This is a genomic window from Stenotrophomonas sp. YJH_SMC_32, from assembly GCF_059369975.1.
In genome coordinates this window covers 333,248-415,655 of sequence record NZ_JCAFTE010000002.1, presented here as the reverse complement: position 1 = coordinate 415,655, position 82,408 = coordinate 333,248, and the positions used below count along the sequence as shown (strand labels likewise).

Here is an 82,408-nt window from a genome sequence, read left to right as displayed (position 1 = left end):
CGCTGCTTACATCCACGGCTTCTACAATCCAGCCCGGCTACACTCGGCGCTGGGCTACCACTCGCCTAACAACTACGCCCGGCAGCTCCGGGCTGCCGCCTGAAACGGCTTCATGGCGTCCGTTTTCAGGGGGCCAGATCACACACCCCCGCAGCCCCACCCCGTCCGACCTCCGACGGCCTGGCGCGAGTGCCAGCCACGGAAAAACAGAAAAGATCAAAAGCAGAGCGGGCGCTTCCGGCATCTAGGCCAAACGAAAACGCCGGGCAGAGCCCGGCGCTTCGCACCCCGTCTGGTGGAGAGCCCCCCTTTGTTAAGGGGGGCGCGCCCCTGGGAATCGCAGGAGCGATTCCCAACGTTGCTATGCAACGGCCCGAAGGGCGCATGCCATGGATGGCATGCGTAGCGGCGCGGGGGATAGGTGGAATGCGGGGGCAGTTCTGGCGAACCGCCTCGCGGTTCGTCAGAACTGCCCACCGAACGTGAATTGCAGGCGTTCGATCTTGTCATCGTCTTCCTTCTTCAGCGGGAAGGCGTAGCTGATCGAGATCGGGCCGACCGGGGCGCGCCACAGCAGGGCCACACCGGTGGATACGCGCAGCTCGTTGGCCTTGAAGTTGTCCACGCCGGTATACACGTTGCCGAAGTCGACGAAGGCCGACACGCGCGCCGACGGGCTGTCGAACAGGCGCGGGAAGTAGGCTTCCACCGAACCGACGGTCTTCAGCGAGCCACCCAGCGGCTGGCCTTCCGGATAACCAGTAGTGACTTCGCGCGGGCCGAGGGTGTTGTCCTCGAAGCCGCGTACCGAGTTGGTACCACCGGCGTAGAAGTTCTCGAAGAACGGCAGGCCGCTTGCGGTGACGGTGCGGGTGGTGCCATCCGGATTGGTCAGCGTACGGGTGTAGTCCTTGCCGTAGGCATCGCCGTAGCCGATTTCGGCGCGGGTGTTGATCACCAGCGACGGCATGATCGGCCAGTACTTGCTGATCTGGTAGTTCAGCTTGTAGTACTCGATGGTCGAACCCGGCAGCGTGGTTTCCAGGCCCACGCGCTGGTAGGTGCCGCGGGTCGGCATGAAGTAGTCGTTGCGCGAGTCGCGCGCCCAGCCCAGCTCGGTGCGCCAGGCATGGAAGGTGCGCTTACCGACGGCGTTGATGTAGTCGATGATCGACTGCGGGGTGGAGCCCTGGTAGGTGGTGATCTGGTTGCTGTCGATGCCGAACATCAGCGAGACGGTGTCGGTCTCGGTCAGCGGCACGCCGAACACCACCTGCGCGGCACCGTTGGTGCTGTTGTACTGCGCGGTGTTGAAGTCCGAGTAATCCAGTTCGCGCCAGGACAGGTTGTAGCCCAGCGACACGCCGTCATCGGTGAAGTACGGGTTGGTGTAGCTGAAACCGTAGCGCTGCAGGTAGCTGCTGCGCGAGGCTTCGACCGACACGCGGTTGCCGCCACCGAGGAAGTTGTTCTGCGACAGCTGCACCGAGGTGGTCATGCCGTAGGACTGCGAGTAACCCAGGCCGAACACGAAGCTGCCCGAGGTGGTTTCCTTGACGTTGTAGACGACGTCGACCTGGTCGTTGCTGCCGCTGACGGCCGGGGTCTCCACTTCCACCGATTCGAAGTAGCCCAGGCGCTGCAGGCGGATCTTGGAGCGGTCGATCGCGGCCTGCGAGTACCAGCTGTTCTCGAACTGGCGCATTTCGCGACGCATCACTTCATCGGACGTGCGGGTGTTGCCGCGGAACAGGATGCGGCGCACCGACACGCGCGGGCCGGGCACGACCTGCATGTTGATGGCCACGGTCTGCTCGGCGCGGTTGGTGGTCGGGATCGGATTCACCTTGGCGAACGCGTAGCCGATGTTGGACAGCGAATTGGTGATGGTGTCCGAGCTGAATTCCAGCAGGGCACGCGAGAACGTGTCGCCGGACTTCTGGATCACCATGCGCTCGACGTCCTCCTGCGGGAGGATGGTGTCGCCGCTGACCTTGATCTCGGAGATCTTGTACTGCGCGCCCTCGGTCACGCCCGCGGTCAGGAACATGTCGCGCTTGTCGGGGCTGATCGAGACCTGGGTGGAATCGATGCTGAAATCGACGTAGCCGCGATCCAGGTACCAGGAGTTGAGCTTTTCCAGGTCGCCGGACAGCTTTTCCTTGGAGTACTGGTCGTCACGGCGGTACCACGACGCCCAGTTGTGCTCCTTGGACTCCCAGGTCTCCAGGATGTCCTTGCTCTCGAACTTTTCGGTGCCCACCAGGTTGACGTGGCGGATCTTGGCGGCCTTGCCTTCCTTGATGGCGATGGCGATGTCCACGCGGTTGCGGTCCAGCGGGCTCACCGTCGGGGTGATGTCGACGTTGTACTTGCCACGGTCGTTGTACTGGCGACGCAGTTCCTGGGTCACGCGGTCCAGGCTCAGGCGATCGAAGGTGCCGCCCTCGGTCAGGCCGATGTCGGACAGGCCCTTGAGCAGCTGGTCGGACTTGATGTCCTTGTTGCCGGTCACGGTCAGTTTGTTGATCGCCGGGCGTTCCTTGACGGTCACCACCAGGATCGTGCCCTGGCGGTCCAGCTGCACGTCTTCGAAGAAGCCGGTCTTGTACAGGGCGCGGATCGTCTCGCCGACCTTGTTGTCGGTGATCGTCTCGCCGCGTTCCACCGGCAGGTAGGTGAACACCGTGCCCGAGCTGATGCGCTGCAGGCCATCGACGCGGATGTCGCTGACAGTGAAGGGCTCGGCTGCCTGGGCCAGGGCGGGAGCGCCGGTGACGGCGGCGAGGGCGAGGGCCAGCAGGCGGCGATTGGGGAGTCGCGTCATGTCACGTCCGGTAGGAAGGTCGATTTCATTGGTGCGGGATGCCGACGCTGTAGACGGCAACAACGTGGAAAAGTTCATCGCGGGACCAAGCCGAGGATGTCGTTGTAGAACGCCAACCCCATCAGCCCGGCCAGCAACGCCAGGCCGATGTATTGGCCGGCGGCGATGGCACGCTCGCTCAGCGGGCTGCCCTTGACCAACTCGATAAGGTAATACAGCAGGTGGCCGCCGTCCAAGATCGGGATCGGCAGCAGGTTGATGATGCACAGGCTGAGCGACAGCAGGGCAAGGAACTGCAGGAACCAGTCGAGGCCGCGCTTGGCCGAGACATTGGCCACGCGGGCGATGGTGACCGGCCCGGAAACGTTCTGCAGCGAGGCCTTGCCGGTCACGATGCGGCCCATCATGCCCAGCGAGTCGGCGGCCAGGCGTCCGGTCTCGCGCACCGCCACGGTCACCGCATCCAGCGGGCCATAGCGCAGCAGGGTGTCATAGGCGGGGCTGTAGCTGGTGGGGAAGCCGACGCCGATCTGCCAGACCGGATTGCCCTTGCCGTCCTTGCCCTGGCGCGGGGTGACTTCCAGCGCCAGGCGCTCGCCGCCACGCAGGACCTCGATCATTCCGGGCCCGCCGGCACGGCCCAGGGCCTGGATCTCGCCGATCACCTGGTCGACGCTGTCGATGCGCTGGCCATCGATGGCCACGATCAGGTCGCCTGGCTGCAGTTGCCCTGCCACCACGGAGTCCGCAGTCAGCGACTCCACTTGCGCCGGCTGCAGCCACGACTGCCAGTGCAGGCCAGCCAGGATCGGCACCCGCCGCTCATCGAAACCCGCCGGCAGCTGCGACAGCGGCAGGGTGCGCGTGCGTACCTGGTCGGCCGTATCCAGCACTTCCAGCTTCACGTCGCGGCGGTCCATCGCGGCTGCGGTCAGCGCCATGCTGGCCTCGCCGAGGGTGACCACCTGGCGGTCGTCCACGCGCAGCACGCGGTCGCCGCTGGCCAGGCCGGCACTGGCGGCGATGCCGCTGACACGGCCGATGGTGGGCGAGTAATCCTGCTTGCCAATCACGAACATCGCCCACAGCAGCAGGATGCACAGCAGCAGATTGGCGATCGGGCCGGCGGCAACGATCGCGATGCGCTGCCAGACGGTCTTGTGGTTGAAGGCCTGGCCGCGCTCGTGCGGGTGGACTTCGACCTCGCGTTCGTCGAGGAACTTCACGTAACCGCCCAGCGGGATGGCGGCGATGGCGAACTCGGTGCCGTGCCTGTCGCGGCGCGACCACAGCGGCCGGCCGAAGCCGACCGAGAAACGCAGGATCTTGACCCCGCACAGGCGCCCGACCCAGTAATGCCCGAACTCGTGGAAGGTGACCAGCAGCCCGAGGCTGACGATCATCCACCAGACCGATCCGATGAAGTCAGTCATGCAGGCTCACAGTGGTGGGCAGGGGCGGCGGCGTCATGCTGGGCGAGGCGGTCGTTCAGGCGGCGTCGATGGCGTTCAGGGTGAGCTGGCGTGCCCGCTGGTCGGCGGACAACAGGATCTCCAGTGTATCGGCTGGCTGGGTCGGCAGTGTTGAAAGAGCGTTAGCAACCAGCTCCGGGATCGTCAGGAAACCGATCCGGCCCTGAAGAAACGCTGAAACCGCCTCTTCATTGGCGGCGTTCAGCACCGCCGGTGCGGTGCCGCCGGCCTGCATCGCCTGCCAGGCCAGCGCCAGGCAGGGGAAGGCGTCAGTATCCGGGGCCTCGAAATCCAGGCGGCCCTGGGCCAGCAGGTCCAGCCCGGCCACGCCCGATTCGATGCGCTGCGGCCAGCCCAGGCCGACGGCGAGAGTGGTGCGCATGTCCGGCAGGCCCATCTGGGCCAGGGTCGAGCCATCGACGAACTCGACCAGCGAATGGACCAGGCTCTGCGGGTGCACCAGCACCTCGATGCGCTCGCCGGGCACGCCGAACAGGTGGTGGGCCTCGATGACTTCCAGGCCCTTGTTCATCAATGTCGCCGAATCGACCGAGATCTTCGGCCCCATCGACCACTTGGGGTGGGCAACGGCCTGGGCCGGGGTGACCTGGGCCAGTTCGGCGCGGCTGCGGCCACGGAACGGGCCGCCGGAGGCGGTCAGCAGGATCCGGCGCACGCCGGCGCCGTCGACACTGGCATCGCGCGAGCGCAGGCACTGGAAGATCGCGCTGTGCTCGCTGTCGATCGGGATGATTTCGGCACCGGCACGTTCGGCCGTCCGGGTCAGCAGTTCGCCGGCCAGCACCAGCGATTCCTTGTTGGCCAGCAGGATGCGCTTGCCGGCGGCCGCGGCAGCCAGGGTCGAGGACAGGCCGGCCGCGCCGACGATGGCCGCGACCACGGTATCGCAGGCATCGCTGGCGGCCAGCTGGTCCAGCGCGGCCTGGCCGGCATGGGCCTCGGTGGCAAGGCCGGCCTCGCGCAGGCCGTCACGCAGTTCGGCGAACAGCGATGCGTCGGCGATCACCGCGTGCGCGGGTCTGTGCTGGCGGCACAGCGCCAGCAGCGCCTGCACCTGGCGGCCGGCAGCGAGCACCGTGGCCTGGTAGCGGTGCGGGTGGCGGGCGATCACGTCCAGCGTGGAGGCGCCGATCGAGCCGGTAGCGCCGAAGACGGCGACCCGGCGCAGGTCTGCAACAGCATTCATGGTCAGAACCCGAAGATTTCCTTGCCCAGCGCGAACACCGGCACGGCGGCGAGGACGCCGTCGACCCGGTCGAGCACGCCACCGTGGCCCGGGATCAGGTGGCCCGAGTCCTTGGCGCCGGCATGGCGCTTGATCAGGCTCTCGAACAGGTCGCCCAGGACCGAGGCGAACACCGCCACCACCGCGGTGATCAACAGGCCGGGCAGGTGTGCGGCATCGATGCCAGCCAGCCAGCCCAGGCCGAGGGCCACGGCGACACCGGCCAGCAGGCCGCCGAACAGGCCTTCCCAGGTCTTGTTGGGGCTGATCCGCGGCGCCAGCTTGTGCTTGCCGAAATGGCGGCCAGCGAAATAGGCGCCCGAGTCGGCCGCCCACACCAGCGCCAGCGCAGCCAGCAGCCACAGGTGGCCCTGCTGGCCCGGCGGATCGCCGCCGGCATGGATCAGCACCAGCGCGGCCCACGCCGGCACGATGGCCAGGGTACCGGCCAGCATCTTCAGGATCCGCGAGGGTGCCGACGGCTGCGCACCGAAGTTGAAGAAGCGCAACCAGACCAGCGCGGCCAGCCACCAGGCAACGCCGGCCAGCGTGGTTATCTGGAACAGGACCAGGGTGCTGCCATCGGCCCAGACCAGCAGCACCATCAGCAGCAGGTTCAGCACCAGCAGCACGGTGCGCGCCAGGGTGTCTTCGATACCGGCCAGCTTCAGCCATTCCCACAGGCCGATCAGCAGCACGGCGGCGGCGGCGGCGGCCAGCCATTGCGTGGGCAGCAGCAGGATCGCCGCAATGGCTAACGGCGCCATGATCAGCGCGGCAAGGACTCGGGTCTTGGTCATGGGCTGGAAGTCTCGGTGGCCAGTGCGGCAATCTGGGCGCTGGTCAGGCCGAAACGACGCTCGCGACCGGCATAGGCGTCGAGCGCCTGCTGCAGCTGCCCGGCGTCGAAGTCCGGCCACAGGGCCTCGGTGAACCACAGTTCGGTATAGGCGAGCTGCCACAGCAGGAAGTTGCTGATGCGGGTGTCGCCGCCGGTGCGGATGAACAGGTCCGGCGGCGGCAGGTCGGCCAGGGCCACCTGGCTGCCCAGCAGCGCTTCGTCGATCTGCTCGGGCAGCAGGCGACCGGCCGCCACTTCGACGGCCAGGGCGCGCGCGGCGCGGGCGATGTCCTGGCGGCCACCGTAGCTGGCAGCGATCGACAGGGTCAGGGTGGTGTTGTCGGCGGTGCGCTGCTCGGCCAGCTGCATGCGGCTGACCAGCCCGGCGCCGAAGCGCTCGCGTTCGCCGATGAAGCGCACGCGCACGCCACGCCGGTGCAGCTCGTCCACTTCGCGGTCGAGTGCACCGAGGAACAGCTTCATCAGCGCGTCCACTTCCTCCTGCGGCCGGCCCCAGTTCTCGCTGGAGAAGGCGAACAGGGTCAGCGCCGGAATGCCCAGTTCAAGGCAGCGCTCGATGGTGCGGTTGACCGCGCGCGCGCCGGCACGGTGGCCGATCACGCGGGGGCGACGGCGCTGCTGTGCCCAACGCCCGTTGCCATCCATGATGATGGCAATGTGGCGGGGCAGGGAGGCAGGCAACGGAGGCGGGACTGAAGGCATCGACTTCAGACCGACAGCAGTTCTTTTTCCTTGTCGGCAACGACCTTGTCGACGTCCTTGATGTTGGCGTCGGTCAGCTTCTGGATGTCGTCTTCGCCGCGCTTCTTCTCGTCTTCGCTGATTGCCTTGTCCTTGACCAGCTTGGCGATTTCCTTGTTCGCGTCCTGACGGATGTTGCGGATCGCGATCTTGGCGCCTTCCCCTTCCTTCTGCACCTGCTTGACCAGCTCCTTGCGGCGCTCTTCGGTCGGCGGCGGCATGTTGATGCGGATCGCGGTGCCCAGCGTGTTCGGAGTGAACTCGGCGTTGTAGAGACCCTTTTCGATCTCCTTGATCATGCCTTTGTCGAACGGGGTGACCAGCAGCGAGTGGGCGTCGGCGTTGGAGATCGACGCGACCTGGTTCAGCGGGGTGCTGGCGTTGCCATAGGCGCTGACCGTCACGCGGTCCAGCAGGGCCGGGGTGGCACGGCCGGTCCGGATGGAGGTGAGGGTGTGCTTCAGAGCGTCAATGCTCTTGGCCATGCGCGTCTGCGCGTTGTTCTTGATGTCGTTGAGCATCGCCCGGTCCTGGATGTATCTGGAATCGGGCGATTATAGGCGAATACGGGACGCTGCCGGGCCTGAATCGGCCCGGTCGTCGCTTTGCGCTCAGGCTCAGGCCGGGTCGCGGCCCTGGACCAGGGTGCCGATGTTCGCGCCGTTGAGGATCTTCAGCAGTTCGCCCGGCTGGCCCATGTCGAACACGCGCATCGGCAGGTCGCTGTCGCGGGCCAGAGCGAAGGCCGCCGTGTCCATCACTTCCAGGCCGCGGCGGATCACTTCGTCGTAGCTCAGGCTGTCGAAGCGGACCGCATCGCTGTGCTTGTTCGGGTCCTTGTCGTACACGCCATCGACCTTGGTGGCCTTCAGCAGCAGGTCGGCGCCGATCTCGATCGCGCGCAGTGCGGCGCCGGAGTCGGTGGTGAAGAACGGGCTGCCGACGCCGGCAGCGAAGATCACCAGGCGGCCCTTTTCCAGGTGGCGGATGGCGCGGCGGCGGATGTAGTCCTCGCACACGTCGTTGATCTTGATCGCGCTCATCACCCGGGCCTTGGCACCCAGCTTCTCGAGGGCGTCCTGCATGGCCAGGGCGTTGATGACGGTGGCCAGCATGCCCATCTGGTCGCCGGTTACGCGGTCCATGCCGCCGGCGGCCAGACCGGCGCCGCGGAAGATGTTGCCACCTCCGATCACCAGCGCGACCTCGGCACCGGCCTGCTGGGCTTCGATGACCTCACGGGCGAGGCGATTGATGATCTTCGGGTCGATGCCGTAGTCCTCGTCTCCCATCAGCGCCTCCCCGGACAGTTTCAGAAGGATGCGGCGATAGGCGAGCTTGGACATGGGGACCTCGGGTGCGTGGAAATCGCGGGCGATTCTACGCGCATGCGGCGTTGTGCCAAAGTGTTTTGTGCACTGCGGCGCAGAATCCGGTTCGCCCGGTCAGCCGGGGCGTCCCGTTCAGCCCAGTTCGGCGCTGGCCGTGGCCGACAGCTCGTCATGGCCCAGCGCCCCCGGCGAGCGGGCGATCACCCGGTTGCGGCCCAGGTTCTTGGAGCGGTACAGCACGTCGTCGGCCGCGCGCAGCAGGTCCTGGACGTCGGCGAAGCGCTCGTAGCCGCCCTGGGTGGCCACGCCGGCGGAGAAGGTGACGAACAGCGGCCCGCCCTCCAGCTCGGCCATCGGCGTGGCGACGATGTTGGCCAGCACCCGGCGGATCACGTCCAGGGCCACGCTTTCGCTGGTGTTGGGCAGCAGCGCGACGAACTCCTCGCCGCCGAAGCGGGCCACGGTGTCGCTGTTGCGCAGCTGGCCCTGCAGCTTGCCGGCGAACGCGCGCAGCACCTCGTCACCGGTCAGGTGGCCGTGGGCGTCGTTGATCTTCTTGAAGTCGTCCAGGTCGATGAAGGCCACCGACAGTGGCCAGCCCTGGCGGCCGGCACGCAGGAATTCCTGCTCCAGCACCGCTTCCAGCTGGCGGCGGTTGAGCACGCCGGTCAACGCATCACGATGGGCCTGGTCGGCCAGGCGCTTGGCGCGCGCCTCGAATTCGTCGGCACGGCGGCGTGCCTGGTCGGCATCCTGCAGTTCGCGCAGGTTGCGCAGCGTGGCCAGTTCCTGCGCATGATCGATCAGCTCGCGCACCCGCGCCGGAGAATTGAGGCCGGCATCGAACAGGCTGGCGATGTCGGGCAGGGCCTCGCTGATGCGGGCCAGCACCTGGTCGAAGCGCGCGCTATCCAGCTCCAGGCGGTCGTGCACCTGCTGCAGGGCGCGCTCGCGCGCGGCATCTGCGTCGCTATCCAGCCAGATGTCGGCCACTGCGCCGGACAGTTGCACGCAGGCCTGGAATGGCGATTCGGCGGCGTCCTCGTCCTCGCTGTGGCTGATGCTCTCCACCAGGTAGCGTGGCAGGCCCCATTGCTCGGCCACCCAGGCGCCGACGTCGGCGTGGCTGCAGCCCAGCGCCTCGCGCTCGCGGGAAACCAGGTCGATGTTGTCGCGTGCCTCGCGCAGCAGTGGCAGGTAGCGCTCCGACTCGGCCTGGGCCAGGCACAGCACGCCCAGGTCCTGCAGCAGTCCGGCCAGCATCAGCTCCTCCAGCCGGCGCAGGCCGCGCGCCTGGCCCAGCTGGCTGGCGGCCAGGGCACTGAGGATGCTGCGCTTCCACGCGCGCTGGCGCAGGTCATGATCGGCGCCACCGCCGGTCAGGCCCTGGGTGACGGTGAAGCCGAGGGCGAGGCTGATCGTGGCGTTCAGGCCCAGCATGGTCAGCGCCTGGCCGAGGTTCTCGATGCGGCGGCGGCTGGCATACAGCGGCGAATTGGCGATGCGCAGCATGCGAGCGCTCAGCGCCATGTCGATGGCGATGATGTCGGCGGCGGTGGCGATGTCCGCTTCCGGGTCCTGAGCCAGTTCGATGATGCGCAGGGCAATACCGGGTGGCGAAGGCAGGTTGCGGCAGAGCGCCAGGGCAGCTGTCAGCTCGGGAGGCATGTCGGGTCGTTCAATTCCATTGGGGCAAGAATACCTAGGAATGCATCACAGTCCGCGATTTTCGTTCCTGCTAAGTGACTGAGGATTCCCTGCGACTGAGTATCGGCTTGATTCGAGCGCAACGCAAAGGTGCCGGTTGTGCGCACCAACGGTGCGCACCCACCGGTGGGCCATGGGTTAATCCCTAGGTCCATGCATAAAAAAAGAGCCGCGGTTTCCCGCGGCTCCTTCTGGTCGTTTCACAGCCGAAGGGCTGGAATCAGACCTGCATCGCCTTGGCAACTTCGGCGGCGTAGTCTTCCACCACCTTTTCGATGCCTTCACCGACGATCAGCAGCTTGAAGCCTGCCACGTCCGCGCCAGCGGCCTTGACCACCTGCTCGACGGTGGTGTCGCCCAGCACGTAGGTCTGGCCGTACAGGGTCACGTCGCTGACGATCTTGTTGATCTTGCCGCTGATGATCTTTTCCAGGATGTCGGCCGGCTTGGCCTTGTCCTTCTCGGTCATCTTGGCCAGCTCGATTTCCTTTTCCTTTTCGACGAACTCGGCCGGAACGTCCGCAGCCTTGTTGTGCGGCGGCTTCAGCGCGGCCACGTGCATCGCCAGGCCACGGGCCAGCTCGACGTCGCCGCCGATCAGGTCGACCAGCACGCCAACCTTGCCGTTGGTGTGGACGTAGGCACCGATGTTGCCGGTGGTGTCGACCTTGACCATGCGGCGGATCTGGATGTTCTCACCCAGGGTCTGCACGGCGGTGGCGCGGGCTTCTTCAACGGTGCGGCCGTCGGCCAGCGTGGCGGCCTTCACGGCTTCGACGTCGGTGGCGCCCGATGCCAGGGCAGCGGCAGCGACGGCGTTGACGAAGGACTTGAAGTTGTCATCGTTGGCGACGAAGTCGGTTTCCGAGTTGACTTCGACCAGCACGGCCTTGCCGCCGTCCTGGGCCAGGCCCAGACGGCCTTCGGCGGCCACGCGGTCAGCCTTCTTGTCGGCCTTGGCAGCGCCGGACTTGCGCATGGCTTCAGCAGCGGCGTTGATGTCGCCGTTGGCTTCGGTAAGCGCCTTCTTGCATTCCATCATGCCGGCGCCGGTGCGCTCGCGCAGTTCCTTGACCAGGGAAGCAGTGATTTCCACGGGATTACCTCACGAAAGAAAGGGGTTGGGCCGGCATGGTGGCCGGCCCGTGTGACACGGTCCTGTCACGCGCCAGGGGCTGCGTGCAGGGAGGGTGGACGCCGGGCGTCCACCCGGGGCCTGGATCAGGCCTGGGCGTCGTCGCCCTTCTTGGCAGCCTTCTTGGCCGGAGCGCGGCGGGCCGGCTTCTCTTCGCCTTCAGCAGCGGCTTCAGCGAACTCTTCCTCGCGCACCGAAGCGGCGTGCGGGGCAGCGGCCTTGCCTTCCAGCACGGCGTCGGCAGCGGCGCGGGCGTACAGCTGCACAGCGCGGATGGCGTCGTCGTTGCCCGGGATGGCGTAGTCCACCAGTTCCGGGTTGTAGTTGGTGTCGACCACGGCGATGACCGGAATGCCCAGCTTCTTGGCTTCCTTGATCGCGATGTCTTCGTGGCCGATGTCGATCACGAAGATGGCGTCCGGCAGACGGTTCATGTCCTTGATGCCGCCCAGCGAGGCTTCCAGCTTGTCGCGCTCGCGACGCAGGCCCAGCACTTCGTGCTTGACCAGCTTCTCGAAGGTGCCGTCGGTTTCACCGGCTTCCAGTTCCTTCAGGCGGGCAACCGACTGCTTGACGGTACGGAAGTTGGTCAGGGTGCCGCCCAGCCAACGCTGGTTCATGAACGGCATGCCGCAACGCTCGGCTTCTTCCTTGATGGTTTCGCGGGCGCTGCGCTTGGTGCCCAGGAACAGGACGGTGCCGCGCTTCTGGGCAACCGACGAGATGAAGTTCATCGCATCGTTGAACAGCGGGACGGTCTTTTCCAGGTTGATGATGTGGATCTTGCCGCGGGCGCCGAAGATGTACGGAGCCATCTTCGGGTTCCAGTAGCGGGTCTGGTGGCCGAAGTGGACGCCGGCTTCCAGCATCTGACGCATGGTGACCTGGGGCATTGCAATACTCCTGATATGGAACCAGCGATTCCGCCCGCGGGATAGGTATGCGGGACGCGTGGAAGCGCGATCGGTTCCGGGGTTGGGCTTCCCTGTTGCCTCCGTGGCCGAACTCCTTGCGGAGCACCCCGGCACGGATGGGGGCAGCAGGTGTGGATTCACCGGTGACGTCCGGTGTGGACGGGCTCCCGCGCACGCAGGCGGCAGGAATCCGGTCGATTATAGCCCGCTGGGGGCGTCCGCTGCAATTGCAGGGTCAGATGCGGCCAGATCGACCTCGCGGCCGTCCTGCAGACGGGCCCGGAAGTGGCCGCCCACATAGCCATCGGGGCGGGCAGGCAGGGGCCAGCGGCGTTCATGGCCTGCGAGGATATAGCCGGCCAGCCCGGCCACCAGCAGCGACGATTGGCCGTCGGCCGCTATGAATCGCAGATCGTGCAGGCGGCCATGCAGCGTACTGGAATTGCTGAGTCGCAGCATGGTCTGAGGCCCAAGTGCCTCGATGCGGGCCTGCAGCCGGGCATGCAGCGCTGGCGCCGCTGGGCCGCGGAACAACGGCAGCGAGTAGCGAGGCAATCCCGGTAAGGCCGGCGCCAGTACGATCCGATAGGCCTGTTCACCCACCGATGCTGGCGGACTGCCTGGCAGCAGCCAGACGCGCTGGGTGCTGCCAGGGGCCAGGTCCAGCCGCGCAGGGCTGACCCGGATCCGGTCGCTGGGCTGCAGTCGTTCGGCGTCCAGTTGCTGCTCCCAGGCCAGCACCTGCACCTGCCCCTGCCAGCGGCCGGGCCCCGGATTGCGCAGCCACAGTTCCGCGCGGCCGCCTTCGGCGGGTAGCTGCAGGGTGGTCGGCAACAGCTCCAGCGCCGCCGAGGGCTGCGCCAGCAGCAGTCCAAGCAGGATCAGCAGCGCGCGCATCAGTAGATGAGGGTCACGGAAGGCATTGCGCTGTCGTCTGTCGCCGGTGGTGCGAGGTCGTGGACCTGGGGCGGCACCTTGGGGGCGTCACTGCGCTGGTGTGGCGCCGCGCAACGGGGAGCGCCGGCATCGTCGCTGCAGGATTCGACCACGGTCAGCCGGATCTGCAGCGTGCTGCTGCGCGGTTCGGCGCGGGCCGGCGTGCTGGCGACCAGCATCGCCCCGATCAGAAATGCGCGAACCACCTGCCACCCACCGTGCTGAAAGACTCGCTGCGCGGTATCGGCCGGATGCGCCGCAACTGTAGCGCCGAGCCCGCGCTCGGCACGGCCTTCGTCCGGTGGGTGCCGACCGTTGGTCGGCACGCAGGTCAGTAGGTGATTGTCACCGTCACCAGGTCGTTGTAGGTGCCGGCCGGGGGCTGGCCGGTGACCGGCGGTACCCGGCCGTAGATGGTCAGCTGCTGTGCGCTTCCGGTGCCGGTGCTGCTGGCCGTGTCGACCGTCAGGGTGTTGCCCCAGCGCTGGCTTCGTGCCGGATCCCGGTACAGCTCGTAGGGCAGGTAGTAGGTGCTGTTGCCGATGGTGGTGGCCATGCGCCGGGTGGTGGTGGCGGCGGGATTGTTCCGGCCGTTGTTCAGGCCGACCTGGAAGGCGGTGTTCTTCAGGCAGGTCAGGGTGAGGGTGGCGGTCTGGTCGATGTTGGCCGGGATGCCGCCGGTGACGTTGCCGAAATTCATGTTGGTGGTGACGTAGCTGCCGCATTGCGGCAGCACGTTGGCGGTAGCGGTGAAACTGAAGGCCGCGCTCGCGCTGTTGGTACCGGTGGCGCCGCCGTTGCATGTGGCGGGGACGGTGGCGCTACCGGCCAGCACCTCGTTCCAGGCCCAGGTCAGCACCACGCTGGCACCGCTGAAAGTGCTGCTGTACGCGCCGGAGGCCAGGACCTGGTTGGCCGGAATCTGACCGAACAGCTGCACAGTCTGCGCACCACTACCGCCGGTCAGCAGCGGTACGTTGTAGCTCATGGTCAGCTCCTGCGCTGGCGGCGTGCCGCGCGGGACCAGGCCAGTGACCTGGCCGAAGCTGGCGTTGTTGTACAGCTGGAAATTCATCGTGTCGCTGGTAGAGGTGGCCATCGTGCGGAACGTGGAACTGCTGCCGCCGCCACTGCCTGCGCCGATGCCCACGCAGACGCGCACGCCGGTGGTGGCCAGCAGGCTCAGCGCGGCGGTGGTGCAGGTCACCGTGATGTTGAGGTTGGCCGTGCTCGGGCCGGGTGCATTGCTGTTGATGTTGCCGAACGGCAGGGTCGGATCGGCGACCGCCGTGCAGACCGCGGTGGCGCCGGCCGGCGCCGCTGCCAGCAGGCCGGCCCACAGCAGCAGGAAGAGCAGCAGCACCCTCATGGCGCCACCTCCGGAATGCACTGCTGCGGTGCCGGCTTCGGGCGGGCACCGGACGCCACCACCTTGGGCAGGTCCGGTACCTTCACCCGGCACGGGCCATGGCTGGTGGTGACGTACAGCACGCTGCCGGCGGCGACATCTTCCAGGTAGAGCAGGCCGTCGTAGCCGACCGTGGCCTGGCGACCGTCAGGCAGCTGCACCTCGCTGCCCACCTCCAGAGGCTGGCCGTCCATCGCCAGCAGGGTCAGGCTCAGTGACGACCGCGAACGCAGCTGGAAGGTCACGCGGGTGCCGGCGCGCTGGCGCGGCGTGACCCAGTCCTCGATGCGGTCGGCACGCATGTCTTCGGGCAGATCCAGCGTGTCGATCGAGACCCGGTTGCGCTGCCAGGACAGCAACGGACTGACCAGCAGCAGGCCGCGATCGTCGGTGACACCGATCAGGCGGTTCTCCAGCCGCACCGGGACGCCGCCGACGCCATTGGTGCTGATCACCGCGAACGCATCGGATACCTCGCGCGTGGCGAAGGCGTGCCCGCCCATCCATACCAGGCTGCCGCTGGCACTGGCGTAGGCATAGTTGAGCCCGCCCTGGCGCGAGGCGCCGAATGAATAGCGGCCGACATCGTTGAGGATGCCAACTTCGGCCAGGCCGCCGTTACCGTCCTCGCCGTGGCGCAGCTGTGCGCGCCAGCCGACGCCGCCGGCACTGCCATCGCCGGGCACCGGCTGGGTCACGTCCGCCACCCAGCTCCGGCTGTCGCCGTTGCGCTGGCTGGAGAGGCTGGCCTGGCGATTGTTGCCCAGGCTGGCAGTCATCGACAGGTAGATGCTGCGGTCATCGCTGCGGTCCAGGTTCTGGTTCACCGACAGGTAGGCCGACCAGCGTTGGCTCCAGGTGCGCGACCAGAACAGGCTGGCATAGCGGTTGTCGTCGCCGTCGGGGTAGCGCAGGCGCAGATAGCTGGCGCTGAGCGTGCCCAGCCGCAGCAGGTCCAGGCCGACCGTGGCCTGCTCGCTGATGCTTGGTGGCAGGTTGCCCTGCAGCGCGCCCAGGTCGCGGTAGTCGCCGTGGCTGCGCACGCTGCGCAGATTGACGTTGAAGCGACGGTTGTTCCAGCTGTAGCCCAGCGCCCATTGCCCACCCTGCAGGCCGTGGTAGTCACTGTGCGCATAGGCGGCATTGAACACGCCGGCGGCGCCGAGCAGCCACCAGCCGCCAATGCCGCCCTGGGCCAGGCCGCCGCCGCCTTCGGCATGCGCCTCGCCGGTGAACGCGTCGGTGACACCGCCGCGCCAGCTGGCGCTGGCCACCGTGCGATCGTCATAGGCGAAGGAGCGCTCGCCGAAATCCCGGCGCAAGTGGCCGACGCCGACCGACCAGTCCGACAGGCCCTTGGCCAGCAGCTGCTGGGTGCCGTAGAAGCTGAAGTCCAGCGTCTGCATGCGTCCGAATGCGTCGGTCACCACCACCTGCGCGTTGCCGGTGCCGCTGATGCCGGGCTGTGCTGCGAGCTGGAAGGGACCGACCGGCACCTGCCCGCTGTACTGGCGCAGGCCATCGACATACAGCTCGACCGTGGAGGGCACCACGGCCTGGCCGAGGAAGCTCGGCGTGGGCGTTAGCACGCGGTAGGGCTGCAGGCCATAGTTGCGGCCGATCTGCAGGCCACCCAGGCGCACGGGGCGGGTCCAGTCGACGAACCCACTGTAGAAATCGCCGACCTCCAGGGTCGTTGCGCTATCGGGGAAATCCAGGCTCCAGCGTGTGTCCAGGCGCACGCTGGAGCCGCGCCAATGGCGATCGCCGGGTTGCTGGTAGCGGCGGCTGATGGCGGTGTTCTCGAAAGTGCCATTGCCGATACCGAACACGCGCAGCTCCGAGCTCAGGCTGAGGGTGCCGAGCGTGTCCACCCGGCTGCCGTAGACGTCGTAGTTGAGCAGCACGCCGGGCGAGGCGCTGCCGGTGGGGGCGCGCGTCTGCGGGCGGCTGAGCACGGTGGTGGGCAGTGTCAGCTGGTCCAGTGGCACGTCCAGCGCCAAGGTCTGCATGTGGGCGTCGTAGCGCACCACCGCACCGCTGATCTGGTCCAGGTAGACCGGTGCATCGCCGCTGGCGTTGAAGCCGAGCTGGCGCAGCACTTCGGGGCTGGCCTGCAGCCGGCCACGGTTCTCGATGAACGGCAGCAGGCCGCGCGGCGTGCTGTTGAGCGACACATCCAGGTACAGCGTCTGGCTGGCGGTCAGCGGGGTGGGGGGTGGCAGGATCGCATCGGCCGACACGCCGGATACATCAGCCGCCGTGGCCACGCCGGACACATCGGCGGCCTCGGTCGCCGCGGGAACCAGGGCAGCCAGCAACGCGCCCATCATGGCCTCAGCGAGCCGGTGGGGGCGACAGTGGCGTCTGTTCCGACTCGCCATTGAGCTTGGCCGTGATCTGGTCGTTGTCGCGGTCGATCGCCGTGCGTTCGATCGGCCAGCGCATCACCTGGCCGGGCAGTACGTAGCCCAGCAGCCCGGGATGGACGATGCGTGGGCGCGTGGCGCCGCCCAGCGCGAGATCGGCGATCTGAGCGTAACTGTTGCCCGAATTGGCTACTTCGACGCCGTTGCGGCCGTCCGCCAGCTTTACCAGCCGGGCCTGCAGCTGCGGCGCCAGCGTGCCGGCCGAGGGCTGCACGAACACCGGGATCGAATAGCGCAGGACGAACTGCATGCCACCCGCGCGGATGGCCAGGTCGGGCACCTCGTCAACGATCAGGCGGTAATGTTGCTGTGCCGCTGGCGGTTCCTTGTCCGCACGCATGACCCGCACCAGCTGCTGCTGTCCGGCGGCCAGTTCCTGCATCGGCGGGGTGGCCATCAACGCATCGGTGGGCAGCAGCTGTTCCTGGCCGTCCTGCTGCACCCAGCGGAACACGCGTACCTGCAGCTTCACCGGCGAGGTGCCGCTGTTGGTCAGCCACAATTCGCCGGCACGCTGGCGGGCTTCCAGCTGCAGGCTGGTCGGGGCCACCTGCAGGCTGGTGGCGCCGGCGGCCGCGATGGCAAGCAGGTACAGGGCGAGCAGCGCCACGCCGGTGGCGCGCCACGGGCGGGATCCGGCCATGCGGGCGTGCTCCATCAATAGGTGATCGTGGCGGTAACCGTATCCAGGTAGCTACCGGCGGCCGGGTTGTTGGTGCTCAGGTTCAGGATCTGGCCGTAGACGATGTAAGGCACGGCCAGGCCGGTGCCGATGCCGGCCTGGGTGTTGGTGCCGGTTGTGGCGCCCCATACCAGGGTATGTGCGGCATCCTGGTAGAGCTGGTAGCCGACGTAGTTGTTGGCAGTCACCGCCGCATTGGTGTTCTTCATCCGCCGGGTGGTGACGTCATTGGCGGTGCTGGCATTGGCGCCCGCATTCAGCGAGATCGTGTACGGGGTCAGTGCCGAGCACTGGGCGGTCACCGTGCCCTGGCCCAGGGTGGGCGTGGTGGTGGTTGATGCCGCGGTGCCGAAGTCCACGTTGGTCGCGGCCGCCGCCGTGATGGTGCAGGCCTTGGTGACCACCAGGGTGACATTGAAGGTGGTGGTGTCGGCGGCCATTGCCGGGCTGGACAGCAGGAACCCGGCCACGGCCCATGCCAGCGGGGATCGAACTGGGGATCGCATGAACAACCTCCCTGACCCGAAGGTCCGTTGAACAAGGCGAAGACGGCACGTTCGGTGCCGCTTGGACGACGGTGGGTCCAGCTTAGGAGGCGTAAGTGTCTGTAATCCGTGATAATTAGGCAGACGAAAGAGCGGAGGCCATCACGCTTTCACTTTCCTTGCCGGAACCGTGCATGACCCGGATCGGCAGTTGGGTGGCGTTCGTTCAGATTGCGGCCGGATCGGCGATAATGGGTGCCATGAGCGTGAATCTGAAAACCCCGCAGGAAATCGAGATGATGCGCATCGCCGGCCGCCTGGCCAGCGAAGTGCTCGACATCGTCACCCCCCACGTCAAGCCCGGTGTCACCACCGAGGAACTGGACCGCATCTGCCACGACCACATCGTGAACGTGCAGGGCGCGATTCCGGCCAACGTCGGCTACCGCGGCTTCCCGAAGACCGTGTGCACCTCGGTCAACAATGTCATCTGCCACGGCATTCCCAGCGAAGGGAAGGTGCTCAAGGATGGCGACATCATCAATATCGACGTCACCGTCATCAAGGACGGCTGGCACGGCGACACCAGCCGCATGTACTTCGTCGGCACCCCGTCGGTGATGGCCCGCCGCCTGGTGGAAACCACGTACGAAGCCATGTGGCGCGGCATCCGCGCGGTGCGCCCGGGGGCCACCCTGGGCGACATCGGCCATGCCATCCAGAGCTATGCCGAAGGCGAGCGTTTCAGCGTGGTGCGCGAGTACTGCGGCCACGGCATCGGCAAGGTCTACCACGACGAGCCGCAGGTGGTGCATTACGGCCGCCCGGGCCAGGGCCTGGTGCTGCAGCCGGGCATGACCTTCACCATCGAACCGATGATCAACGAGGGCACCCGCTACAACAAGGTGCTGCCGGATGGCTGGACCGTGGTGACCAAGGACCGCAAGCTGTCGGCGCAGTGGGAGCACATGGTCGCGGTCACTGAGACCGGCGTCGACGTGCTGACGCTGTCGCCGGGCGAGTCGCAGGTCTCCTGACGATGCTGCCGGCGAGTTCGCTGCTGGACACGCCGGCCGCGTCGCTCAACGACCCGGACTGGGCTGCTGCCGCGCGCCAGGCGCTGCAGCAGGCCGACGCGCGCCTGTATCGCCGCTTCGACCAGGGCGACAACATCGAGCGCCTGCTGGCGCTGCGGGCGCGCGCGGCCGACCATCTGATCCGCCTGGCCTGGCAGCGTTGCCTGCCGGCCGACAGCGGCCTGTCGCTGTTCGCGGTCGGTGGCTATGGCCGGGGGGAACTGTTTCCGCGTTCGGACATCGACCTGCTGGTGTTCGGCGACCCGCCCGCACAACGGGCGCATGAAGCGGCATTGGCACGCCTGTTCGCGCTGCTGTGGGACTGCGGATTGGCGGTCAGCCATGCGGTGCGTTCTGCATTGCAGTGCCGCGAGGCGGCGGCTGACCAGACCGTGCTGACCGCGCTGATCGAGGCGCGTCCGATCCTGGCTGATGATGCAGCGCGCCGTGCGCTGCGCGAGGCCATCGACGACCGCGAGCTGTGGCCGGCGCGTGCCTTCTTCCTGGCCAAGCTGGAAGAGCTGCGCAACCGCCACCAGCGCTTCGGCGACACTGCCGACAACCTGGAGCCGGATCTCAAGGATGGTCCCGGCGGCCTGCGCGATCTCAACACGCTGGGCTGGATGGCGCTGCGCGCCTTCGGTGTACGCGACCTGGAAGCGCTGGTCGGCCTGGGCCACCTGGGTGCCGACGAAGCGGCTGCGCTGAAGCGCGAGCGTGCGGTGCTGGCGCGGCTGCGCTTCGGCCTGCACCTGGTCGCGCGCCGCCCGGAAGAGCGTCTGCGTTTCGATTACCAGAAGACCCTGGCCGCGCGCCTGGGCTTCGAAGACGATGCCGAGAATCTCGGTGTCGAGAAAATGATGCAGGGCTTCTACCGCGCCGCGCTGGTGGTGCGCCGGATCAGCGACCGCCTGCTGCAGCGCTTCGAGGAACAGTTCGATGGCGAGGCCCAGCCGGAACCGCTGACCGTGGGCTTCTCCCTGCGCCGCGGCTACCTGGCCGCCAACGAGGCCGACTGGCCGCGCGGTGACATCGGCCAGGTGTTCGCCCTGTTTTCCAGCTGGGCCAACAATCCACAGGTGCGAGGCCTGCATTCGCTGACCGCGCGCGCGCTGGCCGAAGCGCTGCCGTTGTTGCCGGCCTACGACCAGGCCGATGCCGATGCACGCGAGCAGTTCCTGTCCCTGCTGCGCGGCCAGCGCCCGGTCGACACGCTTTCGCGCATGGCGCGGCTGGGCGTGCTTGGCCAGTGGATCCCCGCGTTTGCTCAGGTCAGCGGGCGCATGCAGTTCGACCTGTTCCATGTCTATACGGTCGACCAGCACACGCTGATGGTCCTGCGCAACATCGGCCAGTTCGCCAGCAGCCGTGCCGACGAGCGCTTCTCGATCGCGCACGAAGTGTGGCCACGCCTGCGCAAGCCGGAACTGCTGCTGCTGGCTGGCCTGTTCCATGACATCGCCAAGGGCCGCGGCGGCGACCACTCGGAACTGGGTGCGGTGGACGCGCGTGCGTTCTGCCAGGCGCATGCGCTCAGTGGCACCGATACCGAGCTGGTGGCATGGCTGGTCGAACAGCATCTGCGCATGTCGGTGACCGCGCAGAAGCAGGACATCGCCGATCCGGTGGTGATCCATCGCTTCGCCACTCTGGTCGGCAGCCGCGACCGCCTAGACTACCTGTACCTGCTGACCTGTGCCGACATCGCCGGCACCAGCCCGAAGCTGTGGAATGCCTGGAAGGACCGCCTGCTGGCCGACCTGTACTTCGCCACCCGGCGCGCGCTGCGCGAGGGGCTGGAGCATCCGGTACCGGCCGCCGAACGCGTGGCCGAGGCACGTGACAGCGTGCGCGCACTGGTGCGCGAGCAGGGTTACGACGATGCCACCATTGATCGCCAGTTCGCGGTGATGCCGGATGAGGGCTTCATTCGTCTGCGCCCCGAGCAGCTGGCCTGGCAAGCAGCTGCGCTGGTACCGGTGAAGCAGGGCCAGGCGCTGGTGAAGGTGCGCCGGATCAGTGTGGATGACCCGGCGCTGGAAGTATTCGTGCACTCGCCCGACCGCGACGGCCTGTTCGCCGCGATCGTGATGACCCTGGACCGCAAGGGCTATGGCATTCACCGCGCACGCGTGCTGGACGGTCCGGCCGATACCATCTTCGATACCTTCGAAGTGAACCCGGCCGACACGTTTGCCGATGGCAGCAGTGCCAACCTGGAGGCGGCGCTGCGCGAGGCACTCAGTGGTGACCTGGCGCGCCTGCGGCCGTCGCGCCGTGTGGTACCGCGGCAACTGCGGCACTTCCGCTTCGCTCCGCGCATCGAGTTCCGCGATGAACCGGGCGCAACCCGTTTTGCCCTGGTCGCTCCCGACCGTCCCGGCCTGCTGGCCGATGTGGCGTTCGTGCTGCGCAACCAGGGCCTGCGCGTGCATGATGCGCGCATTGCCACGTTCGGCGAGCGCGCCGAAGACACCTTCGTGATCAGTGACGAACACGACCTCCCCCTGACTGAACCTGCCCGGCAGCAGCTGCATGACGCAATGCTGGCCTGCCTGGACCCTGATCGAAACGCCGGAGACCCCGCCTGATGGCCACCAAGCCCGCCAAGAAGACCGCCGCGACCCCCAAGAGCGCAGCGGCCCGGAAACCTGCTGCAGCCGCACCGGCCGCAAAGAAGGCCACTGCGCCGAAGAAGGCCGCTGCGGTGAAGGCCCCGGCGAAGAAAATGGCTGCGGTCAAGCGTGCTGTGAAGAAGCCGGCCCCGGCCAAGAGCGCCGAAGCCGTCCGCGCCGAAACCATCGCCCGCAAGTCGCTGCGCAAGCCGTCGGCACCCGGCGTGGAAGAACTCAAGTTCGGCATCGAAAGCGCCTTCGAGCGCCGCGCCACGTTGACCCTGCATGAGCTGGAAGGCTCGACCAGGCCGCTGGTCAACCGCGTGATCGACGGTCTCGAGAGCGGTGAATTCCGCGTCGCCGAGCCGGACGGCCAGGGCGGCTGGAAGGTCAACGAGTGGCTGAAGAAGGCCGTGCTGCTGTATTTCCGCGTCAACGACATGGCGGTGGTCGATGCACGACCGGCACCGTTCTGGGACAAGGTCGAGTCGCGCTTCGCCGGCTATGACGAAGCGAAGTTCCGCCGTGGCGGCGTGCGCGTTGTGCCCGGTGCGATCGCCCGCCGCGGCACGTACTTCGGCAAGGACGTAGTGCTGATGCCGAGCTTCACCAACATCGGCGCCTACGTCGGCGAAGGCACCATGGTCGATACCTGGGCCACCGTCGGTTCCTGCGCGCAGATCGGCCAGCACTGCCACCTGTCCGGCGGCGCCGGCATCGGCGGCGTGCTGGAGCCGCTGCAGGCCAGCCCGACCATCATCGAGGACCACTGCTTCATCGGTGCGCGTTCGGAAGTGGTGGAGGGCGTGGTGGTGGGCCACCACAGTGTGATCGGCATGGGCGTGTTCCTCAGCCAGAGCACCCGCATCTACAACCGCGCCACCGGCGAGATCAGCTACGGCTACATCCCGCCGTACAGCGTGGTGGTGTCCGGCTCGCTGCCGAGCAAGGACGGCACCCACTCGCTGTACTGCGCGGTGATCGTCAAGCAGGTTGATGCCAAGACCCGCAGCAAGACCAGCGTCAACGACCTGCTGCGCGGCCTGGCCGACTGAAGGTGAGTGCGCCGGAGGACCTGGCGCAGTCCGCGATCTACCGGCATCCGTCCGACAACGCGTTCGGACGGATGCTGCCGCGCCTGCTGCACGCTCCGCGCTGGACCCGGTTGCGCCGGGCACTGTCGCGGCGCTGGCCGATGCCGGTGCTGGTCAGCGACGTGCGCGACGTGGTCTACGCGAGCTGGTGGGTCGATGTGCGCCATGCCCCGCCAGCGCCACCAGGCCATCACTACGTGGTCCATGCCGGACGCACGCCTTACACCGTTCTCAGCTATCGCCATGGCCACTTCGGGCCGGCGCTGGCGGGACCGCTGCGCTGCCTGATGCCGTCGCCAGGGCAGAGCAACTGGCGCTGGTACCTGCGCCGTGACGATGATCCGGGCGGGACCCCGGTCGTGCTGTTCGATCGCAACGTGATGGACCAGCTGGCCTTCGTCGCCGGCGCGCGCGCTTTCAGCGATGCCATGCAGCCACACCTGTCCACGCGCTTCGAGCATGTGGTGCGCGTCGATGGCGATGGGCACACCCTGATCGAAGGCGGGCAGGGCAGTGCGCCTGCGCTGCACCTGCAGTGGCGGGCCGCTGCGGGCTGGGAGGACGGGGCGTGGCGGGGGGCCTTCGGGGGCCATGAGGCCCTGCTGCGCTTCCTGACCTGCCAGGATGAGGCCATTGCGCGCACCTGCGACCGGCGCTGGGCCAGCACCCGCATCGCACTGCAGGTGGATGTCGACAGCCTGCAGCCGCTGCAGCTGGAAGGCGAACTGCAGTGCCCGCGCCTGCAGGCGATGGACGTGGCGCTGCACGAGGGGCTGGCCTTCCGGCTGCCAAGGGTACCGTTCCGGGTCGTGTCCGAGCGCCTGTTGTGAGATTCTGGGCCTCTGTTTTCCAGCATCACAGATGGCCATGAGTACCACTGTCTACGGTTTGAAGAACTGCGATACCTGCAAGAAGGCGAGCAAGTGGCTGGACCGCTTCGGCGTGCCGTACACCTTCGTCGACTACCGCGACAACAAGCCGAGCCCGGAAACACTGCTGGCGTGGGCTGAGCAGCTGGGTGGCCTGGCCGCGATGGTCAACAGGTCCTCAACCACCTGGCGGCAGCTGCCGGACAACCGCAAGGCCGCAGATTCCGAGGCGGAATGGAAGCTGCTGCTGCGCGAGTACCCGCAGCTGATCAAGCGCCCGCTGGTGGTCACCGCCGACGGCACGGTCAGCCAGGGTTTCAGTGACAATGGCTTCAAGGCCCGCTTCGGCGTGGGTGACGCATGAGCGCGGTCCTCGACCTGACCTGCGAACTGATCGCACGGCCCTCGGTGACGCCGGACGATGCCGGCTGCCAGGCACTGCTGGCGGCACGCCTGAAGCAGGCCGGGTTCCAGTGCGATCACCTGCGGCTGGGCGAGGTCGACAACCTGTGGGCGACCCACGGCCAGGGCGCGCCGGTGCTGGTGCTGCTGGGCCACACCGACGTGGTGCCGGCGGGGCCGCGCGAGGCCTGGGCCAGCGACCCGTTCACGCCGCAGATCCGTGACGGCGTGCTGTACGGCCGTGGCACCGCCGACATGAAGGGCAGCGTGGCGGCGTTCGTGGTGGCGGCCGAGCAGTTCGTGGCCGCGCATCCCGATCATCCCGGCACGCTGGCGGTGCTGCTGACCAGCGACGAGGAGGGCGATGCCATCGATGGCGTGCGACACGTCGCACGGCTGTTCGCCGAGCGCGGCCAACGCATCGACTGGTGCATCACCGGCGAGCCGTCGTCGACCGCGACGCTCGGTGACCTGCTGCGCGTGGGCCGTCGTGGCAGCCTGTCGGCCAAGCTGCGGGTGCAGGGCGTACAGGGCCATGTGGCGTACCCGGAGAAGGCACGCAACCCGATCCACCAGGCGGCGCCCGCCCTGGCCGAGCTGAGCGCACGGCGCTGGGATGACGGCTACGAGAGTTTCCCGCCGACCAGCCTGCAGGTCTCCAACATCCATGCCGGTACGGGCGCCAACAATGTGATTCCCGGCGAGCTCGAGGTGGATTTCAACATCCGCTACAACCCGCACTGGGATGCGCCGAAACTGGAAGCGGAGATCACCGCGCTGCTGGATCGGCATGCCCTGCAGTACACGCTGAAGTGGCATCGCAGCGGCGAACCGTTCTACACCCCGGAAGGCACGCTGCGCGCCACTGCGCGTGCGGTGCTGGCCGAGCACATCGGCCGTGCACCGGAGGAAAGCACCGGCGGCGGCACCTCCGATGCCCGCTTCATCGCGCCATTGGGCGCGCAGTGCATCGAAGTGGGGCCGGTCAACGCCAGCATCCACCAGGTTGACGAGAACGTGCGCGTGGACGAACTGGAAGCACTGCCCGGGCTGTACCAGCGGCTGGTGGAGCGGCTGCTGGTGTGAGGCATGGCACCGGGCACGGCCCGGCGCTACCCCTGTGGGTGCCGACTGCTGGGTGCCGACCGTTGGTCGGCACACCTTCACCTGGTTGCCAACGCAACGGTTGCGCCGTGCCGGAAACCGGGGTAGGGTCGATGCCATGTCGATCCGCCTGGCCACCGCCGTCAATAACAACAACCGCAATAATCTGCGCGCGAATAATCGTGCGCGGCCGATGCGGGACTGCGCCCTGGGTAGATAGACAGCAACACACGCCCGGACACCAGAAAACCCGCATCGGTCGATGCGGGTTTTTTTTGTGCCCGGGCGCAGCCCCACCCGGGCCTGGATGGCCGGTCGAACACCCTCCCACCCGTGAAATTCCCCCAACAGGAGCTCCCCCATGTGTTCGATCTTCGGAATCTTCGGCCTGCAGGCCGGTGACGATCTTCCGGCCCTGCGCCGCCATGCGCTGGAACTGTCGCAGCGCCAGCGCCACCGCGGCCCGGACTGGAGCGGCGTGTATCTTGACGAAGGTGCGCTGCTGGTCCACGAGCGGTTGGCCATCGTCGACCCGGCGGGCGGCTCGCAACCACTGCTGTCGGCCGACGGCCAGCTGGCGCTGGCGGTCAACGGCGAGATCTACAACCACCAGCAACTGAAGGCCGCACTGACCACCGCCTATGACTTCCAGACCGGTTCGGACTGTGAAGTGATCAATGCGCTGTACCGCCAGGGCGCTTCGCCGGCGCAGTGGCTGGAGCAGCTCAATGGCATCTTCGCATTCGCGCTGTGGGACCGTGGTGCCGGTCGTGTGCTGGTGGTGCGCGACCCGGTCGGCGTGGTGCCGCTGTACTGGGGCCACGATGCCCAGGGACGTCTGCGAGTGGCCTCGGAAATGAAGGCACTGGTCGATACCTGTGCCGACGTCGCTCAGTTCCCGCCGGGTCACTATTTCGACAGTGCCAGCGGTGAGCTGGTGCGCTACTACCAGCAGCCGTGGCGCGACTACGCTGACGTGCAGGGTCGCCAGGCCGATCTGGCCGAGCTGCGCCAGGCCTTCGAGCATGCGGTGGAACGCCAGCTGATGAGCGATGTGCCGTACGGCGTGCTGCTGTCTGGTGGCCTGGACTCGTCGCTGGTGGCGGCGGTGGCCGCGCGCTATGCACGTCGTCGCATCGAGGATGGGGGGCAGACCGAAGCCTGGTGGCCGCGCCTGCACTCATTCGCGATCGGCTTGAAGGGCTCTCCCGATCTGGCCGCTGCCGCCATCGCCGCCGAGGCGCTGGGCACCGTGCATCACGGCTTCGAGTACACCTTCGAGGAGGGCCTTGATGCACTGCCGGAAGTGATCCGCCATATCGAAACCTACGACGTCACCACCATCCGCGCATCGACGCCGATGTTCCTGCTGGCACGGCGGATCAAGGCCATGGGGGTGAAGATGGTGCTTTCCGGCGAGGGCAGCGACGAGATCTTCGGTGGTTACCTGTACTTCCACAAGGCGCCGGATGCGCGTGAGTTCCACGACGAGCTGGTGCGCAAGCTCGACGCGCTGCACAACTACGACTGCCTGCGCGCCAACAAGTCGATGATGGCCTGGGGTGTGGAGCCGCGGGTGCCGTTCCTGGATCGCGAATTCCTCGATGTGGCGATGCGCTTCGACGCCGCGCACAAGATGGTCGGTGCAGGCTTTGGTAGCCGCCGCATCGAGAAGGCGGTGCTGCGCGAGGCGTTCGAAGGCTACCTGCCGGACAGCATCCTGTGGCGGCAGAAGGAGCAGTTCAGCGATGGCGTTGGCTATGGCTGGATCGACGGGCTGAAGGCGCATGCCGAAGCTCAGGTGAGCGACCGTGTGCTGGCAGCGGCCGACAAGCGCTTCCCGCACAACCCGCCGCAGACCAAGGAGGCCTACTACTACCGTCATCTGTTCGAGCAGTTCTTCCCGAGCCGGGCGGCCGCCGAGACCGTGCCGGGTGGCAAGTCCATCGCCTGCTCGTCGCCGGCGGCGATCGCGTGGGATGCCAGCTTCGCCGCTGCTGCAGATCCGTCGGGGCGTGCGATCGCTGGCGTGCACGAGCAGGCACTGGCGTAAGCCCCGAGAAGGGGCCGGAGGGGGGCCGGGGCGCTTGTGCCACCAACGACTTAATCCCCTCCGTCCCCTTTTTGTATGATCGCCCCCCTGCACATTGGGGAATGTTCATGGACGTACACAGCGGGGGCCAGGTGCCACCGACGAAGTGGGGATGGCGCTACCTGGCCTGGGCCGGGGTCCCGCTGCTGGTCGGCGTGCTGCTGGCCCGTTATGCCGGGCCGGCGGCGCCCGAAGCTGTTGCCCGTGCCACGGCCACGGCTGAAGCCACCTGGGTGCAGCATCTGGCGTCGCCGCTGGGCCTGTTCCTGCTGCAGCTGCTGGTGCTGCTGCTGGTGGCCAAGGGCGCAGGCGCGCTGCTCAAGCACTTTGGACAACCGGCGGTGATCGGCGAGATGGCCGCCGGCCTGATGATGGGCCCATTGATGCTCGGCAGCCTGTTGCCGCCGCTGCATGGAGCCTTGTTCCCGCCCAGCTCGCTGGGCCCGCTGGGCATGCTCAGCCAGTTGGGTGTGCTGATGTTCCTGCTGGTGGCCGGTGCCGAGCTGGACCTGGCGGCGCTGCGTGGACGCCGGCGTTTCGCCTTTACGGTCAGCCATGCCGGCATCGCGGTGCCGTTCGTGCTTGGCGTCGCCCTGGCGATCTGGCTGTACCCGCAGCACGGCCCACAGGGGGTGGGCTTCACGGCATTCGCACTGTTCGTCGGCATTTCGATGAGCATCACCGCCTTCCCCGTGTTGCTGCGCATCCTTGCCGATCGCGGCATCACGCAGACCCCGCTGGGTCAGACCGCCATCGCCTGCGCTGCATTGGGTGATGCCACCGCGTGGTGCCTGCTGGCGCTGATCGTGGCCGCCGCCCAGGCCAGCGGATGGCTGCCGGCCAGCCTCAACCTGCTGTGCGTGGTCGCGTTCGTGGCGCTGATGCTGGGGCTGGTGAGGCCGTGGTTCGCCCGCCAGCAGATCGCGCCGGGCCGTGAGGGGCGGTGTCTGTTGGGCATCCTGCTGCTGTCGCTGGCCAGTGCCCTGGTCACCGAGATGCTCGGCATCCATGCGCTGTTCGGTGCGTTCGCAGCGGGCGTGGCGGTGTCGTCCAATGTGCAGTTGCGCGAGCTGCTGATGGCGCGCGTCGAACCGTTCGCGGTGACGCTGCTGCTGCCGCTGTTCTTCGCCATGACCGGCCTGCGCATGCGCGCCGATACACTGCAGGCCAGCGATGGCCTGTTGTGCGTGGTGGTGATCGCGGTAGCCACGACGGGCAAGCTGCTGGGCACCTTCAGTGCCGCACGCAGTGCCGGCATGCCCGCCCGTGAGGCGTGGCGGCTGGGTGCACTGATGAACACCCGTGGCCTGATGGAGCTGATCGTGCTCAACCTGGGCTACGAACTTGGCCTGCTCGGTGACCGGCTGTTCGCGGTGCTGGTGATCATGGCGCTGGTGACAACGGCGATGACTGGGCCACTGTTGAACCTGATCGAGCGGCGTAGGGGCTGAGCGTTGAACGGTAGTGCCGGCCGCTGGCCGGCAACCTCATGATGCTGGATGCACCTGCATGGATGCCGGCCAGCGGCCGGCACTACCGCGCTGGCACCAGCGTCATGGTGTGCTGCGCCTTGCCGGGCAGGAACGGCGTCGGCCGGCCATGCACCCAGTCTTCGTGGCCGGCACCCCAGTAGGGCGACAGTGGATGCCCACTCTGGCCGCCGGGCATATGCACGATGCCGTCGGCCTCGTGGCCCGGTGAAACCACCATGCGCTCGGAAGCGCCGAAGTTCGGCGTCTGCACGCGCGGCATGTCGCGGTCGCCGGGCAGGCGGTCGGCCGGCATGCACAGCCAGCGTTTGGCGATGTCCGGCAGCGCCCGTGCGATGGGATGGCAGATCGCCGCGGTGTTGCGTTCGCCCCAGCTGCGTTTGGCCAGCGGTCCCTGCTTGGTCAGCTCACTTTCGGTACGGCGTGCGGCGTCGATCAGCAGTGCATCCCAGCTGTCGAAGGCCGGTGGCAGCAGATTGGCCGGCCGCTGCTGCAGCATCGGCCAGGCCACGCCTTCCAGCTGCGCCAGGCGCGGCTCCAGATAGTCATCGCCCAGCTGCGCATTGGCCGGTGCCAGCAGTGCATCGGACAGTGTGTTCATCACCTGCGTACGGAACTCACGCACCACCCGGTAGCTGACCGAGCTGGCCGAGGCACGGCCGCCCCATTGATGGCTGGCCTCCTTCAAGCGCTTCAGTGCAGGGTCGTCACTGCGTTCGATGACGTCGTGCAGCAGCGCCCACCAGCGCTGCAGGAACACCGCGCGATCGTCGAGCTGGATCGCCAGCAGGTCGTGTTCATCGAAGCGCTCCTGGATCGCCAGCAGGTCGCGGATCTGCCGCGCACGGGCACCCAGGTCATAACCGCCATTGCCGACGGTAGCCAGCGCCTCGCCGTCGAGGACGCGGCCGTTGGCGGTCCACAGGCGATGGTTGGGGGGATCGATCAATGCCGGCGAGGCATCGCTGCGGATCGGCCAGGGGGCGCAGTCCTGGTTGTGGGCGGCGTTGAAGCCGGCCGGCGCGCAGCCCGGACCGCGATCCGGGCGGGCGCCGATCAGGCGCCAGGCGATGCGTCCGGTGCGGTCGCCGATCACCAGGTTCTGTGCGGGAATGCCGGCGTGGTCGGCGAACTGCAGGGCTGCGTCCAGATCACCGGCGCGGGCCAGGTCACCGAAGTCCAGGCGCACCGCACCGGGCAGCTGGGCGACCCAGCGCAGCGCGTCGCCGCTGCCATCGGCATGCGTGTGCAGGATCGGTCCCCAGGCGGTTTCGCGTACCGGGAACCGCACATCGGCCTGGCCGGCCACCGCAATCCGTTCTTCATGCACCGTCACTGCGGCATTGGCCGGTTCGGTGCGGTAGTCCGCCGTGTCAATGTAGCTGTTGGTGAAACCCCAGGCGACGTGCCCGTTGCTGCCGACGATCACGGCCGGAAGGCCCGGCAGCGAGAAGCCGGTGACGTCGACCTGGCCGCCAGCGGCCTGCGGGTCGGGGTAGCGCAGGCGCACGCGGAACCACAGGCTGGGTGCGCGCAGGCCCAGGTGCATGTCGTCGGCAACAATGGCGCGGCCGTCGGCGGTGAGCGCACCGGCCACCGCGAAGTTGTTGCTGCCGACGGCGTCGGCTTCTTCCTGCCCGGTGCCCGGCTTTCCCTTCAGCGTGCGCAGGTCCAGCTGGCTGGCATCGGGCAGCGTGGCGTTGCCGGTCGGTTCGCCGAACAGCGGTGCATCCCATTCAGTGCCGTCGTGGGCGATCAGTGCGTACAGCGCCGACGGCACCACCGCGCGGATGCGGCTGAGCGCAAGCTCGGTCTGGTTGCCGGGATCCTGCAGGTCGGCGTACATGGCCAGCCCGGCCAGCACGCTGTCGCTGGCCTGCCAAGGCTGCGGTGACTGCCGCAGCAGCAGGTACGCCCACGGCCGCACGGAGAGGTCGGCAAGGCCTTCGTTGACGCCGTCCACGTAGGCGCGCACGGCATCGCCGTTGTCGCCCAATGCAGCGTCCATGTGTGCCTCGGTGCGTGCGCGCAAACGGTGCACGCGCATGCGCTTGTCGGCGTCGATGGCCTTCGGTCCGAACAGTGCGGACAGTTCGCCGGCGGCGCTGCGGCGCATCAGGTCCATCTCGAAGTAGCGTTCCTGCGCGTGTATGCGGCCGAGTGCGCGCATCGCGTCGGCCTGGCTGCCGGCCGTGATGGTGACCACGCCCAGCGCATCGCGTTCGAGGGTGACCGGCTTCGCCAGTCCCGGCAACGCATGCTCGCCGTCCAGATCGGCCAGGCTGCCGCGCAGCAGCAGCCACAGCACCAGGGCGGTGACCAGGACGATGGCGATCAATACGCCCAGCACCCAACGCCATGTACGTCGCATCGCACGTCCTTTCCGAACTCGTGGGCCGATTGTAGCCGCAGGCGCAACTGCGACTGATTCCGATTAGATCACCGTATTCTGAAATGCGGCACCCTATGCCACATCGATTCACAGGAGCCCCCCCCCATGAAAGGCAACCCGGACGTCATCGCCTGCCTGAAGGAACTGCTGCGTGGCGAGCTCGCTGCCCGCGACCAGTACTTCATCCATTCCCGCCGCTACGAGGATCAGGGCCTGTTCGCACTTTACGAACGCCTGAACCACGAGATGGAAGAGGAAACCCAGCACGCCGATGCGCTGCTGCGCCGGATCCTGTTCCTGGGCGGCGACCCGGACATGCGCCCGCATGCCACCGAGCCGGGCAAAACCGTCGAAGAGATGCTGCAGAAGGATCTCGACACTGAATACGCCGTTCGGAACAATCTCGCCGCCGGCATGAAGCTGTGCGAGGAGAAGGGCGACTACGTGAGCCGCGACATCCTGCTGGCGCAGTTGAAGGACACCGAAGAAGACCACGCCTGGTGGCTGGAACAGCAGCTGGGCCTGATCAAGCGCATCGGCCTGGAGCTGTACCAGCTGAGCAAGATCGACGGCAGCGGCGCCCCGGCGCACTGAGCGGGCATCGTTTTTTGTAGAGCCGAGCCAATGCTCGGCTGCCTTCTGGTGGAGCCGACCGCTGGTCGGCTGCTCTGCAGAAAGCAGCCGACCAGCGGTCGGCTCTACCAGCAGTACAGCGTTCTGTCGCCCGCCAGCACCGGAGCACCGCCAGCCAGCCGACAACGAAAAAGCCGGGGAATGCCCCGGCTTTTTCGTGCCTGGGGTCAGATCCGTTTTCGACGAAAACGGCTCTGACCCCTCGCTCGGGATGCATGGCACGACGACGGAGATTCAAGTCAGAGACGGGGTTTCATATCTCCTCTGCATCGGAGAGATCCTGGTATCCCACGGGAGTCAGTCCAATGAAGTCGACCAGAACTCCGTAGGGGTAGCAGATGGGTAGCCGTCCCTCTGCAAAGAGCATCGACCACCTTTCCAGCTCCCAGAACGTAATCTCTGGCTCAGAGGCCAGAGGGCCTTCCCCTGATGAAGCTTCGACTGGGAAGTGTGCGGCGAGATGATCCAATGCGTACTGTTGCAGCACTGGGAGTTTAGAGAGCTGTTCCATCACGAAGCCGACTCCAGCCATCAGCTGACCGTCTTCTGACATCTGGATCGAGAAGAAAGTGCCGTCCCCGGCAGGCAGGTGTCCTTGGGCGAACCAGCCGGTATCGCGATCCCCAACGATGTGCAGTTCGCCAAGGCCCTGAACGTGAATGGTTGAAGGAATCATCTGGTGGTTTGTGTTGGCATCAATCATTTGATTGTGATCCAAAAAACGCAAATAGCCGGGATTTCCCCGGCTATTTGCGTGCAACTGGTCAGCAATTGTCGCTTATGCCTTGTTCGTCGACTGACGCCAATCCAAGTTGGCGTCTACCCGCAAGGGCGTGTCAACCAAGGTTGACACCTACCAGGAGCGATAGTCCGGGGTCAGAGCCCGTTCCGTCGGAACGGGATCCGACCCCCGCAGCGGTCATTCCACCGACAGCCCTTCCACCTTCTGCCAGCCGCGCGGCAGCAGGTGGCCGCGTGTGGCGCGGGCGCCGAGGTAGGCGTCGAGCTCGTTGAACTTCAGCCCCATCGTGCGCTGGCCGGCGCGGACCTGCAGGGTCTGCCCCGGGCTGATCGCCACGATGGCGACCACGCGTTCGGTGGCGAGCTTGGCCTTCGGGATCTCGATGATCTTGTTGCCCTTGCCCTTGTCCAGTTCCGGCAGGTCGTTGGCGGCGATCGCCAGCAGGTTGCCGGAGCTGGTCACTGCCACGATGCGGTCGGTGGCGACGTTGGCCACTGCCGACGGGGTCAGCACCGACGAACCTGCAGACAGGTTCAGCATCGCCTTGCCGGCCTTGTTGCGGCCGATCAGGTTCTCGAAGCGGGTGACGAAGCCATAACCGTGGCTGGAGGCGAGCACGAAGCGGGTGTCCGGCTCGGCGCTGGCCAGGGTCACGAAGCTGGTGCCCGGTGCCGGCGAGAAGCGGCCGGTCAGCGGTTCACCATTGCCGCGCGCGGAGGGCAGGGTGTGCACCGGCGTCGAGTAGGCGCGGCCCTCGCTGTCGAGGAACGCGACCTGCTGGGTGCTGCGTGCGCGCACCGCGCCCTGCAGTCCGTCGCCTTCACGGTAGGACAGGGCAGATGCATCGACGTCGTGGCCCTTGGCGGCACGGATCCAGCCCTTCTCCGACAGCACCACGGTCATCGGTTCGCTCGGCACCAGCTCGGTCTCGTCGATGGCCTGCGCCGCCTGGCGCTGCACCAGCGGCGAACGGCGTGCGTCGCCGAACTTCCTGGCGTCGGCGGTCAGTTCATCGCGGATCAGCTTCTTCAGCTTGGCTTTGCTGTCGAGGATGCCGAGGATCTTCTCGCGCTCCTTGGCCAGCTCTTCCTGCTCGCCGCGGATCTTCATCTCTTCCAGGCGGGCCAGCTGCTTCAGCTTGGTTTCCAGGATGTACTCGGCCTGTTCCTCGGACAGTCCGAAGCGCGCGATCAGCGCCGCCTTCGGTTCGTCCTCGGTACGGATGATGTGGATCACCTCGTCCAGGTTGAGGAAGGCGACCAGCAGGCCTTCCAGCAGGTGCAGGCGGCGCTCGACCTTCTGCAGGCGGTGCTGCAGGCGGCGGGTGACGGTGTTGCTGCGGAAGGTCAGCCATTCGCTGAGCAGCGTCTTCAGGTTCTTCACCTGCGGACGGCCGTCCAGCCCGATCACGTTGAGGTTGACGCGGTAGCTGCGCTCCAGGTCCGTAGTGGCGAACAGGTGGCCCATCAGCTGGTCGGCGTCGACCCTGTTCGAACGCGGCACCAGCACCACGCGCACCGGGTTGGCGTGGTCGGATTCATCGCGGATGTCTTCCAGCCACGGCAGCTTCTTGGCGCGCATCTGTGCGGCGATCTGCTCGATCACCTTCGACGGCGACACCTGGAACGGCAGCGCCGTGATCACGATGTTGCTGGCTTCCTTGGTGAAAGTCGCGCGTGCACGCACGCTGCCGTTGCCGGTCTCGTAGATGTTGCGCAGGTCATTGGCCGCGGTGATGATCTCGGCGCTGGACGGATAGTCCGGGCCCTGCACGTGTTCGCACAGGTCGCGCACGGTGGCGTCGGGGTTGTCCAGCAGGTGCAGCAGCGCGCTGACGATCTCGTTGAGATTGTGCGGCGGCACGTCGGTGGCCATGCCCACGGCGATGCCGGTGGTGCCGTTGAGCAGCAGGTGCGGCAGCCGCGCCGGCATCCAGGTCGGCTCCTGCAGGGTGCCGTCGAAGTTCGGTGCCCAGTCGGTGGTGCCCTGGCCCAGTTCGCCCAGCAGCACTTCGGCGATCGGGGTCAGCTTGGATTCGGTGTAACGCATCGCCGCGAACGACTTCGGGTCGTCGCTGGAGCCGAAGTTGCCCTGGCCCTCGATCAGCGGGTAGCGGTACGAGAACGGCTGCGCCATCAGCACCAGCGCCTCGTAGCACGCGCTGTCGCCGTGCGGGTGGTATTTACCGATGACGTCGCCGACGGTGCGCGCGGACTTCTTCGGCTTGGACGCGGCATTCAGGCCCAGCTCGCTCATCGAATAGATGATGCGGCGCTGCACCGGCTTCAGGCCGTCGCCGATGAACGGCAGGGCACGGTCCAGGACCACGTACATCGAGTAGTCGAGGTAGGCGCGTTCGGCGTACTCGCGCAGCGGCAGTTGTTCGAATCCGTGGAACACGGGGCGGGCAAGTTCGGTCATGCGGCGTTGTTACCTATGTCGGGAGGCGGCGACGGCGGTCGCCGCTCGCAATCCTGTGATTATCCGGATGCGGCGGGGGATGCCAAGCCGCGCGCAGGGTCCAGCCCGGTTTCCAGGCCGTGGCCGGCCCGCGCCAGGTAGCGCCCCGGTGGCAGCCCGAAGTGGCGGCGGAACACGGTGACGAAGGCGCTGGCGCTGCTGAAGCCCAGTGCGTGGGCGATGTCGGCGACGCTGCGGCCATCGGTCAACTGGCGCAGGGCTTCGGAGAGCCGGGCCTGCTGCCGCCACTGGGCGAAGCTGAGCGTGGTCTCGTCGCGGAAGTGGCGGGTCAGGCTGCGCGGTGACAGGCCGGCCCAGTGCGCCCATTCGGCCAGGCTGCGTTCGTCGGACGGGTCGGCCAGCAGCTGCGAGGCGATCTTCAGCAGGCGCCGGTCATGCGGCATCGGCAGGTGCATGCGCTGGCGTGGCGCTGTGCGGATCTCGTCCACCAGCACTTCGATGATGTGCTGGCGTTCGAAGGTGGTGTCGTAGCCCGGTGGCCAGTCACAGATGCGGTCGGCGAGCGCCTGCGCCAGCTTGGACAGGCCCAGCACGCAGGGATCGGAGGGCAGGGTGGCGCAGACCGGAGCCGCCAGCGCCATGCCCCAGCCACGCAGGGGGCCGTCGAGGGTGACCGTGTGCGGCTCCAACGGTGGCATCCAGCCGGCCGAGCCCGGCGCCAGCGACCAGGTGCCGTGCGAGGTACGGGTGGTCAGCAGGCCGCGCTCGACGCAGATCAGCTGCGCGCGCTGGTGATGATGCCAATCCACTTCACGGACCAGCCCTTGCGGGCTGTCGAAACGGAAACCGACCACCGGGGGACCGTCGTTGCGCTCGAACCAGTCCAGTGCCTCGTCCCTGAGCAGGCGTTTGGGAGTAGGGATTTCTGCCTTGTTCATCATGTGTGCTGGCTGAAATGTGTCATCCATTGGCTGGATTGTACTACCGGGCCACCTGACCAGGTCATTAAGGTAGGCGCCTTCACCGATCCAGCCCACTGCTGCAACACAGCATTCGATGCCAGATCAAATATTTCCATTGAGAAATATTTTTTTTGGAAGAGAATGCTCCCCCATGATCTGTCCTGCAACCACTCCCCCCAGCTTCGGCCTGCTGCTGCGCCAGGTGCGCGACGGCCTGGTCCGCCAACTCGACGCGTCCATGGCTGAAGAAGATCTGGGCATCGGCTTCACCCACTACATCGGGTTGAAGGTGCTTTCGAACATGGCGCCGTGCACCGCCAACGAACTGGCCCAGGCCATCGATCAGGTGCCCAGCGCGGTGACCCGGCTGCTGGACAAGCTCGAAGCGCTGGGCTGCGTCCGCCGCGAACCGCATGCGCAGGACCGGCGGGCATTGCAGATCGTGCTGACCGACGAAGGCCGCGCGCTGTGGGCGCGCTTGAAGCTGCGTGGCGACGCGGTGATGGATTACGCCCTGCGTGATCTTTCCGCCGACGAACGCACGCTGCTGCTGTCCCTCCTTACCCGAATCCGCGATTCACTGACGACCCCATGAACCCGATCCCGCATTCCACTTTCCGCCGGTCCGGGCGCGCGCTGCTGGTGTCAGCGCTGGCCCTGGCCCTGGCCGCCTGCGCCAGCAGTCGTGGCCTCAACCCGCAGGACCACGTGCTTGACCTGGACAGCCTGCACAGCGAACGCACCCTGGCCGACACCGACCTGAGCGCCACCGGCTTCCCGGCGCAGGACTGGTGGAAGGCACTGGGTGATGCGCAGTTGGACGCGCTGGTCGCCGAGGGCCTGGCCGGCCACCCGAGCCTTGACGCCGCCGATGCCCGCCTGCGCCAGGCCCAGGCCCAGGTCGGCACCGCACGTGCCGACGAACTGCCGAGCCTGTCGGTGTCCGGTGGCTACACCGGCCTGCGCCTGCCCGAATCGATGGTCGGCAGCGAGATGGGTGGCCGTTACGGCGGCAGCAGCCAGGTCGCCTTCGACTTCAGTTATGGCGTGGACCTGTGGGGCGGCAAGCGCGCCGCCTGGGAAGCCGCCGTGGACGGTGCGCACGCCGCCACCGTTGAAGCGCAGGCTGCACGCCTGAACCTGTCCACTGGCATCACCCAGGCCTATGCCGACCTGGCCTACGCGTGGCAGCTCAACGACGTGGCCGAGGAAGAGCTGAGCCGTTCGCAGAAGTCACTTGAACTGACCCGCCAGCGCCGCCGCGCCGGCATCGACAGTGATCTGCAGGTGCGCCAGGCCGAGGCCCGTGTGCCGGCCGCGCAGCAGCAGGTGCAGGCCGCCCAGCAGCGTATCGACGCCGCCCGCACCGCGCTGGCCGCGCTGGTCGGCAAGGGCCCGGACCGTGGCCTGTCGATCCAGCGCCCGCAGCCGCTGAATCCGGTGGCACTGCAGCTGCCGGGCGTGCTGCCCAGCGAACTGCTTGGCCGCCGCCCCGACATCGTCGCCGCACGCTGGCGCGTTGAAGCGGCCGACAAGCAGATCAAGGTTGCCAAGACCAAGTTCTACCCGAGCTTCAACCTGACCGCGCTGGCCGGCGTGGTCGCCCCGAACGTGGGCGACCTGCTGAAGAGCAGCTCCACCTTTGCCTATATCGGCCCGGCGCTGAGCCTGCCGATCTTCGAGGGCGGCAAGCTGCGCGCCAACCTGGCCAATACCGATGCGCAGTACGACCTGGCGGTGGCCAACTACAACCAGACCGTGCTCGATGCGCTGCGTGATGTGGCCGACCAGGTCAACGCGGTGCGCTCGCTGGCACAGCAGGCGCAGTCGCAGCAGCAGGCGGTGGACACCGCACGCGCTGCCTTCGACCTGGCCCAGCAGCGCTACCGCGCCGGCATCGGCAGCTACCTGGACGTGCTGACCGCGCAGTCCACCCTGCTGCAGTCGCAGCAGCAGCTGGCCGGCCTGCAGTCGCAGCAGGTGCAGTCCTCGGTGCGCCTGAGCAAGGCGCTGGGCGGTGGTTTCCAGCCCACTGACGCCGACCGCGCACCGATCGCCTCCCATTCCGATTCCTCGCATTCCTGAAGATCTCCGACATGAGCCAGACCCAAGACACCGCGGCCCCGGCCGCCCCCAACCGCCGCGGCAACCTGCTGCGCGGCCTGTTCGTGATCGTCGTGCTGCTGCTTGCCGCTTTGGCGCTGTGGTACTTCATGTTCGGCCGTTGGTTCGAAGAGACCGACGATGCCTACGTGCAGGGCAACCAGGTGCAGATCACCCCGCTGGTGGCCGGCACCGTGGTCGCCATCAATGCCGATGACGGCATGCGCGTGGAGCGCGGCCAGCTGCTGGTGCAGCTGGACCCGTCCGACACCGCAGTGGCGCTGCAGCAGGCCGAAGCCAACCTGGCCAAGACCGTGCGCCAGACCCGCGGCCTGTACCGCAGCGTGGAAGGCGCGCAGGCGGACCTGAACGCCCGCCAGGTGACCCTCAAGCGCGTGCGCGAAGACTACGCCCGCCGCAAGGACCTGGCCGCCACCGGCGCCATCTCCAACGAAGAACTGGCCCACGCCCGCGACGAGCTGGCCGCGGCCGAAGCCGCCGTGGCCGGTTCACGCGAGACCGTCGAGCGCAACCGTGCGCTGGTCGACGACACCGTGATCGCCACCCAGCCGGATGTGCAGGCCGCCGCTGCGCAGCTGCGCCAGGCCTTCCTCAACAATGCCCGCGCCGGCATCGTTGCGCCGGTCTCCGGCTACGTCGCCCGTCGTTCGGTGCAGGTCGGCCAGCGCGTGCAGCCGGGCAATGCGCTGATGGCCGTGGTGCCGACCGATCAGATGTGGGTCGAGGCCAACTTCAAGGAAACCCAGCTGCGCCACATGCGCCTGGGCCAGGAAGTGGAGCTGAAGTCGGACCTGTACGCCGGCGACGTGAAGTACAAGGGGCGCATCCAGAGCCTGGGCCTGGGCACCGGCTCGGCGTTCTCGCTGCTGCCGGCACAGAACGCCAGCGGCAACTGGATCAAGATCGTGCAGCGCGTACCGGTGCGCATCGCCATCGATGCCAAGCAGCTGGCCGAGCACCCGCTGCGCATCGGCCTGTCGATGAAGGCCGAAGTGAGCCTGCGCGACCAGAAGGGCGAAGTGCTGCCGAGCACCCCGGCCAAGGGCACGGTGTTCGACACCGACGTGTATGCCAAGCAGCTGCATGATGCCGACGAGGTGATCCACACGATCATCCAGGGCAACCTGCCGCAGCAGCAGGCGAAGGTGGGCTGAGGTCGCCATGTCCGCACAAGCTCCAGCCGCGCCCGGCGCTCCGGGCGCACCGGCGGCGCCGGCTGCGGCCTCCGGGTTCCTGCCGCCCAGCGTCGCCCTGTGCACCGTCGGCCTGGCGATGGCGTCGTTCATGCAGGTGCTCGACACCACCATCGCCAACGTCTCGCTGCCGACCATCGCCGGCAACCTCGGTGCCAGTTCGCAGCAGGCGACCTGGGTCATCACCTCGTTCGCGGTCAGCACGGCCATCGCGCTGCCGCTGACCGGCTGGCTCAGCCGCCGTTTCGGCGAACGCAAACTGTTCGTCTGGGCGACCCTGGCCTTCGTCATCACCTCGCTGCTGTGCGGCCTTGCGCAGAGCATGGGCATGCTGGTGGTGTCGCGTGCGCTGCAGGGCTTCGTGGCCGGCCCGATGTACCCGATCACGCAGTCGCTGCTGGTCTCGATCTATCCACGTGAGAAGCGCGGGCAGGCATTGGCGCTGCTGGCGATGATCACGGTGGTGGCGCCGATCTGCGGCCCGATCCTCGGTGGCTGGATCACCGACAACTACAGCTGGGAATGGATCTTCCTGATCAACGTGCCACTGGGCATCTTCGCCGCGCTGGTGGTGGGCAACCAGCTGAAGGGACGCCCGGAGCAGATCGAGAAGCCGAAGATGGACTACGTCGGCCTGATCACGCTGGTGATCGGTGTCGGCGCGCTGCAGCTGGTGCTCGACCTGGGCAACGACGAGGACTGGTTCTCGTCGATGAAGATCGTGGTGCTGGCCTGCGTGGCGGTGGTGACGCTGACGGTGTTCCTGATCTGGGAACTGACCGACAAGGATCCGATCGTCGACCTGAAGCTGTTCCGGCACCGCAACTTCCGTGCCGGCACGCTGGCGATGGTGGTGGCCTATGCGGCGTTCTTCAGCGTGGCGTTGCTGATTCCGCAGTGGCTGCAGCGTGACATGGGCTATACCGCGATCTGGGCAGGCCTGGCGACCGCACCGATCGGCATCCTGCCGGTGATCATGACGCCGTTCGTGGGCAAGTATGCGTCGCGCTTCGATATGCGCATGCTGGCCACCGTGGCGTTCATCGTGCTGTCGATGACCAGCTTCCTGCGCTCGAACTTCAACCTGCAGGTGGACTACATGCACGTGGCCGGCGTGCAGCTGATCATGGGCATTGGCGTGGCGCTGTTCTTCATGCCGGTGCTGCAGATCCTGCTGTCGGACCTGGATGGGCGCGAGATCGCGGCGGGCTCCGGCCTGGCGACGTTCCTGCGCACGCTGGGCGGCAGCTTCGCGGCCTCGCTGACGACGTGGCTGTGGGCGCGGCGTACCCAGGTGCACCATGCCGACCTGACCGAGCACATCTCGGCCTATCAGCCGGGCATGCAGGAGCAGGTCACTGCAATGGGGCAGGGCGACCTGCAACATGGCGCGGCGGTACTGAACAACATGATCAACCACCAGGCATCGCAGATGGGCTTCAACGACATCTTCTTCCTGCTGGGCTGGATCTTCCTGGCGATCATCACCTTCCTGTGGCTGGCCAAGCCGCCGTTCGGCGCAGGCGCGGGTGCGGCGTCCGCGGGCGGTGGGCATTGATCGACCATTGGCGTTGAAACGCACAAAACCCCGCCGCAAGGCGGGGTTTTTCTTTTGGTAGATCCACGCCATGCGTGGATGGATCCCGGGGTCGTGTGGGTTCCCGAATCCCAGAAACGAAAAAACCCGCTTTCGCGGGTTTGATCATCTTGAGTCGTGGTGCCCAGGAGAGGACTCGAACCTCCACGGTTTTACCCGCTAGTACCTGAAACTAGTGCGTCTACCAATTCCGCCACCTGGGCGACTCAGGAGAAGAATTGTGCGGCACGGCAGAGAGTGTGTCAACAACATTTCACACTTTTTTCTGCGCTTGCACGCCCAGGTGGTGCAGCAGGCTGCGCATCGCCGGTGACAGCTGCGCCCACCCGGCGAAACAGGCGCACAGGCGGCGTTGTGCCCACGCATCGGCAAGCGGCACCGCAACGGTATGCGTACTGCGTCGATGCTGGCGCGCGATGCTCCGCGGCACGATGCCGACACCGATGCCGTGGCCGACCATGATGCAGACGCCCTCGAAGGTCTTCATGCGGATGCGCACGTCCAGTCGGCGACCGATGTCGCGCGCCTGGTCTTCGATGTAGGTCTGCAGTGCATTGCCATCGGCCAGGGCAACGAAGGTCTCGCCGGCGGCATCGGCGAAGGTCACGCTGCGCAGTGATGCAAACCGGTGATCGGCAGGCAGCAGCATCACCAGCGGATCTTCGGCCACCACATGCTGCTGCAGGCCGGTGGCGTCGACCGCATCACTGATGATGCCGGCCTCGGCCTGGCCAGCGCTGATTGCACGCACGACTTCGGGGCTGGTGCGTTCCAGCAGTTCGACGTGCAGGCGGGGGCGTTCGGCCAACCACGGTGCGAGCCGCGAGGGCAGGTAGCTGGTCAGTGCTGCGGTGTTGGCATACAGATGCAGGGTGCCGCGCGCCCCCTGCGCGAATGCCTGCAGTTCGCCGCGCAGCTGCGCCTGCTGTTGCAGGATCAGGCGTGCATGGTGGGCGAGGGCGGCGCCGGCTTCAGTCAGGCTGACGCCACGTGGATGCCGGTTCAGCAGCGGGGTGCCGGCATCGGCTTCGATCGTGCGCAGCCGCTCGCTGGCCGAACCCAGGGCCAGGTTCGCCTGCGTTGCGCCGGCAGTGATGCTGCCCGCCTCGGCGATTGCCAGGAACAGGCGCAGGTCGGCGATGTCCATCCGCATGTGATGCCCTCGTCGCAACGGCTGAGCCTTCGGATCAGCCGAAGGCAGGGCCGGGAAGACCGCATTGTGCGCCGGGCGACGGCCCGATCCAATGAAGGCATGAATGAATCGATGTACTTCTATGGGCTGCTGGTGCTGGTGTTCGTATTGGCCGGCGTGGTCAAGGGGGTGACCGGCATGGGGTTGCCGACGGTGGCGATGGGGGTGCTGGGCAGTACGCTGTCGCCGGTGGCGGCAGCGTCGATGCTGTTCATTCCGACCTTCGTCACCAATGTGTGGCAGCTGTTGTCCGGGCCAGCGCTGGGCCCCATCGTGCGGCGCCTGTGGCCGATGATGCTGGCCGTGGTGGTGGTGACGCTGGGTTCGGCAGCGCTGCTGGTACGGGTCGATCGCAGCGGGTCGCGCGTTGCGCTGGGCGTGGCCCTGATGGTCTATGCCGCCTATGCGTTGCTTGCGCCGGTGTTCCGCGTGCCGCAGCGGAGCGAGCGCTGGCTGGGGCCGCTGGTGGGCGCGCTGTCCGGCGTAGTGACCGGCGCCACCGGCGTGTTCGTGATGCCGGCGGTGCCGTACCTGCAATCACTGGGGTTGCAGCGCGAAGAACTGGTGCAGGCGCTCGGGCTGGCGTTCACCGTATCGACGATTGCACTGACCACGGGCCTGGTGCTGCACGGTGCGTTCGGCATCCAGCAGCTGGGCTTGAGTGCACTGGCGGTGGTGCCGGCACTGCTGGGCATGTGGCTGGGGCAGGTGATCCGGCAGCGCATCAGCGCACGGGTGTTTCGGGCGTGCTTCCTTGGCTTCCTGCTGCTGCTCGGCCTGGAGCTGGTGCTGCGGCCATTGTTCTGATGCCAAATTCCGGGCATGAAAAAACCCGCTTTCGCGGGTCTTTCTCATTCTCGACGTGGTGCCCAGGAGAGGACTCGAACCTCCACGGTTTTACCCGCTAGTACCTGAAACTAGTGCGTCTACCAATTCCGCCACCTGGGCGTCGAGGAGCGAGATTATGGGGTGTCGTTATGGGGGTGTCAACACCTTTTGCAGCGCCGGGGTCGGATCCCGTTTCGCTTGCGAAAGGGGCTCTGACCCCAGAGCCAGAGCGCCGGATCGCAGGCAAAAAAAATCCCCGCCGAAGCGAGGAGTTTTTTCGTTGGTGCCCAGGAGAGGACTCGAACCTCCACGGTTTTACCCGCTAGTACCTGAAACTAGTGCGTCTACCAATTCCGCCACCTGGGCGTTCCAGAGGCGCAATTGTGAAGATGAATCCGGGAGCTGTCAACGACTTCCTGAAATTATTTCATCCAACGCCTCCAAGGCGGGCGCTGACCCGTTCTGCACGCCGTCAACGGCTACCATGTAGGGCGATGACTACCAAAAAACCAAGCAAGGGCGGGAGCAAGTCCCGCAGCCAAGGCCCGAAGAAGGGCCCGAAGGCGGGCGCAGCCCGCACCACCAAGCCGGGCAAGCCGTTGCCGGGCTGGTTCCCAGAATTGAATGAAGGCGGTGCGCCGCCACGCGGCCGCAAGGTCCGCACCGCTGATGCGGCAGCACCCGGCCCGGCCCCGGGCCGCAAGCTGCCGCCGGCCGGCAAGGTGATCGACGATCCCTATGCCGCCCGCGAAGCCGAGAAATACGAACAGCCCATCGCCAGCCGCGAGGCCATCCTGGCCCTGCTGGAGCGCTGCGAAGGGCCGCAGACCGCCGAGGAACTGGGTGCACGCCTGGGCCTGACCGCACCGGATCGGGCCGAGGCGCTGTCGCGCCGGCTTGGTGCCATGGTCCGCGATGGTCAACTGGTGCAGAACCGCCGCGGCGGTTTCGCCCCGATCCAGACCCTGAACCTGGTTACCGGCGTGGTGATCGCCAACCCGGAAGGGTTCGGTTTCCTGCGTCCGGTCGAGGGCGGCGACGACCTGTTCCTGCCGCCGTATGAAATGCGCAAGGTGATGCACGGCGACAAGGTGCTCGCCCGCGTGACCGGCATCGATCACCGGGGCCGTCGCGAGGGCAGCATTGCGCGCGTGCTCGAACGCGGCATGACCCGCCTGATCGGCCGCTTCAGCATCGAGATGGGCATCAACTACGTGGTGCCCGATGACAAGCGCGTGCAGCGCAACGTGCAGGTGCCGCCGGACCAGACCGGTGGCGCGCGCGACGGCCAGCTGGTGGTCTGCGAACTGACCCAGGCCCCGGACAGCCGCCGCCCGCCGATCGGCCGCATCATCGCCGTGCTGGGCGACAAGCTGACCGCATCGCTGGTGGTGGAGACCGCCATCCACGGCCACGAGCTGCCGTTCGAGTTCCCGCAGGAGGTGCTGGACGAAGCCGCCTCGGTGCCGATGGTGGTCGAGCCGGCAATGATCGGCGACCGTGTCGACCTGCGCAGCACGCCGCTGGTCACCATTGACGGCGAGGATGCCAAGGACTTCGACGACGCGGTGTACTGCGAGCCGAATGCCGACGGTTTCCGCCTGGTGGTGGCCATTGCCGATGTCTCCAACTACGTGCGCCCCGGTACGCCGCTGGATGAGGAAGCGCAGAAGCGCGCCACCTCGGTGTACTTCCCGGGCTTCGTGGTGCCGATGCTGCCGGAGACGCTGTCCAACGGCATCTGCTCGCTGATGCCCAAGGTCGATCGGATGTGCTTTGTCTGTGACATGCAGATCGACCGTGATGGCGTGGTCACCCATTCGCGCTTCTACGAAGCAGTGATGAACTCGCACGCGCGCCTGACCTACACCCAGGTGTGGAAGGCGGTGGGCGAGGACGATGCCGATACCAAGGCCTGGATGGGCGGGCTGCTGCCGCAGGTGCAGCGCCTGCACCAGCTGTACAAGGTGCTGTCCAAGGCGCGTGCCAAGCGCGGCGCCATCGAGTTTGAAAGCAGCGAAGTGCGCTTCGTGCTGGACAACCGTGGCGAGGTGACCCAGGCCGGCATGCTGGTGCGCAACGATGCGCACAAGCTGATCGAGGAATGCATGATCGCGGCCAACGTGGAGGCGGCCAGGTACCTGCTGTCGCGCCACGTGCCGGCCCCGTACCGCGTCCACGAGAAGCCGCCGGAGACCAAGTTCGCCGACCTGCTGGAATTCCTCAAGGAGTTCAAGCTGAGCCTGCCGCCGTGGTCGAAGGTGCGCCCGGGCGACTACACCAAGCTGCTGAAGAAGATCCGCGACCGCCCCGATGCCACGCTGCTGGAATCGGTGCTGCTGCGCAGCCAGAGCCTGGCGGTCTACAGCCCGGACAACCACGGTCACTTCGGCCTGGCGCTGGAGGCGTACGCGCACTTCACCTCGCCGATCCGTCGTTATCCCGACCTGCTGGTACACCGTGCGATCAAGCACGCGCTGTCCGGCAAGCCGCTGGACAAGTTCACCTACAACGCCCGCGAGATGGCCGCGCTGGCGCTGCAGTGTTCCGAGCGCGAGCGTCGTGCCGACGAGGCCGAGCGCGAGGTCGACGAGCGCTACCGCGCGGCTTGGATGGAGAAGCATGTCGGTGGCCAGTTCGACGGCGTGATCAGCGGCGTGACCAGCTTCGGCCTGTTCGTGGAACTGGATGATTCCAAGGTGCAGGGCCTGGTCCACGTGACCCAGCTGCCGCAGGACTATTACAAGTTCGACGCCACCCGCAAGACGCTGACCGGCGAACGCCGCGGCGGCAGCTACCGGCTGGGCGACCGCGTGCGCATCCTGGTGCTGAAGGCCAGCATGGAAGAGCGCAAGATCGACTTCCGGCTGGTCGAACACAAGGGCGAGGACGAGGGTGACGGGCTGCCGCCGCTGCCTGAGCGGGGCAAGCCGGCCAAGCGGAAGAAAGAGAAATATTGATGACCGTGGTAGTGCCGGCCGCTGGCCGGCATCCATGGCACCCTCGGCACCGACGGGTTGCCGGCCAGCGGCCGGCACCACCAGGAGACATCGCATGCAAGGCCAACCCGAATACAGCGGCGGCTGCCAGTGCGGCGCGATCCGCTTCCGCGTGCGTGGTGCGCTGACCGACAGCTCGATCTGCCATTGCCGGATGTGCCAGAAGGCCTTTGGTGCCTTCTACGCGCCCTTGGTGTCGGTGCGCGGCGTGCAGTTCAGCTGGACCCGCGGCCAGCCGCGCTATTTCCAGTCGTCCAACGTGGTGCGGCGTGGCTTCTGCGCCGACTGCGGCACGCCATTGACCTACGAAGCGCCCGATGGCGTGGCGGTGGCTGCCGGCGCGTTCGACGAAGCCGAACGCCTGCCTCCGACGATCCAGTACGGGGTCGAGCGCAAGCTGCCCTTCGTCGACGGCCTGGCCAGCCTGCCCGTACGGCGTACCGAGGAGGACATCGCGGCCCTGGACTTCCTGGCCACGATCGTGTCCCACCAGCACCCCGACCACGACACGCCGCACTGGCCACCGCGCAGCCGGTGACGCACCTGTAGCGCCATCTCCACGCTGTCGCCGCAGGCTGAACCCAGGACAGCCGAGCGCAGGCTCGGCTGTACAGGGAGGCGGGGCGCGGCAGCGCCCGGACCGCCGATGCTCTACCATAGCCACCCCCTTTCCGGTCCCCGCCCGCATGAGCAAGAACAGCCAGTGGATCGTCGGCGTCAACGCCGTCGCCTCCTCCATCGAGAACGACGCCGAGAACGTCCGCGAAGTGCTGGTCGAGGCCGGAGCGAAGAACCCGCGCCTGACCGAGATCGAGGAAAACGCCCGCCGCAAGGGCATCGACGTGCGCAAGGTGAACAGCCAGGCGCTGGACGGTGTGGGAGGCTCGGTGCGCCACCAGGGCGTGGCCGCGCGCTATGCCGCCGCCCGCACCTACAGCGAGAACGAGCTGGAAGGCCTGGTCACTGCGGCCGAGGGCAAGGCGCTGCTGCTGGTGCTGGATGAGGTGCAGGACCCGCACAACCTGGGTGCCTGCCTGCGCTCGGCGGCTGCGGCCGGTGCGACTGCAGTGATCATCCCCAAGGACAAGTCGGCCACGGTCAACGCGACCGTGCGCAAGACCTCGGCCGGCGCCGCCGACCTCATCCCGGTGGTGGCGGTAACCAACCTGTCGCGCTGCCTGAAGGACCTGCAGAAGCAGGGCGTGTGGATCTACGGCCTGGCCGGTGAAGCCACCGCCTCGCTGTACCAGCTGGACCTGAAGGGCAACATCGCGCTGGTGCTGGGCGGCGAAGCCGACGGCCTGCGCCGCCTGACCCGCGAGAACTGCGATGGCCTGGTCAAGATCCCGATGCCGGGCGAGATCGAGAGCCTGAATGTCTCCGTCGCCGCCGGCGTCAGCCTGTTCGAGGCCGTGCGCCAGCGCGGTTGATCCGCCGGCGCGACGTGATCGGGGTCAGATCCCTCTCCGCAGGCGAGGGATCCGACCCCTTTTCCATGTGCCGTGTCGACCAAGGTCGACACCTACCGGTAGTCGCCAACCTTGGTTGGCGCTCTTGCCGCCTCAGCCCGCGCTGCCACCCAGTGCCTTGAACAGGGTCACGTCGTTGTTCAGCTGGCCCTGGCGCACGCGCGCCAGCGACAGCTCTGCATCGCGCCGGGTCTGCTGCGCTTCCAGCCAGGTGCGCAGATCGGTAGCACCCACGCGATAACGCACTTCCTGCGCGCGCTCCACTTCCACCGCTTCCTCGTACGAAGCCTGCGAGGCAGCGACCTGGCGCGCCAGCTGCTCGCGCGCGGACAGTGCGTTGTCCACTTCCGAGAGCGCGGTGTACAGCGTCTTGCGGAAATTGGTCGCGGCGATCTGATAGCTGGTGCCGGCGATATCGGTATCCAGCTGCGCGCGCTGCAGGTTGAGGAATGGCAGCGAAAGGCCGGCACCCAGCGTGGCCACCGGATTGCGCAGTACATCGCCCAGCGAGGTCGCACTGGAACCGAGGCTGCCGGTCAGGCTCAGCGCCGGGTAGTACTGGGTGGCGGTGACCTTGATGGTCTTCAGGCTGTTGCGCAGGCGGAGTTCTGCCGCACGCAGGTCGGGGCGGCGGCCGAGCAGGTCGGCCGGCAGCCCCTCGACAATGCGCGGGCTGCGTGCGCCCAGCAGGTCCTGAGGTTCGTCCTGCTGGGGCCAGGGCGTGCCGTCCAGCAGCACGGTCAGTGCGTTGCGCACCTCCACCCGCTGCTGTTCCAGCGCGCTCTGCGAGGCGCGCTGCGATTGCAGGTTCTGCAGCGCCTGGCGCACTTCCAGACGCGATACCGCACCGGCGTCGAAGCGGGCCTGCACCAGTTCGCGGGTGCGCTCCAGCCGCTCCAGGTTGGCCTGGCCGGTGGCGATCGACTGGTTCAGGTAGGCCAGGTTCCAGTACTGGGTGATGGTGTCGCTGATCACCAGCAGGGCGGTATTCTGCCGGTCTTCCTCGCTGGCTTCGGCTTCCCAGCGGGCGATGTCGCGCTGGGTCCGCAGGCGTCCCCACAGATCGACCTCCCAGCCCAGCGAAACGCCGGTGGAGTAGCTGCGGCGCCAGTCGTCGGCCTGGTCGGTGGCGCGGCTGGCATTGCCGCTGACGCCCGATGACGAAGGCTGCGGCCACAGCGCGTTGCTGGCCAGGCCGGCCTGCAGGCGCGAACGCTGCACGGCCAGGCCGGCGGCGGCCAGGTCGCTGTTGGCGGCCAGCGCCTGCGCCACCAGGCGGTCCAGGCGTTCATCGCCGAAGCCGGTCCACCAGGTGTCCTGACGGATGTCGTGGCCCGGTGTGTCCAGGCTGCTGCGCGGGTCGTCGGCCGGTGCGTTGAGGGTGGCATCGCCACGCCCATACTGGGCCGCCACATCGGGATCGGCCACCGGATAGCGGCCGACAGAGGCGCAGCCAGACAGGGCGAGCAGAACGGCACCCGCCAGCAGCCGGCGCGAAGGGGCAGGGAAGGGCAGTCGGGTCATCATCTTCATTCGCGTGCCAGGGCCTCCACCGGGTCAAGCTGCGCGGCATTGCGCGCGGGCAGGAAGCCGAACGCCACGCCGATCAGGGTCGAGCAGGCGAAGGCGGCAATGATCGAGGCGGTGGAGAACAGCACCTGGAAGTCGCTGGCGAAGCGGCCGATCATCGAGCCCAGCAGCAGGGCCAGGCCGATGCCGAGCACGCCACCGAGCAGGCACACCAGCACCGCTTCGATCAGGAACTGCTGGCGGATATCACTTTGTCGTGCACCGACGGCCATGCGCACCCCGATCTCTCGGGTGCGCTCGGTCACCGACACCAGCATGATGTTCATCACGCCGATGCCGCCGACCAGCAGCGCGATGGCGGCGATGGCACCGATCAGCAGGGTCATCGTGCGCGTGGTCTGCTCGATGGTGTCGCGGATCTCGGCGCTGTTGCTGAGGAAGAAATCCTCGGTGCCGTGGCGCATCGTCAGCAGGCGGGTGATCGCTTCCTGAGCGGCATCCATCGGTGTGTTGTCGTCCACGCGCACGGTGATGCTGGAGACATGGCTCTGGCCGAGCATGCGCGACATCACCGTGGTGTAGGGCACCCAGACGCTGAGGCTGGTGCTGCCACCGAAGCCGAAACTCTGGCGCTTGGCCACGCCGACCACCCGTGCCGGCACGTTGCCGAGCAGGATCACCTGTCCGACCGGGTCGACATCGGGGAAGAACTGGGTCTGGGTGTTCTCGTCGATCACCGCCACCTGGCCCAGGCCTTTGACTGCATCGGCATCGAAGAAGCTGCCACTGAGCAGAGTCACGCCCTTGACCCGGAAGAACTGCTCGCCGACGCCGCTGACCTGCGCAGTGGAAGACTGGTTGCGATAACGCGCGGTGACCGAGGTCGATACGCTGGGGGTGGCGCTGTCCACATAGCTCTGCTTTGCCAGTGCATCGGCATCGCTGGCCTTGAGCGTCTGCACCCGGGCCGAGCGCATGTCGCCGAAACCACGGCCGGGATAGACGTCGATGGTGTTGGTGCCGAGCGCGCTGATGTTCTGCAGGATCTGCTGCTGCGAGCCATTGCCCAGCGCCACCACCGAGACCACCGAGGCGATGCCGATGATGATGCCGAGCATGGTCAGGAAGGTGCGCAGGCGATGGGCGTTCATCGCCAGCAGCGCCATCCGGAATGCTTCGGTGAAGCGGTCGCGGGCCGCCCGCCAGCTGTTGCCGTGGGCGACGCCGGTACTGGCTTCGCGCTGGGCGCGGTAACTCGGCGCATCCGGATTGGCGCGGTCGGCAATGATCTCGCCATCGCGGATCTCGATGATGCGCTGTGCGTGCTGGGCCACGCTCATGTCGTGGGTGACGATGATGATGGTGTGGCCTTCGGCATGCAGTTCGCCGAGGATCGCCATCACTTCCTCACCGGATTTCGTATCGAGCGCGCCTGTTGGTTCGTCGGCCAGGATCACCTCGCCGCCGTTCATCAGGGCGCGTGCGATCGACACGCGCTGCTGCTGGCCACCGGAAAGCTGGCCCGGCTTGTGATGCATGCGGTCGCCCAGGCCCAGCCGCTGCAGCAGTTGCTCGGCACGCGCGTTGCGCACCGGGCCGGGACTGCCGGCATACACCGCCGGCACTTCCACATTGCCGCGCGCGTCGAGGTCGCCGAGCAGGTGGTAGCGCTGGAAGATGAAACCAAAATGCTCGCGGCGCAGTTCGGCCAGTTCGTCCGGCTCCATCTTTCCGGTTTCGCGGCCGGCCACCTGGTAGCTGCCGCGGGTGGGACGGTCGAGGCAGCCGAGGATGTTCATCAGCGTCGACTTGCCCGAGCCGGACTGGCCGACGATGGCGACCATCTCGCCGGCGTGGATGTCGAGATGGACGTCGCGCAGCACGGCGATCACATCGTCGCCGGCCGGGAATTCACGTCGCAGGTCGCGCAGCCGCAGCAGCGGCGCCGTCGTGCTCATCGGCGCCCCATGCCCGGGCCGCCGACCCGCATCTGCATGCCGCCGCGGTTGCCGCCGCCGGCGCTGGCACCGGCCGCACCGGCTTCGCCGACCACCACGCGCTCGCCTTCCTTCAAGCCGGACAGGATCTCGGCCGAGGCGCCGTTGTTGATGCCGACGGTGACCTTGCGCGGCTGCGGCTGGCCCTTCTCGTCCAGCACCCGCACCATCCGCTCATCGCCACGGCGCTTCGGTCCCAGTGCCACCGCCGGCACCATCAGCACGCCCTTGGCCTGCTTGAGCAGTACCGAGACCTGCGCGGTCATGTCGATACGCAGCGTGCCGTCCGGGTTTTCCACATCAAACAGCGCGTTGTAGTAGACCGCGCTGCTGGAGCTGGAGCTGGAGGAGCTGCTGGAGCTGGACGAATTCTCGTTGGCGATCGAGGCCGGCGCCGGATTGATCTGGCGCAGCGTGGCGTGATACTTGCGGTCCGGGTCGCCCAGGGTGGTGAAGTACACCGGCATGCCGGGCTTGATCTTGACCACGTCGGCCTCGGAGATCTCGGCATTGACGGTGACCACGTCCAGCCGCGCCAGCATGACGATGGTCGGTGCGGTCTGGTTGGCGTTCACGGTACGGCCTTCCTCGGCCACCACCGCGACCACGGTGCCGTCCATCGGCGCGGTGATGCGGGTGTAGGCCAGGTTGGCGCGGGCGGTGCCCAGCTCGGTTTCGCGGCCCTTGATCTGCGCCTCGTAGGACTGCAGCTGGGCGCGGGCGGTCTTCAGCTGTGCTTCTGCGGCATCGTATTCCTGGCGCGAGGTGGCTTCGGCGGCCAGCATCTGCTGCTGGCGCGCGAACTCCAGTTCGGCCTGGCGCAGGGTGGCTTGCTGCACCGCGCGCTGGGCGGTGACCTGGTCCAGCGAGGCCTGCGCGTTGAGCACCTGGTTCTGCTGGGTGGTGGCATCGATCTCGGCGATCAGGTCGCCTTCCTTCACGGTGTCGCCCAGCTGTACCTTCAGCGATTTGATCTGGCCCGAGGCCTGCGCGCCGACGCTGACCAGCTTGTAGGCGTCGATCACGCCGGTGGCATCCACCGTTTGTTCGATGTCACCGCGGCTGACCGGCGACGTTGCCACCGCCGGGGCGGCGGGCTTGCGCAGCAGCCACCAGGCGGTCGCGGCGACGATCAGGGCGAGCAGGGCGATCAGCATCAGGCGACTCCGGCGGGTCGCTGGCAGCAGGCGGAACGTCACGTCGTGGCTTCACTCTCGAGGCCGCGAGGGCGGCGTTGGTGGGCATTGTGAAGACCGGGCGATGGACGGCTCAATCCTCGGGGTATGTCTGTATGTAACACTGTCGGTGAACAGGCGTAACCACAGGTATCCCGCCCGCGGGTGGATACACTGGTACGCATTGCCCCGGATGCGGTTCAGCTGCCGACACGGGATGATCGCGACATGGAGACTGAAAACCCGATGCATCGACTGCTGATCGTCGACGACGACAACGACATCCGCACGCTGCTGGCCGAGCAGCTCGGCCGCGCCGGCTACCAGGTGAGCACTGCGGCCGATGGCACCGCCATGCGCCAACTGCTGGACCGCGAGCACGTGGACCTGATCGTGCTGGACCTCAACCTGCCGCGCGAGGATGGTCTGACCCTGTGCCGTGACCTGCGTGCACGTTCGAACACGCCGGTGATCATGCTGACCGCGCGGGCCGAGCCGATCGACCGCGTGCTGGGCCTGGAAATGGGCGCCGACGACTACCTGGCCAAGCCGTTCGAGCCGCGCGAGCTGCTGGCGCGCATCCGCAACGTGCTGCGCCGGACTGAGGCGCTGCCGGCCAACCTGGAACCACTGGCGGTACGCCGCGCGCGTTTCTCGCGCTGGGTATTCGACCTCGAGCATCGCCACCTGGTCGATCCGGATGGCCGCGTGGTGGTGCTGTCCGGCGCCGAGTTCCGCCTGCTGCGGGTGTTCATCGCCCACGCCAACAAGGTGCTGTCGCGCGAGCAGCTGGTCGCGCTCAGCAGTGGCCGCAACTACGAGGCTCAGGACCGCGCGATCGACCTGCAGGTCAGCCGCCTGCGCAACAAGCTGGGCGACGATGGTGGCCCGGATGGACTGATCAAGACCGTGCGCAACGAAGGCTACGTGCTGGCCTCGTCGGTCAACCTGGAATAAACCGCGATGACGCGCCTGCGCCATTTCCTGTCCTCGATGGTCGGGCGGTTGTTCGTGATCCTGCTGCTGGGCATGGCGGTGGCTGCGATCGGCGCGACCATGCTGGCCACCTCCAAGCGCCAGCAGGAGTTCGAGCGGCAGAACCTGAACCGCATCGCCGACCGCCTGCAGGGCTACGTCAACCTGCTGGACGGCAATCCGGAGCTGCGCGAGCGCCTGCTGGCGATCGGCGGGCCGAGCGTGCGCGCGTTGCAGCCGGGCGCACGCCTGGGGCGTGCCGACACGGCGCTGATGGAAGTGCTGGAAGACCGCCCCGGGCCGGTGTCGCGCGCGCACGTGCACTTCGCTTCGTTCCGCTCCTGCATTCCCAAACTGCAGGAGCTGCTGCCGCCGCCGCCGCCGGGCCACCGGCGGCCGCCGCGCGAGCGCGACCCCGCGTTCATCCCGCCCAAATGCCGTGCAGTGGACGTGACCCTCAACGACGGCACGCTGCTGAAGCTGGCGCTGGACTCGCCGGCGGTGGCGCACAACGGCATCCTCGCCGTGGACCCATGGTTCCTGACCCTGCTGGTGCTGGCGATTGCCGTGCTGGCCTATATCGTCGCGCGCATGGCCAGCGCGCCGCTGCAGGAACTGGCCGCAGCCGCAGAAGACCTTGGCGATGACCTGCAGCGCGACCCGTTGCCACTGCGCGGGCCGCGCGAAGTGCAGCGTGCCGCCGAAGCCTTCAACGCCATGCAGCACCGCCTGCAGCGGCACCTGGCCGAACGCACGCAGATGCTGGCGGCGATCACCCACGACCTGCAGACGCCGCTGACACGGCTGCGCCTGCGCCTGGAGAATGTCAGCGACGAGGCCCTGCGTGAGCGCCTGATCGGCGACCTGGCGGCGATGCAGGCGCTGGTGCGCGAGGGCCTGGAACTGGCGCGCAGCGCCGAGAGTGCCGAGCAGCGCGCCGCCTTGGACCTGGATTCGCTGCTGGAGAGCATTGTCGAGGACGCCGCCGAAGGCGGCGGTGATGTGGTCTTCGAAGGGGGCAGTGGTTCGGTGCTGATGTTGCGTCCGTTGGCCATGCACCGGCTGTTCTCCAACCTGGTGGACAACGCGGTGATGTACGCGCAGCGGGCACGGGTGCGGGTTGAGCGCAGCGGCGGTGCGATTACCGTGGTGGTGGCCGATGACGGCCCGGGTCTGGCCGAAGAGCAGCTGGAGGCGGTGTTCGATCCGTTCGTGCGGGTGGAGACCTCGCGTTCGCGCGAAACCGGCGGGGCCGGCCTGGGCCTGACCATCGCGCGCGCCCTGGCCGAGAAGGACGGCGCCCGGTTGTGGCTGCGCAACCGGGCCGAAGGTGGCCTGGAGGCGGTGGTGCAGTGGCCTGCCAGTGCCCAGGTGGTGGCGCCCGGCCGCGCCGGCTGAGTCGGCGCGCTGCGAACGGTGACGCCGGGGCCGGGGTTTGGCCTATCATCTGCGCATCTCCCCAGTCTCCCCCCGATGAGCCAGCCCGTTCCTGCCGGCATGCCATTGCACGCTGCCCGGCTGTTCCCGCACGCTGCCGCGTCCTGCAGCCGCACCTGGCCGCCGCCGCTGCGGTGATGGGCGGGCAGGGGGACAAGAGGCGCTGGGTGGAGCGCCGCGCATCAGGATTCAGGCGGGCACTGCGGCAGGGCCTGTTGTGGCTGCTGCTGGCCCTTGCGCTGCCGTTGGCTGCGCAGGAGGGCGCGCCCCCGCTGCGCGACTACGCCATCGATGTATGGACCTCGCGCAACGGCCTGCCGCACAACTCGCTGCGCGACATCGCGCAGACGCCGGAAGGCCATCTCTGGTTCGCCACCTGGGAAGGGCTGGTGCGCTACAACGGCCTGGATTTCACCGTGTTCGACCGCAGCACGCGCCCGGGCCTGCGCGACAACGGCATCGGCGCCCTGTTCGTCGACCGCCAGGGCGGACTGTGGATCAGTGATTCGCGCGGCAACGTCAGCCACCGTGGCAGTGATGGCCAATGGCGGGTGTGGGAGCACCAGGCCGATACGCCGCAGGTGCTGATCCAGTCCATGCAGATGGACAGCCAGGGGCGGCTGTGGCTGCTGTACGAAGGCAAGGGCATCGGCTACCTGACGCCGGACAGCGGCATTGTCTACCAGGCGCCGGCGGCGGACCTGCCGATGGCGATGAGCTTCACCAGGCTGGTGGTCGATGCGCAGGACCGGGTCTGGGTCGGTACGCTGGACGGGCTGGTGCTGCGCGACAACGATGGCGTGCTCAAGCGCGCCCCCGCCGCATGGGGGCTGGGTGCCGGCAGTGGCCTGTCGTGGCCCTACCGTGCGCCGGATGGCGCGTTGTGGATCGTCGCCGGTGAGCGCCTGTACCGGGTGGAGGACGACCAGCTGGTGCTGGTGCACCGCCTGCCGGGCCAGCTGCACATGACCTCGATGCTGCAGGACCGGCACGGTGACCTGTGGCTGGGCACCGAGAACCAGGGCCTGCTGCGCATCTCCGCACATGGCCTGGAGCGACTGCCGGCCGGTCTGAACCTGCCGGGCGGACGCGTGGTCAGCCTGCGCGAGGATGCCGAAGGCAGCATCTGGGTGGGCGCCAACGGCGGGCTCTATCGCCTGCGCGAAACACTGTTCAGCAGCTACACCGAGCGCGATGGGCTCAGTGGCGATTACGTGCGCACGGTATTCGAGGATCGCGATCGCCAGCTGTGGGTCGGCAGCGCCAGCGGGCTTGACATGCGGACCGCGGACGGCCGTTTCCGGGCGATGCCGCTGCACAACCGCGGCGGCAAGGCACCTTCGGTGCTGAGCCTGGCACAGGGGCCGGACGGTGACCTGTGGGTCGGAACCTTCGGCGATGGGGTCTACCGGCTCGGCCGTGACGGCCACCTGCGCCACAACTACGCGGCAGCCGACGGCATGCCGGGTGGCAACATCCGTGCGATCAGCGTTGATTCCCAGGGCGTGGTCTGGGCCGGCACGCAGAAGGGCGTGGTGCGCATCGACGGCGACCATGTGCAGGTCTCGAACGTGCCGGGCATGCCCGGCGGCCTGATCACCGCGCTTGAGCATGACCATCAGGGCAACCTGTGGATCGGCACCATCGAAGGCATCCGCGTGCTGCGCGGCGACCACGTGCAGTCGATCGACCTGGCGCCGCTGGGCGGTGGCCGCAGCGTGTTCGGCTTCCACCAGCTGGGCGACGCGATGTGGATCAGCAGTGATCGTGGCCTGTACCGTTGGCGCAACGGTGCGCTGGCGCGGGTCGGCCTGGAGCAGGGCATGCCGGTGGATGCGGTGTTCCAGCTGGTGCCGGATCGCCTTGGCAATGTGTGGATCAGCAGCAATCGCGGTGTGTTGCGCACCGATATGGCCACCCTCAACGCCGTGGCCGATGGCCGCACGCCGCGGGTGGGGGTGGAGCGCTACAACGAGATCGACGGCATGGCCAATGCACAGGCCAACGGCAGCTCCAGCCCATCGGCGATCCTGCGCCAGGACGGCACGTTCTGGGTGGTCACCGCAGGCGGCCTGAGCACGGTCGACCCGCAGCGCCTGCAGCGTTTCCGCGAGCGGCCATCGCCGCCGGCCGCGATCGAGAGCGTGCAGGTGGATGGCGCGCCGGTGCATTGGGAAGGGCGAGATCGCAACCATATTCCCGGGGGGCGCCGGTTGGCGGTGAGCTATGTCGGCCTGAGCTATCTGATGTCCGACCGGATCCGCTACCGCACGCGGCTGGACGGGCTGGATGCCGGCTGGGTCGAGCGCGGCCCGCAGCGCAGCGTCGAGTTCGTCGGCCTGCCGCCGGGCGACTACACCCTGCATGTGGCGGCCGCCCATCCCGGCGGCAGCTGGGGCCAACAGGAGGCGGTGTGGAGCTTCACCGTGGAACCGTTCTGGTGGCAGCGCCGCAGCGTGCAGGTGCTGGCGGGAATGCTGCTGCTGGCTGGACTGGTGGCGCTGTACCGGCTGCTGCTGCAGCAGCTGAAGGCCAGCAACCTGCGCCTGGCACGGCGGGTGGACGAAGCGACCTTCGACCTGCAGGCCAAGACGGTGCACCTGCAGGCGCTGAACCAGGAAAAGACCGAACTGGCCGAGCGCCTGGCGCGCCAGGCCGAAGCCTTCGAGCGGCAGGCCCGCGAGGATGCCCTGACCGGCCTGGCCAATCGCCGCGCCTTCGACGAAACGCTGGCGCGTGACTTCGCCCGGTCCCAGCGCAGTGGTCATCCGCTGTGCCTGGTGGTGCTCGACATCGATCACTTCAAGGAGGTCAACGACCGCCACAGCCACAGCATCGGCGACGCCGTGCTGGTGCAGGTGGCGTCATTGATCGCAGCGGCCTGCCGCGACTCCGACCTGCCGGCGCGCACCGGCGGCGAAGAGTTCGCGCTGCTGCTCAACGACACCCGCCTGGAGGAAGCCGCACAGCTGTGCGCGCGCCTGCGTGGCCTGTTCCATGACCATCCCGATTGGGCCGGCGTGGCGGGCCTGCGTGTGACCTTCAGTGCGGGCCTGGTAGAGCTGGATGCCGACGACCGCACCCCGGCGCTGCTGTACCAGCGCGCCGACCGCGCGCTGTACCGCGCCAAGAGCGACGGCCGCGATCGCACGAGCATCGGTTGATCGCATCCACGCATGGCGTGGATCTACTGGAGTGCCGCACCAACCGGCGGTGCCGACCAATGGTCGGCACCCACCAAAGGAGTACCCACCACAGAGGTCGTCGGCAGCCCCAACGAGCGCAGCGATCCGCTGTTGCTCCTGCTTTTCTGATCTTTCCGTGGCACCCAGCAACGTGTCCGTGGCCGGGCGGGTGGGCTGCGCAGGGGCGTGAGCCGCATGGGCCTGAGGCATGCCTCGGGCGGGTTGGGCCGGATGCCCAACCCCGGTCTTGCCGTGTGCGCAGGACAGCGCACACGAGCAAGCGGCGACCGAGCTTACAGGGACGTACTTGCAGCGTCCCCTGCGCAGTCCACCCGCCCGGCCCTACCAGGAATCGCTGTCAGCCCGCCACGAGGGGCTCCGCCGTTGGCTGCGTTAGCGCGGCCAGGCGTTGGCGATGGTGCAGAACAGCCGCGCGGTCTGCTCGGTGTCATACACCGCGCTGTGTGCCTCGTTGGCATCCCAACCCAGCCCGGCGGCGGTGGCCGCACGCGCCAGCACGGTCTGACCGTACGCGATACCGGCCAGGGTGACCGTGTCGAACACGCTGAACGGGTGGAACGGGTTGCGCTTGTGGCCGGTGCGGGCCACGGCCGCGTTGACGAAGCCGAGGTCGAAATGGGCGTTGTGGCCCACCAGGATCGCGCGCTGGCAGCCGTACTTCTTCATCGCCGCACGCACCGGAGTGAAGATGTGGTCCAACGCCGCTTTTTCTTCCTTGGCCAGCCGGAACGGGTGGTCGAGGATGATGCCGGTCACTTCCAGCGACTTCGGGTCGATCTCCAGGCCCTCGGCCGGGACCACGTGGGCACTGGCGGTCTGGCCGGGGTAGAGCAGGCCGTTCTCGTCCATCTCGATCGGCACCGCAGCGATTTCCAGCAGCGCATTGCGCTGGCTGTCGAAGCCGCCGGTTTCCACATCCACCACCACCGGCAGGAAGCCGCGGAAGCGTTGTGACATCGCGCGCTGCGCCTGGGGTACTGCGGAATCGGGAGCGGCGGCAGGTGCGGAGGGGGAGTCAGTCATGCGTGAATTCTAGCAGAGCGACCCTGAGCGCCCGGCCAGCTTTCTGTGCATGGGCTCCCTGCGTGGGCGTGTGTCGACCAAGGTCGACACCTGCCGGGCACCGCACGCTCTGGATTCCGGTAGGTGCCAACCTTGGTTGGCACGCGGCGCGCCAACCACGGACGGCATCTAGCGCACCGCAGGCCGTGCCGTCGTGACCGATGGCTGCCACCGGGCCAACCAGGCGTCCACGCTCAGCTTGCCGGCGCCAGTGAAGATCAGCGGCAGCAGCATGGCCATGAACAGCACCGGCAGCTTGAAGTTGCCGTAGCCCTGGTCGCTGATGGCATACCCCATCGCGAGGTCACCCAGCGAATTCCATTGCATCGGCCAATGCACCGCATAGGTCGCCACCACGGTCAGCACCAGTAGGCTGGCGGCGGCGAAACGGGTACCGAAACCAAACAGCAGGCAGGCCGCGCCGACCAGTTCGAACCAGGTGGCCAGCTGCCAGTTCAGGGCAGCAGGCAGTTGGTTGAACGGGAACGGGAAGGCGCCCTGCAGGTCGGCGAACCAGTTCTGGCCGTGCAGCTTCTCACGGCCGGATTCGAAGTATTCCCAGGCCAGCAGCACGCGCAGGCCCAGCGGCGCCAACCAGGGGGCGAGACGGTCCAGCCGGCCGCGCGCGGCGGCCAGGAGCGGCAGGTTCATCGTTGGATCTCCAGTGGAAGAGGCGTCAGGGCGGGGGGGCGAGCGGGCCGATCACGCCGGCCTGCAGGAACTGCAGCAGCAGTGCGGCACCGGGCTCGGCCAGTACGTCCTCGGCCAGCCCGTGCGAGGTGGCCAGCTGCTGCAGGTACGTCTGTCCTTCCAGGCCGGGCCGTTCGCCGATGCTCGCCAGCAGGTGTACCGCCAGCGGGCTGAGCGCGGCGAATCGCACTTCACCGTCGGCTTCGCGGCGGACCAGCAGGCCGGTGGGTTCTGGAAGGGGCTGGGTCGGCGCATCCTCTGCACCGAGACGGTGCACCGGCCATTGGTACAGCAGCGGCCACGCCAGCGGCGAACGCCGCAGCGGCACCCGAAGTGGATCAGTATCGCCAGGCGCAGGAAGCGGTTCGGCCTGCAGCTGGTACAGCGCGGTTTCCACCCACTCGTAGTGGGCCAGTTCGGCCAGCGCCGGGTGCGGCAGCTGCGGCTGCGCCTGCAGCCACTGCACGAACTCGGCGGCCAGTTCGGTGAACAGCGGTGTCTGGCAGCGATGGGTGGCGAAGTAGTGGCGCACCAGGGCGCTCCAGGCCGGTTCGCCAAGCAGGCGCACGCAGACCGGGAAACCGTTGCTCAACAGGCCGAGCAGGTTGTTGAACAGCAGGTGCCGATATACCGCGACCCGGCGTGGCTCCAGTCCGGCCGGTGCGGGTACCGCCTGCGGGTTGCGCAGGTGCGCGGTGAAGGCGTGCTGCTGCGCGCGCAGGGTGTCGGCGGAATCAGCCATGTGCCGCCCCGGCATGTGTGGCCTGCAGGCGGCGGATGGTCTGCAGTTCGCCCTGCAGTTCTGCATACGGCGGGAAATTGAAATCGCGTTCGAGCAGGGTGGGACGCGGGCCGATGCGTGCATAGGTACGCGCCAGCAGCGCCCAGACCGGATCGATCACCGCGCTGCCGTGGGTATCGATCTTCAGGTCGGGTGCCTCGTCCAGGTGCCCGGCCACATGCAGGCAGACGATGCGCCGTGCAGGCAGGCCGGCGATGAAGGCATCGGCATCGTAGCCGTGGTTGCAGGCGTTGACGTAGACATTGTTGACGTCCAGCAGCAGGTCGCAGTCGGCTTCGGCAAGCACGGCATTGGTGAAGGCCAGTTCGTCCATCGCCGGCGCGGGTGCCAGGTAGTAGGACACGTTCTCCACTGCGATGCGACGGCCCAGCAGGTCCTGCACGCGGCTGATGCGCTGCGCGGTATGGCGCACGGCTTCGTCGGTAAAGGGAATCGGCAGCAGGTCGTACAGGTGGCCGTCGTCGCTGCAGTAGCTGAGGTGCTCGCTGTACAGCGGCACGCGGTGCTTTTCGAGGAACCGGCCGACCTGTTCCAGCAGCTGGGTATCCAGTGGTGCACTGCCGCCCAGCGACAGCGACAGGCCGTGGCAGCTCAGCGGATGGCGCTGCGCCAGTTCGGCCAGGGCATCACCGGCCGGGCCGCCGACATGGATCCAGTTCTCCGGTGCGCATTCGAGGAAGTCGAAGTCGCCTTCCGGGGCGTCACGCAGGTCCTGCAGCAGCGCCCGGCGCAGGCCCAACCCGGCGGCCGCCGCACGAAGCGGCGACCGCGGGTGGACGAGGCTGGCGCGGGCGTCAGTGCTTGCCACCGCACTTGCCTTCGCCGCACTTGCCTTCAGCCGACTTCGTGTCGCCGGCCTTGGCCTTGGCGCCCGCTGCGCCGGCAGCCTTGCCCTTGTCGGCACCGCACTTGCCTTCGCCGCTCTTGCCGTCGGCGCCGCACTTGCCTTCGGCGTGCTTGGTCGCGTCAGCGGCCATCTTGTTATCGGCGGCTTTGGCATCGGTGCTGGCCTTGGCCGCCTGGCCGGCCACCAGGTAGCCCTGGGCGAGGTCGCTCATGCTCAGGGCCGAGGCACTGGCGGTCATGCCCAGGCCGGCGGCCAGGGCGGTAGCGGTCAGCAGGGACAGGGTCTTGTTGGAACTGCTCATCGGTCTTACTCCTGGGTGGTGGGCAGGTGCCCGGGGTGAATCGATGGTGCAGCGATCCTACTCAACGAATCCTCGCCAAGAACTCAAATTTTCGTGAGATTTGTTACAGAAGCATCCGGAAGGTCTGCGCCGGGCAAGCACGGCGCCCACAACGCGGGTGGAACACCGCAAAAAAAGAAAGGCCGCTGTCACAGGACAGCGGCCACCTTGGAGTCGACTCCGGTGTTGCAGTGCAGCGTCAGGGCTGGCCGGTGCTGGAGGTCTCGTCGCGCTTTTCACGCGGTGGCAGCGGCTGCTCGCCGTGCACCAGGAACCACACGTTCTCGGCGATGTTGGTGGCGTGATCGCCCACGCGCTCCAGGTTCTTGGCCATGAACAGCAGGTGGGTGCACGGGGTGATGTTGCGCGGGTCTTCCATCATGTAGGTGAGCAGCTCGCGGAACAGCGCGGTGTACTGGGCGTCCAGGCGGGCGTCGTCCTCGCGCAGTGCCAGCGCGGCCTCGGCATCGTTGTCGCGGTAGGCGGCGATGGCACGGCGCACCTGCTGCGCGGCCAGGCGGCCCAGTGCGCGCAGGCCCTGGATCTGCGGCAGCGGCGGCACCTTGCCCAGCGCGATCGAGCGCTTGGCCACGTTCGCTGCATAGTCGCCGATGCGCTCGATGTCGGCCGGGATGCGCAGGCCAGCCAGGATCTCGCGCAGGTCGCGCGCCATCGGCCCACGCAGCGCCAGGCGCATCACGTCGTGGCTGATCTGCTGCTCAAGCGCGTCGATCGCTTCGTCGTTGGCGATGATGCGATGGGCGGCGTTCTCGTCGCGCTTCTCGATCACGTCCATCGCCGCTTCGAGCTGGGCGACGGCCATCTCGCCCATGCGCACGATTTCGGCCACCAGGCGCTGCTGCTCCTCGTCGTAGCTCTTGACGATGTGGTCGTTGGGAAGGTTCATGGTTGTTCCGCTCTGTTGAGTCGAGCCATGCTCGACTGACGTTGTCTGGAGAGTCGAGCCACGCTCGACTGAGGTTTCAGCCGAAGCGACCGGTGATGTAGTCCTCGGTCTGCCGCTGCGACGGCTGCGAGAAGATCACTTCGGTGCGGTCGTGCTCGATCAGGTCGCCCAGGTACATGAAGGCGGTGTAGTCGGACACGCGCGCAGCCTGCTGCATGTTGTGGGTGACGATCACGATCGTGTACTCGTGCTTGAGTTCTTCCACCAGCTGCTCGATGCGGCTGGTCGAGATCGGGTCCAGCGCCGAGGTCGGCTCGTCCAGCAGCAGCACCGACGGGCGCAGGGCGACGGCACGGGCGATGCACAGACGCTGCTGCTGGCCACCGGACAGACCCAGTGCGCTCTGCCCCAGCTTGTCCTTCACTTCGTCCCACAGCGCGCCCTGGCGCAGCGCCTGCTCGACGCGGTCGGCCATATCGGCCTTGCTCAGCTTCTCGTGGTGGCGGATGCCGTAGGCCACGTTCTCGAAAATGGTCATCGGGAACGGCACCGGCTTCTGGAACACCATGCCGACCTTGCTGCGCAGGCGGTTCATCGGGTACTTCGGCGACAGGATGTTCTCGCCGTCCAGCAGCACTTCACCGCGCGCTTCCAGCTTCGGGTACAGCGCATAGATGCGGTTGAAGATGCGCAGCAGGGTCGATTTGCCGCAACCGGAAGGACCGATCAGCGCGGTCACGCGCTTCTCCGGGATTTCCAGGTTGATGCCCTTCAGGGCGTGGAACTTGTCGTAGTAGAAGTCCAGTCCGCGCGCGGCAAGCTTGACCGGAGCCGGGGTGTGCAGGCTCTCGTGCGAGGACGGCACGGCGATGCGCTGCATCGGCACGGCGTTGGAAAGGTCGTTCATGGCGTTATCCACGGAAAGGTCAGTCATGGGAGATACGGTTGCGCAGCAGGATGCCGCGGGCGGCAAGGCTGACCAGCAGCACGAAGACAGTCAGCACCAGGGCACCGGCCCAGGCCAGTACCTGCCAGGATTCATACGGGCTGCCGGCGAACTGGTTCATCACCACCGGCACCGAAGCCATCGGCTGGAAGATGTTGTTGTTCCAGTACTGGTTGCCGAAGGCGGTGAACAGCAGCGGTGCGGTCTCGCCGGAGATGCGGGCCAGCGCCAGCAGGATGCCGGTGATGATGCCGGCCGACGCACTGCGGTACAGCACCTGCACGATCACCTTCCACTGCGGGATGCCCAGCGACAGGGCCGCTTCGCGCATCTGCGAGGGCACCAGGCGCAGCATTTCGTCGGTGGTGCGCACCACCACCGGCAGCACGATGAAGGCCAGCGACAGCGCACCGGCGAACGCCGAGAAGTTGCCGCCGGTCTGCATCACGTACAGCGTGTAGACGAACAGGCCCAGCACGATGGACGGCGCCGACAGCAGGATGTCGTTGACGAAGCGGACCACGGTGCCGGCCTTGCGGGCGTTGCCATACTCGGCCAGCCAGGTACCGGCCAGCACGCCCAGCGGGGTGCCGATGCCGATGGCCAGTGCACACATCACGGCACTGCCGAAGAAGGCGTTGGCGAGGCCGCCGTCCTGCATCGGCGGCGGGGTCATCTTGGTGAACAGATCCCAGTTGATGCCGGCCAGGCCCTTGGCAGCCAGGGTGAACAGGATCCAGCCCAGGAAGAACAGGCCGAACAGGGCGGTGGCGCAGGACGCAGTGATCGCAACGACGTTGCCGATGCGGCGGCGCAGGTACAGCGAATCAGCGGTGGTGGACATCAGTTGCCCTCCTTGCGGGACAGGCGCATCAGCATCAGGCGGGCGATGGCCAGCACCACGAAGGTGACGATGAAGAGGACGAAGCCGAGCAGCAGCAGGGCCGAACGGTAGGTTTCAGTGGCTTCGCCGAAATCATTGGCGATCAGCGCGGCGATGGTGGTGCCCGGTTCCAGCAGCGACGGCGACAGGCGCACGCTGTTGCCGATCACGAAGGCTACAGCCATCGTTTCGCCCAGCGCGCGGCCCAGGCCGAGGAAGATGCCGCCGATGACCGCCGAACGGGTGTAGGGCAGGACGATGTCCCAGCTCACTTCCCACTTGGTGGAGCCCAACGCGTAGGCCGATTCCTTCAGGCGGGTGGGCACGGTCAGGAACACCTCGCGCATCACCGAGGAAATGAACGGAATGACCATGATGGCCAGCACGAAACCGGCGGTGAGCATGCCGATGCCCAGCGGAGGGCCCTGGAACATCGGGCCGATGACCGGCCATTCGCCCAGGGTCTCGTTGAGGAACGGGGTGACGTACTCGGTCATCACCGGCACCAGCACGAACAGGCCCCACATGCCGTAGATGATCGAGGGGATGCCGGCCAGCAGTTCGATGGCGGTACCGACCGGGCCACGCAGCCAGCGCGGCGCGACTTCGGTGAGGAAGAAGGCGATGCCGAAGCTGACCGGCACGGCGATGACCATCGCGATGACAGCGGTGACCAGGGTGCCGTAGATCGGAGCCAGGGCGCCGAACTTGTTTTCGACCGGATTCCAGTCAGCGGAGAAGAAGAAGCTCAGTCCCTGCATCTGCAGGGCATGGCGACCACCCCACAGCATCGACAGCGCGGCGCAGGCCAGGGCGATCAGGACGAAGATGACGGTGCCGACCAGCACCCATCGGAACAGTTTGTCGTTGCGGGCATCACGCGCATCACGCGTGGACGGGGCGGCTACAGGCTGGGCGATGGCATTCATGGGGACGGCTGGGCCAGGAAGGGGCGGGGCGGCACGGCGTGGAAGAGGCGGTGCCCGCGCGGGGCGGGCACCGTCGTGTCCGTCACTTCAGGTCGGTCGCCCAGTAGGCCTCGATCTGCTTGACCAGCTCGGCCGGCAGCGGCACGTAGTGCAGCTCGTTGGCCTGGGCCTGGCCGTTCTCGAAGGCCCACTTGAAGAAGGCCAGGGTGTCCTGGTTGCGCTTGGCGTCCTTCGGCTGCTTCTGCATCAGCATGAAGTTGGTTGCGGTGATCGGCCACGCCTGCTCGCCCGGGGCGTTGGTGATGACCAGGTTGAAGTCCTTGGCGCTGGCCCAGTCGGCGCTGGCGGCCGCAGCGGCGAAGGTTTCCGCGCTCGGCTCGACCCAGTTGCCGGCGGCGTTCTGCATGGCGGTATACGGCATGCCGTTCTGCAGGGCATAAGCCAGTTCGACGTAGCCGATCGAGCCCTTGATCTGCTTCACGTAGGACGCAACGCCTTCATTGCCCTTGCCACCGACGCCGTCCGGCCACTGCACCGAGGTGCCTTCACCGACCTTGCTCTTCCACTCCGGGCTGACCTTGGACAGGTAGTTGGAGAAGTTGAAGGTGGTGCCCGAACCATCCGAACGGTGGACCAGGGTGATCTTGCCGTCCGGCAGCTTCACGCCCGGGTTGGCGGCGACGATCGCCGGGTCGTTCCAGGTCTTGACCTTGCCCAGGAAGATGTCGGCCAGCAGGGCGCCGCTCAGGCGCAGCTTGCCGGCTTCCAGGCCTTCGATGTTGACCACCGGCACCACGCCGCCGATGGCCGACGGGAACTGCGCCAGGCCGGCCTGGGCCAGCTCCTCGCTGCTCAGCGGCTTGTCGGACGAACCGAAATCGACGGTGCCGGCCTTGATCTGGGCGATGCCGCCGCCGGAGCCGATCGACTGGTAGTTGATCTTGGCGCCGGTGCTGGCGTTGTAGTCAGCCGACCACTTGGAGACCAGCGGGAAGATGAAGGACGCGCCCGCGCCGGACACTTCGGCGGTCACCTTGGCACCGGCAGCGGCGGGGGCAGCGGCAGCGCCGGCAGCCGGCTGCTGCGCGGCCTGCTTGTCGCCACCGCAGGCCGACAGGCCCAGGGCGATGGCCAGGGAAAGGGCGGCAAGGCCGGCCGAGTGCAGTTTCATGGTCACTCCATAGCGGGGAAGAGCCGACGTGGTCGGCGGATGCGGCTATGAAATGATGTTTTTGTTACAGCCGTATTACGACCATGACAGAGGTGTCGAGGATCACGTTCTGACAAGGCTTTCACAGGGCTGGCGCCGATCCGGCCGGGGCCCGGAAACCCCGGATCTGCGCACCGATATGACGGCGGCTTGGTCCTTGCAGCGTCAATGCGCGACAGCTCCTTGCCCACGGTAGGTGCGGACCGTCGGTCCGCACGCTCCAGAGCGCAGCCGAGCGTCGGCTCGGCTCTACAGGGGCAGGTGCATCCCCGAAAACAAGAAGAGCGCGAGATCTCGAGGATCTCGCGCCCGGGTGGGAGCGGCGGGGGAGAGAGGACCCGCCGCCCCCGTTCCTGCGGGGGAACGCGCTTACTTCAGGTTCTGCGACCAGTAGGTCTCGATCTGGCGGACCAGGCTGTCCGGCAGCGGCACGTAGTCCAGCTGGCGGGCCTGGGCGTCGCCGTTCTTGTAGACCCAGCGGAAGAACTCCTGGGTCGCCTTGCCATTGGCAGCATTCTTCGGCGTCTTCTGCACCAGGATGAAGTTGGTGGCGGTGATCGGCCAGGACTCGGCGCCCGGCGCATTGGTCATCACCAGGTAGAAGTCGCGGGCGTTGGCCCAGTCGGCGCTGGCAGCGGCGGCAGCGAACGAGGTGTCGCTCGGCTGCACGAACTTGCCGGCGGCATTCTTCATCGCGGTGTAGGAGAGCTTGTTCTGCAGCGCGTAGGACAGTTCGACATAGCCGATGCCGCCCTTGATCTGCTTCACGTAGGCGGCAACACCTTCGTTGCCCTTGCCGCCGATGCCGGCCGGCCACTGCACCGAGGTGCCTTCACCGACCGAGCTCTTCCACTCCGGGCTGACCTTGGACAGGTAGTTGACGAAGTTGAAGGTGGTACCCGAGCCGTCCGAACGATGCACGACGGTGACCTTGGCGTTCGGCAGGGTCACGCCCGGGTTCAGTGCGGCGATGGCCGGGTCGTTCCAGGTCTTGATCTTGCCCAGGAAGATGTTGGCCAGCACGGCGCCGTCCAGCTTCAGGGCGCCCGGGGCGATGCCGGCCACGTTGACCACCGGCACCACGCCACCGATCACCGACGGGAACTGCGCCAGGCCTGCAGCAGCCAGGTCTTCCGGCTTCAGCGGCGCATCGGAAGAGCCGAAATCAACGGTCTTGGCCTTGATCTGGGCAATGCCGCCGCCGGAACCGATGGACTGGTAGTTGACCTTGTTGCCGGTTGCGGCGCTGTAGTCGGCCGACCACTTGGACATGACCGGGTAGATGAACGATGCGCCCGCGCCGGTGATGTCGGCGGCGTTGGCGGCGAACACGGACGATGCAGCCAGGATGGCGACAGCGGCGCGCGATTTGAAGGCGTGGATCACGGGGAGACTCCTGGGGTGGTGGTCGAAGGGCGGTTGCCCGACGTTTCGGTGCACATTCCATAACGGTTGCGTGACACGTCCGCGTCTGTCATATGACGCGGGCGTGACACGCGTCATGAGGGATGTCGCGTCCGCTGTGCCGGCAGGACGGCACGGGTATCGCTGCAACGACGAAGGCACGGCCGGGGCCGTGCCTTCGCGGTTCAGCGCAGGTGGCTGGGCTTACCAGAAGAACTGCGCGCGGGCTTCCAGGATGTTGGGATCGTCGTTGACGAAACCGCGCGCCGTGGAGCTGTACTTCTTGCTGTCGACCATCACGTAGTTGAGCATCAGCTTGAAGTTGGAACGCAGGTACCAGTTGGCGCCCACGGTCCAGATGTCCATCTTGCCGCCCAGCACGCCATCGACGATCGGCGGGCGACCGGCGACCGGATTGGCGGCGAGGTTGCCGTCATTGAGATCCATGTGGTCGTAGCGCACGCCCAGCTGCCACTGGCCGCCGGCCGGGTTGTTCGGCAGGCCGGTGCCCGGAGTGCCGCCCTTGTAGCTCCAGGTCTCGCCGGTGACGTTCCACACGCCGCTGATGTAGTAGCCGTCGCTGGTGTAGTTGTCGTGGTCGTAGCGCTTGGCCTTGCTGGTGTAGTACTCGGCCTGGGCCTTGAAGGGACCCTGGAAGTACATCGCTTCGGCACCGATGGTGCTGACGCGGTCGGTGTCGGTCAGGTTGCCGCTGTCAACCAGGCGGGCAGTGGCGAGGTCGGCATTCGGACGCGCACGCACGCGCAGGGTGTCGGCGTCGGCGTCGTAGTTGACGTAGCTCAGACCGAAGTGCAGGACCTGGCCCTTTTCATTGATCGGGGCCCAGGTGCCACGCGCGCCGTAGCCGCTGCCGTGGGCCAGGTTGCGGGTCAGCTCGCGGCCGAAGGCGCTGGCGGTCACCGACCAGTTGTCCTGGCCGTAGCTGTACGCGCCGCCCAGGCGGCGGGCGATGGCATAGGTATTGGTGACCGCTGCCTTGGAAATGAAATCGTTGTTCTTGGTGCTGGACAGTTCTTCCAGGCTGTTGGGCTGCTTGAACTGGCCCAGCTGCAGGAAGTGGTTGGCGTTACCCAGCAGCTTGTACTTCACGTTGGTGTCGAGGAACTTGTCGGCCTTGGCGTCATAGCCGACCACCCACTCCACGTTGCCCGGGCCCTTGCCCTTCAGCACCAGCTCGGCGCGACGCAGTTCGAATTCGCTGTTCTTGCCGTTGCCGGCGTCGCCACCGTTGAGGTCGACCACATCGTTGTGGAACCAGTTGCCGTCGGCCTGGACCAGGCCTTCGAAGGTGATTTCCGAACCGCCGATCACGTCGATGGCGACTTCGGCGTGTGCAGCCGGCACATACAGCGCAGCAGCCACGGCCACCGTCAGGAGTTGGTGATGCAGTTTCATGGAGAGGAGCCTTGCAGGCAGGTGGGAAGATGCGCGCAGGCTAGAAGGTAAAGATTGCGTAAATGTGACAGTTCACGCGCGGCAGACATCCGCCGCAGGCCCCGTCACGGCAAGGCCTGCCATTGAAACCGCTTGCGTATGACGCCCGGATTGCGACCCGGTTGCAGTAGAGGCACGCCTTGCGTGGATGCTGCCGTCACTCGGCCGTGGTCTTTTCCTTGAACCGGCACAGGTCGGCGATCACGCAGCCCGGGCAATCCGGCTTGCGCGCCTTGCACACATAACGTCCGTGCAGGATCAGCCAGTGATGCGCGTCGAGCAGGAACTCGGCCGGGATCACCTTCACCAGCTTGTCTTCCACTTCGCGCACGTTCCTGCCCGGCGCCAGTCCTGTGCGGTTGGCGACGCGGAAGATATGCGTGTCCACCGCCATCACCGGCTCGCCGAACGCGGTGTTGAGCACCACGTTGGCGGTCTTGCGCCCGACACCCGGCAGCGCTTCCAGCGCTTCGCGATCACGCGGCACTTCACCGCCATGCTTCTCCAGCAGGATCGCGCAGGTGGCGATCACGTTCTTTGCCTTGGCGTTGAACAGCCCGATGGTGGCGATGTACTGCTTCAAGCCATCCTCGCCGAGCGCAAGGATCTTCGCCGGCGTGTTGGCGACCGGGAACAGGCGGCGCGTGGCCTTGTTGACGCCGACGTCGGTGGCCTGCGCCGACAACGCCACCGCCACCAGCAGCTCGAACGGCGAGCTGTACTCCAGTTCGGTCTTCGGGTGCGGGTTGAGTTCGCGCAGGCGGGTGAACATCTCCACCACGTCGGCGCGTGGCATCGTGCCGCCACGCCGCGCCGGGGCGCGTGCGGTCTTTTTCGTGGTGGCCATTACTGTTCCTTGCCACTGGCGCGGGCCTTGGCCCGGGCCAGAATCGCGGCTGCCGCAGCGGGCAGGGCGGGCTTCACGTCCGGGGCTGGTGCCGGAGTGCGACGTGCATCGCGCTCGGCCTCGCGGCGGGCCAGGCGCACCGCACGGGCACGGTAGCGTTCGCGTGCAGCCCAGGCCGCGCGCAGTTGCTGCTGGGCCTGGCACAGGCGTTGCGGAAGGTCGGGGTGGTCAGGCAGCAACCGGTCGTCGCCGGCACGGACGATGTAGTCCATCAGCCCGGCCTGCAGGGCACCATCGAGATCGTCTGCCTGGACCCGGGCGAACAACTGCGCGGGGTTGGGTCGGGATGCCATGGCGTCAGCGGTTCTGGAAGGCCGGCGCGCGGCGTTGCAGGAAGGCGCTGGTGCCTTCGCGCATGTCCTCGGTGGCGAACAGCAGGCCGAACTGTGCACTTTCGTATTCCAGCCCGGCCTCCAGGCTGCATTCGCCCCCCACGTGCACCGCGTCGAGCAGGCCACGCAGGGCCAGCGGGGCCGAGCGTGCCAGCTGGCGGGCGACGTCCTGCACCCGGTTGTCCAGCGCGTCGGCCGGCACGACTTCGTTGACGATGCCCAGTTCCAGCGCACGCGCGGCGTTGATCGGCGCCCCCAGCAGGCACAGCTCCAGGGTGGCGGCGCGGCCGCACAGGCGCAGCAGGCGCTGGCTGCCGCCGAAGCCGGGGATCAGGCCGAGGTTGATTTCCGGTTGGCCGACCTTGGCGGTATCTGCGGCGATGCGCAGGTGGCAGGCCATCGCCAGTTCCAGGCCACCGCCCAGTGCGAAACCATTCACGCGTGCGATGACCGGTTTGGGCATGCGTTCGATCTGGCGCATCAGGGCCTGGCCCAGCAGCGAGAAATCACGTCCCTGAACGGCGCTGAGCGTGTTCATTTCCGCGATGTCGGCACCGGCCACGAACGCCTTGGGGCCCGCCCCGGTCAATATCACGACGCGCACCTCCGGATCGGCGGCGGCGTCGCTGAAGGCATCGGCCAGGGCTTGCAGGGTCGCGGCGTTGAGGGCATTGAGCTTGTCTGGGCGCTGGACGGTCACGGTGCGGATGGCGCCGTCGTCAGCGACAGCGATCAGGGCATCGGCCACGAGGAAACTCCTGGAACGTTAAAAAAAAGTGATATTGAACTCTGGAAACGCAGACGGGTCATAGCCTGCATCGTGAGTAGCGGTTACACGTTGCGCCCGTTATCCTAACCCGTCGCCTCAGGGCGGCGCAGAACGTCCCTGAGTTACCACCCCTGGAGAACTGTTTGATGAAGTTGCGTTCTATCGCGGTCGCCGTCGCGGCCCTGGCCCTGACGGGCAATGCCTTCGCCCAGGACGTCTCGTCCGAAAAGGGCAAGCTGAGCTACTACTTCGGTTACGACTACGGCAACAACCTGGCGGAGCTGACCGGTCGTGGTGAGCAGCTGGACATCAACTCGGTGGTGAAGGGCCTGCAGGATGCCTACGCCAAGAAGCAGCCGGCGATCACCGCCGAGCAGCTGAAGCCGGCCGTTGAAGCGTTCCAGAAGCGCGAGCAGGGCCGTGCCCAGGCCGCCAAGGCCGAGTACGAAAAGGCGGCTGCCGAAAACAAGACCAAGAGCGACCAGTTCATCGCGGCGAACAAGGCCAAGGCCGGTGTGCAGTCCCTGCCGAGCGGCGTCCAGTACCGCGTGATCGAGGCCGGCAAGGGTGCCAAGCCGACCCAGGCCAGCACTGTGCAGCTGGAAGTGGCCGGTCCGTTCCCGTACGGCCAGCGCCCGACCGAAGCCCGCCCGGCCCAGCAGATCCCGTCGATCAAGGTCAGCGAAGTCGAAATGAAGGCCATGCGCGAGACCCTGCTGCAGATGCCGGCAGGCTCGAAGTGGGAAGTCACCCTGCCGCCGGACCAGGCCTACGGTGCCGATCCGCGCACCCCGTTCCCGCCGAACGTGGCTGTGCAGTTCGAGATCAAGCTGGTCAGCGTCAAGTAAATCGAAGCAGCAAACGAAACGCGCCGGTGATTCCACCGGCGCGTTTTTGTTTGCGCAGTTCCTGACGGTAGAGTCGACTGTCAGTCGACTGTTTTTGGGTCACATCGGGGAAACGCCCGCGCTGCGCGCGCGAGTCGACTGACAGTCGACTCTACCCGTCCGGCTGGGCCACCCGCGCAAATTCAGCCCGATCGCGCTACTGTTGGCGGGTGCAAACAATGGAAGAAACGGCGCGTGTTGTCGCAAGTCCCTGCATCGGAGTGTGCACGCTGGATCCGCACCGGCAATGCGCCGGCTGCGGGCGGCATATCGATGAGATCGCGCGGTGGTCGTCGATGAGCAACGAGGAACGCAGCCGCATCCTGCATCGCGTGCAGCCCCTGCGGCAACAACTGCAGCAGTCCCTGCGCGGTTCGGTGGCCGACCACGAACGACTGATGCGCGCGCTGCACCCCTTGGCCCAACCACCTGCGGGCGACGGCTGGAACCGCAGTGAGCTGGTCGACCTGCTGCCGCCCGGGCCTCCAGTGGAGGCTGCGGTGCTGGCCGGCATCGTGCCGCGCGCCAACGGCGCACAGGTGATCCTCACCCGTCGCACCGAAACACTGCGCACCCATGGTGGCCAGGTCGGATTCCCCGGTGGCCGCACCGAACCCGATGACCGCGACGCGCTGGCGGCCGCGCTGCGCGAGAGCCAGGAAGAAATCGCATTGGCGCCCGGCCAGGTGCAGGCGCTGGGGTATCTCGATCCCTTCGTCACCATCACCGGCTACCGCGTCACGCCGGTGGTGGCGGTGGTCGATCCGGAGTTCGTGCCAGTGCCGCAGCCGAGTGAAGTGGCCGAGGTATTCGAGGTGCCACTGGATTACCTGATGGCGCCTGACAGCCTGCGCCAGGTCGAAATCAACCATCGCGGCCGGGTACGCCACGTGCTTGAGTATGGCTGGCCGGGCCAGCGCATCTGGGGGGCGACCGCCGCCATTCTCTACAACCTGCGTCGCCGCCTGGAGCAAGTGCAATGAAGCTGATCGATCCGCCGTGGACCAACCTGGTCGATGTCGCCACACTGGCTGCCGCGTTGGGCGAAGGCATCCGCGTGGTCGACGCACGCGCCACTGCCAGCACTGCGGTGCGGGTGGTCGATGCGCGCTCCTCGCTGGCCGACCCGCAGGCGGGAAGCAGCCAGTATCTGGCAGGTCATATCCCGGGTGCGGTGTATGCCGATCTGAATCGTGACCTGTCTGATCTGTCGCGCGTCGGCCATGGTCGCCATCCACTGCCGGACAGCGATGCCTTGGCTGCAAAGCTGGGGCAGTGGGGCATCGGCCCCGACACCCAGGTGGTGGTCTACGATGGCAGCGACGGCAGCATGGCCGCCTCGCGCCTGTGGTGGCTGCTGCACCTGATCGGTCACAGCAGGGTGGCCGTACTCGACGGCGGCATCGCCGCCTGGCAGGCCGCCGGTCACACGTTGGAAAGCGGCCAGGCTGAAGTGACAGCGCTGCCTGCCTACCCGGGCCGCTTCGACACCACCCAGATCGCCAACGCCGATGAAATCACCGCGCGGCTGAAGCATGCGCCGGGCTGGCTGGTCGACGCGCGGGCGGGTGAGCGTTTCCGTGGTGAAGTGGAGCCGCTGGACCCGGTGGCCGGGCATGTGCCGGGCGCGGTCAACCGCCCGTTCGCATTGAACGTACTCGACGGCCGCCTGCGCGACGCACAGGAGCTGCGCGCCGAACTGCAGGGCGTGATCGGCAACCGCGATCCGCAGCAGGTGGTGCTGATGTGCGGTTCCGGCGTGACCGCCTGCCATCTGCTGCTGGCGATGGAAAGCGCGGGGCTGAGCGGCGCGCGCATCTACGCCGATTCCTGGAGCGGCTGGGTGAGCGACAGCAGCCGCCCGGTGGCGACCGGCGCCTGAGAAGCGCGCGGTCGGATCCGTTTTCCAACGGAAAACGGCTCTGACCCCATCAACCGAAAATCGGAGGTCAGAGCCCGTTGCGTGGCAACGGGATCCGACCCCGTGCCGACCAAGGTCGACACCCACCAATTCGTGGAGCGGTTGGGTGAGCGACAGCAGCCGCCCGGTGGCGACCGGCGCCTGAGCCGCGCGGGGTCGGATCCGTTTTCCAACGGAAAGCGGCTCTGACCCATCGAGCGTAAATCGGGGGTCAGAGCCCGTTGCGTGGCAACGGGATCCGACCCCGTGCCGACCAAGGTCGACACCCACCAATTCGTGGAGCGGTTGGGTGAGCGACAGCAGCCGCCCGGTGTCGACCGGCGCCTGAGCCGCGCGGGGTCGGATCCGTTTTCCAACGGAAAACGGCTCTGACCCTATCAACCGAAAATCGGGGTCAGAGCCCGTTGCGTAGCAACGGGAGCCGACCCCGTGCCGATTCGAAGGATCGCGGAGAACTGTCGAAGGCGGGGTGGGTCCGGTTGCGGGGGTGTCCGTGGCATGGATGCCGCGGCCAAGCCGCCATGGGTGAGGGCGCTTTGCTTGCGAAGCACTGCTTCGCAAGCGCCCGAACGCACAGCCGCCAGCGGCTGGGCCGGCCTGGGGCTTTACGGCGTCCCCCGCAATCGGATCCACCCCGCCATCCCCCGGAATGCCAGCTCTTGACGTTGACGTTGCCTCTGCAGGTGCAGGGCGCAGCCCTGCTGCTTACTCCAACCCCTGCAGCGGCACCTTCGCCAGCACCCGTGCCCACGGGAACAAGGGCCCCGGATCGCGCTTGCGTGCCACCCTCAGCGTCGGATCATCGCTGGCCGGCACCTGCTCCAGGTCCAGCTGGTCGTGCCCGGCAATCCGCCGCAGCGACGGATAGCGCGCCACCAGCGCCAGCAGCAGCCGCTCCAGCGCTCCCAGCTGTGCCTCGGTGTAGGGCTCGTCCATCGCCTGGTGGCGGCTGTCGAACCAGTCCGGATAGCGCCCGCGGTTGACCAGCTCGATGCCCAGCGTATGCGCGTTCATGCCGCGCACGTGATGGGCCACGCGTTCCGGCGCCACGTACTGCACCACGCTGCCATCGCGGTCGATGTAGAAGTGCCCGCTATTGCCGGCGCCGCTGTCGTACAGCACGCGCTCGCCGTACTCGCGGGCCATCGCCAGATCGGGCAGCTCGGTGCAGTGGATCACCACCATTTCCAGCGAGGCGGGATCCCGCAGCGGCAGTCGGTCGTGATAGGGCAGGGGCTGCAGCTGCAGGCCGGGCAGGAGCGGGTTGGGCATCCGGCGATGCTAGCATTGCGGCATGAACCTGCCTTCCCTTTCCTCGTCGGCCCGCGCCCACGGAGCACGCGCATGAGCCGCGGCCACTGCATCCTCTCCCATGGCTTCGAGAGCGGCCCGGAGGCGACCAAGGTCACCGCGCTGGCCGAGGTGGCGCAACGCCTGGGCTGGACCCACGAGCGCCCCGACTACACCGACCTGGACGCGATGAGCGAGGTCAGCCGGGTGGGCGACGTGCCGACCCGCCTGCGCCGTCTGGTTGAACGCGCCGCCATCGCTGCCCGTCAGGGGCCGGTGGTGCTGGCCGGCTCCAGCCTGGGCGCCTACATCTCCGCCATCGCTTCGCTGCAGGTGCCGGTGGCCGGCCTGTTCCTGATGGTGCCGCCGACCGCCATGGGCCCGATGCCGGCGCTGGACGCCGCTGCGGTGCCGACCACGGTGGTGCAGGCCTGGCATGACGATGTGGTACCGGCTGCCGGCGTGATTGCCTGGGCGCAGGCGCGTTCGGCGCAGTTGCTGCTGGTTGACGATGGCCACCGCCTGGAGCGCCACGTGGAGGCCTCCGCGCAGGCCTTCGAGCGCCTGCTGCGGCAACTGTGAAGCCAGGGCGCACGGCGCGCCCGCCCGCATTGACTACAATGGCAGCCCCGCCGCCCCCGGCGCGGGCCTGCCGGCCGTGCCTACGGCCCTCCTTTCCGACCGGCCCGGCCCCTGTGCCGCGCCCGACCACCTGCGAACCGATCCCGTGAAATTCTTCGTCTCCTGCGCCAAGGGCCTGGAATACCTGCTTGCCGATGAACTGTCGGCCCTGGGCCTTGGCAAGGCCACCGCCACCATTGCCGGCGTCAACGCCGACGGCGAACTGGCGCAGGCGCTGCGGATCGTGATGTGGTCGCGCCTGGCCAGCCGGGTGCTGTGGCCGATCGACGAGTTCGACTGCCCGGACGAGCAGGCCCTGTATGACGGCGTGCGTGCACTGCCGTGGCACGAGCACATCTCGCCGGAGATGACCCTGGCGGTGGATGCGCACGTGTCCGGCGACAAGATCACCCATGCACGCTTTGCCGCGCAGCGGATCAAGGATGCGATCGTCGACCGCATGCGCGACGAAGGCCTGGAGCGGCCTTCGGTCAATACCGATCTGCCCGACGTGCGCGTCAACCTCTCGCTGCGCAAGGGCCGCGCCTCGCTGTCGATCGACCTCGGCGGTGGCCCGCTGCATCGCCGTGGCTGGCGCGGTGCCGCCCACGAGGCGCCGCTGAAGGAAAACCTGGCCGCCGCGCTGCTGCTGCGCGCGCAATGGCCGCGCCTGCATGCCGCCGGCGGTGGCCTGCTGGACCCGATGTGTGGCAGCGGCACGCTGCTGATCGAAGGCGCGCTGATGGCCGCCGACGTTGCCCCAGGCCTGATGCGGCATGGCAGCCTGCCGCCGAGCCGTTGGCTGGGCTTCGACAAGGCGGCCTGGAAGTCCATCCAGAGCGAAGCACGTGAGCGCGAAGCGGCCGGTCTGGCCGCGCTGAAGCCGGTCATCCACGGCAGCGACATCGACCCGGCTGCGATCCAGGCGGCCCGCGAGAATGCCGAGGTCGCCGGCGTCGCCCACGCGATCCGTTTCACCCGCGCCGATGTCGCCGACCTGGCCGCGCCGGAACAGGAGATCGGTGCGGTGGTCTGCAACCCGCCGTACGACGAGCGCCTGGCCGCCGATCCGGCGTTGTACCGTGCACTGGGCAATGCCTTGCAGAAGGCGGTGCCGCAGTGGCGCGCCAGCCTGCTGTGTGGCAATGACGAACTGGCCTTTGCCACCGGCCTGCGTGCCAGCAAGAAGTACCAGATGTTCAACGGTGCGCTGGAATGCGCGCTGATCGTCTGCGATCCGATCGCTGTGCCGGGCCGTGATCCGGCACAGCCCCGCGAGCTGAGCGAAGGCGCGCAGATGGTGGCCAACCGCCTGCGCAAGAACCTGAAGAAGTTCAAGAGCTGGCGTGCCCGCGAGGACATCACCTGCTTCCGCGCCTACGACGCCGACCTGCCGGAGTACGCGGCGGCCATCGACGTCTACGAGGAAGAGGGTGGCAGGCGGCGTACCTTCCTGCATGTGCAGGAATATGCGGCACCGGCGGCGATTCCCGAGAACGACGTGCGCCGCCGCCGCAATGAGCTGCTGGCCGCCGCGCGCGAAGTGTTCGGCGTGCCACCGGAACAGGTGTCGATGAAATCGCGCGAGCGCGGCAAGGGCGGCAGCAAGTACGGCCGCTTCGAGCAGCGCGACGAGTTCATCGTGGTGCGAGAGAACAACGCGCTGCTGCAGGTGAACCTGTTCGATTACCTGGATACCGGCCTGTTCCTCGACCATCGCCCGCTGCGCCGGATGATGGCCGAGCAGGTGCGTGGCAAGCGTTTCCTCAACCTGTTCTGCTACACCGGCGTGGCCAGCGTGCAGGCCGCCGTGGCCGGTGCCGTCAGCACCACCAGCGTCGACCTGTCGGCCACCTATCTGCAGTGGTGCTACGACAACCTGGCGCTGAACGGGCAGGGGGGCAACCAGCATCTGCTGGTACAGGCCGATGCAATGGCCTGGCTGGAAGGCGACCGCGGCCAGTACGACGTGATCTTCTGTGACCCGCCGACCTTCTCCAATTCCGCCCGCGCCGATGATTTCGACGTGCAGCGCGAACAGCTGAAGCTGCTGCGGGCGGCGGTGGCGCGGCTGGCACCGGGTGGCGTGCTGTACTTCTCCAACAACTTCCGCCGCTTCAAGCTGGAAGAGAACGCCATCGCCGAATTCGCCCAGTGCCGCGAGATCACCGCACGCACGATTGGTCCGGATTTCGAGCGCAACGCGCGCATCCACCGCGCGTGGGAACTGAAGCGGTTGGGGTAAGCCCGGTAGTGCCGGCCGCTGGCCGGCAACTGCGTCAGAACCGTGGAAGGTCCGCGGGATGCCGGCCAGCGGCCGGCACTACCCCATCTGGCCCGTAGAACCACGCCATGCGTGGATCGGCCTAAAGCACCAACAATCGCCCCGGCGCATGGGCCAGGGGCCAATGACCCTGTTCGTACAGCGCAAGCACAGGCTCCCAGTGTGCCGGCAGGCTGAGATGCATCTCCAGCAGGCGTTGCCGGAAGGCGAACATCGCCCCATCGCGCGCCACCAGCTGCAGGTCATGTGCGCCACAGCGCAGTGCCGGCAGATCCAGGGCCGAAAGCGCGCGCATCAACGTGCGGTTGAGTTCGCGTCGGGCGTCGGCGAGTTCGGCGGGATGGGGCAGGGCGCCGTGAAACGGATCCGAATCGCCCAGTGTCGTGGGCATCCATTCGAAACCATCGGTATCGATGGTCCGCAGTGCTTCGGCCAGCGACCGAACGGCGACGACGCCGGCCGTTATGGGCAGTGTTTCACCCAACCGGGAAAAAAAGCCGATTCCAGACATCCGCTGCAGCATGCTATCCATGCGGGCATTGTAGATCCACGCCATGCGAGGATGCCGCTGTCCCCGTCCTGCGGCTACAGCAATTCCAGCACCAACCCCAGCACCGGCAGCGCGATCGCCAGCGGCGCAATCCATGTTGGACGATACGGATACAACCCGAGCGACAGCGTCACGCCGGCCAGGGTCATTGCCCCCAGCCACAGCACCGGGCCCATCGCCCAGCCGTGGTCGGCCACGCACAGTGCGAACGCCGCCGCCAGCAGCGCCCAGCCCAGCACCCGCCACTGCATCCGCCGTGCGGGTGCGGCCGCGGCCTTGCCATGCAGGTCGTGCTGGTGCTTTTCCATCGACAGCGACAGCGCGGTGAACGCAGAGAACGACAGCGCCAGTGCCAGCAGCATCATGCGCTGGCCTCCGCTTCGGCCGCTTCTGCAGTGTTCACCGATGCCTTCGGCGCAGCCGCAGCGGCCGCACGTTTCTTCTTCTCGGCCGCACTCAGCGGTGGCGTCCAGCGCTGCATGCGCCAGCCGCACAGCGCCAGCATCGCGCCGAACGCGATCATCGAAAGATCGACGCCGGCCAGTACCCAGTCGCCGCTGCGCAGTGTGACCCCGAGGTGGGCATGGGTGGTCACTGCATTGACCACCGGGACCAGCGCGAACGCGGCCGCACCCAGGTACAGCTGCCACGCCCACATCATCCGCTTCGGCCAGATGAAGGCGGCCAGCAGCGCGGCGCCCCAGGCGCAGAAGAACACGTTGGCCTCGGCACTGGAGCGCTCGGCGATCTGCAGCGGCAGCAGGCGGTTGCCCCAGAAGTACGCCGCGAAGGCGATCGGCAGGCCGGCCACGGTGCCGATGTTCAGCGCATCGACCAGGCGCAGGCCGAATCCGGTACGCCCGTTCTTGGCATGCTTGGGACGCTCCTTCACCGCCCACAGCACCACGCCGCTGGCGACCATCAGGCAGCCGACCAGGCCGGACAGGAAGAACAGTGCGCGCAGGCCCCAGTCGGCGAAGCGCGCCAGGTGCAGGCCATACAGCACGCCACGGGTGGCGGTGGCACCGCCGGACGGTGGCGTCTCTTCCAGCAGCGCACCGCTGACCATGTCGTAGCGCAGCGCCGGGGTGTCGGTGGACAAACGCCTGCCGTCACGTTGGCGGATGTCAATCACCGCATTGGCAGCGCCCGGGTTGGACACGGTGAAGCCGGCCACTTCCACGCCGTGCCAGTGCGCACGCGCGCTGTCCAGCAACTGTGCGATCGGCAGCGGCGTGGCGCGGCCCTGCGCCGGCGCGGTCACCTCTGGCATGCCGCCGAAGGCTTCGCTGAAGAACTTGTCCTCGTCCTGCGGGTAGGCGACTTTCACCCCCCACGGCAGGTACATGATCATCAGAGTGACGATGCCGGTGTAGGTGATCATCGCGTGGTACGGCAGGGCCATCACCGCGCTGACGTTATGGAAATCCAGCCAGGACCGCAGGCCCTTGTCCTTGCGGAAGGTGAAGAAGTCCTTGAAGATTTTCTTGTGGGTGATGACGCCGGTGATGATCGCCACCAGCATGAACATCGCGCAGAAACCGACCAGGTAGCGCGCCCAGTACACCGGGATGTAGTGCAGGTCGAAGTGCAGGCGGTAGAAGAAGTCGCCGCCACGGGTCTCGCGCGCCTTCAGTGCCTGGCCGGTGTTCGGGTCGAGCGTGGCGTCGCCGAAGCCACCGCGACGGCCACGACTGGGGTCGGCCAGTTCCGGTGGCAGCCGCCAGAACAGCTGCATGGCCGGGTTGCGCGGCTGCGGCAGGGTGACGAACCAGTTCTCGGCGTGGCTCGCATTGGCCTGCAGGTAGTCCACCGCGCGCTGCGCGGCCACGTCGATGCTGACGTTGCTGGACGGCAGCTCCGGGCGCATCCAGCGACTGATTTCCTCGCGGTAGTAGCTGGCCGTGCCGGCCATGAAGATCAGCAGCAGCAACCAGCCGACCAGCAGGCCCGTCCAGGTATGCAGCCAGGCCATCGACTGGCGGAATCCGTTCTTCATGCCCAGGCGCCCAACAGGCGTGCGACCGCCGCCATCAGCAGGGCGGGGGCGAGGATGCCGACCCAGGCCCGCAGTGCGCTGCGGGTGGCAAAGGCCCACAGCGCCGCGCAGGCAGCCACCACAATGGCCAGCAGCATGCCGGTCAGCACGGTCTGGCCGCGCGCGCCGGGCAACGCCACCGCGCAGAACACGCTGGTCATCGAGGCCAGCGCATAGCCGCCGAAAATCGCGGCCAAAGCGCGTGACAGCACGCCCCAGCGCGGGCTGGAGAACAAGGTGCGGGGGCTGGCGGGTGTGGGCGAGCGGTCCACGGCGTTCCTGAAGGTAGGAGAAGGGATGGAACGCGTCCGCGGCCCCCTTGCGCCCTGCGCATGTCGCCCAGCGTGTCCCATCGACGAAGCACTGCCCGCGCAGACGGGCAGCCCAGAAGTCGGGGCAGTACACGGGCGATGGGCACGTTTTTGGTGCCCGTTTGGCTAAGCGTACAACCGATCAGCAAATGATATGTATTCGCATTTCATGAATCAAGCGTGCTGATCGTGGGCGTTGGCCGGGGCTAGAAACTGAACACCACGGTTGCCGCATGCAGCAGCAGGCCGATCAACCCGCCCACCAGGGTGCCGTTGAAGCGGATGAACTGCAGGTCGCGACCCACGCTCAGTTCCAGTTGCTCGACCAGGTGCCGCTCATCCCAGCCCTTCACGGTCTGCGCGATATGCGTGGTCACGCCCTCGCGCAGGCGGCCGGTCAGGCGCTGCGCACCTTCCAGCAGGTGCTGGTTGAGGGCCTCGCGCAGGGCCGGGTCGGCCTGCAGGCTGCTGCCCAGCGACGCCAGGCTGCGCCGCAGGTGTCCGACCAGCGCAGAGTCTTCGCGTTGCAGGTCGGCGCGCAGGCTGGCATGGATACGCGCCCACAGGCCCTGCACGTAGTCCTGCAGGGCGGGGTGGTCGATCATGTCCTGCTTGAGCTGTTCGATGCGCTCAGCCAGCGCCGGGTCTTCGCGCAGGCGCTGCACGTAGTTCTGCAGCCAGGTCTCGTAGTCCTGGCGCAGCGGATGCTGCGGCTCGGCCAGCACCTGTTGCAGTTCTTCCAGTACCGCCCGCGCCAGGCGTTCGGCCAGGCTGTCGCCGATCTCGTCGATTGGCTTGACCCAGTTCACCGTGCTCGACAGCGTCGGCCATTCGCGCTGGATGTAGCGCACGATCAGCTGCGAGGCGCGCTCCTTCACCTCCGGCTGCTCCAGCCAGCGTCCCAGGCGCTGCAGGCCCTCGTCCAGCACGCGCTGGTGGCGGCCATCGGCGGTCAGCAGGGCCAGCAGTTCACCGGCGGTGGCAGCAGCGTTCCACTGCCGCAGCTGCTGCACCACGAAGGCATGCAGTTGCCGCCGCACCGCGGTTTCGTCGAAGAAATCCAGTGCCTGCAGCGCCCAGCCGCGGGCCATGTCGGCCAGCATCCGCGAGCGTGCCGGGTCGGCCAGCCAGCTACCGAGACGACTGGCCGGATCGAACACCTGCAGCTTGGCCAGCAGCACACCCGGTTCCAGGAACTGGTCGCGCACGAACAGCGCCAGGCTGTCGCCGATGC

At 67.3% G+C, this 82,408-nt stretch carries 70 protein-coding genes and 3 tRNA genes (1 of these 73 only partly in view); 25 read left to right on the top strand and 48 right to left on the bottom strand.

Annotated elements, in window-relative coordinates; genetic code table 11:
* Nucleotides 1–463 precede the first annotated feature (463 nt).
* The 16 genes from bamA to AC5P7S_RS05895 all read right to left on the bottom strand — a co-directional run bounded on the left by bamA (nt 464) and on the right by AC5P7S_RS05895 (nt 18,196).
* Nucleotides 464–2,827 carry an outer membrane protein assembly factor BamA gene (bamA, locus tag AC5P7S_RS05970; RefSeq protein WP_053497093.1) on the bottom strand — a complete coding sequence of 788 codons (2,364 nt, stop codon included), beginning with the start codon at nt 2,825–2,827 and terminating at the stop codon, nt 464–466.
* A gap of 74 nt (nt 2,828–2,901) precedes the next feature.
* On the bottom strand, nt 2,902–4,260 hold the full coding sequence (gene rseP, locus AC5P7S_RS05965; protein WP_061480177.1) for an RIP metalloprotease RseP: 1,359 nt from the start codon (nt 4,258–4,260) through the stop codon (nt 2,902–2,904).
* Nucleotides 4,261–4,315: 55 nt separating this feature from the next.
* Nucleotides 4,316–5,506: a 1-deoxy-D-xylulose-5-phosphate reductoisomerase gene (locus AC5P7S_RS05960; RefSeq protein WP_095378340.1), complete on the bottom strand. Its 1,191-nt coding sequence runs from the start codon at nt 5,504–5,506 to the stop codon at nt 4,316–4,318.
* Nucleotides 5,507–5,508: 2 nt separating this feature from the next.
* Nucleotides 5,509–6,345: a phosphatidate cytidylyltransferase gene (locus AC5P7S_RS05955; RefSeq protein ID WP_061480179.1), complete on the bottom strand. Its 837-nt coding sequence runs from the start codon at nt 6,343–6,345 to the stop codon at nt 5,509–5,511.
* On the bottom strand, nt 6,342–7,109 hold the full coding sequence (uppS, locus tag AC5P7S_RS05950) for a polyprenyl diphosphate synthase (protein ID WP_032954050.1): 768 nt from the start codon (nt 7,107–7,109) through the stop codon (nt 6,342–6,344). Before uppS ends, AC5P7S_RS05955 begins: the two co-directional genes overlap by 4 nt.
* A gap of 5 nt (nt 7,110–7,114) precedes the next feature.
* A complete protein-coding gene (gene frr / locus AC5P7S_RS05945) occupies nt 7,115–7,669 on the bottom strand; it encodes a ribosome recycling factor (RefSeq protein WP_005415853.1) in 555 nt (184 codons plus the stop codon).
* Between the two features lie 96 nt (nt 7,670–7,765).
* Nucleotides 7,766–8,494: a UMP kinase gene (gene pyrH, locus AC5P7S_RS05940; RefSeq protein ID WP_005415854.1), complete on the bottom strand. Its 729-nt coding sequence runs from the start codon at nt 8,492–8,494 to the stop codon at nt 7,766–7,768.
* Between the two features lie 117 nt (nt 8,495–8,611).
* On the bottom strand, nt 8,612–10,147 hold the full coding sequence (locus AC5P7S_RS05935) for a sensor domain-containing diguanylate cyclase (RefSeq protein WP_095378339.1): 1,536 nt from the start codon (nt 10,145–10,147) through the stop codon (nt 8,612–8,614).
* A 259-nt stretch (nt 10,148–10,406) separates the two neighbouring features.
* Nucleotides 10,407–11,282, bottom strand: coding sequence for a translation elongation factor Ts (gene tsf, locus AC5P7S_RS05930; RefSeq protein ID WP_005415856.1), 876 nt, complete (start codon nt 11,280–11,282; stop codon nt 10,407–10,409).
* A gap of 125 nt (nt 11,283–11,407) precedes the next feature.
* Nucleotides 11,408–12,214, bottom strand: a complete 807-nt coding sequence (gene rpsB, locus AC5P7S_RS05925) for a 30S ribosomal protein S2 (RefSeq protein ID WP_005408748.1) — start codon at nt 12,212–12,214, stop codon at nt 11,408–11,410.
* Nucleotides 12,215–12,433: 219 nt separating this feature from the next.
* Nucleotides 12,434–13,132: a fimbrial biogenesis chaperone gene (locus AC5P7S_RS05920; RefSeq protein WP_095378338.1), complete on the bottom strand. Its 699-nt coding sequence runs from the start codon at nt 13,130–13,132 to the stop codon at nt 12,434–12,436.
* Nucleotides 13,132–13,350, bottom strand: a complete 219-nt coding sequence (locus AC5P7S_RS05915) for a hypothetical protein (RefSeq protein ID WP_095378337.1) — start codon at nt 13,348–13,350, stop codon at nt 13,132–13,134. Before AC5P7S_RS05915 ends, AC5P7S_RS05920 begins: the two co-directional genes overlap by 1 nt.
* Nucleotides 13,351–13,502: 152 nt before the next feature.
* Entirely contained in the window at nt 13,503–14,540 is a 1,038-nt protein-coding gene (locus AC5P7S_RS05910) for a Csu type fimbrial protein (protein WP_005415859.1), read from the bottom strand.
* Nucleotides 14,537–16,909, bottom strand: a complete 2,373-nt coding sequence (locus tag AC5P7S_RS05905) for a fimbria/pilus outer membrane usher protein (RefSeq protein ID WP_095378336.1) — start codon at nt 16,907–16,909, stop codon at nt 14,537–14,539. Before AC5P7S_RS05905 ends, AC5P7S_RS05910 begins: the two co-directional genes overlap by 4 nt.
* Nucleotides 16,910–16,916: 7 nt before the next feature.
* Entirely contained in the window at nt 16,917–17,666 is a 750-nt protein-coding gene (locus tag AC5P7S_RS05900; protein ID WP_095378335.1) for a fimbrial biogenesis chaperone, read from the bottom strand.
* On the bottom strand, nt 17,666–18,196 hold the full coding sequence (locus AC5P7S_RS05895; protein WP_032954051.1) for a Csu type fimbrial protein: 531 nt from the start codon (nt 18,194–18,196) through the stop codon (nt 17,666–17,668). Before AC5P7S_RS05895 ends, AC5P7S_RS05900 begins: the two co-directional genes overlap by 1 nt.
* Nucleotides 18,197–18,426: 230 nt before the next feature.
* On the opposite strand from AC5P7S_RS05895, the gene map reads away from it, so the two are divergent.
* From map to AC5P7S_RS05855, 8 genes are all read left to right on the top strand, one after another.
* Nucleotides 18,427–19,212, top strand: coding sequence for a type I methionyl aminopeptidase (map, locus tag AC5P7S_RS05890; RefSeq protein WP_032955117.1), 786 nt, complete (start codon nt 18,427–18,429; stop codon nt 19,210–19,212).
* A 20-nt stretch (nt 19,213–19,232) separates the two neighbouring features.
* Nucleotides 19,233–21,842, top strand: a complete 2,610-nt coding sequence (locus AC5P7S_RS05885; protein WP_491731972.1) for a [protein-PII] uridylyltransferase — start codon at nt 19,233–19,235, stop codon at nt 21,840–21,842.
* A 137-nt stretch (nt 21,843–21,979) separates the two neighbouring features.
* Nucleotides 21,980–22,921 carry a 2,3,4,5-tetrahydropyridine-2,6-dicarboxylate N-succinyltransferase gene (dapD, locus tag AC5P7S_RS05880; protein WP_375366190.1) on the top strand — a complete coding sequence of 314 codons (942 nt, stop codon included), beginning with the start codon at nt 21,980–21,982 and terminating at the stop codon, nt 22,919–22,921.
* A gap of 2 nt (nt 22,922–22,923) precedes the next feature.
* Nucleotides 22,924–23,790: a hypothetical protein gene (locus AC5P7S_RS05875; protein ID WP_095378333.1), complete on the top strand. Its 867-nt coding sequence runs from the start codon at nt 22,924–22,926 to the stop codon at nt 23,788–23,790.
* Between the two features lie 31 nt (nt 23,791–23,821).
* Nucleotides 23,822–24,193: an arsenate reductase gene (locus AC5P7S_RS05870; protein ID WP_170944942.1), complete on the top strand. Its 372-nt coding sequence runs from the start codon at nt 23,822–23,824 to the stop codon at nt 24,191–24,193.
* Nucleotides 24,190–25,317 (top strand): succinyl-diaminopimelate desuccinylase, encoded by a 1,128-nt coding sequence (gene dapE / locus AC5P7S_RS05865; protein ID WP_005415868.1) that lies wholly within the window; start codon nt 24,190–24,192, stop codon nt 25,315–25,317. Before AC5P7S_RS05870 ends, dapE begins: the two co-directional genes overlap by 4 nt.
* 379 nt (nt 25,318–25,696) lie before the next feature.
* Nucleotides 25,697–27,388, top strand: a complete 1,692-nt coding sequence (gene asnB / locus AC5P7S_RS05860) for an asparagine synthase B (RefSeq protein ID WP_095378332.1) — start codon at nt 25,697–25,699, stop codon at nt 27,386–27,388.
* Nucleotides 27,389–27,489: 101 nt separating this feature from the next.
* Nucleotides 27,490–28,878, top strand: a complete 1,389-nt coding sequence (locus tag AC5P7S_RS05855) for a cation:proton antiporter domain-containing protein (protein ID WP_095378331.1) — start codon at nt 27,490–27,492, stop codon at nt 28,876–28,878.
* Between the two features lie 82 nt (nt 28,879–28,960).
* Here the strand turns inward: AC5P7S_RS05855 and AC5P7S_RS05850 are convergent, their stop codons facing one another.
* Nucleotides 28,961–31,288: a penicillin acylase family protein gene (locus tag AC5P7S_RS05850; RefSeq protein WP_095378330.1), complete on the bottom strand. Its 2,328-nt coding sequence runs from the start codon at nt 31,286–31,288 to the stop codon at nt 28,961–28,963.
* A gap of 126 nt (nt 31,289–31,414) precedes the next feature.
* On the opposite strand from AC5P7S_RS05850, the gene bfr reads away from it, so the two are divergent.
* Nucleotides 31,415–31,903, top strand: a complete 489-nt coding sequence (gene bfr, locus AC5P7S_RS05845; protein WP_005415872.1) for a bacterioferritin — start codon at nt 31,415–31,417, stop codon at nt 31,901–31,903.
* 292 nt (nt 31,904–32,195) lie between these two features.
* On the opposite strand, the gene AC5P7S_RS05840 is transcribed toward bfr, so the two are convergent.
* The 3 genes from AC5P7S_RS05840 to AC5P7S_RS05830 form a co-directional block, all read right to left on the bottom strand.
* A complete protein-coding gene (locus AC5P7S_RS05840) occupies nt 32,196–32,645 on the bottom strand; it encodes a hypothetical protein (RefSeq protein ID WP_049412190.1) in 450 nt (149 codons plus the stop codon).
* 216 nt (nt 32,646–32,861) lie between these two features.
* Complete coding sequence (parC, locus tag AC5P7S_RS05835; protein WP_005415873.1) at nt 32,862–35,105, bottom strand: DNA topoisomerase IV subunit A; 2,244 nt, start codon at nt 35,103–35,105, stop codon at nt 32,862–32,864.
* A gap of 59 nt (nt 35,106–35,164) precedes the next feature.
* On the bottom strand, nt 35,165–36,046 hold the full coding sequence (locus AC5P7S_RS05830) for a helix-turn-helix domain-containing protein (protein WP_170944941.1): 882 nt from the start codon (nt 36,044–36,046) through the stop codon (nt 35,165–35,167).
* 172 nt (nt 36,047–36,218) lie between these two features.
* On the opposite strand from AC5P7S_RS05830, the gene emrR reads away from it, so the two are divergent.
* The 4 genes from emrR to emrB are packed head-to-tail and all read left to right on the top strand — an operon-like array spanning nt 36,219 to nt 40,942.
* Nucleotides 36,219–36,662, top strand: coding sequence for a multidrug efflux system transcriptional regulator EmrR (gene emrR / locus AC5P7S_RS05825; protein ID WP_005415875.1), 444 nt, complete (start codon nt 36,219–36,221; stop codon nt 36,660–36,662).
* Entirely contained in the window at nt 36,659–38,152 is a 1,494-nt protein-coding gene (emrC, locus tag AC5P7S_RS05820; protein WP_095378328.1) for a multidrug efflux transporter outer membrane subunit EmrC, read from the top strand. The genes emrR and emrC overlap by 4 nt, the downstream gene beginning before the upstream one ends.
* 11 nt (nt 38,153–38,163) lie before the next feature.
* The gene (gene emrA / locus AC5P7S_RS05815) at nt 38,164–39,345 is read left to right on the top strand and encodes a multidrug efflux MFS transporter periplasmic adaptor subunit EmrA (RefSeq protein WP_095378327.1); all 1,182 of its coding nucleotides are present in this window, start codon (nt 38,164–38,166) and stop codon (nt 39,343–39,345) included.
* A 7-nt stretch (nt 39,346–39,352) separates the two neighbouring features.
* Nucleotides 39,353–40,942, top strand: coding sequence for a multidrug efflux MFS transporter permease subunit EmrB (gene emrB / locus AC5P7S_RS05810; protein ID WP_065186080.1), 1,590 nt, complete (start codon nt 39,353–39,355; stop codon nt 40,940–40,942).
* 157 nt (nt 40,943–41,099) lie between these two features.
* Here emrB and AC5P7S_RS05805 read toward each other — a convergent pair.
* Both AC5P7S_RS05805 and AC5P7S_RS05800 read right to left on the bottom strand, forming a co-directional pair.
* Nucleotides 41,100–41,184 (bottom strand) — tRNA-Leu (locus tag AC5P7S_RS05805).
* A 50-nt stretch (nt 41,185–41,234) separates the two neighbouring features.
* The gene (locus AC5P7S_RS05800) at nt 41,235–42,134 is read right to left on the bottom strand and encodes a LysR family transcriptional regulator (RefSeq protein ID WP_095378326.1); all 900 of its coding nucleotides are present in this window, start codon (nt 42,132–42,134) and stop codon (nt 41,235–41,237) included.
* Between the two features lie 99 nt (nt 42,135–42,233).
* On the opposite strand from AC5P7S_RS05800, the gene AC5P7S_RS05795 reads away from it, so the two are divergent.
* On the top strand, nt 42,234–42,980 hold the full coding sequence (locus AC5P7S_RS05795) for a sulfite exporter TauE/SafE family protein (protein ID WP_095378325.1): 747 nt from the start codon (nt 42,234–42,236) through the stop codon (nt 42,978–42,980).
* A 56-nt stretch (nt 42,981–43,036) separates the two neighbouring features.
* Here AC5P7S_RS05795 and AC5P7S_RS05790 read toward each other — a convergent pair.
* Together AC5P7S_RS05790 and AC5P7S_RS05785 are read right to left on the bottom strand one after the other, a co-directional pair.
* Nucleotides 43,037–43,121, bottom strand: a tRNA-Leu gene (locus AC5P7S_RS05790).
* 161 nt (nt 43,122–43,282) lie between these two features.
* Nucleotides 43,283–43,367: transfer RNA gene (locus AC5P7S_RS05785), tRNA-Leu, on the bottom strand.
* Nucleotides 43,368–43,495: 128 nt separating this feature from the next.
* Between AC5P7S_RS05785 and rnr the strand changes: the two genes are divergently transcribed.
* The 3 genes from rnr to rlmB all read left to right on the top strand — a co-directional run bounded on the left by rnr (nt 43,496) and on the right by rlmB (nt 47,430).
* The gene (gene rnr, locus AC5P7S_RS05780) at nt 43,496–45,961 is read left to right on the top strand and encodes a ribonuclease R (protein WP_095378324.1); all 2,466 of its coding nucleotides are present in this window, start codon (nt 43,496–43,498) and stop codon (nt 45,959–45,961) included.
* Between the two features lie 94 nt (nt 45,962–46,055).
* Entirely contained in the window at nt 46,056–46,538 is a 483-nt protein-coding gene (locus AC5P7S_RS05775; RefSeq protein WP_095378323.1) for a GFA family protein, read from the top strand.
* Nucleotides 46,539–46,686: 148 nt separating this feature from the next.
* Nucleotides 46,687–47,430, top strand: coding sequence for a 23S rRNA (guanosine(2251)-2'-O)-methyltransferase RlmB (gene rlmB, locus AC5P7S_RS05770; protein WP_005408775.1), 744 nt, complete (start codon nt 46,687–46,689; stop codon nt 47,428–47,430).
* Between the two features lie 132 nt (nt 47,431–47,562).
* Here rlmB and AC5P7S_RS05765 read toward each other — a convergent pair whose 3' ends face one another.
* Genes AC5P7S_RS05765 through AC5P7S_RS05755 form a run of 3 tightly spaced genes read right to left on the bottom strand, consistent with a single transcriptional unit; the run spans nt 47,563 to nt 52,195 of the window.
* Nucleotides 47,563–49,002 carry an efflux transporter outer membrane subunit gene (locus AC5P7S_RS05765; protein ID WP_069137975.1) on the bottom strand — a complete coding sequence of 480 codons (1,440 nt, stop codon included), beginning with the start codon at nt 49,000–49,002 and terminating at the stop codon, nt 47,563–47,565.
* Nucleotides 48,999–50,957 (bottom strand): MacB family efflux pump subunit, encoded by a 1,959-nt coding sequence (locus AC5P7S_RS05760; protein ID WP_095378322.1) that lies wholly within the window; start codon nt 50,955–50,957, stop codon nt 48,999–49,001. The genes AC5P7S_RS05765 and AC5P7S_RS05760 overlap by 4 nt, the downstream gene beginning before the upstream one ends.
* Nucleotides 50,954–52,195: an efflux RND transporter periplasmic adaptor subunit gene (locus tag AC5P7S_RS05755; RefSeq protein WP_032954055.1), complete on the bottom strand. Its 1,242-nt coding sequence runs from the start codon at nt 52,193–52,195 to the stop codon at nt 50,954–50,956. Before AC5P7S_RS05755 ends, AC5P7S_RS05760 begins: the two co-directional genes overlap by 4 nt.
* 204 nt (nt 52,196–52,399) lie before the next feature.
* Here AC5P7S_RS05755 and AC5P7S_RS05750 point away from each other — a divergent pair, with 204 nt between their 5' ends.
* The 3 genes from AC5P7S_RS05750 to AC5P7S_RS05740 all read left to right on the top strand — a co-directional run bounded on the left by AC5P7S_RS05750 (nt 52,400) and on the right by AC5P7S_RS05740 (nt 57,747).
* Nucleotides 52,400–53,128 carry a response regulator gene (locus AC5P7S_RS05750; protein ID WP_005415886.1) on the top strand — a complete coding sequence of 243 codons (729 nt, stop codon included), beginning with the start codon at nt 52,400–52,402 and terminating at the stop codon, nt 53,126–53,128.
* 6 nt (nt 53,129–53,134) lie between these two features.
* A complete protein-coding gene (locus AC5P7S_RS05745) occupies nt 53,135–54,544 on the top strand; it encodes an ATP-binding protein (RefSeq protein WP_005415887.1) in 1,410 nt (469 codons plus the stop codon).
* Nucleotides 54,545–54,720: 176 nt separating this feature from the next.
* A complete protein-coding gene (locus AC5P7S_RS05740; protein ID WP_032954056.1) occupies nt 54,721–57,747 on the top strand; it encodes a ligand-binding sensor domain-containing diguanylate cyclase in 3,027 nt (1,008 codons plus the stop codon).
* 414 nt (nt 57,748–58,161) lie between these two features.
* Here AC5P7S_RS05740 and rnt read toward each other — a convergent pair whose 3' ends face one another.
* The 15 genes from rnt to AC5P7S_RS05665 all read right to left on the bottom strand — a co-directional run bounded on the left by rnt (nt 58,162) and on the right by AC5P7S_RS05665 (nt 71,251).
* Entirely contained in the window at nt 58,162–58,746 is a 585-nt protein-coding gene (gene rnt, locus AC5P7S_RS05735; RefSeq protein WP_005408782.1) for a ribonuclease T, read from the bottom strand.
* Between the two features lie 234 nt (nt 58,747–58,980).
* On the bottom strand, nt 58,981–59,502 hold the full coding sequence (locus AC5P7S_RS05730) for an HvfX family Cu-binding RiPP maturation protein (RefSeq protein ID WP_012479631.1): 522 nt from the start codon (nt 59,500–59,502) through the stop codon (nt 58,981–58,983).
* A 25-nt stretch (nt 59,503–59,527) separates the two neighbouring features.
* Nucleotides 59,528–60,283, bottom strand: coding sequence for an HvfC family RiPP maturation protein (locus AC5P7S_RS05725; RefSeq protein WP_012479632.1), 756 nt, complete (start codon nt 60,281–60,283; stop codon nt 59,528–59,530).
* Nucleotides 60,276–61,151, bottom strand: a complete 876-nt coding sequence (locus AC5P7S_RS05720; protein WP_012479633.1) for an HvfB family MNIO-type RiPP peptide maturase — start codon at nt 61,149–61,151, stop codon at nt 60,276–60,278. Before AC5P7S_RS05720 ends, AC5P7S_RS05725 begins: the two co-directional genes overlap by 8 nt.
* Nucleotides 61,138–61,491: a hypothetical protein gene (locus AC5P7S_RS05715; protein WP_005415892.1), complete on the bottom strand. Its 354-nt coding sequence runs from the start codon at nt 61,489–61,491 to the stop codon at nt 61,138–61,140. Before AC5P7S_RS05715 ends, AC5P7S_RS05720 begins: the two co-directional genes overlap by 14 nt.
* Before the next feature lie 238 nt (nt 61,492–61,729).
* Entirely contained in the window at nt 61,730–62,437 is a 708-nt protein-coding gene (gene phoU, locus AC5P7S_RS05710; protein WP_005415893.1) for a phosphate signaling complex protein PhoU, read from the bottom strand.
* Between the two features lie 76 nt (nt 62,438–62,513).
* Nucleotides 62,514–63,344 (bottom strand): phosphate ABC transporter ATP-binding protein PstB, encoded by an 831-nt coding sequence (gene pstB / locus AC5P7S_RS05705; protein WP_049411272.1) that lies wholly within the window; start codon nt 63,342–63,344, stop codon nt 62,514–62,516.
* Nucleotides 63,345–63,363: 19 nt separating this feature from the next.
* Nucleotides 63,364–64,227, bottom strand: coding sequence for a phosphate ABC transporter permease PstA (gene pstA / locus AC5P7S_RS05700; RefSeq protein ID WP_005415894.1), 864 nt, complete (start codon nt 64,225–64,227; stop codon nt 63,364–63,366).
* Nucleotides 64,227–65,195 (bottom strand): phosphate ABC transporter permease subunit PstC, encoded by a 969-nt coding sequence (gene pstC, locus AC5P7S_RS05695; protein ID WP_012479635.1) that lies wholly within the window; start codon nt 65,193–65,195, stop codon nt 64,227–64,229. The genes pstA and pstC overlap by 1 nt, the downstream gene beginning before the upstream one ends.
* Before the next feature lie 82 nt (nt 65,196–65,277).
* On the bottom strand, nt 65,278–66,366 hold the full coding sequence (gene pstS, locus AC5P7S_RS05690; protein WP_005415896.1) for a phosphate ABC transporter substrate-binding protein PstS: 1,089 nt from the start codon (nt 66,364–66,366) through the stop codon (nt 65,278–65,280).
* A gap of 408 nt (nt 66,367–66,774) precedes the next feature.
* The gene (gene pstS, locus AC5P7S_RS05685; protein ID WP_005415897.1) at nt 66,775–67,791 is read right to left on the bottom strand and encodes a phosphate ABC transporter substrate-binding protein PstS; all 1,017 of its coding nucleotides are present in this window, start codon (nt 67,789–67,791) and stop codon (nt 66,775–66,777) included.
* Between the two features lie 222 nt (nt 67,792–68,013).
* Entirely contained in the window at nt 68,014–69,225 is a 1,212-nt protein-coding gene (locus AC5P7S_RS05680) for an OprO/OprP family phosphate-selective porin (protein WP_049411264.1), read from the bottom strand.
* A gap of 196 nt (nt 69,226–69,421) precedes the next feature.
* Nucleotides 69,422–70,111 (bottom strand): endonuclease III, encoded by a 690-nt coding sequence (gene nth / locus AC5P7S_RS05675; RefSeq protein ID WP_053501078.1) that lies wholly within the window; start codon nt 70,109–70,111, stop codon nt 69,422–69,424.
* Nucleotides 70,111–70,464, bottom strand: a complete 354-nt coding sequence (locus AC5P7S_RS05670) for a hypothetical protein (protein ID WP_005415900.1) — start codon at nt 70,462–70,464, stop codon at nt 70,111–70,113. Before AC5P7S_RS05670 ends, nth begins: the two co-directional genes overlap by 1 nt.
* Nucleotides 70,465–70,468: 4 nt before the next feature.
* Nucleotides 70,469–71,251, bottom strand: coding sequence for an enoyl-CoA hydratase-related protein (locus tag AC5P7S_RS05665; protein WP_053501080.1), 783 nt, complete (start codon nt 71,249–71,251; stop codon nt 70,469–70,471).
* A 167-nt stretch (nt 71,252–71,418) separates the two neighbouring features.
* Here AC5P7S_RS05665 and AC5P7S_RS05660 point away from each other — a divergent pair, with 167 nt between their 5' ends.
* The 3 genes from AC5P7S_RS05660 (at nt 71,419) to AC5P7S_RS05650 (ending at nt 74,041) form a co-directional block, all read left to right on the top strand.
* Nucleotides 71,419–72,120 carry an FKBP-type peptidyl-prolyl cis-trans isomerase gene (locus tag AC5P7S_RS05660; RefSeq protein ID WP_005408797.1) on the top strand — a complete coding sequence of 234 codons (702 nt, stop codon included), beginning with the start codon at nt 71,419–71,421 and terminating at the stop codon, nt 72,118–72,120.
* A 218-nt stretch (nt 72,121–72,338) separates the two neighbouring features.
* Nucleotides 72,339–73,142, top strand: coding sequence for a CoA pyrophosphatase (locus tag AC5P7S_RS05655; RefSeq protein ID WP_095378321.1), 804 nt, complete (start codon nt 72,339–72,341; stop codon nt 73,140–73,142).
* Entirely contained in the window at nt 73,139–74,041 is a 903-nt protein-coding gene (locus AC5P7S_RS05650) for a sulfurtransferase (protein ID WP_095378320.1), read from the top strand. Before AC5P7S_RS05655 ends, AC5P7S_RS05650 begins: the two co-directional genes overlap by 4 nt.
* Before the next feature lie 744 nt (nt 74,042–74,785).
* On the opposite strand, the gene AC5P7S_RS05645 is transcribed toward AC5P7S_RS05650, so the two are convergent.
* Nucleotides 74,786–75,352 (bottom strand): N-acetylmuramoyl-L-alanine amidase, encoded by a 567-nt coding sequence (locus AC5P7S_RS05645; protein WP_095378319.1) that lies wholly within the window; start codon nt 75,350–75,352, stop codon nt 74,786–74,788.
* Nucleotides 75,353–75,424: 72 nt separating this feature from the next.
* Here AC5P7S_RS05645 and AC5P7S_RS05640 point away from each other — a divergent pair, with 72 nt between their 5' ends.
* The gene (locus AC5P7S_RS05640; RefSeq protein WP_005415905.1) at nt 75,425–75,952 is read left to right on the top strand and encodes an alpha/beta hydrolase; all 528 of its coding nucleotides are present in this window, start codon (nt 75,425–75,427) and stop codon (nt 75,950–75,952) included.
* 145 nt (nt 75,953–76,097) lie between these two features.
* A complete protein-coding gene (gene rlmKL / locus AC5P7S_RS05635) occupies nt 76,098–78,236 on the top strand; it encodes a bifunctional 23S rRNA (guanine(2069)-N(7))-methyltransferase RlmK/23S rRNA (guanine(2445)-N(2))-methyltransferase RlmL (RefSeq protein WP_095378318.1) in 2,139 nt (712 codons plus the stop codon).
* Between the two features lie 121 nt (nt 78,237–78,357).
* Here rlmKL and AC5P7S_RS05630 read toward each other — a convergent pair whose 3' ends face one another.
* From AC5P7S_RS05630 to AC5P7S_RS05610, 5 genes are all read right to left on the bottom strand, one after another.
* A complete protein-coding gene (locus AC5P7S_RS05630) occupies nt 78,358–78,831 on the bottom strand; it encodes a hypothetical protein (protein ID WP_095378317.1) in 474 nt (157 codons plus the stop codon).
* A 29-nt stretch (nt 78,832–78,860) separates the two neighbouring features.
* Complete coding sequence (locus tag AC5P7S_RS05625; protein WP_095378316.1) at nt 78,861–79,190, bottom strand: DUF3325 domain-containing protein; 330 nt, start codon at nt 79,188–79,190, stop codon at nt 78,861–78,863.
* Nucleotides 79,187–80,824: a PepSY-associated TM helix domain-containing protein gene (locus AC5P7S_RS05620; protein WP_095378315.1), complete on the bottom strand. Its 1,638-nt coding sequence runs from the start codon at nt 80,822–80,824 to the stop codon at nt 79,187–79,189. Before AC5P7S_RS05620 ends, AC5P7S_RS05625 begins: the two co-directional genes overlap by 4 nt.
* On the bottom strand, nt 80,821–81,135 hold the full coding sequence (locus AC5P7S_RS05615) for a DUF3649 domain-containing protein (RefSeq protein WP_005415910.1): 315 nt from the start codon (nt 81,133–81,135) through the stop codon (nt 80,821–80,823). The genes AC5P7S_RS05620 and AC5P7S_RS05615 overlap by 4 nt, the downstream gene beginning before the upstream one ends.
* Before the next feature lie 245 nt (nt 81,136–81,380).
* A protein-coding gene (locus AC5P7S_RS05610) for a DUF445 domain-containing protein (protein ID WP_005415911.1) crosses the window boundary here: on the bottom strand, nt 81,381–82,408 show its 3' portion. Its footprint extends 259 nt past the window's final position; 1,028 of the gene's 1,287 nt are visible here — the last part of the coding sequence; its start codon lies off the right edge, out of view; its stop codon occupies nt 81,381–81,383.

Bases quoted from the DNA above. Each gene is read 5' to 3' on its own strand.
- AC5P7S_RS05670 (WP_005415900.1), bottom strand. From the start codon at position 70,464: ATGGCATCCCGACCCAACCCCGCGCAGTTGTTCGCCCGGGTCCAGGCA.
- AC5P7S_RS05725 (WP_012479632.1), bottom strand. From the start codon at position 60,283: ATGGCTGATTCCGCCGACACCCTGCGCGCGCAGCAGCACGCCTTCACC.
- AC5P7S_RS05905 (WP_095378336.1), bottom strand. From the start codon at position 16,909: ATGGGCGCGTTGCTGGCTGCCCTGGTTCCCGCGGCGACCGAGGCCGCC.
- AC5P7S_RS05740 (WP_032954056.1), top strand. From the start codon at position 54,721: ATGGGCGGGCAGGGGGACAAGAGGCGCTGGGTGGAGCGCCGCGCATCA.
- AC5P7S_RS05645 (WP_095378319.1), bottom strand. From the start codon at position 75,352: ATGCCCAACCCGCTCCTGCCCGGCCTGCAGCTGCAGCCCCTGCCCTAT.
- AC5P7S_RS05800 (WP_095378326.1), bottom strand. From the start codon at position 42,134: ATGCGGATGGACATCGCCGACCTGCGCCTGTTCCTGGCAATCGCCGAG.
- frr (WP_005415853.1), bottom strand. From the start codon at position 7,669: ATGCTCAACGACATCAAGAACAACGCGCAGACGCGCATGGCCAAGAGC.
- AC5P7S_RS05775 (WP_095378323.1), top strand. From the start codon at position 46,056: ATGCAAGGCCAACCCGAATACAGCGGCGGCTGCCAGTGCGGCGCGATC.
- pstB (WP_049411272.1), bottom strand. From the start codon at position 63,344: ATGAACGACCTTTCCAACGCCGTGCCGATGCAGCGCATCGCCGTGCCG.
- emrB (WP_065186080.1), top strand. From the start codon at position 39,353: ATGTCCGCACAAGCTCCAGCCGCGCCCGGCGCTCCGGGCGCACCGGCG.
- AC5P7S_RS05830 (WP_170944941.1), bottom strand. From the start codon at position 36,046: ATGATGAACAAGGCAGAAATCCCTACTCCCAAACGCCTGCTCAGGGAC.
- AC5P7S_RS05650 (WP_095378320.1), top strand. From the start codon at position 73,139: ATGAAGCTGATCGATCCGCCGTGGACCAACCTGGTCGATGTCGCCACA.
- emrC (WP_095378328.1), top strand. From the start codon at position 36,659: ATGAACCCGATCCCGCATTCCACTTTCCGCCGGTCCGGGCGCGCGCTG.
- AC5P7S_RS05920 (WP_095378338.1), bottom strand. From the start codon at position 13,132: ATGCGCGCGCTGCTGATCCTGCTTGGACTGCTGCTGGCGCAGCCCTCG.
- AC5P7S_RS05760 (WP_095378322.1), bottom strand. From the start codon at position 50,957: ATGAGCACGACGGCGCCGCTGCTGCGGCTGCGCGACCTGCGACGTGAA.
- AC5P7S_RS05630 (WP_095378317.1), bottom strand. From the start codon at position 78,831: ATGGCGTGGATCTACAATGCCCGCATGGATAGCATGCTGCAGCGGATG.
- rpsB (WP_005408748.1), bottom strand. From the start codon at position 12,214: ATGCCCCAGGTCACCATGCGTCAGATGCTGGAAGCCGGCGTCCACTTC.
- AC5P7S_RS05765 (WP_069137975.1), bottom strand. From the start codon at position 49,002: ATGAAGATGATGACCCGACTGCCCTTCCCTGCCCCTTCGCGCCGGCTG.
- pstS (WP_005415896.1), bottom strand. From the start codon at position 66,366: ATGAAACTGCACTCGGCCGGCCTTGCCGCCCTTTCCCTGGCCATCGCC.
- asnB (WP_095378332.1), top strand. From the start codon at position 25,697: ATGTGTTCGATCTTCGGAATCTTCGGCCTGCAGGCCGGTGACGATCTT.
- pstA (WP_005415894.1), bottom strand. From the start codon at position 64,227: ATGTCCACCACCGCTGATTCGCTGTACCTGCGCCGCCGCATCGGCAAC.
- AC5P7S_RS05715 (WP_005415892.1), bottom strand. From the start codon at position 61,491: ATGAGCAGTTCCAACAAGACCCTGTCCCTGCTGACCGCTACCGCCCTG.
- AC5P7S_RS05855 (WP_095378331.1), top strand. From the start codon at position 27,490: ATGTTCATGGACGTACACAGCGGGGGCCAGGTGCCACCGACGAAGTGG.
- AC5P7S_RS05935 (WP_095378339.1), bottom strand. From the start codon at position 10,147: ATGCCTCCCGAGCTGACAGCTGCCCTGGCGCTCTGCCGCAACCTGCCT.
- emrA (WP_095378327.1), top strand. From the start codon at position 38,164: ATGAGCCAGACCCAAGACACCGCGGCCCCGGCCGCCCCCAACCGCCGC.
- AC5P7S_RS05750 (WP_005415886.1), top strand. From the start codon at position 52,400: ATGGAGACTGAAAACCCGATGCATCGACTGCTGATCGTCGACGACGAC.
- AC5P7S_RS05655 (WP_095378321.1), top strand. From the start codon at position 72,339: ATGGAAGAAACGGCGCGTGTTGTCGCAAGTCCCTGCATCGGAGTGTGC.
- pstC (WP_012479635.1), bottom strand. From the start codon at position 65,195: ATGAATGCCATCGCCCAGCCTGTAGCCGCCCCGTCCACGCGTGATGCG.
- rnr (WP_095378324.1), top strand. From the start codon at position 43,496: ATGACTACCAAAAAACCAAGCAAGGGCGGGAGCAAGTCCCGCAGCCAA.
- emrR (WP_005415875.1), top strand. From the start codon at position 36,219: ATGATCTGTCCTGCAACCACTCCCCCCAGCTTCGGCCTGCTGCTGCGC.
- rnt (WP_005408782.1), bottom strand. From the start codon at position 58,746: ATGTCACAACGCTTCCGCGGCTTCCTGCCGGTGGTGGTGGATGTGGAA.
- phoU (WP_005415893.1), bottom strand. From the start codon at position 62,437: ATGAACCTTCCCAACGACCACATCGTCAAGAGCTACGACGAGGAGCAG.
- rlmB (WP_005408775.1), top strand. From the start codon at position 46,687: ATGAGCAAGAACAGCCAGTGGATCGTCGGCGTCAACGCCGTCGCCTCC.
- AC5P7S_RS05895 (WP_032954051.1), bottom strand. From the start codon at position 18,196: ATGCGATCCCCAGTTCGATCCCCGCTGGCATGGGCCGTGGCCGGGTTC.
- AC5P7S_RS05915 (WP_095378337.1), bottom strand. From the start codon at position 13,350: ATGCTGGTCGCCAGCACGCCGGCCCGCGCCGAACCGCGCAGCAGCACG.
- bamA (WP_053497093.1), bottom strand. From the start codon at position 2,827: ATGACGCGACTCCCCAATCGCCGCCTGCTGGCCCTCGCCCTCGCCGCC.
- rseP (WP_061480177.1), bottom strand. From the start codon at position 4,260: ATGACTGACTTCATCGGATCGGTCTGGTGGATGATCGTCAGCCTCGGG.
- AC5P7S_RS05960 (WP_095378340.1), bottom strand. From the start codon at position 5,506: ATGAATGCTGTTGCAGACCTGCGCCGGGTCGCCGTCTTCGGCGCTACC.
- AC5P7S_RS05850 (WP_095378330.1), bottom strand. From the start codon at position 31,288: ATGCGACGTACATGGCGTTGGGTGCTGGGCGTATTGATCGCCATCGTC.
- AC5P7S_RS05795 (WP_095378325.1), top strand. From the start codon at position 42,234: ATGAATGAATCGATGTACTTCTATGGGCTGCTGGTGCTGGTGTTCGTA.
- bfr (WP_005415872.1), top strand. From the start codon at position 31,415: ATGAAAGGCAACCCGGACGTCATCGCCTGCCTGAAGGAACTGCTGCGT.
- AC5P7S_RS05955 (WP_061480179.1), bottom strand. From the start codon at position 6,345: ATGACCAAGACCCGAGTCCTTGCCGCGCTGATCATGGCGCCGTTAGCC.
- AC5P7S_RS05900 (WP_095378335.1), bottom strand. From the start codon at position 17,666: ATGGAGCACGCCCGCATGGCCGGATCCCGCCCGTGGCGCGCCACCGGC.
- dapD (WP_375366190.1), top strand. From the start codon at position 21,980: ATGGCTGCGGTCAAGCGTGCTGTGAAGAAGCCGGCCCCGGCCAAGAGC.
- AC5P7S_RS05620 (WP_095378315.1), bottom strand. From the start codon at position 80,824: ATGAAGAACGGATTCCGCCAGTCGATGGCCTGGCTGCATACCTGGACG.
- AC5P7S_RS05660 (WP_005408797.1), top strand. From the start codon at position 71,419: ATGAAGTTGCGTTCTATCGCGGTCGCCGTCGCGGCCCTGGCCCTGACG.
- AC5P7S_RS05625 (WP_095378316.1), bottom strand. From the start codon at position 79,190: ATGATGCTGCTGGCACTGGCGCTGTCGTTCTCTGCGTTCACCGCGCTG.
- AC5P7S_RS05870 (WP_170944942.1), top strand. From the start codon at position 23,822: ATGGCCATGAGTACCACTGTCTACGGTTTGAAGAACTGCGATACCTGC.
- nth (WP_053501078.1), bottom strand. From the start codon at position 70,111: ATGGCCACCACGAAAAAGACCGCACGCGCCCCGGCGCGGCGTGGCGGC.
- AC5P7S_RS05680 (WP_049411264.1), bottom strand. From the start codon at position 69,225: ATGAAACTGCATCACCAACTCCTGACGGTGGCCGTGGCTGCTGCGCTG.
- AC5P7S_RS05745 (WP_005415887.1), top strand. From the start codon at position 53,135: ATGACGCGCCTGCGCCATTTCCTGTCCTCGATGGTCGGGCGGTTGTTC.
- dapE (WP_005415868.1), top strand. From the start codon at position 24,190: ATGAGCGCGGTCCTCGACCTGACCTGCGAACTGATCGCACGGCCCTCG.
- map (WP_032955117.1), top strand. From the start codon at position 18,427: ATGGGTGCCATGAGCGTGAATCTGAAAACCCCGCAGGAAATCGAGATG.
- AC5P7S_RS05730 (WP_012479631.1), bottom strand. From the start codon at position 59,502: ATGAACCTGCCGCTCCTGGCCGCCGCGCGCGGCCGGCTGGACCGTCTC.
- parC (WP_005415873.1), bottom strand. From the start codon at position 35,105: ATGACCGAACTTGCCCGCCCCGTGTTCCACGGATTCGAACAACTGCCG.
- AC5P7S_RS05640 (WP_005415905.1), top strand. From the start codon at position 75,425: ATGAGCCGCGGCCACTGCATCCTCTCCCATGGCTTCGAGAGCGGCCCG.
- pyrH (WP_005415854.1), bottom strand. From the start codon at position 8,494: ATGTCCAAGCTCGCCTATCGCCGCATCCTTCTGAAACTGTCCGGGGAG.
- AC5P7S_RS05840 (WP_049412190.1), bottom strand. From the start codon at position 32,645: ATGATTGATGCCAACACAAACCACCAGATGATTCCTTCAACCATTCAC.
- AC5P7S_RS05910 (WP_005415859.1), bottom strand. From the start codon at position 14,540: ATGAGGGTGCTGCTGCTCTTCCTGCTGCTGTGGGCCGGCCTGCTGGCA.
- uppS (WP_032954050.1), bottom strand. From the start codon at position 7,109: ATGCCTTCAGTCCCGCCTCCGTTGCCTGCCTCCCTGCCCCGCCACATT.